This is a genomic window from Bacillus sp. EB V-12 (genome assembly GCF_056158125.1).
In genome coordinates this window covers 115344-228423 of the sequence record NZ_JBUXJL010000004.1, presented here as the reverse complement: position 1 = coordinate 228423, position 113080 = coordinate 115344, and the positions used below count along the sequence as shown (strand labels likewise).

At 33.1% G+C, this 113080-nt stretch carries 139 protein-coding genes and 3 pseudogenes (2 of these 142 only partly in view); 99 read left to right on the top strand and 43 right to left on the bottom strand.

From position 1 onward, the window contains the following. Positions 1-33 carry the 3' portion of an FMNH2-dependent alkanesulfonate monooxygenase gene (gene ssuD, locus ACZDYH_RS16510; protein ID WP_434712175.1) on the top strand. 1080 nt of this gene lie to the left of the window's left edge, so 33 of the gene's 1113 nt are visible here — the last part of the coding sequence; its start codon lies beyond the left edge, outside the window; its stop codon occupies positions 31-33. Between the two features lie 195 nt (positions 34-228). Next, on the top strand, positions 229-321 hold the full coding sequence (locus tag ACZDYH_RS16505) for a putative holin-like toxin (protein ID WP_001289320.1): 93 nt from the start codon (positions 229-231) through the stop codon (positions 319-321). Positions 322-549: 228 nt separating this feature from the next. On the opposite strand, the gene ACZDYH_RS16500 is transcribed toward ACZDYH_RS16505, so the two are convergent. Next, positions 550-1371 carry an HNH endonuclease gene (locus ACZDYH_RS16500; protein ID WP_000189709.1) on the bottom strand — a complete coding sequence of 274 codons (822 nt, stop codon included), beginning with the start codon at positions 1369-1371 and terminating at the stop codon, positions 550-552. Between the two features lie 149 nt (positions 1372-1520). On the opposite strand from ACZDYH_RS16500, the gene ACZDYH_RS16495 reads away from it, so the two are divergent. After that, a complete protein-coding gene (locus tag ACZDYH_RS16495; RefSeq protein WP_000837892.1) occupies positions 1521-2606 on the top strand; it encodes an AI-2E family transporter in 1086 nt (361 codons plus the stop codon). 240 nt (positions 2607-2846) lie between these two features. Here the strand turns inward: ACZDYH_RS16495 and ACZDYH_RS16490 are convergent, their stop codons facing one another. The 6 genes from ACZDYH_RS16490 to ACZDYH_RS16465 are packed head-to-tail and all read right to left on the bottom strand — an operon-like array spanning position 2847 to position 3858. Further along, positions 2847-2987, bottom strand: coding sequence for a YrzI family small protein (locus ACZDYH_RS16490; RefSeq protein WP_000668497.1), 141 nt, complete (start codon positions 2985-2987; stop codon positions 2847-2849). A 27-nt stretch (positions 2988-3014) separates the two neighbouring features. After that, positions 3015-3155: a YrzI family small protein gene (locus tag ACZDYH_RS16485; RefSeq protein WP_000669816.1), complete on the bottom strand. Its 141-nt coding sequence runs from the start codon at positions 3153-3155 to the stop codon at positions 3015-3017. Between the two features lie 52 nt (positions 3156-3207). After that, positions 3208-3348, bottom strand: coding sequence for a YrzI family small protein (locus tag ACZDYH_RS16480; RefSeq protein WP_000669805.1), 141 nt, complete (start codon positions 3346-3348; stop codon positions 3208-3210). 26 nt (positions 3349-3374) lie between these two features. Further along, entirely contained in the window at positions 3375-3518 is a 144-nt protein-coding gene (locus ACZDYH_RS16475; RefSeq protein ID WP_000668963.1) for a YrzI family small protein, read from the bottom strand. 28 nt (positions 3519-3546) lie between these two features. Continuing rightward, positions 3547-3690: a YrzI family small protein gene (locus tag ACZDYH_RS16470; protein WP_000142708.1), complete on the bottom strand. Its 144-nt coding sequence runs from the start codon at positions 3688-3690 to the stop codon at positions 3547-3549. A gap of 27 nt (positions 3691-3717) precedes the next feature. Continuing rightward, positions 3718-3858 carry a YrzI family small protein gene (locus ACZDYH_RS16465; RefSeq protein WP_474886713.1) on the bottom strand — a complete coding sequence of 47 codons (141 nt, stop codon included), beginning with the start codon at positions 3856-3858 and terminating at the stop codon, positions 3718-3720. Positions 3859-4299: 441 nt separating this feature from the next. Between ACZDYH_RS16465 and ACZDYH_RS16460 the strand changes: the two genes are divergently transcribed. The 7 genes from ACZDYH_RS16460 (at position 4300) to ACZDYH_RS16430 (ending at position 8583) form a co-directional block, all read left to right on the top strand. After that, positions 4300-4893 carry a DUF4825 domain-containing protein gene (locus ACZDYH_RS16460; RefSeq protein WP_000876539.1) on the top strand — a complete coding sequence of 198 codons (594 nt, stop codon included), beginning with the start codon at positions 4300-4302 and terminating at the stop codon, positions 4891-4893. 13 nt (positions 4894-4906) lie between these two features. Continuing rightward, positions 4907-5395 (top strand): DinB family protein, encoded by a 489-nt coding sequence (locus ACZDYH_RS16455; protein WP_474886645.1) that lies wholly within the window; start codon positions 4907-4909, stop codon positions 5393-5395. 124 nt (positions 5396-5519) lie between these two features. Further along, positions 5520-5900, top strand: coding sequence for a GntR family transcriptional regulator (locus tag ACZDYH_RS16450; RefSeq protein WP_000805185.1), 381 nt, complete (start codon positions 5520-5522; stop codon positions 5898-5900). Beyond that, positions 5897-6769, top strand: a complete 873-nt coding sequence (locus tag ACZDYH_RS16445) for an ABC transporter ATP-binding protein (RefSeq protein WP_000560923.1) — start codon at positions 5897-5899, stop codon at positions 6767-6769. Before ACZDYH_RS16450 ends, ACZDYH_RS16445 begins: the two co-directional genes overlap by 4 nt. Then, positions 6766-7437, top strand: coding sequence for a DUF4052 domain-containing protein (locus ACZDYH_RS16440; protein ID WP_000178200.1), 672 nt, complete (start codon positions 6766-6768; stop codon positions 7435-7437). Before ACZDYH_RS16445 ends, ACZDYH_RS16440 begins: the two co-directional genes overlap by 4 nt. A gap of 39 nt (positions 7438-7476) precedes the next feature. Then, entirely contained in the window at positions 7477-7956 is a 480-nt protein-coding gene (locus tag ACZDYH_RS16435) for a CcdC family protein (protein WP_000502963.1), read from the top strand. Between the two features lie 117 nt (positions 7957-8073). After that, positions 8074-8583, top strand: coding sequence for a 2'-5' RNA ligase family protein (locus tag ACZDYH_RS16430; RefSeq protein ID WP_001259199.1), 510 nt, complete (start codon positions 8074-8076; stop codon positions 8581-8583). A 14-nt stretch (positions 8584-8597) separates the two neighbouring features. Here the strand turns inward: ACZDYH_RS16430 and coaW are convergent, their stop codons facing one another. The 8 genes from coaW to ACZDYH_RS16390 all read right to left on the bottom strand — a co-directional run bounded on the left by coaW (position 8598) and on the right by ACZDYH_RS16390 (position 14733). Then, a complete protein-coding gene (gene coaW, locus ACZDYH_RS16425; protein ID WP_000442501.1) occupies positions 8598-9419 on the bottom strand; it encodes a type II pantothenate kinase in 822 nt (273 codons plus the stop codon). Positions 9420-9503: 84 nt separating this feature from the next. Beyond that, the gene (locus tag ACZDYH_RS16420; protein WP_000547649.1) at positions 9504-9902 is read right to left on the bottom strand and encodes a 3-hydroxyacyl-ACP dehydratase FabZ family protein; all 399 of its coding nucleotides are present in this window, start codon (positions 9900-9902) and stop codon (positions 9504-9506) included. 56 nt (positions 9903-9958) lie between these two features. Continuing rightward, entirely contained in the window at positions 9959-11158 is a 1200-nt protein-coding gene (locus ACZDYH_RS16415) for an LL-diaminopimelate aminotransferase (RefSeq protein WP_000222697.1), read from the bottom strand. 341 nt (positions 11159-11499) lie between these two features. Beyond that, positions 11500-11862, bottom strand: coding sequence for a hypothetical protein (locus tag ACZDYH_RS16410; RefSeq protein ID WP_063245536.1), 363 nt, complete (start codon positions 11860-11862; stop codon positions 11500-11502). Positions 11863-12031: 169 nt separating this feature from the next. Next, positions 12032-12331: a hypothetical protein gene (locus ACZDYH_RS16405; RefSeq protein ID WP_078187059.1), complete on the bottom strand. Its 300-nt coding sequence runs from the start codon at positions 12329-12331 to the stop codon at positions 12032-12034. Between the two features lie 149 nt (positions 12332-12480). After that, positions 12481-13683: an MFS transporter gene (locus ACZDYH_RS16400; RefSeq protein ID WP_000269258.1), complete on the bottom strand. Its 1203-nt coding sequence runs from the start codon at positions 13681-13683 to the stop codon at positions 12481-12483. A gap of 294 nt (positions 13684-13977) precedes the next feature. After that, positions 13978-14412 (bottom strand): exosporium protein ExsC, encoded by a 435-nt coding sequence (gene exsC, locus ACZDYH_RS16395; protein ID WP_474886640.1) that lies wholly within the window; start codon positions 14410-14412, stop codon positions 13978-13980. 168 nt (positions 14413-14580) lie between these two features. Continuing rightward, on the bottom strand, positions 14581-14733 hold the full coding sequence (locus tag ACZDYH_RS16390; protein WP_000291905.1) for a YqbF domain-containing protein: 153 nt from the start codon (positions 14731-14733) through the stop codon (positions 14581-14583). Positions 14734-15211: 478 nt separating this feature from the next. Between ACZDYH_RS16390 and ACZDYH_RS16385 the strand changes: the two genes are divergently transcribed. The 8 genes from ACZDYH_RS16385 (at position 15212) to ACZDYH_RS16350 (ending at position 20163) form a co-directional block, all read left to right on the top strand. After that, a complete protein-coding gene (locus ACZDYH_RS16385; protein WP_000071478.1) occupies positions 15212-15580 on the top strand; it encodes a hypothetical protein in 369 nt (122 codons plus the stop codon). Between the two features lie 195 nt (positions 15581-15775). Beyond that, positions 15776-16561, top strand: coding sequence for a class I SAM-dependent methyltransferase (locus ACZDYH_RS16380; RefSeq protein WP_474886638.1), 786 nt, complete (start codon positions 15776-15778; stop codon positions 16559-16561). Positions 16562-16630: 69 nt separating this feature from the next. Continuing rightward, on the top strand, positions 16631-16819 hold the full coding sequence (locus ACZDYH_RS16375; RefSeq protein WP_000621873.1) for a DUF3970 family protein: 189 nt from the start codon (positions 16631-16633) through the stop codon (positions 16817-16819). Positions 16820-16896: 77 nt separating this feature from the next. Next, positions 16897-17862 carry a nucleoside hydrolase gene (locus tag ACZDYH_RS16370; protein ID WP_409532127.1) on the top strand — a complete coding sequence of 322 codons (966 nt, stop codon included), beginning with the start codon at positions 16897-16899 and terminating at the stop codon, positions 17860-17862. 180 nt (positions 17863-18042) lie between these two features. Then, entirely contained in the window at positions 18043-18285 is a 243-nt protein-coding gene (locus ACZDYH_RS16365) for a GlsB/YeaQ/YmgE family stress response membrane protein (protein WP_000638306.1), read from the top strand. A 77-nt stretch (positions 18286-18362) separates the two neighbouring features. After that, positions 18363-18758 carry a hypothetical protein gene (locus tag ACZDYH_RS16360; protein ID WP_000834883.1) on the top strand — a complete coding sequence of 132 codons (396 nt, stop codon included), beginning with the start codon at positions 18363-18365 and terminating at the stop codon, positions 18756-18758. Between the two features lie 311 nt (positions 18759-19069). After that, positions 19070-19216: a chorismate mutase gene (locus ACZDYH_RS16355; protein WP_474886635.1), complete on the top strand. Its 147-nt coding sequence runs from the start codon at positions 19070-19072 to the stop codon at positions 19214-19216. A gap of 275 nt (positions 19217-19491) precedes the next feature. Then, the gene (locus ACZDYH_RS16350) at positions 19492-20163 is read left to right on the top strand and encodes a YjgB family protein (protein ID WP_474886634.1); all 672 of its coding nucleotides are present in this window, start codon (positions 19492-19494) and stop codon (positions 20161-20163) included. A gap of 170 nt (positions 20164-20333) precedes the next feature. Here ACZDYH_RS16350 and ACZDYH_RS16345 read toward each other — a convergent pair whose 3' ends face one another. Beyond that, complete coding sequence (locus ACZDYH_RS16345) at positions 20334-21548, bottom strand: MDR family MFS transporter (protein ID WP_474886632.1); 1215 nt, start codon at positions 21546-21548, stop codon at positions 20334-20336. A gap of 101 nt (positions 21549-21649) precedes the next feature. Between ACZDYH_RS16345 and ACZDYH_RS16340 the strand changes: the two genes are divergently transcribed. The 5 genes from ACZDYH_RS16340 to ACZDYH_RS16320 all read left to right on the top strand — a co-directional run bounded on the left by ACZDYH_RS16340 (position 21650) and on the right by ACZDYH_RS16320 (position 27179). Continuing rightward, a complete protein-coding gene (locus tag ACZDYH_RS16340; protein ID WP_474886631.1) occupies positions 21650-23386 on the top strand; it encodes an ABC transporter substrate-binding protein in 1737 nt (578 codons plus the stop codon). Between the two features lie 159 nt (positions 23387-23545). Next, a complete protein-coding gene (locus ACZDYH_RS16335) occupies positions 23546-24169 on the top strand; it encodes a YhbD family protein (protein WP_000102240.1) in 624 nt (207 codons plus the stop codon). A 13-nt stretch (positions 24170-24182) separates the two neighbouring features. Further along, positions 24183-24893: a bactofilin family protein gene (locus ACZDYH_RS16330; protein ID WP_001258384.1), complete on the top strand. Its 711-nt coding sequence runs from the start codon at positions 24183-24185 to the stop codon at positions 24891-24893. 18 nt (positions 24894-24911) lie between these two features. Next, entirely contained in the window at positions 24912-25619 is a 708-nt protein-coding gene (locus ACZDYH_RS16325) for a polymer-forming cytoskeletal protein (protein WP_000400903.1), read from the top strand. A gap of 24 nt (positions 25620-25643) precedes the next feature. Further along, positions 25644-27179 (top strand): MDR family MFS transporter, encoded by a 1536-nt coding sequence (locus ACZDYH_RS16320; RefSeq protein ID WP_000229616.1) that lies wholly within the window; start codon positions 25644-25646, stop codon positions 27177-27179. Positions 27180-27233: 54 nt separating this feature from the next. Here ACZDYH_RS16320 and ACZDYH_RS16315 read toward each other — a convergent pair whose 3' ends face one another. Continuing rightward, the gene (locus tag ACZDYH_RS16315) at positions 27234-27554 is read right to left on the bottom strand and encodes a hypothetical protein (RefSeq protein ID WP_001062733.1); all 321 of its coding nucleotides are present in this window, start codon (positions 27552-27554) and stop codon (positions 27234-27236) included. A 252-nt stretch (positions 27555-27806) separates the two neighbouring features. On the opposite strand from ACZDYH_RS16315, the gene ACZDYH_RS16310 reads away from it, so the two are divergent. Further along, on the top strand, positions 27807-28586 hold the full coding sequence (locus ACZDYH_RS16310) for a BC_2878 family exosporium-associated protein (protein ID WP_000501710.1): 780 nt from the start codon (positions 27807-27809) through the stop codon (positions 28584-28586). 310 nt (positions 28587-28896) lie between these two features. After that, on the top strand, positions 28897-29667 hold the full coding sequence (locus tag ACZDYH_RS16305; RefSeq protein ID WP_000638727.1) for a GNAT family N-acetyltransferase: 771 nt from the start codon (positions 28897-28899) through the stop codon (positions 29665-29667). Positions 29668-29981: 314 nt separating this feature from the next. Here ACZDYH_RS16305 and ACZDYH_RS16300 read toward each other — a convergent pair whose 3' ends face one another. Continuing rightward, positions 29982-30413: a GNAT family N-acetyltransferase gene (locus ACZDYH_RS16300; protein ID WP_000027163.1), complete on the bottom strand. Its 432-nt coding sequence runs from the start codon at positions 30411-30413 to the stop codon at positions 29982-29984. Positions 30414-31264: 851 nt separating this feature from the next. On the opposite strand from ACZDYH_RS16300, the gene ACZDYH_RS16295 reads away from it, so the two are divergent. From ACZDYH_RS16295 to ACZDYH_RS16245, 11 genes are all read left to right on the top strand, one after another. After that, on the top strand, positions 31265-31813 hold the full coding sequence (locus tag ACZDYH_RS16295; protein ID WP_016122685.1) for a spore coat protein: 549 nt from the start codon (positions 31265-31267) through the stop codon (positions 31811-31813). 363 nt (positions 31814-32176) lie between these two features. Further along, positions 32177-32377 carry a spore coat protein W gene (locus ACZDYH_RS16290; protein WP_000342253.1) on the top strand — a complete coding sequence of 67 codons (201 nt, stop codon included), beginning with the start codon at positions 32177-32179 and terminating at the stop codon, positions 32375-32377. 14 nt (positions 32378-32391) lie between these two features. Next, positions 32392-32844: a spore coat protein gene (locus ACZDYH_RS16285; RefSeq protein ID WP_000361676.1), complete on the top strand. Its 453-nt coding sequence runs from the start codon at positions 32392-32394 to the stop codon at positions 32842-32844. 477 nt (positions 32845-33321) lie between these two features. Beyond that, entirely contained in the window at positions 33322-34182 is an 861-nt protein-coding gene (locus ACZDYH_RS16280) for a DegV family protein (RefSeq protein WP_000538278.1), read from the top strand. 290 nt (positions 34183-34472) lie between these two features. Continuing rightward, positions 34473-36056, top strand: a complete 1584-nt coding sequence (locus ACZDYH_RS16275) for a M3 family metallopeptidase (protein ID WP_474886625.1) — start codon at positions 34473-34475, stop codon at positions 36054-36056. A gap of 12 nt (positions 36057-36068) precedes the next feature. Further along, positions 36069-36818, top strand: coding sequence for a WecB/TagA/CpsF family glycosyltransferase (locus ACZDYH_RS16270; protein WP_006922103.1), 750 nt, complete (start codon positions 36069-36071; stop codon positions 36816-36818). Between the two features lie 17 nt (positions 36819-36835). Next, the gene (locus ACZDYH_RS16265) at positions 36836-37549 is read left to right on the top strand and encodes a 5'-methylthioadenosine/adenosylhomocysteine nucleosidase (protein WP_474886624.1); all 714 of its coding nucleotides are present in this window, start codon (positions 36836-36838) and stop codon (positions 37547-37549) included. 2 nt (positions 37550-37551) lie between these two features. Further along, complete coding sequence (locus tag ACZDYH_RS16260) at positions 37552-38211, top strand: HAD hydrolase-like protein (RefSeq protein WP_139849705.1); 660 nt, start codon at positions 37552-37554, stop codon at positions 38209-38211. 54 nt (positions 38212-38265) lie between these two features. After that, complete coding sequence (locus tag ACZDYH_RS16255; RefSeq protein ID WP_025687668.1) at positions 38266-38970, top strand: alpha/beta hydrolase; 705 nt, start codon at positions 38266-38268, stop codon at positions 38968-38970. A 267-nt stretch (positions 38971-39237) separates the two neighbouring features. Continuing rightward, on the top strand, positions 39238-39696 hold the full coding sequence (locus tag ACZDYH_RS16250) for a GNAT family N-acetyltransferase (RefSeq protein WP_000651656.1): 459 nt from the start codon (positions 39238-39240) through the stop codon (positions 39694-39696). Positions 39697-39795: 99 nt separating this feature from the next. Further along, the gene (locus ACZDYH_RS16245) at positions 39796-40293 is read left to right on the top strand and encodes a DinB family protein (protein WP_000504410.1); all 498 of its coding nucleotides are present in this window, start codon (positions 39796-39798) and stop codon (positions 40291-40293) included. Between the two features lie 44 nt (positions 40294-40337). On the opposite strand, the gene ACZDYH_RS16240 is transcribed toward ACZDYH_RS16245, so the two are convergent. After that, positions 40338-40754: a hypothetical protein gene (locus ACZDYH_RS16240; RefSeq protein WP_048656225.1), complete on the bottom strand. Its 417-nt coding sequence runs from the start codon at positions 40752-40754 to the stop codon at positions 40338-40340. Between the two features lie 121 nt (positions 40755-40875). Between ACZDYH_RS16240 and ACZDYH_RS16235 the strand changes: the two genes are divergently transcribed. From ACZDYH_RS16235 to ACZDYH_RS16190, 10 genes are all read left to right on the top strand, one after another. Continuing rightward, positions 40876-41523, top strand: coding sequence for a response regulator transcription factor (locus ACZDYH_RS16235; protein WP_000865979.1), 648 nt, complete (start codon positions 40876-40878; stop codon positions 41521-41523). Further along, positions 41516-42892: a sensor histidine kinase gene (locus tag ACZDYH_RS16230; RefSeq protein WP_086404902.1), complete on the top strand. Its 1377-nt coding sequence runs from the start codon at positions 41516-41518 to the stop codon at positions 42890-42892. The genes ACZDYH_RS16235 and ACZDYH_RS16230 overlap by 8 nt, the downstream gene beginning before the upstream one ends. A gap of 189 nt (positions 42893-43081) precedes the next feature. Further along, the gene (locus ACZDYH_RS16225; protein WP_002204764.1) at positions 43082-43924 is read left to right on the top strand and encodes a peptidylprolyl isomerase PrsA; all 843 of its coding nucleotides are present in this window, start codon (positions 43082-43084) and stop codon (positions 43922-43924) included. Positions 43925-44245: 321 nt separating this feature from the next. Then, a complete protein-coding gene (locus ACZDYH_RS16220; RefSeq protein WP_000038293.1) occupies positions 44246-45985 on the top strand; it encodes a Xaa-Pro dipeptidyl-peptidase in 1740 nt (579 codons plus the stop codon). Positions 45986-46212: 227 nt separating this feature from the next. Next, a complete protein-coding gene (locus ACZDYH_RS16215; RefSeq protein WP_000490912.1) occupies positions 46213-46974 on the top strand; it encodes a class I SAM-dependent methyltransferase in 762 nt (253 codons plus the stop codon). A gap of 101 nt (positions 46975-47075) precedes the next feature. Then, complete coding sequence (locus ACZDYH_RS16210) at positions 47076-47636, top strand: AAA family ATPase (protein ID WP_000767065.1); 561 nt, start codon at positions 47076-47078, stop codon at positions 47634-47636. 140 nt (positions 47637-47776) lie between these two features. Further along, entirely contained in the window at positions 47777-48040 is a 264-nt protein-coding gene (locus ACZDYH_RS16205; protein ID WP_000432421.1) for a hypothetical protein, read from the top strand. Between the two features lie 269 nt (positions 48041-48309). Next, on the top strand, positions 48310-48540 hold the full coding sequence (locus ACZDYH_RS16200) for a hypothetical protein (protein ID WP_000789029.1): 231 nt from the start codon (positions 48310-48312) through the stop codon (positions 48538-48540). A gap of 535 nt (positions 48541-49075) precedes the next feature. Continuing rightward, positions 49076-49567, top strand: a complete 492-nt coding sequence (locus ACZDYH_RS16195; protein ID WP_000400684.1) for an ankyrin repeat domain-containing protein — start codon at positions 49076-49078, stop codon at positions 49565-49567. After that, entirely contained in the window at positions 49564-50160 is a 597-nt protein-coding gene (locus ACZDYH_RS16190) for a DJ-1/PfpI family protein (RefSeq protein WP_006921875.1), read from the top strand. The genes ACZDYH_RS16195 and ACZDYH_RS16190 overlap by 4 nt, the downstream gene beginning before the upstream one ends. 19 nt (positions 50161-50179) lie before the next feature. Here ACZDYH_RS16190 and ACZDYH_RS16185 read toward each other — a convergent pair whose 3' ends face one another. Next, positions 50180-51106 (bottom strand): aldo/keto reductase, encoded by a 927-nt coding sequence (locus tag ACZDYH_RS16185; RefSeq protein WP_006921876.1) that lies wholly within the window; start codon positions 51104-51106, stop codon positions 50180-50182. A gap of 284 nt (positions 51107-51390) precedes the next feature. Between ACZDYH_RS16185 and ACZDYH_RS16180 the strand changes: the two genes are divergently transcribed. From ACZDYH_RS16180 to dltD, 7 genes are all read left to right on the top strand, one after another. Continuing rightward, on the top strand, positions 51391-51747 hold the full coding sequence (locus tag ACZDYH_RS16180) for an FtsB family cell division protein (protein ID WP_001228371.1): 357 nt from the start codon (positions 51391-51393) through the stop codon (positions 51745-51747). A 295-nt stretch (positions 51748-52042) separates the two neighbouring features. Further along, positions 52043-52369, top strand: coding sequence for a DUF3870 domain-containing protein (locus ACZDYH_RS16175; protein ID WP_000271312.1), 327 nt, complete (start codon positions 52043-52045; stop codon positions 52367-52369). 186 nt (positions 52370-52555) lie between these two features. Beyond that, positions 52556-53617 carry a dipeptide epimerase gene (locus ACZDYH_RS16170; RefSeq protein ID WP_001038463.1) on the top strand — a complete coding sequence of 354 codons (1062 nt, stop codon included), beginning with the start codon at positions 52556-52558 and terminating at the stop codon, positions 53615-53617. A 39-nt stretch (positions 53618-53656) separates the two neighbouring features. Further along, positions 53657-54658, top strand: coding sequence for a C40 family peptidase (locus tag ACZDYH_RS16165; protein WP_006921880.1), 1002 nt, complete (start codon positions 53657-53659; stop codon positions 54656-54658). A gap of 20 nt (positions 54659-54678) precedes the next feature. Further along, complete coding sequence (locus ACZDYH_RS16160; protein ID WP_474886616.1) at positions 54679-56301, top strand: peptide ABC transporter substrate-binding protein; 1623 nt, start codon at positions 54679-54681, stop codon at positions 56299-56301. Positions 56302-56415: 114 nt separating this feature from the next. Further along, positions 56416-56949 carry a GNAT family N-acetyltransferase gene (locus ACZDYH_RS16155; protein WP_000061617.1) on the top strand — a complete coding sequence of 178 codons (534 nt, stop codon included), beginning with the start codon at positions 56416-56418 and terminating at the stop codon, positions 56947-56949. 268 nt (positions 56950-57217) lie between these two features. Further along, the gene (gene dltD / locus ACZDYH_RS16150; protein WP_173600649.1) at positions 57218-58399 is read left to right on the top strand and encodes a D-alanyl-lipoteichoic acid biosynthesis protein DltD; all 1182 of its coding nucleotides are present in this window, start codon (positions 57218-57220) and stop codon (positions 58397-58399) included. 40 nt (positions 58400-58439) lie between these two features. Here the strand turns inward: dltD and ACZDYH_RS16145 are convergent, their stop codons facing one another. The 3 genes from ACZDYH_RS16145 to ACZDYH_RS16135 all read right to left on the bottom strand — a co-directional run bounded on the left by ACZDYH_RS16145 (position 58440) and on the right by ACZDYH_RS16135 (position 60437). After that, positions 58440-58664: a hypothetical protein gene (locus ACZDYH_RS16145; protein ID WP_000558689.1), complete on the bottom strand. Its 225-nt coding sequence runs from the start codon at positions 58662-58664 to the stop codon at positions 58440-58442. 168 nt (positions 58665-58832) lie between these two features. Continuing rightward, positions 58833-59438, bottom strand: a complete 606-nt coding sequence (gene uptA / locus ACZDYH_RS16140) for an undecaprenyl phosphate transporter UptA (protein ID WP_000952913.1) — start codon at positions 59436-59438, stop codon at positions 58833-58835. A gap of 234 nt (positions 59439-59672) precedes the next feature. Further along, positions 59673-60437, bottom strand: a complete 765-nt coding sequence (locus tag ACZDYH_RS16135; protein WP_000447231.1) for a DUF1836 domain-containing protein — start codon at positions 60435-60437, stop codon at positions 59673-59675. A 258-nt stretch (positions 60438-60695) separates the two neighbouring features. On the opposite strand from ACZDYH_RS16135, the gene ACZDYH_RS16130 reads away from it, so the two are divergent. Further along, a complete protein-coding gene (locus ACZDYH_RS16130; RefSeq protein ID WP_000914478.1) occupies positions 60696-61145 on the top strand; it encodes a hypothetical protein in 450 nt (149 codons plus the stop codon). Beyond that, positions 61133-61441 (top strand): YxcD family protein, encoded by a 309-nt coding sequence (locus ACZDYH_RS16125; RefSeq protein WP_000447758.1) that lies wholly within the window; start codon positions 61133-61135, stop codon positions 61439-61441. Before ACZDYH_RS16130 ends, ACZDYH_RS16125 begins: the two co-directional genes overlap by 13 nt. 24 nt (positions 61442-61465) lie before the next feature. Here ACZDYH_RS16125 and ACZDYH_RS16120 read toward each other — a convergent pair whose 3' ends face one another. The 4 genes from ACZDYH_RS16120 to ACZDYH_RS16105 form a co-directional block, all read right to left on the bottom strand. Further along, on the bottom strand, positions 61466-62701 hold the full coding sequence (locus tag ACZDYH_RS16120) for an NAD(P)/FAD-dependent oxidoreductase (RefSeq protein ID WP_001286090.1): 1236 nt from the start codon (positions 62699-62701) through the stop codon (positions 61466-61468). Then, positions 62698-63030, bottom strand: a complete 333-nt coding sequence (locus ACZDYH_RS16115; protein WP_000087063.1) for a (2Fe-2S)-binding protein — start codon at positions 63028-63030, stop codon at positions 62698-62700. Before ACZDYH_RS16115 ends, ACZDYH_RS16120 begins: the two co-directional genes overlap by 4 nt. After that, the gene (locus tag ACZDYH_RS16110; RefSeq protein WP_113303591.1) at positions 63027-63299 is read right to left on the bottom strand and encodes a (2Fe-2S)-binding protein; all 273 of its coding nucleotides are present in this window, start codon (positions 63297-63299) and stop codon (positions 63027-63029) included. The genes ACZDYH_RS16115 and ACZDYH_RS16110 overlap by 4 nt, the downstream gene beginning before the upstream one ends. 112 nt (positions 63300-63411) lie before the next feature. Continuing rightward, on the bottom strand, positions 63412-65073 hold the full coding sequence (locus tag ACZDYH_RS16105; protein WP_166695099.1) for a sigma-54 interaction domain-containing protein: 1662 nt from the start codon (positions 65071-65073) through the stop codon (positions 63412-63414). Positions 65074-65253: 180 nt separating this feature from the next. Between ACZDYH_RS16105 and ACZDYH_RS16100 the strand changes: the two genes are divergently transcribed. The 7 genes from ACZDYH_RS16100 (at position 65254) to ACZDYH_RS16070 (ending at position 72908) form a co-directional block, all read left to right on the top strand. Beyond that, entirely contained in the window at positions 65254-66429 is a 1176-nt protein-coding gene (locus ACZDYH_RS16100; protein WP_001215265.1) for an NAD(P)/FAD-dependent oxidoreductase, read from the top strand. After that, entirely contained in the window at positions 66426-67463 is a 1038-nt protein-coding gene (locus tag ACZDYH_RS16095) for a proline racemase family protein (RefSeq protein ID WP_001257540.1), read from the top strand. The genes ACZDYH_RS16100 and ACZDYH_RS16095 overlap by 4 nt, the downstream gene beginning before the upstream one ends. Next, positions 67460-68401 (top strand): proline racemase family protein, encoded by a 942-nt coding sequence (locus tag ACZDYH_RS16090; protein ID WP_097987240.1) that lies wholly within the window; start codon positions 67460-67462, stop codon positions 68399-68401. The genes ACZDYH_RS16095 and ACZDYH_RS16090 overlap by 4 nt, the downstream gene beginning before the upstream one ends. 22 nt (positions 68402-68423) lie before the next feature. Then, entirely contained in the window at positions 68424-69320 is an 897-nt protein-coding gene (dapA, locus tag ACZDYH_RS16085) for a 4-hydroxy-tetrahydrodipicolinate synthase (protein WP_061113185.1), read from the top strand. 17 nt (positions 69321-69337) lie between these two features. Beyond that, entirely contained in the window at positions 69338-70822 is a 1485-nt protein-coding gene (locus ACZDYH_RS16080; RefSeq protein WP_000920975.1) for an aldehyde dehydrogenase family protein, read from the top strand. Positions 70823-70952: 130 nt separating this feature from the next. Continuing rightward, positions 70953-72443, top strand: a complete 1491-nt coding sequence (locus tag ACZDYH_RS16075; protein WP_006920613.1) for an alanine/glycine:cation symporter family protein — start codon at positions 70953-70955, stop codon at positions 72441-72443. A 72-nt stretch (positions 72444-72515) separates the two neighbouring features. Further along, positions 72516-72908 (top strand): carboxymuconolactone decarboxylase family protein, encoded by a 393-nt coding sequence (locus ACZDYH_RS16070; RefSeq protein WP_001999958.1) that lies wholly within the window; start codon positions 72516-72518, stop codon positions 72906-72908. A gap of 153 nt (positions 72909-73061) precedes the next feature. Here the strand turns inward: ACZDYH_RS16070 and ACZDYH_RS16065 are convergent, their stop codons facing one another. Beyond that, entirely contained in the window at positions 73062-73358 is a 297-nt protein-coding gene (locus tag ACZDYH_RS16065) for a P-loop NTPase family protein (protein WP_080120270.1), read from the bottom strand. Positions 73359-73419: 61 nt separating this feature from the next. After that, positions 73420-74061 carry an HD domain-containing protein gene (locus ACZDYH_RS16060; RefSeq protein WP_006920616.1) on the bottom strand — a complete coding sequence of 214 codons (642 nt, stop codon included), beginning with the start codon at positions 74059-74061 and terminating at the stop codon, positions 73420-73422. A 105-nt stretch (positions 74062-74166) separates the two neighbouring features. Between ACZDYH_RS16060 and ACZDYH_RS16055 the strand changes: the two genes are divergently transcribed. The 3 genes from ACZDYH_RS16055 to ppaC all read left to right on the top strand — a co-directional run bounded on the left by ACZDYH_RS16055 (position 74167) and on the right by ppaC (position 76671). Beyond that, positions 74167-74670 (top strand): GNAT family N-acetyltransferase, encoded by a 504-nt coding sequence (locus ACZDYH_RS16055; protein ID WP_006920617.1) that lies wholly within the window; start codon positions 74167-74169, stop codon positions 74668-74670. Positions 74671-74916: 246 nt separating this feature from the next. Beyond that, positions 74917-75582, top strand: a complete 666-nt coding sequence (locus ACZDYH_RS16050) for a lytic polysaccharide monooxygenase (protein ID WP_000742279.1) — start codon at positions 74917-74919, stop codon at positions 75580-75582. 159 nt (positions 75583-75741) lie between these two features. Beyond that, positions 75742-76671: a manganese-dependent inorganic pyrophosphatase gene (gene ppaC, locus ACZDYH_RS16045; RefSeq protein WP_000416873.1), complete on the top strand. Its 930-nt coding sequence runs from the start codon at positions 75742-75744 to the stop codon at positions 76669-76671. Positions 76672-76994: 323 nt separating this feature from the next. Here the strand turns inward: ppaC and ACZDYH_RS16040 are convergent, their stop codons facing one another. Next, positions 76995-77183: a DUF4017 family protein gene (locus ACZDYH_RS16040; RefSeq protein WP_000789485.1), complete on the bottom strand. Its 189-nt coding sequence runs from the start codon at positions 77181-77183 to the stop codon at positions 76995-76997. Between the two features lie 243 nt (positions 77184-77426). Here ACZDYH_RS16040 and ACZDYH_RS16035 point away from each other — a divergent pair, with 243 nt between their 5' ends. The 4 genes from ACZDYH_RS16035 to ACZDYH_RS16020 all read left to right on the top strand — a co-directional run bounded on the left by ACZDYH_RS16035 (position 77427) and on the right by ACZDYH_RS16020 (position 80509). Continuing rightward, positions 77427-77876 carry a DUF6884 domain-containing protein gene (locus ACZDYH_RS16035; RefSeq protein ID WP_000820903.1) on the top strand — a complete coding sequence of 150 codons (450 nt, stop codon included), beginning with the start codon at positions 77427-77429 and terminating at the stop codon, positions 77874-77876. Between the two features lie 289 nt (positions 77877-78165). After that, positions 78166-78900 carry an N-acetylmuramoyl-L-alanine amidase gene (locus ACZDYH_RS16030; RefSeq protein ID WP_006920619.1) on the top strand — a complete coding sequence of 245 codons (735 nt, stop codon included), beginning with the start codon at positions 78166-78168 and terminating at the stop codon, positions 78898-78900. 428 nt (positions 78901-79328) lie between these two features. Beyond that, the gene (locus tag ACZDYH_RS16025) at positions 79329-80159 is read left to right on the top strand and encodes a GH25 family lysozyme (protein ID WP_366982225.1); all 831 of its coding nucleotides are present in this window, start codon (positions 79329-79331) and stop codon (positions 80157-80159) included. 161 nt (positions 80160-80320) lie between these two features. Continuing rightward, complete coding sequence (locus ACZDYH_RS16020; protein WP_006920628.1) at positions 80321-80509, top strand: hypothetical protein; 189 nt, start codon at positions 80321-80323, stop codon at positions 80507-80509. Here the strand turns inward: ACZDYH_RS16020 and ACZDYH_RS16015 are convergent. From ACZDYH_RS16015 to ACZDYH_RS16000, 4 genes are all read right to left on the bottom strand, one after another. Next, positions 80494-80946, bottom strand: coding sequence for a hypothetical protein (locus ACZDYH_RS16015; RefSeq protein WP_000877572.1), 453 nt, complete (start codon positions 80944-80946; stop codon positions 80494-80496). The genes ACZDYH_RS16020 and ACZDYH_RS16015 overlap by 16 nt on opposite strands. Before the next feature lie 134 nt (positions 80947-81080). Then, entirely contained in the window at positions 81081-81437 is a 357-nt protein-coding gene (locus tag ACZDYH_RS16010; protein WP_000606231.1) for a hypothetical protein, read from the bottom strand. Positions 81438-81615: 178 nt separating this feature from the next. Continuing rightward, entirely contained in the window at positions 81616-82239 is a 624-nt protein-coding gene (locus tag ACZDYH_RS16005; protein ID WP_000287728.1) for a hypothetical protein, read from the bottom strand. A gap of 686 nt (positions 82240-82925) precedes the next feature. Then, entirely contained in the window at positions 82926-83093 is a 168-nt protein-coding gene (locus ACZDYH_RS16000; RefSeq protein ID WP_016122667.1) for a hypothetical protein, read from the bottom strand. 275 nt (positions 83094-83368) lie between these two features. On the opposite strand from ACZDYH_RS16000, the gene recQ reads away from it, so the two are divergent. Both recQ and ACZDYH_RS15990 read left to right on the top strand, forming a co-directional pair. Beyond that, positions 83369-85486 (top strand): DNA helicase RecQ, encoded by a 2118-nt coding sequence (gene recQ, locus ACZDYH_RS15995; protein ID WP_025709485.1) that lies wholly within the window; start codon positions 83369-83371, stop codon positions 85484-85486. 25 nt (positions 85487-85511) lie between these two features. Beyond that, entirely contained in the window at positions 85512-85892 is a 381-nt protein-coding gene (locus tag ACZDYH_RS15990; protein ID WP_006920961.1) for a gamma-glutamylcyclotransferase family protein, read from the top strand. 54 nt (positions 85893-85946) lie between these two features. Here the strand turns inward: ACZDYH_RS15990 and ACZDYH_RS15985 are convergent. Next, positions 85947-86261: pseudogene (locus tag ACZDYH_RS15985) on the bottom strand (CPBP family intramembrane glutamate endopeptidase); the annotation flags it as partial. Positions 86262-86580: 319 nt separating this feature from the next. Between ACZDYH_RS15985 and ACZDYH_RS15980 the strand changes: the two are divergent. After that, positions 86581-88656 carry a HelD family protein gene (locus ACZDYH_RS15980; RefSeq protein WP_048535473.1) on the top strand — a complete coding sequence of 692 codons (2076 nt, stop codon included), beginning with the start codon at positions 86581-86583 and terminating at the stop codon, positions 88654-88656. Positions 88657-89020: 364 nt separating this feature from the next. Here the strand turns inward: ACZDYH_RS15980 and ACZDYH_RS15975 are convergent, their stop codons facing one another. Next, positions 89021-89458 (bottom strand): hypothetical protein, encoded by a 438-nt coding sequence (locus tag ACZDYH_RS15975; protein WP_434712132.1) that lies wholly within the window; start codon positions 89456-89458, stop codon positions 89021-89023. Between the two features lie 89 nt (positions 89459-89547). On the opposite strand from ACZDYH_RS15975, the gene ACZDYH_RS15970 reads away from it, so the two are divergent. Continuing rightward, on the top strand, positions 89548-90492 hold the full coding sequence (locus ACZDYH_RS15970) for a helix-turn-helix transcriptional regulator (protein WP_006923931.1): 945 nt from the start codon (positions 89548-89550) through the stop codon (positions 90490-90492). 290 nt (positions 90493-90782) lie between these two features. On the opposite strand, the gene ACZDYH_RS15965 is transcribed toward ACZDYH_RS15970, so the two are convergent. Together ACZDYH_RS15965 and ACZDYH_RS15960 are read right to left on the bottom strand one after the other, a co-directional pair. Then, positions 90783-91343, bottom strand: coding sequence for a GNAT family N-acetyltransferase (locus ACZDYH_RS15965; RefSeq protein ID WP_174402547.1), 561 nt, complete (start codon positions 91341-91343; stop codon positions 90783-90785). 221 nt (positions 91344-91564) lie between these two features. Further along, entirely contained in the window at positions 91565-92293 is a 729-nt protein-coding gene (locus ACZDYH_RS15960; protein WP_149215300.1) for a hypothetical protein, read from the bottom strand. 92 nt (positions 92294-92385) lie between these two features. Between ACZDYH_RS15960 and ACZDYH_RS15955 the strand changes: the two are divergent. From ACZDYH_RS15955 to ACZDYH_RS15880, 16 genes and pseudogenes are all read left to right on the top strand, one after another. Beyond that, positions 92386-92460: pseudogene (locus ACZDYH_RS15955) on the top strand (DUF6944 family repetitive protein); the annotation flags it as partial. 746 nt (positions 92461-93206) lie between these two features. Beyond that, complete coding sequence (locus tag ACZDYH_RS15950; protein WP_000380302.1) at positions 93207-93554, top strand: PadR family transcriptional regulator; 348 nt, start codon at positions 93207-93209, stop codon at positions 93552-93554. Further along, complete coding sequence (locus ACZDYH_RS15945; RefSeq protein ID WP_049108054.1) at positions 93541-94542, top strand: HAAS signaling domain-containing protein; 1002 nt, start codon at positions 93541-93543, stop codon at positions 94540-94542. Before ACZDYH_RS15950 ends, ACZDYH_RS15945 begins: the two co-directional genes overlap by 14 nt. Positions 94543-94622: 80 nt before the next feature. Beyond that, positions 94623-95135, top strand: coding sequence for a GNAT family N-acetyltransferase (locus tag ACZDYH_RS15940; protein ID WP_006918666.1), 513 nt, complete (start codon positions 94623-94625; stop codon positions 95133-95135). A gap of 99 nt (positions 95136-95234) precedes the next feature. Beyond that, positions 95235-95399, top strand: a pseudogene (locus ACZDYH_RS15935) (serine hydrolase); the annotation flags it as partial. Next, entirely contained in the window at positions 95396-95767 is a 372-nt protein-coding gene (locus ACZDYH_RS15930; RefSeq protein ID WP_000827993.1) for a hypothetical protein, read from the top strand. The pseudogene ACZDYH_RS15935 and the gene ACZDYH_RS15930, both read left to right, overlap by 4 nt. A gap of 28 nt (positions 95768-95795) precedes the next feature. Next, entirely contained in the window at positions 95796-96212 is a 417-nt protein-coding gene (locus ACZDYH_RS15925) for a GNAT family N-acetyltransferase (protein ID WP_000680416.1), read from the top strand. A gap of 35 nt (positions 96213-96247) precedes the next feature. After that, a complete protein-coding gene (locus ACZDYH_RS15920) occupies positions 96248-96652 on the top strand; it encodes a GNAT family N-acetyltransferase (protein ID WP_000288974.1) in 405 nt (134 codons plus the stop codon). 15 nt (positions 96653-96667) lie between these two features. Then, positions 96668-97021 (top strand): MmcQ/YjbR family DNA-binding protein, encoded by a 354-nt coding sequence (locus ACZDYH_RS15915; protein ID WP_000994622.1) that lies wholly within the window; start codon positions 96668-96670, stop codon positions 97019-97021. Between the two features lie 21 nt (positions 97022-97042). Further along, positions 97043-97750, top strand: a complete 708-nt coding sequence (locus ACZDYH_RS15910) for a class I SAM-dependent methyltransferase (protein WP_000655256.1) — start codon at positions 97043-97045, stop codon at positions 97748-97750. 65 nt (positions 97751-97815) lie between these two features. Further along, positions 97816-98202 carry a ribosomal maturation YjgA family protein gene (locus tag ACZDYH_RS15905; RefSeq protein WP_102956044.1) on the top strand — a complete coding sequence of 129 codons (387 nt, stop codon included), beginning with the start codon at positions 97816-97818 and terminating at the stop codon, positions 98200-98202. 24 nt (positions 98203-98226) lie between these two features. Continuing rightward, positions 98227-99156: a phosphotransferase enzyme family protein gene (locus tag ACZDYH_RS15900; protein WP_048535461.1), complete on the top strand. Its 930-nt coding sequence runs from the start codon at positions 98227-98229 to the stop codon at positions 99154-99156. Beyond that, positions 99153-99656, top strand: a complete 504-nt coding sequence (locus ACZDYH_RS15895) for a DNA topology modulation protein (protein ID WP_016122657.1) — start codon at positions 99153-99155, stop codon at positions 99654-99656. Before ACZDYH_RS15900 ends, ACZDYH_RS15895 begins: the two co-directional genes overlap by 4 nt. Before the next feature lie 161 nt (positions 99657-99817). Continuing rightward, positions 99818-100498 carry a formylglycine-generating enzyme family protein gene (locus ACZDYH_RS15890; RefSeq protein ID WP_139849340.1) on the top strand — a complete coding sequence of 227 codons (681 nt, stop codon included), beginning with the start codon at positions 99818-99820 and terminating at the stop codon, positions 100496-100498. Between the two features lie 92 nt (positions 100499-100590). Continuing rightward, positions 100591-101784 carry a macrolide family glycosyltransferase gene (locus ACZDYH_RS15885; protein WP_016122656.1) on the top strand — a complete coding sequence of 398 codons (1194 nt, stop codon included), beginning with the start codon at positions 100591-100593 and terminating at the stop codon, positions 101782-101784. Between the two features lie 441 nt (positions 101785-102225). Beyond that, complete coding sequence (locus tag ACZDYH_RS15880) at positions 102226-103593, top strand: lytic polysaccharide monooxygenase (RefSeq protein WP_001065145.1); 1368 nt, start codon at positions 102226-102228, stop codon at positions 103591-103593. A gap of 125 nt (positions 103594-103718) precedes the next feature. On the opposite strand, the gene ACZDYH_RS15875 is transcribed toward ACZDYH_RS15880, so the two are convergent. The 3 genes from ACZDYH_RS15875 to ACZDYH_RS15865 form a co-directional block, all read right to left on the bottom strand. Beyond that, positions 103719-104153 carry a GNAT family N-acetyltransferase gene (locus tag ACZDYH_RS15875; protein ID WP_001190865.1) on the bottom strand — a complete coding sequence of 145 codons (435 nt, stop codon included), beginning with the start codon at positions 104151-104153 and terminating at the stop codon, positions 103719-103721. A gap of 111 nt (positions 104154-104264) precedes the next feature. Beyond that, on the bottom strand, positions 104265-104927 hold the full coding sequence (gene rpiA, locus ACZDYH_RS15870) for a ribose 5-phosphate isomerase A (RefSeq protein WP_001049991.1): 663 nt from the start codon (positions 104925-104927) through the stop codon (positions 104265-104267). A 4-nt stretch (positions 104928-104931) separates the two neighbouring features. After that, on the bottom strand, positions 104932-105252 hold the full coding sequence (locus ACZDYH_RS15865) for a 2Fe-2S iron-sulfur cluster-binding protein (protein WP_061113039.1): 321 nt from the start codon (positions 105250-105252) through the stop codon (positions 104932-104934). 142 nt (positions 105253-105394) lie between these two features. Here ACZDYH_RS15865 and ACZDYH_RS15860 point away from each other — a divergent pair, with 142 nt between their 5' ends. Then, entirely contained in the window at positions 105395-106081 is a 687-nt protein-coding gene (locus tag ACZDYH_RS15860; RefSeq protein ID WP_049108049.1) for an RNA polymerase subunit sigma-70, read from the top strand. A 21-nt stretch (positions 106082-106102) separates the two neighbouring features. Then, complete coding sequence (gene clpP / locus ACZDYH_RS15855; RefSeq protein WP_001092372.1) at positions 106103-106684, top strand: ATP-dependent Clp endopeptidase proteolytic subunit ClpP; 582 nt, start codon at positions 106103-106105, stop codon at positions 106682-106684. 43 nt (positions 106685-106727) lie between these two features. On the opposite strand, the gene ACZDYH_RS15850 is transcribed toward clpP, so the two are convergent. Then, entirely contained in the window at positions 106728-107585 is an 858-nt protein-coding gene (locus tag ACZDYH_RS15850) for a glycine betaine ABC transporter substrate-binding protein (protein WP_001227615.1), read from the bottom strand. A 171-nt stretch (positions 107586-107756) separates the two neighbouring features. Here ACZDYH_RS15850 and ACZDYH_RS15845 point away from each other — a divergent pair, with 171 nt between their 5' ends. Next, the gene (locus tag ACZDYH_RS15845) at positions 107757-108962 is read left to right on the top strand and encodes a quaternary amine ABC transporter ATP-binding protein (RefSeq protein ID WP_474886598.1); all 1206 of its coding nucleotides are present in this window, start codon (positions 107757-107759) and stop codon (positions 108960-108962) included. Next, complete coding sequence (locus tag ACZDYH_RS15840) at positions 108955-109791, top strand: ABC transporter permease (protein ID WP_001084759.1); 837 nt, start codon at positions 108955-108957, stop codon at positions 109789-109791. The genes ACZDYH_RS15845 and ACZDYH_RS15840 overlap by 8 nt, the downstream gene beginning before the upstream one ends. 53 nt (positions 109792-109844) lie before the next feature. Here ACZDYH_RS15840 and ACZDYH_RS15835 read toward each other — a convergent pair whose 3' ends face one another. Further along, a complete protein-coding gene (locus ACZDYH_RS15835; RefSeq protein WP_166695091.1) occupies positions 109845-110081 on the bottom strand; it encodes a hypothetical protein in 237 nt (78 codons plus the stop codon). A 217-nt stretch (positions 110082-110298) separates the two neighbouring features. Here ACZDYH_RS15835 and ACZDYH_RS15830 point away from each other — a divergent pair, with 217 nt between their 5' ends. The 6 genes from ACZDYH_RS15830 to ACZDYH_RS15805 form a co-directional block, all read left to right on the top strand. Further along, entirely contained in the window at positions 110299-110466 is a 168-nt protein-coding gene (locus ACZDYH_RS15830; RefSeq protein ID WP_000508397.1) for a glycine zipper domain-containing protein, read from the top strand. A 100-nt stretch (positions 110467-110566) separates the two neighbouring features. Next, on the top strand, positions 110567-111052 hold the full coding sequence (locus ACZDYH_RS15825) for an HIT family protein (RefSeq protein ID WP_166695125.1): 486 nt from the start codon (positions 110567-110569) through the stop codon (positions 111050-111052). Then, positions 111036-111860, top strand: coding sequence for a PP2C family serine/threonine-protein phosphatase (locus tag ACZDYH_RS15820; protein ID WP_016122649.1), 825 nt, complete (start codon positions 111036-111038; stop codon positions 111858-111860). Before ACZDYH_RS15825 ends, ACZDYH_RS15820 begins: the two co-directional genes overlap by 17 nt. A gap of 53 nt (positions 111861-111913) precedes the next feature. Continuing rightward, complete coding sequence (locus ACZDYH_RS15815; RefSeq protein ID WP_166695124.1) at positions 111914-112243, top strand: DUF4181 domain-containing protein; 330 nt, start codon at positions 111914-111916, stop codon at positions 112241-112243. Between the two features lie 37 nt (positions 112244-112280). Next, on the top strand, positions 112281-112718 hold the full coding sequence (locus tag ACZDYH_RS15810) for an NUDIX domain-containing protein (protein ID WP_000795351.1): 438 nt from the start codon (positions 112281-112283) through the stop codon (positions 112716-112718). 23 nt (positions 112719-112741) lie between these two features. Then, positions 112742-113080: the 5' portion of a DUF4181 domain-containing protein gene (locus ACZDYH_RS15805; RefSeq protein WP_000501285.1), read on the top strand. 45 nt of this gene lie beyond the right edge of the window; only the first 339 of its 384 coding nucleotides appear in the window; its start codon is at positions 112742-112744; the stop codon falls past the right edge of the window.

Sequence of the window (113080 nt, the reverse complement as noted above, 5' to 3'; positions counted from 1 at the left end):
ATGATTGCTGATGCATATGCATTAAAAAGATAGTGAGAAATAAAGTTTCACTTATTTATTGCTTCATTTTGTTTACTGCCTGTTAATACGGGATAAAAAATCCGCAAGTTATTCGCTTGCGGGTTTTCATCGTAAATTATTAGAAAATATGGTAAAATTAAAGGGTAACTTAAGGTGCGGTTGGTTGTTCAATTATCACTTCTCCGAGTAGGAGGGGGGTGATAATACGTGAGTGAAATAGCGTTGCTACTGCAAGGTGGACTGTTTCTCGTTGCATTGTTAACGTTCGTCGTCGTTTTAATAGACAAGCTCAAAAAATAACAACCCACCTATGCCTATAGAATGTGGGTTGTTTTGTTTGTAAGAAACAAATAGGATAAATGAACAATCCAATCTGCTAAGTTACGTGGACTAGTGTGTAGCCGCACACTAGTCTTTTTTATTTATATACAATTTATAATTGGTTTATGTGATTGTATTGTTCTTTTCATACTCATTATAACACAGTGTCTTTTCATCAAGAAAGGAGACCGTATGTTCTGGTCACTATTATATAGTAGGTGCTTTTTCTTTAAACAGCCCATCCATATACTGTTTTAAACTTTGGACATAAAATTTCTGTGTATTCACATTATTTACACCGACAATGGGTGATGGAAGGTCAAATCTTTTTTCTGATAAATGAACGACAACATCAAAGATGTCAAACAAGCGAATGAAGCAAAACAGACCGTCTTTATCGCTAAGTAAAATAAAGTAATGATTTTCACTACTTGTATTTAGCGTATTCCATAAAGAACTTTTGCTTAAATCACGTACAATGCTTTTTTCTTTTAGTTCCACGAAATCTGCATTTGAGAGAATGGTAGAAATATCAATTGCATCTTGATCTTCAAAGTAGCCATCAACTGCTTGTACAGCGAATGTATAAGCCATTTTTAATATACTCATTTTATATTTACGGTTATCTAATAGTAATTCACGTTGAATAGAACTCGCTACTTTCGTTACACGTTCCTCTTTCCAAATTTCATTATGTAAGGAAATATCGTGCTTTTTACATAGTTTCATAATTAATGCATTAGAATAAAGAATTTCGTCGCTTACTTCGACAACATCAGTCTCAGCAGCCGCAAGTTCCTCACCGTGCTCATTCGTATAGAGTGGGGAATCAATTTGTCTTTTCATTTGTTCAATCTTAAATTGACTCAATTTATGCCTAATTAAAGGACGATCAATATTTGTTGTCATTTGTTCATGACAAGTATCACAAATTGAGTTTGTGAAATAATATCCACATAATATTTCTGGAATGACATATTGTTCACTAAGTTCTTTCGTATCTTTTCTGCAAATGATGCATTGTGTCATTTTTATCACCTTTACCTGCAAATTTGTATGTAATCTCATTGTAGTGTATTTATCGGTATTTTGGAATATTGTAAAGGAAAATATTATGTGAAATTCATACTTATTTTGGTACAATGAAGAGAAGTGCTAGTTTAAAGGAGGCCATTTTTTTGAAATCAAAAGTGCACTTTTGGACATTAGAAGTGCTAATGGTTGTAGGAATCATATTTATTTGCACAAAAATATCATTTTTATTTCAACCGATTGGTATCTTCATATCAACATTATTTTTCCCAATCTTAATCGCGCTTTTTTTATACTTCATATTTAATCCTGTATTAATCTTTTTGGAGAATAAAAAAGTACCTAGAAATTTAGCGATATTGCTGTTATATCTTTTTATCATAACATTAACTGCGGTTGGCGTTGGAGTAGTTGTTCCTACGATTTCACAACAGCTAATGGACTTAGTAAAAAATATGCCAGGCTACATAAAAGAGGGAAAAGTATACATACAAGAATTATCACATCATAGGTTGTTTGAATGGTTATCTACACAAAACTACGTTTCCATTGAAACAATTGAAAAAAATGCGATTGAATACTTAAAAGATATACCAAATACAATTACGTCGAGTGCAACGGCTTTATTTGGTATTATCACGAACGTTGCATTAGTTGTATTTACTGTACCGTTCATTTTATTTTACATGTTTAAAGATGGACATGCCTTTCCAGGAAAAGCGGTAAGTTTATTACCAGAGTCTTACCGTGAAGAGGGGCTTCGTATCATTAAGGAAACGAACGAAACATTATCTGCATATATTCAAGGGCAAGCGCTCGTTTGTATATTTGTAGGTGCGTTTACTTTTATCGGTTATTTAATTATCGATTTACCGTACGCTTTCGTTTTAGGAATTATCGCAGCATTTACAAACATCATTCCTAACTTAGGTCCATTTATCGGGGCAGCACCAGCTGTTATTGTAGGACTGTTCGTATCTCCGATGCAAGCCTTATACGTAATTATTATCGTAACAATTGTACAACAGTTTGAAAGTAATATTATTTCACCACGTATTATGAGCTCGAAATTAAACATCCACCCATTAACAATTATTATCCTAATTTTAGGGGTAGGAAACTTTGCTGGAATCATCGGAATGATTTTAGCAGTACCAGTTTATGCAGTAACAAAAACAGTTGTTTCGAACTTAGTGAGATTGTTTAAGACGAAGAGAAGTAACCGAAAATAGTAAAAACTGAGGAAGATACACCGCTTTTTAAGTGGTGTATCTTTTGTTTATAAATAAATAATTAAAAGCGGGTTGATTTGATTTTATTATATATTTTTTATACATCAAATTCAGTGATAAACTTGTGTGATATAAGCTCTATAAAACTATGTGGAATCCCTCTGAACTATCCAAATCATTTCCTTACAGCGTGCTATCAACATCATAATCGACTCCTTTCAATTCTATATAGTTAAACGATTAAAGGTGAGTGTAGTACTTGCTTCTACGATCTCGAATTTCATCAATAACTTGTTTATATTGTCTTTCTTGTTTTAATTCATTTTGAGATATTGTTTCTTTTTGAATCGTAATCGTTAAAAAGAAAAGGTGAAACTTCATATGTGAATTCCTCCTTTCGAATTGGAATTACAGATGACTACAGTAATGACTTTGTCTTTCTTTTACAGAATTCATAGCCTGATTAATTTGTCGTTCATGAAGCATTTCAGACTCAGAAAATTTATTTCTTTGAATGGTAATGGTTAAAAAGAATACTTTAAATTTCATAAAATAATTGCCCCTTTATAAATGATTTAGAAAAAACGAGTGTAATAAGAAATTATAGATGACTACAGTAATGACTTTGTCTTTCTTTTACAGAATCCATAGCCTGATTAATTTGTCGCTCATGAAGCATTTCAGACTCGGAAAATTTATTTTTTTGAATGGTAATGGTTAAAAAGAATACTTTAAATTTCATAAAATAATTACCCCTTTATAAGTGATTTAGAAAAGACGAGTGTAATAAGAAGATTGACGCTCTTTTACTTCGTCCATAATATTTTGAATGTGTTGTTCACGTAAAATCTCTTTCTGTGAGAGCTTACGTTTTTGAATAGTGATTGTTAAAAAGAATGCTTTAAATTTCATGAATATATTACCCCTTTAAAATATATTTTTAATACATTTGAGTGTAGTATGAACTTTTAATGTCAGTTATTTTATCAGTCAGTTGTTTTAACTGTTGTTTACGATTGATTTCAGTTTCAGATAAAGTATTTTTTTGAAGTGCAGTCGTAAAAAAGAAAATATGAAAAGTCATAAATGAATTCCTCCTTTCGAAAAGGAATTACAGGTGATCACAGTAAAGTGCTTGGCGCTCCTTAACATCATTCATAGCTTTTTTAATTTGCTCATTATGAAGAATTTCATCTTTGGAAATTGTATTTCTTTGAATCGTAATACTTAAAAACAATACGCTAATAGTCATTGAATGTTGCTCCTTTCTTAGAAAAATAATGTAAGAGACTAAAAAATCGCGCAAAAAAACCACAGGAAGATACAGTTCTCCTATGGCTGGGCGTGAAAAAGCCACAGGAAAGTATACGACCTCCTGTGGCGAATTTATGAATTAAATGAAATAAAGTACGATTTTCAATTCTCCATTAGGGTGGTCGAATTCATATTTAATTGTCCAGAAAACACAGGTGCAGTTAACGCTAAAGTTAATGCATGTAATTGTAATTTCATCATTTCCTTCGACCTCCTTTTAGAATTTTTTTCTTACGTTAGTAAGTATATACAATTAATGGATAATTGTAAACATAAAAAATGAAAATTTTTAATTTTGATTAAAATGCGTATATTTAAAAAGGGATTTGAAAGTAAATATTGTAATTAACGAAATATCGATAAAAATGGGGGATGCTAAATGAAATATATGCATCATAACATGATCGTTATGCTAACAATTTTTTTATTCATTGCGGCTTGTTCTAACGGAGAAAGAATAAAAGATATATATGATGTTAGGTCAGATGATTTTAAGAAATATACTGGGACATACGTTGGTAATAATTCAGATGTGGTTGCAATTGTTAATCATTTACCCGGTGGTGGAACAGTTCAAAGTATAAGTTTAGAAAATGAAAATATAAAAGTGAACTATGGTGCAAAAGAAAGTGGGGCTCTTACAGAAGAAATGATTGAGACGTATTGGTTTGATGAGAAGGATACGATGAAGAAGAATTTTTTCTTTAATGCTATATATTTAGTGATTTTAGTGCCAAATGCAAAAAGTTATGAGTTTCAGGTAGATAATAAAAACTTTAAGATAACGAGGGAAGAAATGTTATCAATTTTGCATAGTATATTCGATGATTTTCCAAAAGAAAAAGATATATGGGATAAAAATAAAGTTATAAAGTTCTTTAACGGCAATGAAGAAAAAATTAAAATGCTTGTGGAAGATAAAGATTTTCGGAAATCTTTATTTGCTAAATATCCAGTGAGCCAGTTGAAATAATGGAGGGGAGAAGATGGAGTTAGTATACAAAATTTCTTATCATAGAATGCAGGATTATTATTTACCTAAGTTAGTACAGGCGATTAGGCTCGTTAGTGAAGAAGATTTGTGGAAACAAGAGACCTCTGTTAATTCAATTGGTGGAATCGTACTACATATTTGTGAACATTTACAGAGAAATACAAGGCGTTATAAGGATCCCAATATAGTTTTTGAAAATGGAATTGAAGAATATTTTCCAATAAAACATTTAAGCTTCGAAACTTTGTTAAAAATTGTTGAAGAAACATTTGATGAGTGGGGAAAAGTATATATACAAGTATGGAAAGAAAAAAGGCATATTGATCTTCATAGTTTATTACATTTAGTGGAGCATACAAGTTATCATTTAGGGCAAATAGTAGATCGTACAAAGTCAATAAAGGGACAACAATTTAATTTTTGTCAAAATGGTATAAATGAAAAGAATTTGAGAACAAGAGTTGAAACTTCGAATTTTTAGAAAGAGAGACATTCTTAATTGAATGACTCTCTTTTTTGTAAAAGAAATTTATGGAAAAAAATAATTCTATGTGATATGGTTAATTACATAAGTAATGAACCTATGAACCTAAGGTGGTGAAAATGTGAAGCCGACTCTAGAACAAAATAAATTAATATACATACAAATTGCAGAAACGATTGAATCTGATATTTTAAAAGACATATTGCTTGAAGAAGAACAAGTTCCATCGACAAATCAATTTGCGAAGATGTTACAAATAAATCCGGCTACCGCAGCTAAAGGGGTGAATGTATTAGTGGATGAGGGGATTTTATATAAAAAGAGAGGGATCGGGATGTTTGTTGCAAAAGGGGCAAAAGAAGTTGTACTAAAAAAAAGACAAAATACTTTTATGACTGAATATTTACCTAAAGTGTGGGAAGAAGCGAAAGTACTAGAAATATCAAAAGATGAATTGATGGATATGATTCAAAAGATTACGAAGGAGGGGAAAGAGGGATGATTGCACTTGAAACGAAAGATGTAACGAAAAAGTATAAAAAGAAAATAGCTGTAAATGAAGTAACGATTTCATTGGAAGAGAATAAAATATATGGTTTGCTTGGAAGGAACGGAGCAGGGAAAACGACTTTATTAAATTTACTAGCAGGACAAATTACTTCAAGTAGTGGAAGTGTATCAATATTTGGTGAAGATGTTTTTGAAAATAGTAAAGCGATGCAAAATATTTGTTTCGTTAGAGTAAAAGAAGAGTCTCATTTAAGTTATAGCGTAAAAGAAATTTTTAAGATATGTAACATGTTTTATAAAAATTGGGATCAGAAGTTTGCTGAAGAACTGGCGGGTAAATTTCAGCTTAATATAACAGAGAAATACCATAAACTATCTCATGGCATGCAAACAGTTGTAGGAATTATTAAAGGGTTAGCAAGCAGAGCGACAATTACTATTTTTGATGAACCAACTACAGGATTAGACGCAGCACATCGTGAGTTATTTTATAGTTTACTACTAGAAGATTACGGGGAGTATCCCAGAACAATTATATTATCAACACATCTGGTAGAAGAAGTAACCCATGTTATTGAAGAAGTAATTATCATAAAAGAAGGTGCACTTGTTGTTCAATCAACAGTGGAAGATTTATTGCAACAAGGTCATATTATTTCAGGGCAAAAAGGTAAAGTGGAGGAGTTCTTGATTAATAAAAAAGTTATAAATAAAGAAATTTATGGGAATAAAGGTATTGCTGTTATATGGGAAGGGCTTTCTAATGAAGATTGTTACTCTCTTGAAAAAGAAGGTTTAGTAATTGATAGAATTACATTACAAAAACTATTTATTCACATGACTGGTGGTGAAGTGGAATGACGATGTTAATGAAACAATTGAGGTTACATATAAATTTTCATTATAAAGCAATTTTAATATTTTGGATTGTAGCTTTATTAATAAAAGGAGCTTTATATGCTGCTCATTTAAATGAAGCGAAAGTTGGTTATTTACCCGAAATTATCAATAATCCTTCAATTGCAATTATGATTTTTATAGTAGGGAGTGTTTTCATTGTTCAAGATGATTTATTTCGTTTAGCAGTTTCATTTGGTATAACGAGAATACAATATTTTATCGGAGCGATTTGCTATATTGTGTTGCAATCCGCATTGTTTTCATTCCTTCAAATACTGTTTTTACAAGATATAAAATATAACTTAGTAAATGTTAACTTTGGAGAGCAATTAATACAACAGTTTATTTTACAATTTTTATTTTATGTTACGATAGCATGTTTCTTTCAAGTAGTAGTAATTTTTAAGCAAAGATTTCAATGGATTGGTCTCATGATTGGTGGGTCGCTTTTCCTTTCAACAAATAGTGTGCTGTATGGAGAAGTAGGGATAAAAGGATTGTTATTTACAAATGATGTATCTTTAATAGATATCCCTTATTTTATTGTTATTTCAATTGGATTAACAATTCTTTATATCATAACTAGTAGTATATTTATTCGTAAAGTATCATTTGAACGAACAGTTTAAAATAGTGATAGATTATTCTTTTAGGGAGAAGGAAAATATATGGGAGACACGTCCTCACTAATAACCGTCTTTTTATGCATTGCACTATTGATATTTTGGCGTCGTTATCGCTCCATGCATAAGCCAATAAAGGGATCGGGAAAACGTATTTTATGGCCATTACTATTTTTAACACCAGGTATTGTATGGTTTTTAGGTCCCGTACATCCAGCTATATTACAAGTAATTATAGCGGTATTCATTGGTGTACTTTTTGCTGTACCGCTTATAGTATTAACAAATTATGAACGAAGAGATGATGGGAATATTTATACGAAAAAAAGTGCAGCTTTTTTAATTACTTTTATTGCACTTGTCTTTTTAAGATATGGTTCAAGACAATTTATCGTTGATTTAGATCAACAAACGATTGGTTTATTATTTTACGTTGTTGCAGTATCGTATATTTTTCCTTGGAGAATTGCCTGTTATATAAAGTTTAGGAAAGTTTGGCGGGAAAATAATAATCATGCTATATGAAAACTTCTCATTTGAGAAGTTTTTTTATTTTTACAGGTAAGCAAAACAAGTTGTTGAAGGGCAGGCTGTCATAGAATATGATACATATTATAATGAGGAAAAGTTGAGGGGATAAAAATGCGTACAATTTTACTTTTTCTAAACAACATGTTCATTAGCGAAATCGAGGACATTAGGCAAAAACATGATCCTTTATTTGGATTAATTTCACCGCATATTACAATTGTATTCCCATTTGAAAGTTCGATTTCAAATGATGAGCTGAAATTACATATTATAAATGTATCAAAACCGATACAGAATATAGAAATTGAATTTACGAATCAAATTACAAGTGAAAGAGAATATTTGTTTTTACGAGTTGAAAAGGGGAAAGAACAAATAGAGGAACTACATAATATTCTATATACAGGACCTTTATTACAATTTTTGAAAGAAGACATTCCGTACATCCCGCATGTAACAGTCGGAAGAAAAGAAAGTGCCGAATTAGCTGCTGAAGTAGTGAAGGAGATTCCTAGTTTTCATGGGAAGTTAAATTGTGTGATTGATAGAATAAGCGTGGAGCGAATTGGAGAGAACGGGGAATCAATTATTGAATTTGAAGTGCCATTTCTAAAAAGCTGACAAAAGTCAGCTTTTTATTTCGTAGCATGAAGTAATGCACCAATTGCACCGCTATTACCACCATCTTGTAAAAAGATTGGTGTTTTATTTTGATATTCGGTGTAGCTACTAATAATATGTTGAAGTTGTACGTTATTACATAAAGTCGAACCAATATAAATAATATGTTCAATGTTTTTTGTTTCAGCGAATTGAAGGCTTAATGCAGTAACGACTTCACCGACAAGTCCTTGTACAGTAGCTAGTATATCGGAGCTACTATTATTTGATTCTGTAATGGCTGCTTTTCCGAAGTTACTAGCAGTTAAGTTATTATCGATAGGGGAAAGAATACCACCATAAATATCTCCAACCGTAATATCTAGTTCTTTTCTAGATCCTACTTTTGTTAGAGGTATTATATCTTCAAAATGATCTATATTTGTTAACAATTTTGAGAGTCCCATAATAGTCCCACCGCCAACTCCGGTTCCACCAGCGCGAATATATTGTTCATTATAAACATAATGGATAGAAGTACCTGTACCGATATTGGTTAAAATAAAATTGTTTATAGTATGTTGTTCTTCTTTTAATATGAATTGGACACCTGCAAGAGTAGCTTCAAATTCGCTTAGCTCTATTATTTTATATGAACCTGTAAGCAGTTGCTGTAATAGTTTCGATTTACCACCCGTAATACATATTTGTTTTATGCCATTGTTGTTTTTAATCCAATCTATTATTTTATGTTGTTCATGCGAATAAAATTTTTCAAAAGTTAATAGCTTTTTTTTGTTAAAATAAGCTATTTTCGTTAATGTGCCTCCAGCATCGATACCGATAGTACGTTCCATTTTCCTGCTCCTAACTACGTAATATGTTTTCCTATTTACTTAATCGGTTGAGAATAGATATTTCCAACTGATATAAGGAACACTTTAATCTGCTTGATATATTAATAGTTTTTCTATAGTTACAATAGGCTGGTCGTTTACAGTTGCAATACCTTTACCAAGAACAAAACCTCGGCGATTGCGCGTTAGCTCATAATGTAAATCAAGTTTATCACCGGGATATGCTTTTCCGTGGAATTCAACTCCATCTAAAGAGGAGAGGAATCCTAGTCCTTCAGAATCACTTGTATGTACAAATGCACTAAGCTGAGCAAGTGCTTCTACAATTAACATATGAGGCATATGTTTGTGACTATCATTTATAAACCATTCGTTATTTGTAATGAGTTTATATCCTGTAACGAATTCATCTTGTTTTACATTTGTTACTTTATCAATCATTAAAAATGGATAACGATGGGGAAGTGTGTCTTTAATATGCATATGAAAGTACCTCCAATTAATAATACCCCTGCTAAAGTTAAGCAGGGGAGCCGGAATTAATTTTTAACTAATTCATTTACTTTTTCAAGGACGAAAATGCCGCTATTTCTAATGTTTTCAACAACTTGTTGCAACACTTCTTTATCTTGAACGAGTGCAATACGTACGAAGCCTTCTCCGTGAGGTCCAAATGCATGACCAGGTGTAACAACGACATTCGCACGATCCATTAATGCATAAGCGAAGTCTAGAGAAGTCCATCCTTGTGGAATTTCTGCCCAGACAAACATACTACCAGCTGGCTTATCGACATTCCAGCCAAATGTTCGGAATCCATCGACTAAAGTATCTCTCCGTTCTTGATAAATATTGCGGTTTTTCTCACAAAATGCAGCGCCATTTCTTAGTGCTGCAGATGCCGCTTTTTGAATTGGTAAAAATACACCGTAATCGGTATTAGATTTAAATTGAGTAAGTGCACGAACAATTTCTTCGTTTCCAATCATATATCCAATACGGCTACCTGCTAAACTATAACTTTTTGACAAAGAATTGATTTCTACACCAACTTCTTTAGCACCAGGTACAGAGAGGAAGCTAATTGGCTTATTACCATCGAAATAAAATTCAGCATAAGCAAAATCATGGACAACGATAATATTATGCTTTTTCGCGAATGCGATTACTTCTTTAAAGAAATCTTCATGAGCCATTGCTGGAACGGGATTCCCTGGGAAGTTTAAAATCATCATCTTCGCTTGATCGGCAATTTCTTCAGGGATGACTTCTAAGTCTGGTAAGAAATCATTCTCTTTCTTTAAAGGCATGTAGTAAGATGTTGCACCAGCCATTTGAATACCTGTTTCATAAGCTGTATATCCTGGATCAGGAACTAATATAATATCACCTGGATTTGCATAAACCATAGGTAAATGAACGAGCCCGTCTTGTGAACCCATTAATAATAAAACTTCTTTATCCGCATTTAATAACACGTTATGAGTGTTGTTGTAATATTCAGTTACAGCTTCGTGAAATTCTTGAATACCTGATAATGTATACCCGTAGCTCTCTTTCTCACTCGCTGTATGTACCATTGTTTCTCTTACAAAATCAGCGGGCGGCATATCAGGATTTCCGATGCTCAAATCAATCATGTTATGACCTGCTGCAATTTTTTCTTTTTTATAGGCTCCTAATTCACTAAATATAGAAGATTGGAATGCTTTCATTCTAGTTGCTAACGTGTAAGTCATCAAAACCCCTCCTAAAACAGTGCTTTCATTCTGCATTTTTAATTATTCTGAAAACACATGTTTATATTTTATCATTTTTTTATGAAAATTAAAATGATTGACAAATTTAGAGGAAGGATTAGCCTATTTTGAAAAGTATCGATGTAAATAGCGTAGATGTGTTAATTGAAATGTCTATTATAGGATTCATTTTATATAATTTAAGGTATTCTCTAGTTTTTATTAAGTATATTTCTCATGTTTTGAATGAAAAAGAATACGAAAACAAGGGCTATTTTTGTGGCTGATTTCTAAAGTGAAATAACGCAGAAAATATTTTCTGCGTCTCCTCTGAAATGTAATCATTTCTTTTTATATGTGCATAATTTTTCGGCTGTCAAAAAGTATACATTTAGTGTACCGTCGGCAACTTTTAAAGTTTGGTCCGATGTAAATGAATTACCATAATCAATGTGATATACATTAGAATTTTTGACAAATGAGCCTTTATATAAATCGTCTTTATTCTTTGTTGTTTGCATTTCTACTAAATTTTGCACAATTTCCTCTTTATTTTCTTTTTTGACAACTGTTTCAAATTTATAATATACAGGGCATTCACCATTTTTATTGTCAACGACTTCCCAAGAACCGTATATATCGTTATTGTTGCATCCACTAAGTAGGATGATTAGTATAGGAATTGTAAGTAGAACCTTTTTCATTTTGTGCTCCTTTCTTTTAAATTTGAATAAACGTGCGAATACGATAGGGATATTATAATAAATAAAGTTTAAATTTTTTTAAAGAATTATTTAATTTCATATAAAAATTTAGGAGAAATTAAATAAGCATGAATCTAGTGTAAAGTCAGATTCATGCTAGTACCATAGCCTATGTTATGTCTTTTTTGAGCATAAATAAAGAGGAAAGCAGAAGCACTATTCCATTTAATATATATACGCTTGCGATCATAAAGGCTAACGTACCTGCGCCAAATCCTGCTTTATCGAATATAGAAGCAAATGTTGTGATAGTCAAAAAGATAATGGGAGTCAGTAGTAAAAATATGAAACCTGCCACGATTCTTTTTTTAAAACTATGTCCAGATAAGGAAATGGCTAAAAAGTTTAGGATGCTAAACAGAGCAATTGCAAAGAGCAGGACAATAAATACTTCGATGCCACCAGACATTTTACCACTCCTTTTATAAAGAGTACTTTTTATAATCTATTCGAAATTAAAGGAGGATACTCCTTTAATTTCAATAAACGTAATAAATAGGCGTATTATAAAACAAAGAAGTATGGATTCAATATTAGATCCATACTTCTTTGTTTATTTTATAAATTCGCAGATTGCGAATGCTGTTTTTCATAATGTTTCTGCTTAGAGAGGGAAATAGAAATAATCAATAATGAAACGACTCCGAAGATGAGAACCATATATTGTAACCCAATTGTATCTAAGAAGAAGCCTGTGCCAAGTAAGACGATTTGGAACATAACCCTCTCAAACATATTACGGAATGAGAAGAGGCGACCGTGATAACTTTTTTCCACTTTCGTTTGGAAAATCGTCGACATAATAGGGAAGAAGCAGCCAACACTAAACCCAAACAACCCAAATGATGTAAGAGCCATCCATTTTATATCGCTAAAGAACAATGACAGATGTGCAAAAGCAGTACAAACTGCGAAGAAATATAGTAATTTTTCAGGTTTGAAATGATCAGATAGACGTTTAATTACGAAGGCACCTATCATAAATGCGACACCTTCAATTGTATATATGAACCCTTTAATCGTAGGATCATGTTGCATTTCGCTAATGTTAATAACCATTAAATTAAACCCAGCTATAAATAATAGAGGGATGATACTTAATATAAGTGCTGTAAAAGCAATAGGAATTCCTTTTAAAATACGAAATACTTCCATAAAGCTATTATCTTTTGCAGCTTGTTTACTTGGTGTTGTTGATTTCTTGTCTTCGAATTGTAGGAAGAAAGTCGAGAGGAATAATAAGGCGTATGCTGCCATTGAGAAGGCATACATGTACTGTAAACTCATCACAACTAAAAGAATTCCACCTAGTGAAGTACCTGCAATACGAGCAATTGTACCAACATTCATATGTACACCGTTCATTTGTAATAACTCATGCTCACGTACGATGAGTGGAATTACAGATTGTAATGCAGGGAAATAAAATGCTGCTGAAATTTGAAGAGCAACCATAAATGCAATCATAAATGCGATACTTTCAAATTGAATAGCAAAAAACATGAAAATAACACTTAAAACTCGACCAAACCCAGCGTAAAGAAGAACTTTTTTCTTTTCATACTGATCGATGACACGGCCAGCCATAGGTCCAACTAGAACACCGGCTAATAGTCCGATAAATAATATAACTGATTTCATGAAATCAGAAGGGACATATTTTTGCATAAATTCAAGGTTGCCAAGAATACCAAGCCATAATCCTAGACCTGCAATAAACTCCCCAATTAAAACAATCCAAACGTTTTTATTACGCCACATAACATAAAACCTCTCCGTCTTTTAAAATGAAAAACGCGTATATAAAACCTCCTTATTTATGCAGTGTTTTTATACGAACTTTTTTAGAGTCAGAGTCTATATTACGTGTTTCATAAGTGGATTTCAATCTTTTTGATTTGTCAAAAATTTGATGTGTTAAGTGCTGAAATAAGTGAATCAAAACGTAAAAATTTTATGATTAAAGCTAATAGAAAGTAAGGATACATATAAAAAAGCAAGAACGTATAACTACGCCTCGCTTTTCTCAAGTACAAAACTAAATATTAGATTCACTTAGCAACATTTACGCTCTTGTCCAATAGCTAAAGCGCTAAAAGATAGAGGACCAACAACTTCTGCACTAGCACCACTAGTAAGGTTTTCTACAGTTAATGAATATTCGTGTGTTCCACTGCTAACGTTTTGATCTATAGCTTGAAATGTTTGTACGTAAAATTGTTCAGAATCTGTAGATTCAATACCTACTTGTGCATTAAAAATTTCAATATTATCACGGAAAATTCGGAATAAAAATTGTGAAGTCCCAGTTATTCCTTCTACACCAATTGTAGCGATTAATTCTACTCGATTATTACGTGAATCTCTACTTGAAATTCTCAATTTCAAATTTGCTAAAATTGCTTTATTTGGAGAAGCTGGGATTGCAAAAGTTGTTTCACCAGTTTTACTAATAGGTTGAGTAGCTTGGTAATCAATGATATGAGTCATATTCTTCACCTCCTCATATACTAGAATATGAAAATAGTGAAGAATTAGCTTGGACAAATACTAGATTATTTAATAGAGTCAACAACAATTATTGAAAAGAAGAAATTCACATAAAAGCATTAAGAATATATCACAATAAGATGATATTTTTCTTAATGCTTTTTGTAATTAAGCAGAGTATTCTTCTTTACGTACTTCAAAAAATTCATTACGTCGTAAGTAATTATAAATTTTCTCTGAAACCTCTTCTTCTTCAGACACCAAGAAACGATGGTCAAAAGCGTAGAAAGATTGACCTTTAATTAATTTTACGTAATACATATTAAACGCCTCCTGACACTAGATTATTACTTGCTTCATATTTATGATGGCCTATATGTCTGCTAAAAATACTTGGAGTTTCAAAGGGGATAAGCAGAGGGATGAAAGAGCTTACAATTCTGTAAGGTTTATGTCACCTTTTTCGATAGTTTACATTCGCTAATTTCTTCTATACTACAAATAAGTTACATAAAATAAGGGGGTAAAAAGATGGATGAAGTAATTGGAGAAGTTGTAGCAGGTATTTGTGAATTTGTAGTAGAAGTAACAGCGGATGCTATAGGAAATTTAGTTTCCGGAAATGATGAGGAAAAAGAAACATTATAATAATTTGTAAAAGAATAAAGTTGATCGAATTATAAAGGCTGATTTCTAAAGGGGATTCAGCTTTTTTATTTTTTACATTATATTAACTTAATTTGAATATTCATTTGTTATCATATTTAAGAAGCCTATATAAGGAGGTGAATAAACAAATATGTCGAATTCAGGGCCTGATTTATCTGTTTCTCGTTTGATTGTGGTAAATATAGAGGAAAAAGAATATCATTTTATTGTTCGTGAACATCCGATTGTAGGGAAATTTATATCGCTATTTGAAAATGGAAAAGAATATGGTTTAATAGATAAACAAATCGCTAATAAAGATAAATTTATTACATCGGAGCTTACTAAGTTAGATTATTTTAATATAGATGTTTTATATCTTACACCTGGGTGGATATGGATTGGTATGGATCAATTTGGTTTACATGCTCGTGAGGCTACTTATAACGAAGTAGATGTTATTATGAAGTTGAAAGAGGATTTATATTATATAGATATATATGAAGAAATAAAAATGTAGTAAATATTTAGTCAGGTTAGGGGGCAAGTTCCCGTAGCCTTTTTTGTTTAATGGAAGAACGTATAATCATATTATTTTGATTATAAGGGAACGTGATGAGAAGTGAGATGAAAAGAGGATTTGAAAATACATGAAGAGAATTGTAATAATTATATGAGTCGTATATGTAAATAACAATAGAAAGAAGATGATAATATGAGTAAAGAAGAGCTTGTGAAAAAACAGTTTGGCAGTAATGCAGATAAATATGTAAATAGTAAAATACATGCTAAAGGACTGGATTTACAATATGTAGTTCAACAAGTTGAGTTTCGTCATAATAATCGTCTTCTTGATGTTGCTACTGGTGGTGGACATGTGGCAAATATGTTAGCACCTATGTTTGAAGAAGTAGTTGCACTTGATTTAACAGAACAGATGTTAGAAAAAGCAAAAGTTTTTATAAAGCAGAATGGTCATGAAAATGTATCTTTTGTAGCAGGAAACGCAGAGGATTTACCATTTGCAGACCATTTTTTTGATACAATCACATGCCGGATTGCAGCCCATCATTTTACGAATCCGGCTCAATTTATTTATGAAGTAAATCGTACATTGAAGGATAATGGATTATTCATCTTAATAGATAATGTTTCGCCAGAAAATAATGAATATGATACATTTTATAATTTTATAGAAAAAAAGCGAGACCCAAGTCATGAACGAGCTCTAAAAAAGACAGAATGGCTTACTTTATTAGAAAAAAACGGTTTGCAAATGCAGTCATGTCTTACTTTTGATAAGAAGTTTGATTTTGACTGGTGGTGTAATATGATGGATGTCCCTTTACAAAAGCGTGAAAAATTAACAGAATGTATGATGAAAGCACCAAACGAAATGAAGGGATATTTTAATATTCAATTTAAAAATAATAAAGTAGAATCGTTCTATACTGAAATGGCTATGTTTATATGTAAAAAAAGTACAACGTTAAAAAGATAAATGTGTTGCAGTCTTTCTGAAGTACGATATACTTAGTACAGAGAAACTGAGAATTGAGGAATAGTTATAATGATTCGTGTACGCATTGAAGGTTCTGAGGAAGAAATGCTTGAATTTATGGGGAAAATGCCAGACATTCCTGGATTTGAAAAGACACATATGAGAGAGCCGAGAAAAGGAAATAACCCGAAATACGATTCAAGTAAAAATGTACTTGCATATTTGTCTTATAAAAAGATTGAAGTCGCCAATAAATAGGCGACTTTTTTAGTTTGCGCTGTTTCACCGCCTTGTCTTTTTCACATAATAATAATAGTAGATTATGCTTAAGAGGGGTGAGAATAGTTAATAAGAAAATTATCTTTTTTGGAGACTTTGGTATTGATGACGCCGTAGCGTTAATTTATGCAAATAAAACATGTAAATTAGATATTCTAGGTATTGTTGCTGAGTACGGGAATGTATCACGAGATATCGTTACGGAAAATGTTTATTTTTTAGAAAGGTACTATGCTACACAAGTGAAAATTATTGAAGGTGCGAGTAGACCGATGACAGCTGAAGAGCCTTTGTTTTTCCCTGAAATCCACGGGGATCACGGTTTAGGTCCTATTATTCCACCTGAGATGAGAATTTGTAAACGAGAAAATTTTTGTGAATTAATCAAATTAATCGAACCTTGTCCAGAAGATATTATAATTGTGGCGACAGGGAGACTAACGACGCTTGCTACGTTATTTTTATTGTATCCAAATATAATGGATCGTATTTGTTCGTATTATATAATGGGCGGCGCTTTCCTATTTCCAGGTAATGTTACACCAGTATCTGAAGCGAATTTTTATGGTGATCCAATTGCAGCAAATATTGTTATGAAATATGCGGAAAACGCTAGCATATACCCGTTAAATGTAACACAGGGCGCGCTTATTACGCCTGAAATGGCCAATATAATAGATAAACAAGGAACTGGACAGGCGAAACTCATTAAACCAATGATTGATTTTTATTATGAGAATTTCTATAAAAAAGAATATCCGGGTATTGGTGGAAGTCCTATACACGATTTACTACCGTTTATCTCGTTTATAAATGACAGTATTTTCGAATATAAAAAATCGGCAGTTTGGATTAGTACGACAAATGATGTGACTAGGGGCCAAAGTGTAGCAGACTTTAGAAAAATAGCTGAGCCAACAAGGTTTGATGATCGGCCGATTCAAAGAATTGCTGTTGGTTTTAACTATGCAGCTTTTAAAGAAGAGTTTATGCGAACAATATTGAAGCCAGATTGTTCTTAATGTGTGTAATAACAAGTCGGATAAATCGTTAGTTCAAAAAAAGGTTTAATCTGTGTGTATTATTCTCAAAAATCTTAAAGTTGAACAACATGAATAACTTATGAAAAATGTCACATAACTAATGGTAAGCAATTGTTTCTAATTATATTTTGATTGGTGAAATGTAAAGGAGGTTATTATATGATTTGGTCTTTAATCGTCGGTGGTATATTAGGATGGCTTGCGAGCTTAATTACTGGAAAGGACGTACCTGGTGGTGTAATTGGTAATATTATTGCTGGTATTATCGGTTCTTGGGTTGGTTCGAAATTACTTGGTAGTTTTGGTCCAGTCATTGGCGGATATGCAATTATTCCAGCTTTAATCGGTGCGATTATTTTAATTTTCATCGTAAGCTTCTTATTACGAGCAATGCGAAAATGAATGTAAGGACTGTTTACATTTGTAAGCAGTCCTTTTTATATGTTATGCTAGTATTATACAATCAGGAGGTGTCAGCATTGAAATCATTTACAGTAAATTTCCATCAAGAAGATAATGCAAAAGCGACAACAGTACATAAATTAAGTGAAGAGGACTTCAATAAAGCAACTGAAAAAGGTACTCGTCATTTATTTGATTTAGATACAAACGTTGGCTTCTTCGTATTCTTTGATGCAGAAGATGCAGAAGGAAATGATCAATACTTAATGTTACAATATGAAGGGGATCATGAAGAACCAACTGCATGCTACGGATTTGATTTAAAACTATACTATCAATTTTTAGCACTATACTTAAACGATCTTGAATTCCAAGGCGAAACAGATGAGGAAGAGGAAGAATACGGTCCAATTCATCATTTAGCGCATTTACTTTATCATATTGTTGAAGATGGTAAATCAATTGAAGTGTAATATACATATTTGAAGCTGCTCTTTTTGGGCAGCTTTTTTATATGACATTGAAATGGTGTACAATAAGGTGAAATTTTAATCAGTGGGGGTTTTGTTCATTCCCACTGATTATCAGCCCTCACCAATTTAGCTTTTACGGGCAGCAGGGCCCCCACCTAACTTCTTTGTTTCCGCTGAATTTTGAGGTGGGGATCTTACTGCCCGGCAAATAGCGGGATAAATTAATAATAGAAATTTATTTATTACTTTCATGTTAGCGTCGTAAAACACCTGTTATAATGATTGTAATTAAATTCTTGGAGGCTAATTCTATGCTTGTAGATGTAAAAGTTTTTATTAAAGCTGCAGGTTTAACATGTATTTCATCATTAAGTGGAGATAACACGTTTGCTTATAATTTTGAAACAGTAAAAAACACTATCGCTACATTTTTTAAGAAGCTAAGATTTACCGTTTAATTTCATTTCAACCAGTAGGAAAAGAGTAATCACTTCCTACTGGTTTTTTTGTTTCAAGGAGCTGTTGTGACAGCATGTTTTAAGTTATAGATAGAGGATATTATCATCGAGAAGAGAAGGTTTAAAGAAGGAGATGAATACGATGATTAACAATATAATTCCAAGTTTTTTAAAATTATGGGAAAGTGACGATTTAGAATTAGAAGTCCTTAATTAATACTATACTTCGCATCCGGTTGATTATCGAAATGAATAAAATACAATAGGGGGTAAAAATGATGAAAGTATATTTCAAAATAGTTATGTTATTTCTTGCTTTTACATGCACATTTGCATTAGCAGCATGTAAAGGGACAGACGAAAAAAAGGAAGCAAATCCAGCCTCGGAAAATAATAAAAATGAACAAAGCAATTCTTCAGAAGAAAAGAAAAATCTTGAAGCAAAACCAAGTAATGAAAAAACAATAAAACCATCAGCTGAGCAAGATTCGAAAGATAGAACACTTAATCAAAAATCAATTAACCACGTTAAAGATTTGTTTGAACTAGCAAAAGAAGGAAAGGTACCTAATGTGCCATTTGGAGCCCATACAGGGGATATTGAAGAAATTGAAAAAGCGTGGGGGAAAGCAAATAAAACTGAATATGCAGGGAATGGAATGTACGCAACTTTTACAAATAAAAATGTTGTTTTCGGATTTAATAAAGGGTCACAAGTTTTTGATGTACGCTCATATCATGCAGAACTAAAATTGATTACATTACAAGAAATTGAAAAAGCATTAGGAAAACCATCTTCAGTTAAAGAGAATGGTGAAGATAAAATATATGTATACAAAGTAAATAACCAGTATGAATTGAAATTTGTCATTCCAAAATCGACTGGTAAGGTCGATCATATTTCCGTATTTTCGCCAGAGGATAGTATTAATAAAATGGCAGGATAAGAAATTAAGTGATTTCAAAAACACCTCACTTTCTTGAAGTGAGGTGTTTTTAGTTGTAAACAAGGAACGTCTCCTGTCATATAAAACATACCTTCATATGCGAAATACTTCACTTTTATTTTTTAGCATTTATCCAATAAGAAATGTTGATCTACTGAAAAAGTAGTAACCTATAAATTATGTGTAGGATGGTTCACGATTTTTTTACGTTTCAAACTTTGAACAAATAGCGCTTGAACAATACCTCCAACTAATAAGAAGCTAGCACAAATATAAAACAGCATACTTCCATTTAACTTACTTAATATAACTGCACCAATAACTGGTCCACACGTTCGAGATATATCCCAGTGTATACCGTAAATTGAAAAATATAAACCACGTTTATCATGAGGTGCAATTTCTGAAACGAATCGTAATAAATGGTTTAGAGCAATACTTTCTCCAATGACTAAAAAGAGTAAGGTGAAGAATAACGACAATATCGTCGTTGAATAACTAAAGCCAACTGCAGCTATTGTATAGCAGGCGTAAGAAATAAGGATGATTTTCGCCATAGAAAATCGTTCAGACCATTTTACGAGGAAGATTTGTAGAATGATTTCCAAAATGGCTTTGCATGTTGAAATAAATGCGAGTATGAATACGAGATTAGGAAATACATGTTCTGCAAAAATACGATAATTCGTCTCAGTTTGTGCATAAAAAAAGCTAATAGGAAGTGTAGAAACCATAAGACCGAATATGGCGTAATGTTTAAAAACAAATTGCTTTGGTGAACTTGCCTCAACTGTTTGTTTCGACTTACTTATAGGTGGAACAGTTTCTGGGAGCTGGGTCCAAACAACAACAGCATATATCGTAAGAGTTACACTTTGCACGATAAATAAATATTCTGGGTGAGTATTATAAAAACTTGCACCGATTAAAGGGCCGACTACGGATCCGATTGCTCCCATCGTTTGTAGGAGAGCAAAAATCTCTGCTTGCTGCTCTTGTTTTGTTAAATCAGCAATTTGTGCACGCTGAGCTGGAATGTATAAGGAACGGCCAATACCATTAATGACATATAACAGTGCAAATATAAAAACGGATTGAGCGAAAACGAAACTACCGATTGCAACACCTTGTAGTAATAATCCGAGTAACATAATCTTTTTTCGGCCATATTTATCAGTAATTCCTCCAGCAATAAGTGTAAATAAAATGTCTGAAAGTGGCTGTAATCCGAAAATTAGCATAGTTATTATTACATTGCCGTTTAACATTTTATTGACGTAAATAATCATAATGAGAGCTAACATAGATTCAGTCGTTCGGGTTAATAATTCACCACACAATCTAATAAAAATAGGTTTATTGTAACGAAGTAAGAGATAATTCAATATTAATTCCTCCTTTCTATATTGAAATGATAAGATGAAAGGAGAGTTGGAAAAAGGGTAGAAACTATAGGGAGAATTTTTCACCTTTTAGGGGGAGTATGATGTTTATTTTAGATCAATACATTGAACTATGGATTGCTTATGGAAAAGGAAAAAAAGAGGGAGAACGATTGGAAGTAACAGTGCAAAATATATCTGGTACATTATTTTGTACAGAGCGCAATAGTAAATTAATTATAAAAAAATTAGATGAGTTAAATTGGATTAAGTGGTTTCCAGGTCGCGGCAGAGGAAATCGGTCTAAGTTAATATTTCAAAAGCACCCGATATCTTTAATTTTAGATAGAGGAAAAGAAATAACGAAAAAAGGGGATGTGAAAAGCGGAAGTATATTTGTGGAACGCTATAGCTCACATTTTCCATCGGTAAAGGGAGAATATCATTCCTGGGTGGATTCAATATTTGGTCATAAGGTTGAAATGACATCTGAAGGGAGAAGAGATGTACTCCGGTTGCAAGTACAAATGAATTTAGATATCACATTAGATCCTGTATACGCTACAATGCGCTCAGAATGCCATATGGTAAAACATATATTCGACACACTCGTGTATGTAGACGGTAATACAAACATTATAGAGCCAAGACTTGCATTTCACTGGGAATATAATGACGCTGAAAAAATATGGACGTTTTACTTACGAAAAGAAGTTCACTTTCATAATGGAAAACAACTTACTGCACATGATGTTATATACTCGTTGAATCGATTTATGAAGCTGGAAAATAATGCACACGCATGGATGTTACAACACGTTGAAAGTATCCGTTCAGTGGATGACTACGTTTTCGAAATTCAATTACATACAGAAAATCGAATGTTTTTACATATGCTAAGTGCAGAACAGTGTTCTATCGTGAATGAAGATGAAGCAGGAGGGCTAATTGGAACCGGGCCTTTTCAATTATATAAAAGTAATGAAAATCTGTTCATTTTAGAAGGACATCCTTTATATTTTCGTGAAAGACCTTTTTTAGATCGTGTTGAGTTGTGGAATGTAGAACAAGGTGTAAGTACATACGATGTTTTAGTAAAGGCGCAGTATAAAGATAAAGAAAAACATAATAAAGAATTGTCCCGGCTTGAGTCGAACGTGACATATATAACATGTAATCTTACGAAAGAAGGACCAATGCAAGATGCGTTATTTCGGAAAGCGTTATATAACATCATTCATGGTTATACAATCGTTCAAGAACTCGGCGGAGAACGTGGAGAAGTGGCAAAAAAACTAATATTAGCAGGTGAAAGCATTGTAGAGATTGAGGAAGATGTAGAAAGTTTAATTAAAAGGAGTACTTATCATAATGAAGTGCTACAACTCTACACATTTACAGGACGAGATCATGTTGAAGATGCACAGTGGATACAAAAAGAGTGTGCGAAATACGGGATTCGTGTAGAAAATAATTTTCTTGATATAGAAGAGCTATTGGAAATAAGTACGATAAAAAAGGCCGATATGATGCATGATAGTGCCACAATTAGTGAACGAATAGAAGATAGTCTATTATATATGTTTCTTACAAAAAATAGTTTTATTCATGGACAAAGCAGCATGGACTTTCATGAAAAGTTGTCTCCTTATTTTAGACAAGAAGAATTAGAGAAAAGAGTTACACTGTTACGCGATATCGAGGATACTTTGTTACGTCAAATTCATGTTATTCCTTTATATCGTAATAAACAAGAGGTAAGTACACATGAAAAAGTTCAAAATATAATGATTAATTCACAAGGTTGGATTGATTTTTATAATATTTGGTTTAAGTCTTGATATATAAGGGCTTTTGCACATTTTCATAAGGTGTGTAAGAGCCTTTTTTGTATGTAGGAATAGGTTTGTTTTACACATTGTTACGCTACTTGTGATAAAAGTCTATTTACAGCGTAACAGTGTTATGTTACATTGTTATCAGGAAGGAGTGTTATACAGTTGAGTACAGATTTAATTTCAAAAAAAGATTTATTAGAACTAACTGGTATTTCATACGGACAGTTATATAGGTGGAAAAGAAAAAATTTAATCCCGGAAGATTGGTTTGTACGAAAATCAACGTTTACAGGTCAAGAGACATTTTTTCCGAAAGAAAAGATATTAGAGCGTATCGATAAAATCCAAACGATGAAAGAGGATTTATCACTTGATGAACTAGCTAACATGTTTTCACCGAGTGTGAGAGAAATTCTTTTAACAAAGGAAGACATTTTATGCAAGGGGATTGCATCAGAACCAGTTTTACAATTTTTCATAGAACAAACGAATAAAACAGCAGAGTTTCAATTTGTAGACATTCTTTATGTGTACATGTTAGAAGAATTACTACAATCAGGAGAGATTAGTTTAGAAGAAGGAAAAATGGTCTTGCAAGTTTTACGTGAAAATTATGAAGCAATGAAACATAAAACTTGTGACTTAATCATTGTCCGAAAGTTAGGGATTTCTACATGTTTATTAGTTTCAAACGTGGACGATTTAATTTTTGAAAAAGGCACCAAAATCGTTTTACGCGAAGCGATTATGAAATATACCGAAGCATTAAAAACTAAATTGTTCTAGTGGAGGAGAAAGTATGCGTACAGATAATTTGATTATAAATGGTTACGGTTCATCGAATGGCGGCGAGTTTCATAAAGTGCAATTAAACGGAAAAGGAACTGTGAATGGAAATGTTGAATGTGAGCAATTTGAATGTAACGGTTACGGTGCAGTTACTGGTGATTTGAAAAGTAGCAGTGCACGAATTAGCGGATCTGGTAAAGTTGATGGTACAGTTCATGCTGAAACGATGCGAATTGATGGAAAAGCAACAATTACGCAAAATGTAAAAGCAAACAGTTTGAAAATTGCAGGAAAAGGTACGATAGGTGGAAATGTCACTGGTGAAGAATTTAAAGTCAATGGTCAAGCTACAATTGACGGTAATTGTGAAGTGGATACTTTTTCTTCAGAAGGACAATTTACAATCGGTGGTTTATTAAGCGCAGATGAAATTAATATAAATATTCACGGTACATGTCGAGCGAAAGAAATTGGTGGTCAAACGATTAAAGTAAGACATAGATCAGGTACATTTAGTAGGTTATTTAAAACAGTGTTTGGCTTGCAGTTAGAAGCTGAACTATTAGAAGGTGACAATATCGATATTGATTATGCTCACATAAGAACGGTAAGAGGAAACAATGTTACAGTAGGAGCAAACTGTGAGATTGAACTGATTGAATATACCGGTGTTCTTACTGTTGATAAAAATGCAAATGTAAAAGAAATTAAGCAGGTTTAACGGAAGGGAGAAATCAGTATGGAACATCCACATAGTCTCACAGTAAATGGTTCTGGTAATTCAGCAGGCGGAGATTATAATAAAGTGAAGATTCGCGGTGAAGGAACAATTACCAATGATATGAGTTGCAATGAGTTTAAAACGTACGGAACGAGTGATGTACACGGTAATGTGAAAGTGAAAAACTATGTCGTGTATGGAGATAACGAAGTACAAGGAAATGTAGATGCGGAATATGTAAAAGTATATGGTAATACACAAATTCATGGTGATGCTCATATTGAAAAAACAAAAGTTAGAGGTATGATAGATATTGAAGGAAAGTTTTCAGGTGATTTCGTAGATGTAAAAGGTGCTTTAAATGTGAAGGGAGATATTGAAGTAGAAGATTTATCATTAACTGGTGGTCTTGAAAGTGATGGATTACTTAATGCTGAAAATATTCAAATCTCACTTCGTTATGAAGGCAGTAAGGTAAGAGAAATTGGTGGTAAAAAGATTACTGTGCGTAAAAAAGCGAGATTTATTCCTTTTACTAGTCATGCTGGAAACCTCCAAACTTCGATTGTTGAAGGAGATGATATCTATTTAGAACATACGATTGCTGAAGTTGTAAGAGGCAACAACGTCACAATTGGTCCTGGATGTGAAATTAGTGTTGTAGAATATCATACTAGTTTTAATCAAAAAGGTAATGCAGTCGTAAAAGAACATAAACAAATATAAGTAGTATGAGGGAGAGCAAGAGATATGGTTGAGAAGAATAATAAGCTCGGCTTTGTTGTGGCGGGCTTATTGCTAGGTATTTTAATGGCATCGATGGATAATACCATTGTCGTAACGGCGATGGGAACAATCGTTGGTGACTTAGGAGGCCTCGAAAACTTTGTATGGGTCGTTTCTGCCTATATGGTCGCAGAAATGGCAGGCATGCCGATTTTCGGTAAGCTATCAGATATGTATGGTAGAAAGAGATTCTTTATTTTCGGTTTAATTGTCTTTATGATTGGTTCGGCACTTTGTGGTACTGCTGAAAATATTACACAGTTAGGTATTTATCGTGCCATTCAAGGTATTGGCGGCGGGGCATTAGTGCCAATCGCGTTTACTATCGTTTTTGATATTTTCCCACCTGAAAAACGCGGGAAAATGGGTGGTTTATTCGGAGCGGTATTTGGATTATCTAGTATTTTCGGGCCATTACTTGGCGCATATATTACCGACTACATTAGCTGGCACTGGGTATTTTATATTAACTTACCACTTGGCATTTTAGCACTTATTTTTATTACATTCTTTTATAAAGAATCACGCGTTCATAGGAAGCAAAAGATTGATTGGTTTGGTGCAATTACTTTAGTTGGTGCAGTAGTTTCTTTAATGTTTGCGCTTGAACTAGGCGGACAAAAATATGATTGGGATTCTAGCTTTATTTTAAGCTTATTTGGTGGATTCGCTATTTTAATCATCGCATTCATTTTTATTGAACGAAAAGTAGAAGAACCAATTATTTCATTTGAGATGTTTAAGCAGCGCTTATTCGGAATGAGTACAATTATTGCTTTATGTTACGGTGCTGCATTTATGTCAGCAACTGTGTACATTCCGTTATTTATTCAAGGTGTATACGGTGGTACCGCAACAAACTCAGGATTATTACTTTTACCGATGATGTTAGGATCAGTCGTAACAGCGCAGTTAGGCGGATTTTTAACAACTAAACTTAGCTACCGAAACATTATGATTATTTCTGCGGTTATTATGCTAATTGGACTATTCTTATTAAGCACGTTAACACCAGAAACAAGTCGTGCATTATTAACAGTTTATATGATTATTATCGGATTTGGAGTCGGTTTCTCATTCTCTGTACTAAGTATGGCAGCTATTCACAACTTCGGTATGGAACAGCGCGGGTCTGCGACTTCAACGAGTAACTTCATTCGTTCGTTAGGAATGACACTAGGCATTACAATCTTCGGAATGATCCAAAGAACAGGTTTCCAAGATCAATTAGAAGAAGCATTTAAAGGGATGAGCGGGGGAATGAATACAAACGCTTTAGGGGATTCAAGAGCTATTCTATCAGAATCGGCAAGATCTCAAATCCCTCCGCAAATATTAGATAAGATTATTGACGCTCTTTCTAGTTCAATTGTTCAAACATTCATGTGGGCATTGGTACCAGCTGGATTAGCATTCATATTCATTTTCTTTATGGGAAATGAGCGCATGGTAATTAAGAAACAACAAACGAATAAAAAGAGTGAAACATCAAAAGCGTAATGAAAAAGCTCCTTTCTAATTGGAAAGGAGCTTTTTCGTATGTACGGTGTTAGATTAGCCTTCGATAATTTCGTATTCTTCGTCTGCAAGTAATAAAATTTGCGTTTTCTTGCCTTTGTTTTGAACTTCGATTACATCGTATGCGCCTAAGTCTCTTACTTTGCTTTGAGAAGCGTTAACCATAACTTCAATAGAATCAATTAAGATATCTTCTTCAATATATGATTCAGGCAATGCCATATCTTCAGTATCTAATACACACGCATATAGATTTTGTAAATTTTCAGCAGTTGGGTTTTGTTCCTCAACATCAATGATGTTTTTTACTGCTTCCATATTTTCCTCTTTTGCTTGGTATACTTTAATTTTAGCCATTGTTTTAATCTCCTTTATAACGTAATCGTAGAGGCTACACCTTATTATAACGTTTTTTTCATGAAAGATGAAATTGTTATATGTATTTATAGTAAAAATTATGTTTCCTTACTCAAAAATGATGTGATTTCCATATAAATGTACGATTAGGTAACGATATTGCTACGTTAACGTTATATTGTCCAAGCTTTTCTTATTTTCTTCTCATATATATGTAGTAGCAATTCTATATAGAGAAGGGATGGAGTGTAAGTGGGGTGTGAACCGAAACGTGATTGTGGGTGTTGCCAAAATAGTATATGTGAGTTTTTACAGAGTCTAGAACCGTATACAAAAGTTGAAAGTATCATAATAGCAGGAAACGAAATTGCTGTATCTTATTTTCTTTCATTTAATAAGAAAACAGGTATCGTATCATTCGTACAAGAAGACAATGAGGTTATATTTGTCGATTGTTCAAAGATTGATGCAATTCGAATAGGGAAAGTATGTAGTTGCAAAACAAAAGTTAAATATATTGAAGAGGACTTTAGCTTGCTAGGAAATGTTTGCCCGCATTGTTTAACAGAGGGGAGTACAATCTTTTTCGATTTTAACAATCCTGAATTAAATGTGTCTTTCCAAGCAACAACAATTAATCCACCTAGATGTACTGAATTTACAGATGATCTCGGGAATGTAGTAAAGCAAATTACTATAGTAGGTGAGGCGAGAGTTTCTAGAGATTTTGTTCAAGTACCTGAACTGGTAGGTTTTCGATTACTTTTATCACATCCAGCTGGAGACCCTTTAAACTACGGATTATTATTTATTAATTTTCCTGATACGATTTTTATTTTTATATTGGCATCAAGCGGATACCTTTCCATTTCGAACTGTTTAAAAATAGAGGGCGGAACTGGTGATGCCGAAATAGAAGAGATGAAAAAAATGATAGAGGATGACGTTAACACGTACAAATCAGTTGTTAAATTGACTAAAGTATATAAGAACGGTGAGACTGAATCTTTTATTTATAAAAATGAGTTATAACACATGTATTTAAATGCACCCTCAAACTATTGTTGAGGGTTGTTACATAATTAATTATGTTGGTCCTTCAAACCGTTTGTTAACGGGTAAGAAATATATTTATTGTTGACTTATTTTATATGTTGATCATTTCATAGTTAGTAGATGTTATAATCATTTTATGTTTACTGATATTTTATAAATATTCGAAGTTTTAATTTAATAGTCAATTGCTTTTATGATGAACAGGTGGGTATGTATATGAATACGAATTATGGAGCGCTCATGAAAATGTTAAGAGTAGTTGATTCTAAAGAAGGCGGGAATGTAAATGATATATGAAGCGAATATACATACAAGAAAAAAACTAGTTTCTATGTTTGAGGATTTCAATAACGTTGTTTTACTTTCTTATTTACAAGGGCATATGGGTACTGCTTGGGTAAATGATCTTGAAAATCCAAAAGTAGCACAAGTTACGGTAGGGATTTTTACATTTTACGCTGGAGACCCAAATACGAAAGAAACAGAAGAGTTATTACGTAATATTCCAGAAAGAATTTTAGTTATCGTAAATAGTGAAGAGTGGAAACAACGCTTAGAAACATTCCATGAAAGAAAAATAGATAAGTTTTTACGTTATAAATTCAAACGAAATCCAGAAGTTTTTAATCGTTCAAAATTAAAATCTTTTATATCAGCACTTCCAAAAGAATATGAGTTAAGAAGAATAGACGAGCATATCGCAAATAGCCCTACATTACATAAGATATCTGAAGATTTCACAAGTCAATTTCATTCGGTAGAAGATTATATAAACCGTGGTATAGGTTATAGCATTTTATATAACGGAGAAGTTGTATGCGGTGCATCCTCGTATAGTATTTATAATGATGGGATTGAAATTGAAGTTGCGACTGATCACAATCATAGAAGAGAGGGCTTGGCAACTGTAGTAAGTGCAGCTCTTATATTGGATTGCTTAGAAAATGGAAAGTATCCAAACTGGGACGCAGCGAATACTACATCTGCTAAACTAGCAGAAAAGTTAGGATATGAATTTGATAAGGCATATGATACTTATTTTGTGGATAATAGATGAGTGAAGGAGTTACATACTAAAAAATAAATGCGCCCTAGTACGTAAGTCTAGGGCGCATTTATTAGTTGGTAAATATCTTCATAACAATCATATCATATTTTATCTTTTGAATGTTTGGAATTAAAGATATTTATGTGACTTTTTGAAAAAATAAAAGAGCAGCTAGCAAAAGCCAACTGCTCCTCTCTCAGGAGGAATGGAGAAATACAATCATATTATCTATAGTATTGACGGAACATAGAGTTTTAATCAAAGCCCGATTGGTGAGGGGTTTGATTAAAACTCCCACTGATTAAAGTTTCACTTTATTACATTTACAATTTAAATAGTAGAACGTGTTTATCGTAGTTCTCCAAACACCAATTATATTTTTTTAGAATAATTGGATGGACTGCTTCTGTCGTAGTATCGACTTCAGTATATCCATATTTCTTATAAAAGTTTTCTAATTCCTCAAAAGGAAGACAATATACATTTTGTATTTGTGATTTTTTCGCAGTTTCTACTAAAAATGAAACAAGCTCACCAGCTAATTGAAGCCCTCTAAATTGAGGCAGAATAAAAATCCCGCCCATTTCTAAAGTATCTTCATCTATTTGGACTAATCGGCCAACACCTGCATACTCGTTGTTATATGTAATAATTGCAACTTTATCTCTTTTTAAATCACTTCGTACAAATCCTATTGAGTCATATTGATTATTAACCCATTCTAAATCGTTAGATGTGGCTAATTGAATACTCATATACATCCTCCTTGGAAATACTAGCGCTTTCTTCATTATATAGAACATAACATACTATATCAAAGGAACCTTGAGGTAGCCCATTTGTTTAAGTTATTAGTTAAAAGTGTGGGGTTGCTGGCATTGAAATGATGGCTTCACCAAACATAGGATAATAATCTTGTGAATTTAGTGTTACATAGTCAAAATAAAAATTAGTTCATGCGTTCGGTAATGCACGATGGTTTAAGTGTAGAGAAGATCATAGGGGTATTTTAATTAGTAGCTACTGTATTCATTGAAGTTATTAAGGAAATGTCGTAATCCCTAGCCTTAGTGATACAAATCATATTATGGTTTAGTAAAAAAACTCTTCCTGAAAAAGAGGGGGATTAAAGATAAGAGCACTTCGAAAAGTGCCCTTCAGTAAACGACTACTTATTCTAAAAAGAAAGGATGCAATATATTATATGAAGTTTAGTGTATTTAAGTATGGGTCTTTTATATAAAAGTTTTATTTTGTTCCGAATAAAAAGGCGGTTGTTTCCGCAACCACCTTTCAGTAAAACAAAGCACTTTTTATGAAATAAATTATGGATGGTCCCTAAAAAAGGTTATAGGATATACCCACATTTTTATAACTAAAGTGACGAACTCAGGTTATAAGGAAGGAACAATTATATTGTATGAAATCTATTCTAGAGTAGTCACAAAGAAAGTTGTCTTCTTATTAGAAGGCAGCTTTTTTTATTAGAAAAAGAAGTAGAAGATTAAGTTACTTGTCCAAACAAATTTTTAAAAAATACATAAAATGCTATTAGTTAGTCAATATTTTAATATTGCTAATTTTTAAGACTAAAAGGGGTGATTTTATGTGTGAATGTGAAGTTTGTAGACGAAAGAAAAATCGGGATCCATTAAACCGGGAGTTTGAGCCGAAAAAACGAGTTCATGAGCCAAAAAAAGAGGATTGTGAGCCAAAAAAAGAGGATTGTGAGCCAAAAAAAGAAGATTGCGAATCATTAAATGATTATTCGTTTAGTAAAAATGCAAATTTTTTAGAGGCAGCTATACAAACAGATGAAATCGATCAAATTTCTGAGGAATATATTGAAATAGTTGATTCAGCAGATGTACAAGTTACTACTACAGATACAAAAGCTGCGCTATCTATCCAAGCGGCATTACAAGCAGCTATCGTAGTTGTAGTAAGTATTTCTATAGCAGATAGTGAAAAGGCAGATAAAATAACACAAGAATTATTTCAAAAATCAGCTATTAAACAAATTAATAGACAAAAAACATTTATTAAAAATTCTAGAAACGTAACCGTAACAACTACTGATACAGATATTGCAGTGAATATTCAAATTCTCCTTCAAATTTTATTAGCTTTATTAGTTAAACTAAACATTTTATAAAGTGTCTATCCTATTGATATTTAGCTATAAGTTTTCACTCTAAGTAAATGTTTTTTGTTGTAATACGTGGTACAAGCTTGGACTTTTTATTATGACTGAATTAATATTCAAGATTAATGGTAAAGCAAGTGTGGAAAACTACAAATAAAGATAAAATACATGATTTAACAGTAATGAAACTTATATTTATGTGAAGTGAAGGAAAGCTGTCTTCTTATTAGAAGTCAGCTTTTGATTTTATTAGCAAAAAGAAGTGAAAATAGAAGATTAAGTTACTTGTCCAAGCAATTTTTATTTCATTACATATAATGCTCGTAGATATTTAAAATTTTTATAGAAAATTGATTGGAGTGAATATTGTAAATGGATGATTTAAACAAATTTTCTTCCTTTAAGTTTGATAAGGATCAAAAGAATATAATTATAGACCTTTTACTCTCAGATATTTTTAATAGGCATGGGATAAATGAAGAAAAATTAAAAAATTTATCACCAGAAAAAAAGCAGCAAATTAAAAGTATTGTTTCTGAAATACAATCACAAGTTAATAATTATTTAGATTGAAAGGGGGTGAACGCATGGACAAAACATGTCATTCAGATGAAAATAAAAAGTGGAGTGCATTAGATTCCTCAAATCCTCATCCATCTTTTAAAAATGCTAGCGTTTCAGAAGCAGCTGCGCAAGAAAGTAAAACGTATCAAATTTCTGAAGAATCTATTACAATTGTAGATTCAGCAGATGTAGAAGTTACTACTACAGATACAAAAGCTGCTTTATCTATTCAAGCAGCATTACAAGCAGCTATCGTGGTTATAATAAGTATTTCTATAGCAGATAGTGAAAAAGCTGACCGTGTAGCACAAGAATTGTTTCAAAAATCATCTATTAAACAAATTAATAAACAAGAAACTGTTATTAGAAATTCTAGAAATGTTACAGTTACGACTACGGATACAGACATAGCAGTAAATGTTCAAATTCTTCTCCAAATTTTATTAGCTTTACTAGTAAAATTAAATATTTTATAAAATGTTTAACTTGTTTTTATCTAGTGATTCTTACAGGTGAATATTCACTGTTTTAATTATAGTACAGGCTATAAATATTTATCATAACTGGACTAATATTCAACATCACCAAAGTATGAATGTAAACAAACAATGTGATGGAAAATAAAGTTTGGTTATTTTATGAAAATGTAAAAGCCATTTCCTTTATTGGATTTGGCTTTTCAATTTTAAACAGTATGAATTTGAAAAGATTATATTAAGATAAAGAATTAAAATATAATGATACAAAATACTTATAAAATTATTCGTGTTTTAGAAAAATAATAAGAAAAAGGTGTTTAAAATAGAATCATTTTCATTAACAGTTCAAGTTTTGAAGAATAGTGCATACAATATAAAGTGTTTTCCTTTCTTCATTTAAGTTTTACGTATATAATTTAAAAGTACTATTTTTATTTTATTATTTTATATTTATAACAGAATAGAGGTTTAAAAATGGGTGTTAAAATCATTACGGATAGTGCGGCGGATTTACCAGTAGAATTGCTGCAAGCATATGATATTGATTTAATTCCACTCCGTGTATATGATGAAGCAGAAACAGAGTATTTAGATGGAGTAACATTAGAGTCAGTTACATTATTGCAAAAAATGAGAGAAGGCGCTGTTTATAGAACGTCATTGCCTTCACTTGAAACGTTCCAAGAAAAATTTGTTTCTTATGCAAAAGAAGGTAATCCTTGTATATATTTAGCTTTTTCATCTGAACTGTCTGGTACATATCAATCATCAGTTGTCATTAAAGAGGAAGTAAAAGAAACATATGCTAACTTAGATTTAGAAATTATTGATACGAAATGTGCTTCGCTTGGTCAAGGTCTTGTCGTTTTAGAAGCTGCTAAAATGGCAAAAGACGGCGCATCAAAAGAAGATATTTTAAAGCGTGTTGATTTTCTAATGAGCCATATGGAACATATCTTCACTGTAGCTGACTTACAGTACTTAGTGAGAGGTGGACGTTTAAGTAAAGTCGCAGGATTTATCGGTGGTTTACTAAACATTAAACCGATCTTAAACGTGGAAGAAGGAAAACTTGTACCACTTGAAAAGGTACGAGGGAAAAAGAAAGTATTAAGCCGTATTGTTGATATTATGGAAGAACGTGGTAAAGACCTTAAAGGTCAAACAATCGGTATGACTCACGGTGACGATTTAGAAACAGCGGAAGCATTAAAATCATTAATTACGGAAAGATTTGGCTGTGAAGTATTTATCGTAAATACAATTGGTGCAGCAATCGGAGCACATACAGGACCTGGCGTTATAACGTTATTTTTCTTAAATGAAGTAGAGTAAAGGATTGATCTTTTGATCAATCCTTTTTTATTTTTTAATCTGTGATAATTGGTCGATATGGTATTGATGAAGATAAAATCTTTGAAGTTTTCCTATATCAAATGCAATCTTGTAGAGGGAGTATTTTTTATATGTGTAATGATACTTAATGGTAGAAGAAAAGAGTATAAATAAGAATGTATTTATAGGAATTTAAATATTTGAAGATATCAAAATTTTGCCATTTCATATATAATTGTGTAGGAAGAAATATCTGTAACTATTTGTAAAAATAGGAGGCGGCTATAAAAATGCAAGAAATTGCTAGATGGGATTTAAATCGCTTGTATTCGAATGAGGATATTCTATTTCCAATTTTGGAGTTGAAAGAGAAATATTTTGTAACAAAAGATGTAGAGATTCTTTCAAAGCTTATACAAGCTATTGAAAAAGCAGAATACTATTTGTACTGTCGATCGGTTGAAGAAAGTGTTTCATCTGACCTTACTAAATTGACCGTGAAAGTGAAGGAACTAAAAAGTGAATTACAGCAAGTAATAAAACATAATGAAGTGGAAACTTCAGATAATACTAAGTTAATAAAAGATGAACTTAATGCGTGGGAAAATATGTACATACAATTACGGGATAGGATAGAAATAGAGCACAATAATAAACAATTATCCTTTGGACAAGCAAATACTATTGCAATGAATAGTGATAATGAAAAGGAAAGATTAGAAGTATTCGATTCATTAACATGTGCTTTACATAAGGAAAAAGAAATCTTTGCTACTGTATTAAATCAAGTAGGGAGATTGCGTAATGCAAAGAGTAATGAAATAGAAGATAGAGAGATTTTAACACAATCTTTTCATGCGAATGGCATTTCAGAAACTGTATTATTCCAAATGTGGAATGTGACAGAAGAAAACCTTGATAAATTAGTAAGTGCTTTAAACGTGTATAAGAAAGGGAAAGCTTCGATTACATGGCATGAACTTATGACAGTAAAGGAAAGTAATGAGGTCATGATTCCTTTTTCAGTAGCAGTACAAAACGTTTATGATGCATGTAAGAATATTGATCAAGAATTAGCAGAATTTGCACGTAATGCGATAGAAAGTGGATGGATAGATGCTGAACCGAGAGAGAATAAACCACCAGGTGGGTTTTGTGCTCCATTTTTCAGTGAGAAAGAATCGAGAATCTCCATGCGTTATGATGGGAGTATAGATAGTGTAAGAGTGCTCGCTCATGAATTAGGACATGCTTGGCATTTTTATAATATGAGTTTTGAACAATCTACATCTTTTTTAGATGATTATTTGCCGATGAGTACGGCTGAATCAGCATCTATTTTCTTTGAAACGGTACTCTTAAATTATCTAATTGAAACAACGGATAGTAAAGATATGAAAAAGTCATTACTTAGCTGGAAAATAAGAAATAGTTTTAATTATGTAATGGCAATACGAGCATCGTATCAGTTTGAAAAAACATTTTATGAAAAATGTAAAGAGGGTCCATTAAGTGCTGATGAAATTGAGAAATTATCTATAATGGCACAAAAAGAAGCTTATGGAAAAGCTTTAAGTGAATACCAGCCGTTTGTATGGATGAAATATATTCAATTTTATATAGCAGATGTTCCTTTTTACAATTATCCATACACGTTTGGATATTTAGTAAGTTTTAGTTTATTAGAAATAGCTCAAGAAGGTAAAAGTACTTTTCATTCGAAATATAAAGAGTTCTTACGAGAAACAGGAAAGGCTCCAGTAGAGGAGCTTATGAAAAAACATTTTGAAATAGATATAAGAAATTATGAATTTTGGAATAAAGCTTTTATTCAAATTTCTAAAGACATTGTTGAATATTTGCAGCTTATATAAGGGGAGAGTATAGTGGATCAACAGTTTATAAAAGGTATACCTTTTTCAACTTTAGAATATGCAAAAGCTATAAGTTTATTAAAAGGTTGGGTACATGAACAACAAGAGAAACCAAGGTTTGTAGTAACTGCAAATCCTGAAATTGTTATGTCTGCAAAGGAAAATACGGAAAAATCAAAGGAGTTTAAAAAGATGTTACTATCTGCGGATTTAATAACAGCGGATGGGATTGGTGTCATAATTGGCTCGAAAATATTAAAAGGAACTTTGAAAGAACGTGTTACTGGGGCGGATTTAACTCACGATTTAATAAAATATTGTAACGACAATGAATATCGTGTCTTTCTTTTTGGAGCTGCGCCAGAAAGTAATAAAAAGGCATTAGAAAAATTAAATGAGCAGTTCCCAGGAGCACAATTTAAAGGACAGCATGGATTTGTAAATGGTGAAGAAATAGAAGAAATAAAAATGAAAATTAAGCAATTCAAGCCGCATTTATTACTTGTAGGACTAGGTTCACCAAAACAAGAAGAGTTCATTTATGAAAACATACAAACATTAAACGTTCCGCTATCTATTGGTATCGGAGGAATGATTGATATAATATCTGGTACTGTAAAAAGAGCACCGAAAATAATGAGGGATACTGGAACTGAATGGCTGTATAGGTTACTCTCACAGCCGAAAAGATTAAAGAGACAACTTGTACTTCCGAAATTTTTATTGTCGGTTATGTCAGAGAGGATTAAAGGGATTAATTAATAAAGGGGACTACATACATGAACAGAATCGGCATTATCGGAGCAATGCAAATTGAAATAGATTTACTTTTAGAAAAACTAGTTATACAAGAGCAACAGACAATAGCGGGAATGCCTTTTTATATTGGAGAATTCATGGGAATAGAAGTAATTATTACACGTTCTGGTGTAGGGAAAGTAAATGCAGCTGCATGCGCGCAAACATTAATTCATAAATTTGATGTAGACTCTATCATTAATACGGGCGTTGCTGGCGGATTACATTCAGATGTAAAAGTCGGCGATATAGTTATTTCAACGAATGTTACTCATCATGATGTAAGTAAAACTCAAATGAAAAACTTATTTCCGTTCCAAGAGGAATTTATTGCAAGTAAGGAATTGATAGAGTTAGCACGTAAAGCATGTAACAGTAATAGTTCAAATATTCAAGCTCACGAAGGAAGAATTGTAAGTGGTGAATGTTTTGTTGAAGATTCAAAGTTAAAGGCAAAATTAATAGATGAATACGCACCTCATTGTACAGAAATGGAAGGTGCAGCAATTGGACATGTTGCCTACATAAATGATATACCGTTTCTTGTTATACGATGTATTTCTGACAGTGCAGATGATGAAGCTCAAGTTTCTTATGATGATTTCGCGAAAACTGCTGCGAATTATTGCTCAGAAATTATTATTGAGATGCTTAAAAATATATCTGGTAAAACTATAGTCCAAAAGGAGAGATAGGAATGTTACAAGCATTAATTTTTGATATGGATGGAACATTATTTCAAACAGATAAAATTTTAGAATTATCGTTAGATGATACTTTTGATCACTTAAGATCACTTCAATTATGGGATACGGTAACACCGATTGAAAAATACCGTGAAATTATGGGTGTGCCGCTACCGAAAGTTTGGGAAGCTTTATTACCGGACCATTCTATTGAAATAAGAGAACAAACAGATGCATATTTTTTAGATAGACTAATTGAAAACATAAAAAGCGGAAAAGGCGCTTTATATCCAAATGTAAAAGAAATATTTACATATATAAAAGAAAATAATTGTTCAATTTACATTGCTAGTAATGGTTTGAAAGAATATTTACGAGCAATCGTAACGTATTATGCTTTAGACAAGTGGGTGACTGAAACGTTTAGTATTGAACAAATACAATCGCTAAATAAAGGTGACTTAGTTAAAAGTATTATGAACAAATATGATATAAAAGAGGCAGCGGTAGTTGGTGACCGGCTATCTGATATAAATGCAGCGAAAGACAACGGTTTACTTCCAGTTGGATGCAATTTTGATTTTGCGCAAGAAGAGGAACTTGCTCAGGCTGATATAGTAATAGATGATTTAATAGAGTTAAAGCAGATACTGCCTGCTGTACAGAGATAAATAAAGTGTGTGCATTTTTTCCAAGTCCTATATGTCTTATTTTATGGAGGGAGTATGCTTAAAAATAATTTTAAAATTAGTAATATTCCTGCGGTTTTATGGGGAGAGAAGAGTGAAAAAGTTTTTATTGCAGTACATGGAAATATGTCAAATAAGGAAGATGTAGTTATTCAAATATTAGCTGAAGAAGCCAATCAAAAAGGCTATCAAGTATTAAGCTTTGATTTACCTGAGCATGGAGAAAGAAAAAATGATAACACTCCTTGCAAAGTACAGTTTTGTGTTAGTGAATTATCTATAATTATGAACTACGCAAAAGTACATTGGAAAGAAATAAATGTGTTTGCATGTAGTATGGGAGCGTATTTTAGTCTTTTAGCTTATCAAAATGATGTGCTAGAAAAGGCATTATTTTTATCACCAGTAGTTAATATGGAACGAATTATCGAAAATATGATGAAATGGTTTAATGTAACACCGGAGCTTTTACAAAAAGAAATGACTATAGAGACACCTATTGGTCAAAAGTTATATTGGGATTATTTATGCTATGTAAAAGAGCATCCTATTAGTACATGGAATACAGATACATATATTATGTACGGAGCTAAGGATGAACTGTGCGAATTTGAAACTATTAACTATTTTACAAAAAAACATCGTTGTGAATTAGAAGTTATGGAGACGGGTGAACATTACTTTCATACTGAAGAACAGTTGAAAATATTTGAACAGTGGTTACACAAGCATATCAATTAACAAATTATAATTTAACTTATACCTGCTAGAGAAGAATGGTGAATTTATAAACTGATAGTATATTTGAGAGAAAATATAAATGTGAATGTATACACTTAAACAAACAGATGCTTTAGTTAAATAAGAATTAAACAACTATATTATCGATTTATATCTAAAGTGAAGAATACACATACTACGAATTGAATAAGATAACAATCATAAAAATGCTCAGAATCAAAAATTCTAGAGCATTTTTATGTATTTTCATAGTAAGGGGAGATTTACTTGAAAGATATACATATTCAACAAATTGAAGATTTAATGATATACGAACACGATTATCTTGTTCAGGAAAGCAAAGACGAAGGATTTTATTTCCTAATAAAACTAATAAGTGAATATGAAAATAAAATAAACACGTTTAATAAAACTGGTGAATGCTTATATGGGATTTTTCAAGGGGAAAAGTTAATTGGAATAGGAGGGTTAAATGAGGATCCATATACAATAAACAATAAGATTGGTAGGATAAGGAGATTTTATATTGCAAAAAAATACCGAAGGAAAGGATTAGGGAGGTTATTATTAGCGAGAATTATAAACGATGCGAAAAAACATTTTAATATTGTTGTTTTAAATACAGATACAGTACAGGGTGACAAATTTTATACTTCGAGTGGATTTCTGAAAGGGACAAAATATATGGGAGTGAGCCATTATTTGAACTTATATAAAAGGATATAGTGAATTATTGTTTACTTCTCCAGTAGAACTTTTGTTCTGTTTCATGTAGATTGATGTTATAATTTATAAGAATCTAATATTAGAATGGAGAATTGGATGATGGGAGAAAATAAAATTATTAATGATTTCAATGAATATTCAATTTGGATAAATACATTGAAAGGTATGAAAGAGGAATTGTGGGTGGCACCAATATCAGAGGGGAAATGGACTATTGGCGAAATAATATCTCATATTATGAACTGGGATGACTATCTATTACGTGAGACATTATCATCAGTGAGAGATGGGAAGGGAATGGAGTTCCCTGATTTTGATACATATAATAAACTAGCATCTAGTTATGCCAAATCCGGTATATCTAAGATGAAACTTCTTGAAGAAGCAAAAGCTAAAAGAGAGTTACTCGTAAAAGAACTTAGATTACTATCTGCTGGAAATCTAAAGAAACCTTTAACGGCCAATGGAGTATCACATTGTCCTCATACCGGAACGCCATATTCTCTTATATATATTATTAAAGAATTTGTAGATCATGATAACCATCATAAAAGACAGGTTATTCATTTTTTAAATGAAAATCAAATTGTTAATTGATAAAGAAAGATCCCGCAAATCATATTTGTGGGATCTTTCTTACATTATAACTTAACCTTCATTTGTTTCAATAATAATCTTGGTTTACCTTTTACATAATAAAAATGCGGATTATTTTCATCATCATAAAGCATAATATAAGGCTTTTCATTTAGTGGGAGCAGTATAAGTACTTCGTCTATTGTAGTGTGTAACCATTGATTAGTAATAGAAACCGGCTTAGATAAAGGGATTTTTATCATATAGCCATCTTTTGGAACGACATTTAAGTTTTTAAATGGACCAGTTATTGCTTTAGCGTATTGAACTGCTTCTTTTTGGATTACTGGATCTAAAGATTGTTTTTGAATGACCATTTCTTTTTGACAATCAAATACTTCAATTTGTTGATTTGTATTTGCGAACGCATTTGTTGATAATAGAAATAGAAGAAGAGAAATGACCCCGATTTTTTTTATCATAGTACAACACCTCACCATTACTATCCCCTCAAAAGCTTTAAATATTTTTCTGTCACATTCATGTAACAAGGATGTTGTATGATACAATTGGTTTTTGTTTAAAAGCAATGGAGGAAAAAATATGAAAGTTTTAATTGCAGATGACGAACAAGATATGTTAAGGATTTTAAAAGCTTATTTTGAAAAAGAAGGCTTTGAAGTATTATTAGCGAAAGACGGAGAGGAAGCACTTCAAATATTTTATGATGAAAAAATTGATTTAGCTATTTTGGATTGGATGATGCCGAAACATAGTGGTATTACTGTCTGTCAGGAAATAAAAAAGAATTCAAGCGTAAAAGTATTAATGCTTACGGCGAAAAGTGAAAGTGAAGATGAATTAGCAGCGCTTCAAAGTGGGGCAGATGAGTACGTAAAAAAACCATTTCATCCAGGAGTACTAATTACGCGAGCGAAAAAACTTATTCAGCATGATGATATTATTCAAGTACAAGATGTAAAGATAAATTTTGCCAAAAATAAAGTATATAAAAATGATATAGAGTTAGAAATTACAAAAACAGAGCTCGAATTAATAAAATGCTTTTTAAATCATAAAGGAACTATTTTAACTCGTAAAAAATTGTTAGACATTGTATGGGGATTTGACTATTTTGGAGAAGAGAGAACGGTTGATACACATGTAAGAAGGCTGCGTAAAAAAATTGGAGAAAATATTATTAAGACGCATCGTGGGCTGGGTTATAGTTTGGAGGAACAAAGTGAATAAACTTGGGAAAAAGCTATTTCTCAGCATTTCTTTAACCGTTATTCTTATATTTACAATTTCTTTATTATTAATTAACTTTCTCCTGCCGAAATATAATATTTATAAAACACGTGAAAACTTAAATGAATTTACAACTCAAATACAAAATGCGCCAGTCAATGATTTAGAAGATGTTATTCATACAATTGAAATTGAAAATAACGTTACAATTGCGTATACGCCAATTAATCAGTCAGAAGATGCTATGAACGACGCGTTACGCATGCAACTTACGAAAAAGAAAGTAACGTTAAATAAGCTTTGGATTACGAAAGACGAAGTTATGAAAGTGAAGACGGAAGGGCAATCGAATAAACTGTACGATCAAGGAAAGGTAAAAGCGAGTTTTTTTGCTAAATATATTGCGAAAGATGATACGATAATTTTAATTGGGACTTCCATTGCGAATTCAAATGAAATTATAAATACGTTAAATACATTTTACTTATATATCCTATGTTTCTCGCTCCTTCTTATTATTTTACTTGTGTGGATACTTTCAAAAATAATAACGACACCACTGAAAGAGTTAAGTGATGTGGCTCAGGATATTTCACATTTGCAGTTTAAAAGAACGAAAGTGAAAACGAATGATGAAATAGGAGAGTTGGCCAATAGTATTAATATCATGAGTGAAAAACTACATGAAGCACATCAAGACTTAACTGATCGTAATGAACATTTAAAACGATTTATGGGTGATGTAACGCATGAATTAAAGACACCGATCGCATTAGTAAAAGCATACTCTATGGGGATTAAAGATGGATTAGATGATGGGACTTATGTAGATACAATTATTAAACAAACAGATCAAATATCAAACTTAATTGAAGAACTATTACGATTTTCTAAACTAGAAAGAGATATTTTACAAAAAGAAGAATTCCCCATTGAACCACTGGTTCAGAGTATATTAGATAAGCATCAGATTGAACTGGATTCGAAAGAAATTAACTTGCAAGTAAATTGTAATGCGGGCAATACAATCGTTTATGCAGATTTAAATAAAATGAGAATGGTGTTTCAAAATTTAATTTCTAATGCGATAAAATATACAGCAAATCAAAACATAATAATTACATTAGAAGATAGAAATAAAAGTATATATTTCCAAATAAAAAATGGCATTCCTACGGATAAAATTAAGGATATCGAGAAAATTTGGGAGCCTTTTTACGTACTAGAATCTTCTCGTAGTAAAGAAAAATCAGGTACAGGATTAGGACTAGCGATAGTGAAAAGTATTTTAGAAAGGCATGGTTTTGAATATGGAGTTTCCTCTATAGATGGAGAAATTCAATTTTATATAAATGTGAAAAAGGACTAATGAAAATATTAGTCCTTTTTGCAGCTTTAGAGATTAGCGATATAGGATGAATCACCATAATTTTCGAAATTGATGTATTAAATGGAGAATTAGCAAATGTTCTACTTTCATTAAATTCACGTGAAGTTCACAGGAAAACGTTATATTTACATAGTTATATTTGAATTTAATGAAGTGAGGTATTCAGATTTGAAAAGAAAGAAATTAGTAATTGGTAGCATTTTAATGGGTATGACGTTATCTTTATCTGCATGTGGTTCATCAGATAATATTGTAACGACAAAATCAGGAAGCATTTCAGAAAGTGATTTTAACAAAAAATTAAAAGAAAACTACGGTAAACAGAATTTATCTGAAATGGTAGTAGAAAAAGTATTACATGATAAATATAAAGTTACGGATGAAGAGGTAACGAAACAACTAAAAGAATTAAAAGACAAGATGGGCGATAATTTTAATACATATATGGAATCCAATGGTGTGAAAAATGAAGATCAGTTGAAAGAGAAATTAAAGCTTACTTTTGCTTTTGAAAAAGCTATTAAAGCAACCGTAACGGAAAAAGATATTAAAGATCATTATAAGCCAAAGCTTCAAGTTAGCCATATTTTAGTAAAAGATGAAAAGACAGCAAAAGAAATTAAAGAAAAATTAAATAGTGGCGAAGATTTCGCGGCATTGGCTAAACAATATTCAGAGGATCCAGGTTCTAAAGAAAAAGGTGGGGAACTATCTGAATTTGGACCTGGTATGATGGTGAAAGAATTTGAGGATGCTGCGTATAAGTTAGAAGTTGGTCAATTGAGTGAACCTGTTAAATCTTCTTTCGGATATCATATTATTAAGCTAACGGATAAAAAAGAGCTTAAACCGTATGAGGAAGAGAAAGAGAATATTCGTAAAGAATTAGAACAGCAACGTATACAAGATCCTCAATTCCATCAACAAGTTACTAGAGAACTGCTTAAAAATGCAGATATAAAGGTATCTGATAAAGACTTGAAAGATACCTTTAAAGAGTTAGAAAAATAATAAATGGAATGTAAGGCAAGCGATAGAAATATCGGTTGTCTTTTTCTCTATTTATCCCGCTATTTGCCGGGCAGTAAGACCCCAAAACTCAAAATTCAGCGGAAGCAAAGAAGTTAGGTGGGGGCCCCGCTGCTCGTAAACGCCCGATTGGTGAGGGCTCACTTTATATAGAAGCTGGGAGTGGGAAAATAATTTCACACCTCCATTAAATTTTACTTAATAAGAAATCTTTGAGTTTCTCAACTTTTATATAAAAATAAAACTGAATTTTCAGTTATTTTGTTATATAGTAAAAGAGAACGAATAAGGGGAGGGAATATTTTGAGTAAAAAGAAAATGGCAATTACACTGTCAGCAATGCTATCTGCAACAATTATACCTAGCTTTACTATGGATGTGCATGCAGAGAAGAAGGAAGAGACTAAAAATACGAAAATTGAATTAGAAAATGGGATGACAAAACCGATTTATTCTCTCGATGAAGCTATTATCGAAAATTTATATGTAGAGACAGAAGTTGATAGTGATCGAGACGGTAAGAAAGACAGAGTATCGATAAAAGTTATGCGTCCAAAGACAGATCCGAATGTGAAAGTTCCTGTTATTTATGAAATGAGTCCATATCGATCTGGATTAAAAGATGTTCCTGTATATAATGTAGATGAAGAATTGTATGCGTATGAAGGAAAACCGTATGGAGCGATTAATCTTGGTTCGTATGGGAACTATTACGTGCCAAGAGGTTATGCAGTTATTTTAGGCGAAAGTATCGGTACTGGAAAATCAGATGGATGCCCTACAACTGGAGATGAACAAGAGATACTTGGGACAAAATCTGTTATTGATTGGGTAAACGGTCGCGCGAAAGCATTTACAGAACAGGGTGAGGAAGTTCAGGCAAATTGGTCTACAGGCAATGTAGGTATGACTGGAGTTTCTTATAATGGTACATTACCAAATGCTGTTGCGACTACTGGAGTTGAAGGTTTAAAAACAATTATTCCAATCGCAGCAATTAGTAGTTGGTATGATTATTATCGTGCAAATGGTGCAGTCATTGCTCCAGGCGGATATCAAGGAGAAGATACAGATAATATGGCAGAAGCAGTACTGACAAGGGAAAACCCTGAAGTTTGCGGACAAGTTATAAAAGAGTTAACGGCTGGACAAGACCGAAAAACAGGTAATTATAATGATTTTTGGGATAAACGTAACTATGTAAAAGATGCTAAAAATGTAAAAGCGAGTGTATTTGTTGTTCATGGTTTAAACGATTGGAATGTTAAAACGAAACAGTTCGCGCAATGGTGGGAAGCACTTGGAGAAAATAATGTTCCGCGTAAAATGTGGCTACACCAAGGTGGTCATGGTGGGACATCAAGTAATAACTGGCAGCAAACACAAAATAAATGGTTAGATTATTGGTTGTACGGAATTGAAAATGGAATTATGGATGAACCAATGGTTGATGTGCAAAGAGAAAATAAAACGTGGCAAAAGATAAAAAATTGGCCAGATCCAGCAGCTGTACCTTCAAAAATCCGTATGTATTTAAGCAATAAATCAGTCAATTTGCCACTAAGTATGGGATCGGCTAATAAAGTTTTCTCATTCTTAGATGATGCACAAATAAAATCAAACCAATTAGTAGCAAATCCAGAATTAGAAGTAGCAAATCGATTAGTATATACAATGCCTGTACTGCAAAAAGATACGCGTATAAGTGGTACACCAAAGATTTCAATTACAGGAAATATTGATCGATCTGTATCAAATTTAACAGCGTTACTTGTTGACTATGGAGGAGCGAAGCCGGAAATCGTAACGAGAGGCTGGATGGATCCACAAAACGTAAAGAGTATAGAAAATTCAACAGCGATTCAAGCGGGCAAAGATTATACATTTACATGGGATATGCAGCCAGATGATTATGTATTTAAAGTGGGGCATCAAATCGGAGTTGTTTTAATTGCAAGTGATTATGATTATACAATTAGACCGAAAGCTGGCACGAAACTTACAGTGAAATTAAGTGAAGTGACATTGCCGATTGTGAAATAAATATTTTTTCTAAAGAGCTTACTAAAGTAAGCTCTTTAATTTGTAGTCTGAATTTTTAATTTTTATATTTCAAATTGGAAGGGTATGTAATACAATATCATTATATTCTATGGAAAGTGAGTGATATATTATGATAGTCAGCTCTTTCGAAATCTCATTAAAATTAGAGGTACAGGAAGATTAGTTGAATTGAAATCTTCCGTACGTAAAAACGGAGGAGAAAATAAATGTTTAGTTTTTATAGTACACTTTGTACGGAACTGTATGATTACACAAAACCAGTCGGTTATTCTTTAAATGGTGATATTGAGTATTACAAAGAACGTTTAAAAGATTGTAGAGGAAGAATCCTCGAAGCCGCAGTAGGTTCAGGGCGTGTCATCATTCCGCTTCTAGAGGCTGGTTTTAAAGTGGATGGGATAGATTATTCACCTGAAATGCTAGATTCTTGCCGTAAGCGCTGTAAAGAGAGAGGCTTACATCCTAATTTATATGAAGGAAGCTTGCAACAATTTTCACTTCCGCATAAATATGAAGCAATTATCATTCCTACTGGATCTTTTTGTTTAATTGAAAATCGTTTGGATTCTATAAATGCATTAATATGTTTTTATGAACATCTTAATCCAGGTGGACGATTAATCGTAGATATTATGCTCCCGCATAAATGGAAGACTGGGGAAATTCATACATCGACTTTCTCTTTGCCAAGCGGAGACGGAATCACATTAGAAAATAAATCAATTGAAATAGATTGGCTGAACCAAGTTACTGTATCATATTTGAAATATGAAAAGTGGAGTAAAGGACAGTTAGTACAAACAGAATTGCAACGCTTTGCGCTGCGCTGGTATGGAATAGAAGAGTTTATACTTCTTTTAGAAAGTATAGGTTTCTCAAACATTACTTGCTCTGCTGAATATGTTTATGAAAAAGAACCGTCAAATGCAAATCAAATGATTACTTTTGAAGCTGTGCGAAAAGAATAGAACTAAAACTATGAATAAAAAATAAGGCAATCGTTTTAAAATCGGCTGTCTTATTTTTTATTTTATGTAATGGTTTATAGAGAAAGATTGGAGGGAAATAAATGAAACTTATATTAATATTTGGCCCACAAGCAGTTGGGAAAATGACAGTGGGGCAAGAATTAGCAACATTAACTGGTTTAAAACTTTTTCATAACCACATGACAATTGATTTAGTAAGTCCAATTTTTGATTACAGTACGAAAGAAGCAAAAAGACTAGTAAGTTTATTTCGTAATGAAATATTTGAAGAAGTATCTAAAAGTGATTTATCTGGAATGATTTTTACGTATATATGGGCATTTGACCTCCAAGAGGATTGGGATTATATACATCATGTAGAAAATATTTTTGAATCAAAAGGTGGGACAGTGTATTTTGTAGAGCTGGAAGCGGAATTAGATGAAAGATTAGAACGAAATAAAAGCCCGAATAGATTAGAACATAAACCGAAAAAAAGAGATATTGAGTGGTCTGAAAATAATTTGAAAGAAACGATGAAAATGCATAGATTAAACTCTCTTCATGGTGAAATTGAAAAAGAAGAGTATATAAAAATTAATAACACGTATTTGAGTGCAAAAGAAGTAGCGGAAATGATTAAAGAGAAGTTTCAATTGTAAAATTCCCGAAGTCTATTTCGTTTCTATTGTCCAAGCATTCTCCTACTAATTACATATACTATTTATGTTAAAATCGGTCACTATTTTAGATGGTGCTATTTTAATATATATAACTATGCAGGGAAGAGGGGAGAATAAATTTGGAAAACGTAGAACAAGATAGAATTGAAAATCAAGTGTATTCAAATCGTGTAGTAAGATCAGAATTTGATGCGAATTGGGAAACTTGTATATCAAAGAGTGGTTATGTAATTTATATAGCAACAAGTAATAATGCTGAAGTAATAGTGCTTCTTGCAGATGGTTCAAGTAAATTATTAATTTTCGAAAAAGGTGGTAAAGTAGTAGTAGGTGGCGGTGGAACAAGTCATTACAGTAAGCCACATATTGCAAGAAATATTTAAGGTAAAACATGTTAATTGAGAAGAAGCTGGAAGACGGTTAGTCATTCATATTTAGAGAATGACTAACCGTTTTTAAATGTAGTTTTTGAAGAATTATATAACCAATATAAAAAGCATTTCCTATTTCGGGAAATGCTTTTTATATGTTATAGTATAATAGTGTTTTAAAACAATGTTATTTTAATATATTTCAAATTTTGTTATGTATTATTTTTATATTAAATTAGCACCTAAAGTATTTTTTTATATAAGGAGTAGTAATTAGAGAAATGAAAAATATAGACTTTATACTAGAAAGTGATGAGGCATTAAAACCGTCTGAACGATTAGTACTATTATTATTAGAGAAGCATAGAATGTTATATACGAACGATCTATTGGCATTATCAAATTTATCATATAAAACATTAACAGATGCATTAACGGCGCTAGTTTTAAAATCGTATGTGTTAAAGGAAACAGGTAAGGGAAGAAGACAGAATTGCTATAGATTAGTATGATAAGGCAGCTGTTTTAGAAACTTTTACATATGTTTTTTCAATTGTAAGGTGAAATTATATTTTTGTTTTCGAACGAAAAACTTACTATAAGAGGGGCTAAGATAGTAGCGTTTCATTTTTGTAAATATAATTATTTCATCATTGAAAATACAAAAATAAAATAAACCGCATAAAACAGAAATAAAAAACAATCCATTTTTAAAATGGATTGTTTTTTATTGGAATAATATTATTTGATATGTTGAAAGCATAAATAGCAGAATAAACATTACCTGTTTTAGTTCATGAAACTGAACAAATATGATGAAAACTATGTGTATAGTTTTTTGCTTGCTTTTTCAGTAACTCTAATGAAATCATGGTCTTCATTGTTTAAAGGCAGTATTTTTAACATTATTGCTATTCAGCCATTAAGCACAAAAAAGTAATATATATAATATTATTATGTAAACTTAAGATTTTAAAAGGAAAATATAATAATTAATAGAACATGTAGAAGGAGATGCTTAAATATTTTGAAGGATGGGAGATTATTATGGAGCATTTACAATCAATAGCACAAGCTGTGATAAGTGGTAATAAGGAAAAAGTAGTGAAGTTTATAAAGGCGAGTCCAAGTATTGTTAACGAATGTAGTGAAGATGGCTGGACACCACTTCATTTAGCAGCTTATTTTGGACAGAAAGAAATAGCGAGTTTTCTTTTAGAAAGCGGTGCAGATTTACATAGTAGAGCGAAAAACGAAAATGAAAATACACCTTTGCAAGCGGCAATTGCGAACAAGCAAAGTGAACTTGTCGCTTTCTTAATTGAAAAAGGATCAGATGTAAATATTATGCAAAGTGGTGGCTGGACAGGACTCCACGAAGCAGCATTATTAGGAAATGAAGAAATAATTATGTTGCTCCTTAAAAATGGAGCTAATAAGATGATTAAGAAAAATGATGGGAAAACAGCGTATGATATTGCATTAGAAAAAGGATATAATCACCTTTTACATCATTTGAAACAGGAAGTGAACTTATGATGAATAAATGGAGTGTTGGTATATTTTTATTTAATGAAGTAGAAGTGTTAGACTTTGCAGGGCCATTTGAAGTTTTTTCTGTGACTGAGGTGAATGGAGAAAAAACATTTACTGTTTATACAGTTAGCGAGAATGGGGAAATGATTACAGCAAGGAATGGATTGAAGGTACAGCCAGATTATAGTATTGAAAATTTACCACCAGTGGATATTTTAATAATTCCGGGTGGACTAGGTGCTAGAAAATATGAAATGAAAAATGAAATAGTAATAAAATGGATTCGCCAACAAATGAAAGAAGTAAAGCTGATGACTTCAGTTTGTACAGGAGCGCTATTACTGGCGAAAGCAGGTTTACTGGAAGGTTTAAAAGCAACAACACATTGGGCTAGTATTGAAAAGTTTAAAAATGAGTTTCAAAATGTTGAAGTTATAGAAAATGTAAAGTTTGTAGATGAAGGACATATTATAACATCTGCCGGAATTTCAGCTGGAATTAATATGGCATTTCATATTGTGAAAAACTTGTTAGGTGTGCATGTTGCGGAGGACACAGCGAAGCGAATGGAGTATGATATTAGTTTGCCAAATTAAAAAGCCCGGATTGGGCTTTTTATATTGAATGAATATAGTTAAGCTCTTCATCACTCAAAATAGGGCGAACAGATGCATTTGCATTTTCTTGTGCTTGTGTTCCTGTTTTTGCACCAGGAATTACAACACTTACTGCCGGATGAGAGAGTACATAGCGAAGTGCAAGTTGCCCTAGGGTCTGATTTTTATTTGAGAGCAGCCGAAGTTTCTCTACGGTTTGTAAGTCTTCTTGAAACCAAGTTTCATTTGGCCAATCTTTGCGTAAATCTCCATCTGGAAAAATTGTTTTATTTGTGAATTTTCCAGTTAAAATGCCCATTTTTAATGGACCACGAATAACAGCTCCTAGATTTTTCTCTTGTAAGAATGGTAATATATCTTTTTCTGGTTTTCGATTTAATATATTGTAATCAAGTTGTACGATATCAATTTCGTTGTTGTTATTGAAATGATGAATGTATTGTAAATCATGAGTCGAAACACCGACTGCTCTTACTTTGCCATCACGTTTTAATATGTCAAATGCATGTAGAAATGCTTCTGTTTCTCTACGATTATGCCACCAAATATGACAAAAATAAAGATCAATATAATCTGTTTGAAGACGTTGTAAACTTGTTTCGAATACGGCGATGATTTTTTCGGGAGTATCATATACAGGAACTCCATTAGGGTCGTAGTGATGTCCGATTAAACCACCTTTCGTTGATAGGATAATATCATTACGATGTCCTTTAATCGCGGTAGCTACCAACTTTTCACTATGTCCTAAACCATACACATCCGCAGTATCAATAAAATTCACACCACACTCAATTGCTTTTTTTATAGCGGTTATAGATTGTTTATCGTTAACAGGTCCCCATTCATCACCACCGATTGCCCATGCGCCAAAACCTATTTCAGAAACAGTTATTCCAGTTTTACCTAATGTGCGGTAATACATATTCCCCCTCCTTGTAAGCATGTTATAACATGGATATGTGGGGAAGGAATTTTGTGTGTGAAAAAACTCTTCTACAATAGTAGAAAAAGAATTACAGAAACTACTATTTTATAGCAGCATGTATAAAAAAAATCGGTGTAAATATGGAAATGTCGTCGAATGCTATCTTTAATTGGTTAATTTATGGGATATTTTTGTGAAGGAGTTTATTTTATAAGAATAGAATTTAGTTTAGTAAGAAAACGTGCCGATGGTAGTGAAAAATATGGGTTAGGGGGATTTGAATGAGGAAACTCGAGCGAGTAAATGTTCCTAATATACCAGAGCAATTATCACAACCTAGTGACAAGCGTAGGATAAATAAAAAGAAGTTAAGGCGACTTATTTTAATGGTCCTTTTTATTGCGGCAACTACTCTATATGTTCAATATATTTTAACGAAACAACAAGAAGTAATTGATAAAAAGAAAGATACGATTACGGATCAAAAGAAGCAATTAGTATCTTTAAAGAAAGATAAAGATTCTTTAAAGACTAACATAGAAAATTTAACAGACGATGAGGAAGAAATTTTGAAGTTAGCGAGAAAAGAGTATCAATTTTCTAAGTCAAATGAAACTATATTTGTGATGCCAAAGTAATAAAAACAGTTAGCCATTGAACTGCACCCCCAATTGTTAGACACCGTCTAACAATTGGGGGTGCAGTTTTTTATGTATGAATGTCATGGTACAAGGAACAATCACATATTGTAGAAATGAAGAGTTTAAGCTATTTTCATAAATATGGAATATGCACTAAAATAAATGTTGTTAAAATTCTGTCAATTATATTATAATACAAGGTAAGCGGATACATTTTTTAATCAACGTTGAGTTCCTCGCTCATACGACTATTAAGAAACCCGTTATCCTCGTATAAGAAAGGAAGATAGCTGTGTACGCCTCAAATACAATTTATATCGTAGGGGATGCGAAAGCACCTCAAAATAATCCCATTACTGAAAAGTTTAAAAGCTATTTCGTAGCATTTATACTTGTTAAGGATACAGGGGAAATTGTAGATGCAGACTGCTCAGCGACAATTGCATTAACATCTCAATTTGTTAAATATTTATTTCTACATAAAAATATAAATGACCCGGCGTTAGTAATGGAAGTAAAGAACCGATATTTCGGTTCTTCTCAAAAAGCGTTACTTGTAGCGCTAAAAGATGCACAGAAAAAATATAATCAGATTGCTGCTTTGTCTACTCAATCATAGACAAAATCCAGCCGTAAGAATCATTCTTATGGCTGGATTTTTTTATTTCACATTATCGTCCTACATCAAAAGCAAACGAAAATAAAGTAGAGAGATAGGAGAGTAAATGCCCAATGGGTTTACCTAATAATCCGTGGGTATAAATCTCCGGTGGATTAAAATTTCACTTCATTGGAGAACGAAAGGATGAACAAAATGAAAATTACAGATGTAAAAGTAAATCGTAGACGTGTAAAACTGCATACACCGTTTAAAACCGCGCTTCGTACTGTAACCGAAATTGAAAGTATAGATGTTTATATTCATACAGACGAAGGAGTGATTGGTAAGGGGGCTGCAGCCGCAACGCCAGTTATTACGGGGGATTTCACCAGCGGAATGGAAGAAGCGATTTTAGGGCCGATGCGTTCATGTTTAATTGGTCAAAATATCATTCAATTTCAGCAGTTACTACAGCGCATTCAAATGAGTTGTATTGGAAATTCAAGTGCAAAAGCAGCGGTAGATATCGCTTTATATGATGTATATTGCCAATATCAAAATGTGCCGTTATATGCATTGTTAGGCGGGAAGAAAGAAATTCATACCGATATTACAGTGAGTGTAGATGAGCCTGTATTAATGGCAAAAGAAGCGAAGAAACATATAGAAAAAGGATTTCAAACATTAAAGATTAAAGTGGGTAAAGAGGCGCATTTAGATTTGGAACGTATTGAGGCAATTCGAAATGTGGTACCAAGAAATACGACATTACGTTTAGATGCGAATCAAGGTTGGAGTCCAAAAGAAGCGGTCTCTATCATTCAAGAGATGGAAAATCGTAATTTAAATATAGAATTTATTGAACAACCAGTACACGCGAAAGATTGGGATGGGTTAAAGTACGTCAAAGATCGTGTGCAAACGCCGATTATGGCCGATGAAAGTATATTTTCAGCAAGTGACGCATTAAAGCTCGTTCAAGGAAGATATGCAGACTTCATTAATATTAAATTAATGAAATGTGGTGGCATACGTGAAGCATGGCGTATTGCTGATATCGCAGAAACAGCTGGTGTGAAGTGTATGGTGGGCAGCATGATGGAGTCTTCACTTTCCGTTAGTGCTGTTGCGCATTTAGCGGCAGCGCATCCTAATATTCATTATTTTGATCTTGATGCACCGCTTTGGTTAATGGAAGAGCCAGAAGGAATGACTTATTCTGGATCAAAGGTAAACCTTCAATCGACAGTGAATAGTAAATCTTAGGAGAAGAGACAAGTAAACTATCTTTTAAGGGGGATATATATGAAAAAAGTAGGAACTGCATTTTTAACAACTTTATTTATATTTTCATCGTTTACATCGGCAAATGCTGAAGAAAAGAAGGATAATAAAGCATTTATAGATGTATCTGCTGCAACGTTATGGACAGCACCTGATTCATTAAGACCAATCGATACACCGAGTGCAACAAATCCAGTGGATCTATGGAAATGGACGAAATCAATGACACTTGACGAGAAACTATGGTTAACAAATGCAAATAAATTAGAAACACAAGCTTTACTCGGTCAAGAAGTAACTGTTATTGATAAGAAAGGCGAATGGGTGAAGGTATTAGTGCATGGACAGCCAACACCACGAAATGAAGAAGGTTATCCGGGCTGGATGCCTGAAAAACAATTAACATATAATCAAGAATTTGCAGATAAAACAAATGAACCTTTTGTCTTAATAACTAAACCAACAGCGATTTTATATATAAATCCTTCTGAAAAACATAAATCACTTGAAGTCAGTTATAATACAAGACTGCCGCTATTAAGTGAAGACACAATTTCATACCGTGTATTGTTGCCAAATGGTCAGAAAGCATGGCTACGAAAAAATGATGGAACAGTTTACCGATCTCAAACTGATATTCCAACTCCGGCGGCCGATGATTTAATTAACACAGGGAAAATGTTTTTAGGCTTACCGTATATATGGGCTGGTACAAGTGGTTTTGGATTTGATTGCTCTGGCTTCACACATACGATCTATAAATCGCACGGCATTACAATTCCGCGAGATTCTGGACCGCAATCAAGAGCAGGGGTTGCAGTTGATAAAGAAAATCTACAAAAAGGAGATTTAATTTTCTTTGCACATGATCAAGGGAAAGGTAGTGTCCATCACGTTGCAATGTATATTGGTGATGGCAATATGATTCACTCACCAAGAGCTGAAAGGTCGGTAGAGATTATACCGCTAAATACACCAGGATATATAGAAGAATACGCTGGTGCTCGTCGTTACTTACCTTAAAAATAGAAGGGGGTTTTTAAATGAAAAAAGTTGTTCGTTACTCATTAGTTAGTACTCTATTAGTTTCTTCATTTTTAGTTGGTTGCGCAAAAGAAAAAACTGCAACAAAGCCGAAAGATGAGAAGAAAGTATTACAGTTACTAGAAACAGGTGAAATTCCGTCGTTAAATTCAGGGAAAGTAACAGATGCAGTCTCGTTTAACGTTTTGAATAACGTAATGGAAGGACTATTTCGTCTATCGAAAAATGATGAAGTAATTGAAGCCGGCGCACAAAAATATGAAGTGAGTAAAGATGGAAAAACATATACATTCCAATTACGTGATGCGAAATGGTCTAACGGAGAGCCAGTAACCGCTCATGATTACGTATACGCTTGGAAGCAATTGGTAAATCCAGATACTGCTTCTCAATATGCATACATTGCGTACGATGTAAAAAATGCTGAGAAGATAAATAAAAAACAACTAGGTCTAGATGAATTAGGAGTAAAAGCGAAGGATGATAAAACATTCGTCGTAGAGCTAGAACATCCTGTACCGTATTTTACGAAATTATTAATTTTACCATCCTTCTATCCAATTAACGAAAAATATGCGAAAGAGCAAGGTGATAAATATGGATTAGAAGCAAATAAAGTGGTATATAATGGACCGTTTACATTATCAGAGTGGAAGCATGAAGCTAGCTTTACAATGAAGAAAAACGATAAGTATTGGGATAAAAAAGAAGTGAAGTTAGATGAAGTAAACTATCAAATTGTAAAAGAAATTTCAACTGCGGTAAATTTATATGAAACAGATAAAGTTGATAGAGCTGTTATTTCTACAGAATTCGTAGATAAATATAAAAATAATAAAGAGTTAAAACAATATACAGATCCAGTTATGTACTTCTTCCGATTTAATGAAAATGTACCGATTCTTAAAAATAAAAATGCACGTCTTGCGCTAAGTACAGTTTTTGATAAGAAGGGACTCGCAGATTCATTTTTAAATGATGGATCGGTTGCAGCAAACTATTACGTACCAAAAGGATTTTTAAAGGGCCCAGATAAGAAAGATTTTAGAAGTACGGCTGGTGAGTTTAATAAGACAAATGTAAAACAGGCGAAGGAATATTGGGAGAAAGCAAAACAAGAGACAGGTACAAATGAAGTGACGTTAGAACTATTAAATTATGACTTGGAAAACTTTAAAAAAGTTGGAGAGTACATTAAAGAGCAGCTTGAGAAAAACTTACCAGGATTAAAAGTGAATGTGAAATTACAACCACATACGCAAAAATTAGCACTTGAGAAGAAGAAAGAATATGAAATGTCGTTATCACGCTGGTTACCAGATTATCCAGATCCAATGACTTACTTAGAAGTATTCCTTTCTGGAAGTAGCGTCAATAATACAGAATATGCAAACCCAGAATATGATGCGTTAATTAAGAAGATTAAAACAGAATTAGGTAATGATGAAAAGGCTCGCTGGAAAGCAATGCAAGATGCTGAAAAAATGCTACTTGATGATGCAGTAATTGCACCGGTATTCCAGCGCGGATTATCTTACTTACAAAAACCATATGTGAAAGATTTATATGTACATCAATTTGGTCCAGCTACAAGTTTAAAATGGGCAGATGTACAAAAATAAAAGAATGGAGAAACAGACTTCATGTATGTGATAGTCTGTTTTTCTTATTTAAAGTTAGAAAAATAGTTCATGGTATAATTTATTAGTCTGTAAACAGTATTTGGAGGGGAAATGATGTCTATGTTTGAAGAAGAGAAAGTAATTTATACAAAAAGATTATTTATGAGGAAACCAATTGTAGAAGATATTAATCAGTTTTATAACATATTAAAAAAAGATACTGTTGGCAAATGGTTGGCTAAATCAAGAGGAATGTCGAAGGAAGAAACAAATGATTATATTGGGCAACTTATCTTACATTGGGAACAGTATGACTTCGGGGTATGGTTGTTATTTAATAGTGAAACAGGAAAGCTTTTAGGACATTGTGGTTTAAGAAAGGTAGATGAAACAGGTGCAATAGAAATTATGTATCTCCTTGACCCAGAACATTGGAGGAATGGGTATGCATTAGAAGCAGCAGAGGCTTCCATTAAATATGCAATAGAGACTTTGAATGTAACAAGAATAATTGCTAGAGTTAAAGTAGCAAATGAGAGCTCGAAAAAACTTTTACGAAAGCTCGGGTTTATATATACTCATGAAGTTAATCATAGCGGGCGTTTATTATCATATTTTGAACTTCATACATCATCCGAAGAATTCTAGACATTTCATATGTTTTTTTATTGTTAAAAAATAAAATTATTACTAAAATTCCAGTGTGAAATTTATGTAGAATCTTGTATAATTAACATGTTTCTATGGAAACATTTTCTTGCGCTATTTATATAGGGCTTAATAGAACAAGGAAGGAAATACATACATGTATATAATAGATAAATAGAATGGGACATGTATAGAGACAAAGGAGAGAAAAGATGACGTGTCAAAAACAAGGGTTACAATTTAATAACGATAGAAAGAGGGACAGAAGATGAAAATGAAGCATGCTTTTGGTCCTATAATTTTAGCATGTGTGCTTTTTTTCATTATCATTCTAATCCCATCGAAAAGTTTAGTATCGCTTATTAGTGATAAGAAGGTAGAAGATGCGGCAACTTCTTTACAAAAAGAGAAATTACAAAGTGTTTTCTTACAGCAAAAAATGTTAGAGAATTCACAGTATTTACCGATGTACGGTTCATCAGAATTTTTACGAATGGATGCATATCATCCGTCTAATTATTTCAAAGTAAATCCAGCTGGTTTTACACCGTTTTTAATTGGAACTGGCGGTACACAAAGTTTAGCTCATATTTTAAATATGACATCTACTATGGATGAATTAGAAGGTAAAAAAGTAGTCTTTGTTCTTTCACCACAATGGTTTACAAAGACTGGTGTATCACAAGGGGATTTCACTAATAATTTCTCCAAACAACAAGCATATCATTTTATTTTTAATGATGAGATAAATCCAGAAATGAAGAAGCAAATCGCGAAACGGCTATTAGATTATAAAGTTGTTCAAGAAGATGATATATTAAAAAATTCATTAGAAGGTATTGTATATAATGATACGAAACATAACATAAAAGCAGGTTTAGTTAAACCACTTGCTTATATGCATCGAAATATTTTAGATCATAGAGATATATTTAACTCTTTATTTAAAATCGAACCGATGAAGGAGAAAACAAATATCGGACTTCGTTCAATTTCTTGGGAAGACGCACGTAAACACGCAGAACAAGAAGGGAAAGCTGAGTCTACTACAAATACATTCGGAATTGAAAATCCGTATTATCATAAGAATAATCTGAAGAAAAAACTAAAAGGTTTAAAAAACTTTAGAGCAAATGAAACATATGATGAATCACCAGAATACGATGATTTACAAATTATTTTAGAGTTATTTAAAGAGAAAAATGTCAAACCACTCTTTATTTCTGTACCTGTAAATGGGCCCTGGTATGATTATACTGGCTTCCCGAAAGAACGCCGTGAAGTGTATTATAAAAAAGTTCGAGAACAGGTTGAGAAAGCAGGATATCCAGTAATTGATTTCTCTGGTCATGAATATGATAAGTATTTCTTAAAAGATACGATTCATTTGGGCTGGAAAGGTTGGATTTATTTTGATGAAGCAGTGCAGAAATTTTATTCTGAGAAATAAAGTATAGAAATCGGAATGGCTATGAGCCGTTCCGATTTTTTTAGTATAGAGGATTTTGGTGAGGACAATTTGGGAATGCATGTATATCTTGAATCTGTCTATAATCATAATGTTTCATTGCAAACTGAGCTTGATAAAGGTATTCATACACATATAATTGACCATCATGCGCTGAACATAATACACCAGAAGTTCCTTGCCCATTTATGAAGGAAATGCCGATAGGGCGTCCGATTAAGTACGGTATTTTTTGCTGCCAATGCATAGGGGAATCACTCCTTTTTGAGATAATATACGAAAGAAATGATTAAATGGTTGCTTATCCATGTAAATGTAGATGGAAAGGTGTTATATAATTCCTGAAGATTAATTCATATATAAATAAAAAACCGCTATAATTCCGAATGAATTTATAGCGGTTTTTATTATATTCTTAAGCGAGATTTTTACGCTTTTTTGTCCATTTTTTTATAACGAAGTATAAAAGTATAAGTACGACGCCACCAATTGCGAATGATTTCACATACGGACCAGCAATATCATTTATATTCTCCCAATTTTCACCTAGTTTTTCACCTAAATAAATGAAAATAATAGACCAAGGGATAATCGCAAGTGCTGTTAATGTAGTGAAACGTAGTAATGGCATTTTTGTAATACCAGCAGGAATTGAAATCGCATGACGCACTACTGGAATGAAGCGTGCTGTAAAAATGACGCCAGTTCCGTAACGATTAAACCAATCTTCTGCAGCATCTATTTGTTTTTTATGTATGAAAATATATTTTCCGTAACGTTCTAATATAGGGCGTCCGCCGTATCGTCCAAGCCAATAAATAAAGATTTGAGCAATAACACCGCCAATTGTACCGAATACAACAGCGCCTATAAATGAGATACTTCCATTGAATACTAAGTATCCTGCATAAGCAAGGACAATTTCACTTGGGATAATTTCAATCATAAGTCCAAGCATAATGCCCCAATAACCTAATCCTTCAAAAAACGTTAATACTGAATGAATAAAACTACTTAACATTGTTGCACCTTCTAGTTTATGAATTTTTGAGTATAAGAACCTTTTATTTAATGACGTAAAAGGTTCACTATATGTAGATTATACCTTATTTACATAGGGGATTGCTATTTCAATTCTTTTATGTCTCTCATAATTATTATAGTAAAAGATATAAGCCGCGTTTTCATGAAGGGTTAATGAAAAGATTATTAAAAATTTCTCATAAAAAAATAGAAGCATTTCTGCTCCTATTTTTTAAGGCTTCACATCTAAGTTCTGTAAAAATAAAGTTGCTGTTACGTAACGCTTTGCTAACATTTGTACATATGCGGTATGTACAGAAAGGGTCGCAATAATAATAGCGTTACGAATTGCTTCGCGTTGTTCGTTATTAATTTGATCGAACTTGCTTGCGATTTTATCAGCTTTTTCTTTTACGATGTTTTCAATTGTATGAACGGTATCTGTTGCATTTAATTGTAAGCAATTCCCTTGATTGAGTTCTTCAAATAGAGAAGAGTATGCTACATATAAATGAACAGGATTGATTAAATCATCACTTCGATCGGCTGGGTCATTTACAATAAGGCGTAATAGCTTACGAATGGATTCAAAATCAAGTGCTGTTTTTAAATCTTCGACAATAAATAGTAAGGCTGCTTGTTCAATTGAATATTTTTTCCCTTTTTGAGGAGAGCCAATCATTTCTTTTATATCTCGTTTCACCCAGTTTTGCATAGCAGTTACAGAGAAACTTGTGTTTTCAATCTGATTGCCAAGCGCAACTATTTCATTTAAAGAAAAACCGACATCAGTATCGTCAATTTTAATCAGCTTTTCAAAAATAGGTGAAAGTGCGGTAGTAATAAAAGCTGTAACGCTTTGTCCGCTTTCAATATCTTTTTTATGTGACTTTGCCCAAGCTTCTTGTAAAATACCGAGAGGCTTTTTCGTATTCCATCCTCTTAGTGATAGAAGAAGGGTAGCCATTTCGTTTCGTGTGAGATGAAATGTTTCCATCTTTTCACCTCCAAAATAATAAAAAGTTCTTATGAACTTATAATATGTTTTGTTTCATTTAAAGTCAATTCTGTTTTGCTTAATTTTTCCTTTGTGACCAAACTGTTGAAAGTAAATAATACTTGCATATTTCGACAAAAGTTCATATAATAAGTTCATAAGAACCTTTAAAATGTTCTTAAAAACAAATCTATCATTCTGAATTTACTAGAAAGATAGATTTCACATATATCTATATAAAAGGAGAATGGATATAATATGTTGAAAAAACTTGTAGCAGTAATGACAGCATTCATGGTTATCTTTGGGGCTAGCAGCTTTATGTTCGTAGATCATGCAGCAGCGAAAAGTTACAAATCTGGTAAAAAATCATTTACACCAAGTTCAGGTCAAAAGTCAAAAGTTGATTTAAACAAAAAAGACTCAAATGTAAATTCTCAAAAAACGACTCCAGATTCAAAAACGAAAGCAACAAACACGGCACCAAAAAGTAATAAAGGAAGCTTTATGAAAGGTTTATTACTAGGTGGTCTTGGTGGTTTACTAATGGGTAGCTTATTTGCAAATATGGGAGCTCTTGGTTCTGTATTAGCGTTTATGGTAAATATGTTAGTAATGGCTGGTATCGTAATGTTAGCAGTTCGTGCATTTAAATACTTCAAAGACCAACGTAAGAAGAAAGCAGATGAAGTAGCATGGAAACAATAAAAATTTCTGAACAAGAGCTTATAAATGCGCTTTGCGTATATATCGCTGAAAAAAGACAAGTGGGTCCAGAAGAAGTGTTAGTTGAACTCATGTATGATGACGACTACGGTTTCTCTGCGGAAGTAGAGGTAAATGGTCGCCAGCAAATTTTAATTCAAGCAAACTTAATCGAAGCTTTACGCTTATTGCTTGACAGAGAATATAATGTCAATCCATTCGCAGCGAGATTACAACTTGAATTAGATGATGAAGAAGGCATTTACGCATTAGCGAAATTTAATAACTCAGATGACTAGAAAAAAGAGCTGTTGAGAATAATCTCAACAGCTCTTTTTAGTATGTGCATATGTAGAAGAATAATCACGCCAAATTTCATTCATTTTTCGTCTACCGATATCTAGCATAGGATTAAACTGAATTGTAGCTTTCTGACGAACAAAGTGAACGTTTTGAATGGCGTGAGATAATTGTTGGTCGACTATATCAGGTTTTTTACTTGCATATTTAGCAATAGATAGACCTGCAACTGTTCCTTGCGCCATCGCAATTTTTCCGCTTTCAATGCCTGTAATATTGCCGGCTACAAATAAACCGGGAAGAGGGGTTTCCATTGCTTCAGAATGGAGAGGAACGTGTCCACCTAATTCTGAAATGTAATGGAAGGGACAACCAGCTACAGCTGCAAGTTCGGCAAGTGGGTATAATCCCCCGGCAATACATACAAAATCTGCTTCGTATATTTTCTCTGTTCCATTAATAACATTTCCTTTAGAGTCAATATTAGCAATACGTACACCTTCAACTTGATCTGTTCCGATAATTTCAAGAGCTGCTTTCCGAAGGTGAAGTGGCGTTCCGTTTATTTTCATTCCGTTGTTTGGATAGAATGTTAATCCAGCTTTTCGAATCCAATCAAATTTCATAAAGTGGCTACCTATTCGCAAGAAAGCAGAAGGAGCGAGGTGAGCTGCATTTAAAAGAGAGTTTAAAACTTCTTCAGGTTCACCAGCTTTTTGACTTAACTCGCTTTTCTCAGGGAGTACAATATGATCCACTGTAATTCCCGCTAATTGCAATTCACTTAAAATGGCGAAAGACAAAATGTTAGCACCAATAATAATTCCTTTTTTTCCAACTTGCACGCGGTGAACATTTGTCATAACTTGAGCTGCTCCAATTGACATCACTCCTGGAAGTGTCCAGCCAGGAAGGGGAATAGAATATTCCGCAGCTCCAGTAGCAAGTAGTACGAAAGGTGCTTCTAACGTACCGATATTAGTATGTACAAACCAATTGTTTTCATCTCTATCTAAATTATAGACCGAAACACCGCACCTGATATGTACTGAAAGTGATTCTGCTTCTTCATGAAGTCGCTTCGATTCTTCTATTCCGTTCCACCATTCTCCAGTAGGCTCTTGATGCAACTGTCCTAACAATCTCCCGCCTGGCTTCATAAATTCATCAATAACGAGCACTTTTAGTCCGAAACGAGCACAAGAGATAGAAGCAGATAATCCCGCTGGCCCTGCACCTATAATAATTACATCACTCATCGCTTTTTCACCATCTCTCTCACGATATTCGGATGCTGTTTCCCGCTTTCAACAACCATGTTTTCTTCTACAACAGTTAAGCATGCGCGTACATTTGTTTGATTATTTACTGTCACGCGGCATTCGGAACAGTGCCCGATATTACAATAAATACCTCGCGGTGTTCCGCTATCTTCATGAACTCTTAATGTCCTTATTTCATTTGCTAACAGGGCAGCAGCTATCGTTTCATGTTCATATGCTTCGTATTGATGACCGTTAAATTGAAAGGTAATACGCTCACTACTTTGTAAAGTACCTAAAATAGGGTGATGTGTAATTCTACTCATTTACTTTCACCTACTGATCCAAAAGTAACTGCACGTATTGGTGGTTGATATTTTAACGGTAGTTCATTAAGAGTTACGTCAAGATTCACATTTTCAATCATTCGATCTATCATTATTCTGCATGTGCGACCACCGCAAAATCCCATGCCAGCACGTGTTCTTAATTTTAATTCTCTTGCCGAGCAGTTATATTCAGCAATTGTCGATTGAAGTTGCCCATATGTAACCTCTTCACAACGACAAACGATTAAGTTGTTTTTATTTGTCACGTGTATTCCTCCTCTAGTTCGATTTTCACAAATTATATATGCAAAAATCATGCCAATATAGAGGAGGGAGAGAGGGCTACCTGTAAACGCCTGATTGGTGCATACTGATTCTTTATTGAAGTCCAAGTTTCTTTAAACGGTTATATAAAGTAGCCCTTGTTACACCAAGTTGTTTTGCGCATTCTAATTTATTCCCATTTAAAATTCGTAAAGCCCTTTCAATAACTTTTTTCTCATGCTCATCCATCTCTTCTTGTAAAGAAAGGATTGTATTATTGTTGCTGAGTAATAGGGAATGAGCTGTATGGTTGTCTAAAGTTTCAGTCGTATGAAATGGTAAATATTCTTGTTTTATAATTCCGTCTGTTGCGAATACCACAAGCCGTTCAACAACGTTTCGAAGTTCGCGAATATTACCTGGCCAATTGTAATGAAGCAGTTCATGCATAATGCTTGAAGGTAGGTCACGAATTGGTCTGTTGTAGTTGATTGAAAAATCGTTTAAGAAAGAATAGGTTAATTCAATAATATCCTCGCGTCTTTCGCGCAGCGGTGGAATCTGCAAACTAACTACATTTAAGCGGTAATATAAATCTTCTCGGAAAGTTCCTTTTCTCATTTCTTCTTGTAAATCACGATTTGTAGCAGCGATAATACGGAAATCAATATTAATTTCTTTTTCACCACCAACTCGGTAATACTTTCGCTCTTGCAGTACACGTAACAGTTTTACTTGCATATCAAGTGGCATTTCACCTATTTCATCAAGAAATAAAGTACCGCCTTGCGCGAGTTCAATTTTACCTTTTTTTCCTTTACTATTTGCTCCAGAAAACGCCCCACGCTCGTAACCGAATAATTCACTTTCAAATAACGCTTCTGGAATTGCCCCGCAGTTAATCGAAATGAAAGGCGCCTTCGCTGCCTCACTTGCTTCATGAATTGCTTTCGCAAATACTTCTTTTCCAACTCCGCTTTCCCCAAGTATTAAAACAGTTGATTTTACAGAACAAACTTTTCTAGCTAATTGTATCGTTCTTTGTATAACAGGACTTTTCCCATTCATCGCAAGGAATGGATCGGATTCATCTTTATACTTTGCCACTTCTTGTTCTAAACGGTGCATTTCATGTGACATATTAAATAGTTTTTCATTTAAAGCGACTTGATTTGTAACATCTGTTTCTGAAACGACTGCTCCTATAATTTCATCATTACAATAAACTGGATTTGAATTAATTAATACGAATAAATCGGGACGAGGCTGATGGAACTGAGCGACTATGCTTTTTCCATCATGTAAAGATTGTAAAATTTCCAAGTCTTTATAATCAAAAAAACGAGTAATCGGTTGCCCAATAATCTCATTATGGTTGACTGAAAATATTTTTTCAGCGCCATCTGTCCAAGTTCGAACGTATTCTTTACTATCAATGACTGTAACAGAAGAGTCAGTTGTTTGTATTACAGTGTCATAAAATGACTGTAGTTCATTGTAGGACTTATAAAGAAATGGAATCATTTGCTGAGAAGTTATACAGCATAGCGGCTCATCGTTTTCGTTAAGGATGATAACAGCTAATTCATAAGAAAAAGCGTCAATTAATGCAGTGAATGAGTCATCTACATAAATAATGGCGCAATTATATTCTTCTGTAGTAGAAGGGAGATAATAAAACCTTTCGTTTATTTTCTTAATGCGATCAAGGCTACATGTATGATTGGTTAAAGCGCTTTCCAAAAATTCTTGTATAGTCGGAAATGAAAATTCCATAATGTCCTCCTGTTATGTATAAAAATTTTGACAGTGATAAAAAAATAATACACCTATTCACTATAAATTTAAAATATTTTTACAAATAAAAATATTATTTATAAAAATTGTATATGTACAGAATTGGCACGTCAATTGCATAAAAAGAAAGTGAGAGGGCTAGGAAAGGAGGAGTATATTGTGAGGCACTGCGACGTTTTAATTATAGGTGGTGGAATAATAGGGTGTTCTATCGCTTATTACACTTCAAAATACGGAAGAGACGTAACAATCATTGAAAAAGGGGAATTTGTCAGCGGGACGTCTTCACGGTGTGATGGGAATATTTTGGCCATTGATAAAGACCCAGGATTTGATAGTCAAATGTCTTTAGTAAGTCAAAAATTAGTAACTGATTTAAGTGAAGAATTAGAGCATTCATTTGAATATAGGGCACCAGGAAGTATTCTCGTATGTGAGTCAGACGAAGAGATGGAAGCTGCGCAGCAATGGGTAAATCGGCAAAAAGAAGCTGGATTACCGTTTCGAATGCTTGATAGGCAAGATATAAGGGAAGAGTCGCCTTTTTTTGCTGAGGATTTATTAGGCGGTTTAGAATGTGCGACGGATTCAACTGTGAATCCATATCTCCTTGCTTTCTCGCTTCTGTCAGAGGCACAAAAGTTTGGCGCAAAAGCTTTTAAGCAGACGGAAGTAAAGAGTATGGAAATAGAGACGGATGGTTCATTTGTTGTAGAAACTACGAATGGAACTTTTACAGCACAACAAGTTGTAAATGCAGCCGGTGTGTGGGCTCCTAAGATTGGTCAGATGTTAAATATAAATATACCAATTGAACCGAGAAAAGGGCATATTATTGTAGCTTCAAGGCAACAACACGTAGGATGCCGTAAAGTAATGGAATTCGGTTATTTAATTTCTAAATTTGGCGGAAAACGAAAAGTAGATGCTTTAACTGAAAAATACGGGGTTGCGCTCGTATTTGAGCCTACTGAAAGTCAAAATTTCTTAATTGGTAGTAGTCGTGAATTTGTAGGATTTCATACGAGGATAAATAATGAAGTCATTAAATGTATCGCAAATAGAGCAATTCGCTTTTATCCGAAAATGGCAGATATGATGGTAATTCGTTCTTACGCTGGTTTACGTCCGTGGACAGAAGATCATTTACCGATTATTTCACGAGTGGAACATATTCCGAATTATTTCATTGCCGCTGGACATGAAGGTGATGGGATTAGTCTTGCAGCAGTTACTGGAAAAGTAATTGAAGAGTTATTAAATGAAAAAGAGACAATTATTCCTATTGAACCACTTCGTTTGAGTCGTTTTACAGAAAGGGTGTTAAACAGATGAGGTCACAAAGAGTCTTTACGACGATTGATACACACACAGGTGGGAATCCAACGAGGACATTAATTAGTGGACTTCCAAAGTTGATTGGAGAGACGATGGCAGAGAAGATGTTACATATGAAAAAGGAGTATGATTGGATTCGAAAATTGTTAATGAATGAACCGCGTGGTCATGATGTAATGTCAGGAGCATTATTAACAGACCCGTGTCATCCTGAGGCTGATATAGGTGTTATATACATAGAGACAGGTGGATATTTACCGATGTGTGGTCACGATACAATCGGTGTATGTACAGCGTTAGTTGAATCAGGTTTAATTCCGGTAGTTGAACCGATTACTTCTTTAAAACTAGATACACCGGCTGGCTTAGTTGAAGTAGATATTGCTGTTCAAGATGGAAAAGCAAAAGAAGTATCTTTCTGTAACATACCAGCTTTTTTATTGAAAAATATTACTGTACAAGTGAAAGACATTGGGACTATAGAGGCTGATATTGCGTATGGAGGGAATTTTTATGCCATTATTGATGCGAAATCAGTAGATCTAGAATTAGTACCAGAAAATGCATCTACAATCATCGATAAGGCGATTCATATAAGAAACACAATTAATGAGAAGTTTGAAATCACTCATCCAGAGTATTCGTTTATAAGAGGATTAACACATGTTGAATTTTATACAGATCCTACTCATGAATGTGCGCATGTGAAAAATACAGTTGTTGTACCACCAGGCGGAATAGATCGATCTCCATGCGGTACAGGAACATCTGCGAAGCTAGCTGTATTATACGCTCAGAAAGAAATCGAAATTGGTGAAGAGTTCATTCATGAGAGTATCGTTGGTTCTTTATTTAAAGGATATGTCATGAATACGACACATGTTGAAAATATTGAAGCTGTCATAACGAAAATTACGGGATCAGCTTGGCTTATGGGTATGCATAGATTTTTTTACAATGAAATGGATCCACTTAAAGAAGGATTTTTGCTAATTCCGCCGATGGAACATGAAACGGAGGATATAAAATGAACATTCAAAAAATGTATACAGCAGTAGACGTACATGTAAATGGCGAGGCATTTCGTGTAATGAAAGACGTACCATGCAAATACTACTACAGTTTGGAGCAATTAAATGAACAATTTTCAGGTGAATTAGCAGAAGAGATGAAGCTTTTATTAAATGAACCACGTGGTTTTATCGGTTTGAATGGGTGTATTGTCGTTCCATCTATCCATAATGAAGTGGATGCAGCTGTATTATTTTTTAATCATGAAGGTTCGGTTCCGCTTCATTATGGAGGCATTGTTGCAGTAATAACGATGTTACTCGAAAGTGGGTATTTAAAAAAGAGAGAGTCCAATCAATACAAAATTGAAACGTTATCTGGAATATTTTTAGTTCATGCGTATGTAGAGAATGATGAAGTTATATCGGTTTCGTTTGAAAGCAAACTATGCTATATGATTGAGGAAAATTTACAGGTTGGTAATGTAAGTTATTCTCTCATACAAGCAGATAAAGTATATGCAGTTGTAGAGAAAGGTACGTATTCGCCAGAAATTCGTGTTGAAAACATTTCTGAATTGAAAAGATGGGGAGAAGCTACACTACAGACTATACAAAAACAGTCGCTAATAAAAAGGCTTATTTTAGTAGATCCTTCGCAAAAAGAAAAGAATCATATAAAATCGATTACATTTCATGAAGATAACTTTATTGTCCGTTCACCGGGGTTTGTTTCTTCTATTGTTTCTTATGTTCATGCATTATTTAAAAATGATTATATGGCGGATCAACCTTTTAAAAATGAAAGTATATTTAATAGTTTTATAATTGTGGAAAAAGTGAAGAAGGAGGAACTAGGATACATTTTCCGTTTTGAAAGTAGAGGATTTATTACAGGGATGCAGACGTTTCTATTAGACCCTACGGATCCATTTCCAGCAGGTTTCTTATTAAAATAAAATGTGATAGGGAGAGATAAATATGCAAAAAATTAAAGGGGCATTTCCAGTATTAATAACACCGATGGATGAATTTCAGGAAATTAATTGGGATGGGGTAAAGCAAAATGTAAATTACTTTATCGAACAAAACGTTGCAGGTATCATCATTAATGGAAGTACAGGAGAATTTGTAAGTTTATCAAAAGAAGAACGATTTAAAATGGTAGAAACCGTGTTGAAAGAAATTGATGGCCGTATTCCAGTCATTGTTGGAACTGCAGCAGAGACGACGAAAGAAACAATTGAATATACGAAACATGCAGAAGCGCACGGAGCGGATTGTGCATTAATTATAAACTCTTACTATTGTAAACCGAAGGAAGAGGAGATTTATTTTCATTTTAAAGAAATCTCAAACTCTGTAAATATACCAATTATGTTATACAATAATCCATTTACTTCTGGTGTTGATATGAGTACAGAGCTAATGCTCCGTATTGGAAAAGAGTGTGAAAATGTTACACATATTAAAGAATCTAGCGGAGATATTCGAAAAGCAAGAGATTTAGTAAGACAAAGTGAAGGGGCTTTCCAAGTCTTCTGTGGTTCTGAAGATTTAGTTATGGAATCATATTTAGTTGGTGCCTCGGGATGGGTTTCAGTAGCAGGAAATATCGTTCCCGGTCTCGTTACAAAAATGTATGAGCATTTTCAAAATGGTGAATTAGAAAAGGCGTGGGAAATAAACGATGCTATTTTACCACTTTGCGAGTTTCTTGAAGGATCAGGGAAATATGTTCAAATCGTTAAACGTTCTATGGAATTACATGGGCAAGCCGGAGGACCTTCTCGCTATCCAAGACTAGGGTTAACTGCTGACGAAGATCAAAAGCTTCAAATGATTTTATCAAATATTGCAGCTCATGCAGCTGTTTAAATAAGGAGGAGAACATAATGTTAAAGACAAATATTGAGCTGAAACCAAAAGTGGAAGCGTTCTTAAATGAAGAAATTAAAATGTTTATTAATGGCGAATTTGTTTCTGCTATTGGCGGAAAGACGTTTGAAACGTATAATCCGGCTACAGAAGATGTTCTAGCTGTCGTATGTGAAGCGCAAGAAGAGGATATTGATGCTGCAGTAAAAGCGGCAAGATCTGCATTTGAATCTGGTCCGTGGGCAGAAATGACTACTGCTGAAAGAGCGCATCTTATTTATAAATTAGCAGATTTAATTGAAGAACATAGAGAAGAATTAGCGCAACTAGAAGCTTTAGATAATGGAAAGCCATATCAAGTAGCACTTGATGATGATATTTCAGCGACTGTAGAAAATTATCGTTATTACGCAGGATGGGCTACAAAAATTATTGGGCAAACCATACCAATTTCAAAAGATTACTTAAATTACACGAGACATGAACCTGTGGGTGTTGTAGGTCAGATTATTCCGTGGAATTTTCCGCTCGTTATGTCTTCTTGGAAAATGGGAGCTGCACTGGCGACAGGTTGTACGATCGTATTAAAGCCAGCAGAGCAAACGCCTTTATCTTTACTGTATACAGCGAAACTCTTTAAAGAGGCTGGATTTCCAAACGGTGTTGTAAACTTTGTACCAGGATTTGGTCCTGAAGCAGGGACGGCAATTGTAAATCACCATGACATTGATAAAGTTGCTTTTACAGGATCTACTGTTACTGGAAAGTATATTATGCGTCAGTCTGCAGAAATGATTAAGCATGTAACGTTAGAGCTTGGCGGAAAATCACCAAATATCATTTTAGAAGATGCGGACTTGGAAGAAGCAATTAATGGTGCATTCCAAGGTATTATGTATAATCACGGTCAAAATTGTAGCGCAGGATCACGTGTGTTTGTTCATCGTAAACATTATGAAACTGTAGTAGATGCACTTGTGAAAATGGCGAACAACGTAAAACTTGGAGCAGGTATGGATAAAGAAACGGAAATGGGTCCACTCGTATCTAAGAAACAACAAGAGCGTGTGTTACATTACATTGAGCAAGGGAAGAAAGAAGGTGCTACAGTTGCGGCTGGTGGTGAACGTGCGCTTGAAAAAGGTTATTTCGTTAAGCCAACTGTATTCACAGACGTTACAGACGATATGACAATCGTTAAGGAAGAAATATTTGGACCAGTTGTTGTTGTACTTCCATTTGATTCGACAGAAGAAGTAATTGAACGAGCGAACAACTCATCCTATGGCCTTGCTGCGGGTGTATGGACGCAAAATATCAAAACGGGTCATCAAGTGGCAAATAAATTAAAAGCAGGAACAGTATGGATTAATGATTATAACTTAGAAAATGCAGCTGCACCATTTGGTGGATACAAACAATCTGGTATTGGCCGCGAATTAGGTTCATATGCGCTTGACAATTATACAGAAGTGAAAAGTGTTTGGGTAAATATAAAGTAATAGGGCGTTTTACTGACAAAAATTGAGGGATGAAATAATGAAAGATGCGGACAACTAGAAAGTTTGATAATAGTTGTCCGTTTTCTTATATACAAAATTGCTTTTTAAAAAAATGATAAGGGGGATTTGGATGGAGAATTTAGTAGAATGGTTAGTAGGGCAAGTGTGGAGTATCGGTTTAGTTGTTTTTGCATTAGGGGCAGGCGTATATTTCACGATTGCAACACGCTTTTTGCAAATTCGTTATTTTAAAGAGATGATTAAACTATTATTTGAAGGAAAGAGTTCAGAGACGGGGATATCATCTTTTCAGGCATTTTGTTTAGCCTTATCAGGAAGAGTTGGAATTGGTAATATTGCAGGGGTAGCGACAGCAATTGCTTTCGGCGGGCCTGGAGCTGTATTTTGGATGTGGGTAATGGCTTTGTTAGGGGCAGCGAGTGCGTTTGTTGAATCAACATTATCTCAAGTATACAAAAGTAAAGTAGGGAATGAATATCGCGGCGGTACTCCATATTTCATTGAGAAAGGTTTAAAAATGAAATGGTTTGCAGTCATTGTAGCGGTAGTTGTAACACTTTCATATGGCATGTTATTACCAGGTATTCAATCTAGTAGTATCGCAGTTGGATTCGAAAACTCTAATGGTATTAACAAATATATAACTGGTATATTTTTAGTCGTGTTACTAGCAGCAATTATTTTTGGTGGTGTAAAGAGAATTGCTGGCGTTTCTCAAATGCTTGTTCCATTTATGGCAATTGGTTATGTAATTGTTACATGTATCATATTAATTGCGAATGTAACGGAGATTCCAAGTATGTTTGCTTTAATTTTCTCTAGCGCATTTGGTGTAAATGAAATGTTTGGTGGAATTGTTGGTGCAGCTATTGCATGGGGTGTAAAACGCGCTGTATTTTCAAACGTTGCTGGTGTCGGAGAAGCAACGTATAGTTCGGCTGCTGCTGAAGTATCGCATCCTGCAAAACAAGGATTAGTTCAAGCGTTTTCCGTATATATCGATACAATTGTCGTATGTACAGCGACAGCTCTTATGATATTAATTACAGGTATGTATAATGTTATACCTGAAGGGAAAAGCGCTATTGTAAAAAACATAGGAAATGTGGAAGCAGGTCCAATTTATACGCAACAAGCAGTTGAAACTGTGATGACAGGGTTTGGTCCAATATTTATTTCAATTGCAATTTTCTTTTTTGCATTTACAACGTTACTCGCTTATTACTATATTGCTGAAACGACACTTACTTATTTAGATCGTCAATTGAAGTATGGCTGGTTAAAACCAGTTTTAAAATTTGGATTTTTAATTATGGTTTACATCGGTAGTGTTGAATCAGCGTCGCTTTTATGGAATCTCGGAGATTTAGGAATCGGTAGTATGGCATGGTTAAACTTAATCGCGATTCTATTATTAAGTAAAATCGCATTAAAAGTGTTAAAAGACTATGAAACGCAGAAAAAAGAAGGGAAAGATCCAGTATTTAATCCTAAAAATGTGGGGATTGAAGGATTAACATTTTGGGAAGAAAGAAGTAAAGAGGTTGAAAGAAAAAGTTCTAGAGAAAAAGTTATTGTAGATGATAATTTAAAATTATAATGTAAATTAACTGAAAATTCTTAATTTAAAAGAAGGTATATTGCCTCCATTTCATCGCATACTACAATAGGTATGGATAATATGACTGGAGGGAATAAGATGGAACATGAGCAACATAGTTCGATAAATGATATTCTACATCATTATAAAGAAGGTATAGGTAGTTTTACAAATCAAATTCCTGAAATCGCTGAGACATATAATGCGTTCACGCAAGCTTGTTTTCAAGAGGGTGCTTTAACAAAAAGAGAAAAACAACTTATTGCATTAGGAATTAGTTTAGCAACGCAAGATGAGTATTGTACAATTTATCATACAAAAGGTTGTCTTGATCAAGGATGTTCGGATAAAGAGATTTTGGAAGCATGTGGTGTTTCAGCAGCATTTGCTGGCGGAGCTGCGATGAGTCAAGCGGTAACTTTAGTGCAAGAGTGTTTAACAGAACTGAAAAATCAAAAGCATTGAATAAAAAAACGTTTTAAACTTTATGTTTAAAACGTTTTTTATGTGAAATTAAATTTGAGTATAAAAATTATCTAGGATGGGTTCAATTTATGGTTATACAATAATGGGAGAATTTTAAATTTAGTAGGAATGAGAAATAACAACTATTTAATCTTAAGGTTTTGTAAAAAGCTTCAATTGCTTCATATAGTCAATGGCTTTTGTTTTATTTTTCTGTTTAGAAACATAATGTGCCTCATTAAAATCTCTATAGTAACTGTTAACTACTTCTTCAGAAAGAGCACCGTCAGAGATAGCTCTTTTAACCGCGCAGTTTGGTTCATTTGTATGTGAACAGTTAGAAAATTTACATCTCATAGAAATCTCTTTTATATCTTCATATCCAAAATCAAAATTCATCTCAAGGTTTATCAAGTCAAATCCTATTTTACTAATAAGAAATCCCTCCACTTTTGAAAGAGTTTTTTAGAAACATACATACAAATTTTATCGTTTTCAATTTGTATGCAATTTAATATTCTATATCTTCATAAATAGATTTTTCTACATCAGGAAGAACTGTGTATATACTCTTACCGATTAAAGATTCTAATTCTTTCTTAATCGCATAAAACCCTTTCCAATGTAAAGATGTATGAGATGTTGTACCATGACGCAAACCAACAGAAATTAATCTTCTTTCCAGCGTAGTAAAGCCATCCGCATCAGCAAGAGCGTCACAAAGAGTAATTACTTTATTGTATAAATCGTAGTTACAATGTTCATTTAATATTTCAACTAACCGGCTTCTCATATGGTCAGGAACGAGACTCCACTCCGCTGCGATATTTATATGTTCATTTTTGCATGGGAATGAGTGTGTCACACAAATAACAGCGTTTCCTGTATACCCTAAATCATTCATATACATATAACCATCATAGGAATGAATAACCGATTTGGTAAAACCTTTGTATCTTCCGATATCATGCAAAAGGGCAGCATTATATGCTATGTCAGCATCTAGCTTGTACCCTTTTTTTATAAGTTCTATAATTATGTTTTCAGTTGCATGAGCAACATGTAGTGAATGTTCAAACCAAGGGCCCGGGTTTTGTTCATATGCCCATTCGAGTAATTCTTTTGCGTACGTTCTATCTAATATATATTTCATATCGTTATCCTTTCACAAAAAATCATATCTTTCTATAAATTCATCTTATTATTTCATTATTCCTTCTTTAAAAATTGTTACAATGAAACAAAAGGGGGAAAAGTAATGCGAAATTTAGTAATTGAAGAAATTAAGCAACTAGAAAATGATATGGAAGAACTTTCGAAACTTTTAAAAATGGTTGTAAATGATGGGGCATCAATTGGTTTTTTGCCTCCACTGGAACAAAAAGACGCAACAAAGTATTGGCGAACAGTATTAGCGCCAGAAGTGATATTGTATGTGGCTAAAATAAACAACGAAGTAGCAGGGAGTATTCAATTACAATTAGTTACTAAGCCTAACGGAATTCATAGAGCCGAGATTTGCAAATTAATGACTCATCCAAACTTTAGACGTAACGGTATTGGACGATCGCTTATGCAAAAAGCAGAGGAACGAGCAAAGCAAGAAAACAGGTCTCTTTTAGTATTAGATACTAGAGAAGGAGATCCTTCCAATAAACTGTACAAATTACTAGACTACCAAGAAGTTGGAACAATACCAGGGTATGCAATTTCTCCGAATGGTAAGTTAGATGCTACGGTTATTTATTATAAAAACATTTAAGGTATAATCAAACGGGGGGAGTGCTTAATTATTAGTAAGTGAATAATAAACAACTATTTTTAACACAGTCTATATTTTTCTGGCGGTGTTAAAATAGTTAATTATAATCTAATTAACGCACTAAATGAATTTGAGAAAGTTTTTAGAGGGTTCTTTTAGTAATGATTCTCGTCTTATAATAAATGTAGAGAAGATGACTAGCCAACTATAGTTATTTTCGCTTTATTATCGGAAGGGGATGAAAGTATGAAAAAGAATAGTTTACAAAAGATGAAGAAAGTTATTTTAAGTGGTGGAGTATTACTTACGGGATTATTAACATTTGGATTTTCAGAAAAGGCTTCAGCTCATGGATATGTAGAATCACCAGCGAGCCGATCTTATTTATGTAAGCAAGGGGTAAATGTAAATTGTGGACCGATTCAATATGAACCACAAAGCGTAGAAGGGATAGGTGGATTTCCGCAACTAGGACCTTCTGATGGACAAATTGCAGGGGCTGGTCATTTTCCCGCTTTAGATGTTCAAACTGTAGATAGGTGGAAGAAAGTTACGTTAAATGGCGGGACGAATACATTCAAGTGGAAACTAACGGCTCCTCATAGTACAAAAGAGTGGAAATATTATATTACGAAAAAAGGTTGGAATCCAAATAAACCTTTAACGCGATCAGATTTAGATTTAGTGCCATTCTATGTGAAAAATGACGGTGGAGCTAGACCAGGGACAACAGTAACGCACGAAGCAAATGTACCAACTGACCGTAGTGGATACCATCTTATTTTAGCTGTTTGGGAAATTGCAGACACTGGAAATGCGTTTTATCAAGTTATAGATGTAAACCTTTTGAATAATGGCTTATCCTCAAATTTCGCTTTTAACAATGTAGTGCAAGCTCCTACACTATTTTAATTGAAACATACATTTCGATCATCTAATTCATTTTAGATGATTTTTTTATGAAAATGATGAAAAATATAGAAGAAAGTGCAATTATTTATAAAAAAATATGCTTTAAATATTGTCATATTTGCTTCTTTAAGATATCCTTTTCATGAAGAGGTGGAAAACATGGAAAAAGTACTAGTTTTCGGGCATAAAAACCCAGATACAGATGCAATTTGTTCTGCAATTGCTTATGCAGAATTGAAAAAAGAATTAGGAATGAATGCTGAGCCTGTACGTTTAGGCGAAATCAGCGGTGAAACTCAATTTGCGTTAGACTATTTTAAAGTAGAAGGACCGCGTTTTGTTGAGACAGTAGCAAGCGAAGTGGACAACGTTATTTTAGTTGACCATAACGAGCGTCAACAAAGTGCTAACGATATCGAATCAGTTCGTGTGTTAGAAGTTATTGACCATCACCGTATTGCTAACTTTGAAACAAGCGATCCTATATACTATCGTTGTGAGCCAGTTGGCTGTACAGCTACAATCTTAAACAAAATGTACAAAGAAAATGGCGTAACAATTCGTAAAGAAGTTGCAGGTTTAATGTTATCTGCAATCATTTCAGATTCTTTACTATTCAAATCTCCAACTTGCACAGAACAAGACGTAGCAGCTGCTCGTGAATTAGCGCAAATCGCTGGTGTAGATGCAGATAACTACGGCTTAGAAATGTTAAAAGCTGGTGCTGACTTAAGCGGAAAAACAATGGAGCAATTAATCTCTCTTGACGCTAAAGAATTCCAAATGGGTAATGCGAAAGTTGAAATCGCACAAGTAAACGCTGTTGATACAAACGACGTTCTTGTACACCAAGCGGAACTTGAAAAAGTAATCTCTGCAGTAGTAGAAGAAAAAGGTTTAGACCTATTCTTATTCGTTGTAACTGATATCTTAACTAATGATTCTGTCGGTCTTGCGATCGGTAAAGCAGCAAACGTTGTTGAGAAAGCATACAACGTATCACTAGAAAACAACACAGCTACTTTAAAAGGTGTTGTATCTCGTAAAAAACAAATCGTACCAGTATTAACAGAAGCATTCCAAGCTTAATCGTATTGCGTACAGATGAACAGTAAGGACAAGTAGTCAGATTGGCTACTTGTCCTTTTTTATCTCTAAAAAACAGAAAATTAAAAACGGGAGGATTGTGTATGTTTAATGATTTGGAGAGTAAATTACAGTCACTTTTAGAACGAAATATTACGTCGGTTTCAGAATTAGAGAGCTGGCTCTCGGAGGAGCTACGTTTAAACGCTGAAATACAGAAGTTGCGTTTGACTTTTTAGAAGAAAGGATATAAAGTACTGCAAGGGTCATTCTAAATTTGATTAACGAATTAAAATAAGGATAGCGTTAGCTATCCTTATAATCGTTTATTCGTAAGATTTTTTCTTGTTTATATAAAATGTAATTATGGCAGTAATGAAGAAAATAGGTATCGCATACACTTGCCCAACAAATAACTTCCAGCCGACATAATTATAGCCTTCAGATGCTGGGATGATAACGGAAATAACGCAAACAATAAAATAGACTAATAGTGCAGGGATAATATTTTTCATTTTTATGGACCTCCTTCCTAATTTAATTAATAAATTATAATATTGCAATTTAGTTATAATAATTTGAAGAAAAAAATGCAAAAATTTTTATGGTATTATAATATTTGCAATGAGAGTGATCCATAGTACATATATGGTAAAATGTGTAATTTAAACTTTTCAGAATTATTATATAGTATTTTGAGAGAAAAATGTACAAAATAACGAATTTTATTTACCAAAGTAAAGGGAGTAGAAATATATATGAAAAGGATATGTATAATTCCATGTGGAAAAAAGAAAATTTGGGATAAACATTCAGACTACGGACCGATGGAAGCAAAAGATGTGTATATTAGTCCGTTCGGAAAAGCATGTCAGGCGTACGCAACTATGTTTTTCGAAAACTGGGTTATATTATCGGCGAAACATGGATTTTTAAGACCAAATGATATTGTATTAGAAAACTATGATCTTGCATTTGATTCAAAAAGTGATGAGGTAATAAATATAGAGCAATTACAAAAACAGATGGTAGATAAAAGTTTATTACAGTTTGACGAAATCGTCTTACTAGCAGGGAAGAAGCATAAAAAAGTAGTGACAAAGTTATATCCAGAAGAAATGATTACATATCCGCTAGAGGGGTGTAAAGGGATTGGATATATGTTGCAGAGGTTGAAAGAAGCTGTGAAGGAAGGGGAGGAAATATAGGTGTAGTTTCAGTGATTTTAAACTCTATTTATTTAGGGAGCTGAAAAGTAAAATAGAGTTTTTAGGCATCGCCGAAAGGGTGATGTTTTTTTGTTCGTGTCGTCATTCATGTAAAAGTAATTTAGAGAATAAATCATTCGATTTATGAAGCGATAGCTTTTTTATATCGAGAACAAATTGCTTCACTTCTAGAAAATGTAGGACATATGGGTACAGTTAAGATTGTAAGTGGGAATAGCAATAAGACAAGTTTTGAATAGGATATTAAGAAAGGAGATGTTGATAAATAATGGCCAGATATAGTTTGCACGGAGGACACAATAGTATTGTTCAAGGTGCTAATTTTGGGAATCGGAAAGAACACGTTTTAGATAGGCAAGTTAAAGATGCTGTGGCGACTAAGTTAAGATCCCTAGGACACACGGTTTATGACGATACGGACGAGGTAGGGGCAACTCAATCACAAAATTTAAATAATATCATTCGGAATAGCAATTCCCATGCTGTGGATTTAGTTATTTCTTTTCATCTTAATGCAAGTGATGGAAATGGACAGGGTGTTGAGGTTTTGTATTATGATCAGAAAGATTTGGCGGCTAAAATCTCAGCTCAACTAGCAAAAGATATTGGATGGCGTGATCGAGGTGCGAAACAGCGTACAGATTTAGCGGTATTAAATGGGACGAAAGCACCTGCTATTCTTATAGAATTAGGATTTATTGACAATGAATCTGATATGGCAAAATGGAATGTTGATAAAATCGCTAATTCTGTTGTATTTGCTCTTACAGGACAAACTGGAGGAGGTGCAGCGGATTTGCTCAAAGTAAAAACTGGTGGTGTAGCATTTAGTAATTTACAAGCTTTGGCTCAAGCTATGGTTGATGCGGGTATTGATGGACAAATTGTCGTTCAAAAAGATGGCATTGGTTATGCTATAACGAATGGCTATCCGTCCGGGAATATCGATAAATTTACAGCTTGGTTAGATGCACGTAAATGGTACTATGAGTACGTGAGATAAAACGAAAATTGGTTTGATTAAAAACTAAAAATTGTCTTATTTTTAGTTAACAAGTATATTAAGTAACTATAAAAATATGGACAATGTATATGTAAATTAGTACACAAAACCACCTGTCAGAAAGGTGGTTTTATTTATCAAGCTATTTGCGGGAAGTAAAATTCTCACCTCAAAATTCGGATGAAGCTAAGAAATTAAGTGGGAATTTCACTGCTCGTAGCCTCCTACTAATTATAGTTTCACTTTATATAGTTTAGAGCTTTGTAAATCTTTACTTGTTAAACCTGTAATAATATTTTGTTTTCTCAATACATAAGCCGAATTTTAAATTATTACCCAATAATATACTACCTCTCATACTATTTATTAGTTGATAATAGCAAAAAAACAAGCTTTGAATATAATAATGAAAAAGGAGATGTTAAATAATGGGTTATATTGTGGATATTTCGAAATGGAATGGCGACATTAACTGGGATATCGCAGCACCACAATTGGATTTCGTAATTGCACGTGTGCAAGATGGTTCAAACTATGTAGATCCTTTATATAAAAATTATGTACAAGCAATGAAAGTAAGGAATATTCCGTTTGGTAATTATGCGTTCTGTCGTTTCGTTTCAGTAGAGGATGCACGGATAGAAGCAAGAGACTTTTGGAACCGTGGTGATAAAAATGCAACAGTTTGGGTAGCTGACGTAGAAGTAAGAACAATGAACGATATGAGAGCGGGTGCACAAGCTTTTATTGATGAATTACGCAGATTAGGAGCTAAGAAGGCTGGTTTATATATTGCTCATCATATGTATGCTCCATTTGGAATGGCAAATATCAATTCTGATTTTGTATGGATTCCTCGTTATGGTGGTAACAAACCGGCGTATTCATGTGATATTTGGCAATACACAGAAACAGGGAATGTGGCTGGTATCGGCAAGTGTGATTTAAATAAGCTGATTGGAAATAAGCCGTTAGCTTGGTTTACAAATCCAATTGTTGAGCCGATAAAAAAACAAGAAGGGGTTGGAATTATAGTGAATAAATATAACAAAGTAGTTACTTATGAATTTGGTGTAAATTTAGTTCCTGACATGATTCAAATGATGGATAAGCTTGGATATACTTCTAAAATAATATCTCGTGGAGATAACCAAGGGCTTGTGTATTTCGAAACAGATTATCGTCAAGGGAATGAACTGGACAAAGCAACTGCTTGGTTAGATACGAAAGGAATTAAATATTTTTATGTAATCTTTTAACTCTACTTATAATATGGAGAAAATAGACTAATAAACAAGCCTTTGTATACTTTTAAACATAGAATATGATGAATTCTATTAAGGAGGAAGCAGATTCATGGGAAATACTTGTCATTGTGGTCATTCCCGAAATTGTAATACATTTTGGGATAATTTAATGTTTGGGAGATGTAGATGTAAACGCAATGATTTTCACGAATGTTGTTGCAAAGAGAAACCGAAATGTGAATGTGAAAAATGTCATTGTAAAACAAAACCGAAATGCCATTGTATTCATGAAGAGGAAGGGTATTAATAATAAAAAAGAGTACGATACGTACTCTTTTTTGGGTGATTATATTCCATCTTGAACAGATTTCTTTACAATTACCCATGTGTCTTTCTTTTTAACCGTTATAGCTACATTAGTTCCATTAGATTCCTTATAAAAGATATATCCATTGTTTGAGTTTACATATGTTACTGGTTCGCCTATGCAATCTCGCGAGCAGGATTTGTTGACCAGTTCAATTAGGGATAGTTCACTTGGATCGGTTTTGCTTGCTTCTATAACAGCATCAAGGCTTGTTTTTCGATAACCTTGCAAGTTTATATGAAAAAGCTGCTCTATTTCTCCTGTAATGCTAGTGTTCATTACTTCTACTGAATTCTTTTTTTCTTGAAGAAAGCCGTTTTCATAAAGTAATTTTGTATAGCCAATCCATGCTATTAACACTAGCATGAAAAACATACCCGTCATTTTAAGTATTCGAAGTCGTTTGCTTATAATTGTTTCTGAGTATTTCATTCACTCTAATCCTCCAATGTTTTTAATTTAAAATATGCTTGGATACATACTTTTAGAAGAGGATGAAAGTTAATGAGTTTTCAATAAAAAAGAAAACATCCAGAGTTAGATGCTTTCTTTTTTTGTATTTTTGGCTATCTGTTCGTTACTTGTTTCATAAGTGGTCTTATTTCTTTAACTGGTGGTTTCTTATCATAGGCATCAACGTAAGAAAAGTAGTAGTTTAAGTTTCTTAGAAGACCTTTTCCTATTTTTGCACTTAAGAAAGGAAATACTTGTCCGGTATAATCATCGAGAGATTTACAGTAATATTTTTCATCTAAATATATACTGTATTTACATGTTAGTTCTACTAAAGGATTCCCTTCATCATCAAATACTTCTTTAGAATCAATAATATCTATTAGTGCAAATTTTTCATTTAAGTAAACTTTCTTTTTTTTCTCGTGTTTATTTGTAAGTATAAAAACGAGACCAATTGCGTTAATCAAACTATTTCCTCCTATAAAAAACGGATATTAATAAAATATATCGATATAAGCTAAATGTAAAGAGGAGAGGTGAAATATCATAGAGAGAAAACTAAATAAGCCGATTTATGTTTGGAAATCGACTTATTTTTATCAAGTATTACTTAGTAATAATACCTACTCTGATTAAAGTTTCACTTTATTGAAATACTTGCGGGAATTGTTTTACGATTGCGTTTGTTATCATGTCGGCCATTTCCAATGCTTCTTTTTCAATTTTATCGTAAAGTTTTACTCCTGCTTCATAATCTTTATTTAGGAAGGCAAGTGCTTCTGCTTTCGTTAGTGCTAAATGTTCATAAAACATTTTTCTAAATTCTTCTTTATCTATATATGGGTTGATACTGTTAAGAAATTCAATAATTTCATCACCATTAGCGTACCATTTTTTCTCTATAGCGGCCGCTGCATTTTGATTACCAGCTTTTGCGGCTTTAACAAGATCCGCTGCAATTACTAAGTGATCTTTAATTAATGCACTATATTTTTTCACTGCATCCTCACCGTAAAATGGTTCAAGTGATAGTCCCATATGTGTTGCGTTTTGTAGAAGTCGTCCAACAGTAACGTTAACATCTGGTAAATTAAAGACTATACTTATAATAGCCAATCTCGTCCAAGCGACGTGTTGTTCCCATAAAGAACGCATATACCCTTTTAAAAAATTCTCATTTTTACTAATTCGGTAGTTCCGTACGGATAAATCATAGTTTACATAAGGGTTATGGTAGGGGGAGTAATACGATTGCCAATAAGAATACATAAATAGTAACACTCCTTTGAACATGTATAACTCAAAGTATGATGAAGATTTATTTTTAGTTACGTGTCCTAGATTATTTTTAGGGAATTTGAAATGGAGAAATTCAATGAATGGTGTTGTGGTATATATGAATAAATTGAATATAAAGTAAAAGAGGGTCTGCAAGGGAAGTTGCAGACCCTCAAAAGGGTATTGCCGAGATGTCGGACTCGACTACGTAATGTTATCATAAAATTCTTTTGAAAAAACCTGGTAAATGTGTCCAAATGAAATTAGGACCTTCATACAGTCAAAGGGACCTGCTTCCCGCGGCAGGCCCCAATAACTAGATAATGTCGATGAGCAAAAAACTCATCTGGAGTACTTTTATAGTAACAAGTAAAATGTCTTTTGTGTATTGAGAAAGAAGAATTGCATAATTATATGTGAACAATTTAACTCCCAACAATTCATGATAATCATGAATTGTTGGGAGTTAAATATGGTTATAAAATGGAGAAAAGACTTGGAAGTGAGATCGAGGTACACAGAAGTATGTAATCATGAAAAAGACCTGCTAATATAAGCAGGTCAACTTAAGGGGTTTATCCAACAGATTATTATATATGGTAACAACTGAATTGTAGTAAGTCTATACATTTAATATTGAGAAAAATTTTGTGAATGATATATTTTTTGCGCATATATTAACGTCTAAAAAGTTGAGAAAGAAAATTAAAAAGCTTTTTATAAGAGAATAATGGCTGATACTTATAGTATGATTCATATTTCCACGCATCATTATTAGAGAATTGGAGTTTTTGTGTTTTCGTTTTCGTTTTCGCCGTGATGGAACTCATATTACGATGCTTCATATAGTAACCTCCTGAATTTATATGTATACGATTAGTAGTATTCAAGAAAGGGAAATAAAATGAACGTTTAAATTGAAACTCTTTCTTCTTGTGTACTGGATTTATATTATAAATGTTGTAAAACATATAAAATAATGATGCTAGTTAGTATTAAATAAGTGGAGAAACATAGAATAATGAAAAAACAATAAGCATCTAATCATCCCTTTCAAGTCGCATAAGTGATTGTTATAATAGAAGTAGATGAAAGATAAAGAAAAGCAGGTGACTCTTTTTTGTTTACTAAAGCACAAGAACTTTTAGCGTCCTACTTTGGTTATTCTTCGTTTCGAAGAGGACAAGATGAAACAATTAAAAACGTATTAGATGGGAAAGATACGGTTTGTATTATGCCAACGGGTGGCGGTAAGTCGATTTGTTATCAAATTCCGGCATTAGTATTTGAAGGAACGACGTTGGTTATATCACCTTTAATATCACTTATGAAGGATCAAGTAGATACATTGGTACAGAATGGCATTTCAGCTACATATATTAATAGTTCTATTTCTATTGCTGAAGCAAATCAGCGAATTCAATTAGCGAAACAAGGACATTACAAATTACTTTATGTCGCGCCTGAGCGTCTTGATTCGATGGAGTTTGTTGACCAACTTATCGATATGAAAATCCCTATGATTGCGATTGATGAAGCACACTGTATTTCACAGTGGGGACATGATTTCCGTCCAAGTTATTTACATATACATCGCATATTAGATTATCTTCCAGAAAAGCCGCTTGTATTAGCATTAACAGCAACAGCAACACCGCAAGTACGTGATGATATTTGTAATACACTTGAAATTAATCAAGAAAATACAATTATGACAACGTTTGAGCGTGAGAACTTATCGTTTTCTGTTATTAAAGGGCAAGATCGAAATGCATATTTGGCGGATTATATTCGTCAAAATCAAAAGGAATCTGGGATTATATATGCAGCTACTAGAAAAGTAGTCGATCAGTTATATGAAGATTTAATGAAGGCAGGAGTTTCTGTATCAAAATATCACGCTGGTATGAGTGATATTGATCGAAATGAGCAACAAGAACTCTTTTTACGAGATGAAGTAAGTGTAATGGTAGCAACATCTGCATTCGGGATGGGTATTGATAAATCGAATATTCGTTACGTAATTCATTATCAGCTTCCAAAAAATATGGAAAGTTACTATCAAGAAGCAGGACGTGCTGGTCGTGACGGATTAGATAGTACATGTATATTGTTATATTCTTCTCAAGATGTACAAGTACAGCGTTTTTTAATTGATCAATCAACTGGAGAATCACGTTTTTCAAATGAACTTGAAAAATTGCAAAATATGACCGATTACTGTCATACAGAACAATGTTTACAATCATTCATTTTGCAATACTTTGGAGAAGAACCGAAAGAAGATTGTGGACGCTGTGGTAATTGTACAGACAATCGCGAGAGCATCGATGTGACAAGGGAATCACAAATGGTTTTATCATGCATGATTAGAACGAACCAACGCTTTGGAAAGCAAATGATAGCGCAAGTATTAACTGGGTCGAAGAATAAGAAAGTTATTGAATTTAATTTTCATACTTTACCAACGTATGGGCTTTTATCGAACCGTAGTGTAAAAGAGGTCAGTGAGTTTATCGAGTTTTTAATTTCAGACGAGTTAATTGCAGTTGAACATGGCACTTATCCGACGTTAAAAGTAACTGAAAAAGGGAAAGAAGTATTACTTGGTAAAGAGAATGTTTTACGAAAAGAACGAGTAGAGACAAGACAAATTGTTCAAGACCATCCTTTATTTGAAGTGCTTCGTGAAGTACGTAAAGAAATTGCACAAGGAGAAGGTGTACCTCCGTTCGTTATTTTCTCTGACCAAACATTAAAAGATATGTGTGTGAAAATGCCGCAAAGTGATTCCGAATTGTTGACGGTAAAAGGTATCGGAGAACACAAACTTGTGAAATATGGTTCGCACTTCTTACAAGCAGTTCAGCATTTTATTGAGGAAAATCCAAATTATGCTGAAACGATTAAGACAGAAGTAGTTTCAGAGCGTAAAAAGTCAGGAAAAGCGTCCGCAAATTCTCATTTAGAAACGTATGAAATGTATAAACAAGGTATTGATTTGAATGAGATTGCAAAAGAACGTAACTTATCAAGACAAACAATCGAAAACCATTTAATTCGCTGCTATGAGGATGGAATGGAAGTAGATTGGCACAGCTTTGTTCCAGCAGAGTATGAATCTCTTATTGAAACTGCCGTTCAAAATGCAGATGGTGGTCTGAAATCTATTAAAGAACAGCTTCCGAATGAAGTGAGTTACTTTATGATTCGTGCTTATTTACAAATAAGAAAGTAGAGGCATATAAAGGGGATAAGAATTTATGTATCATGTTTTCGTTTATGGCACGTTAAGAAGAGGACAAACGAATGCTCATTATATGCTAGGTGCAACATGTATCACAGACAGAGCTTGGACATATGGAAAATTATTTGATACGAACGAAGGATATCCGGCCATGACTTATTCGATTGAAGAACAGGTGTATGGAGAAGTTTATGTAGTAAATGATGAGATATTGTGTAAGTTAGATGAACTAGAAGAATATAGAGGCAATGCGGAGACTGATTTATATGATCGAATCACGCAAACAGTATATGTTGCTGATGGGGAAATTGAGGCATATGTGTATATCGCTCAGGATAAAAAGATGTTAAAGAAAGTGATAGACTCTGGTGACTGGCTTATGTATCAAAAAATATAATAAGGTAGTTTTAAAAATTGGAAAGCAGATAATGACGAATTCATTATCTGCTTTTTATTGTGTGAATAATTGTCGTTCTCTTTTTATTCTTATAGTTCTTAGTACGGTTCCAATTCCGAGAAATAAAACAGTAGCAGCGACCCCGCTAGTAGGATTTAACCAAAAATCACTACTGTTTGTAAGAGTAATAATCCCTGTTATTGTAACTAAAACAGTAGGAACAGCATCCTCGATCGTATGCATGATAATACATGGCCAGACGGATTTTGTAAGTCTATATATTTCAATATACATAATTGACCAACAAACCATAAGGATACAGCCAGATAGAAGCATATTTAATCTTGAGATAGATTCAAAATATTCATTTGAAGAGCCTCCTTTACTTTTATTTATCCTACTATTTATGGGCAGTAAAACGCCCATTGATTAAAGTCTTTAATTTTTACAATGTTTTTTAATAGATAAATTAAATAGGAGACAAATAGAAAGAAGTATCTTTTACATGCATCACTATACTATATGTGTATGTGTGTGATTTAGATGTTGCATATTCTTTTTAAATTAGAAAGATGAAAAGTAAGTTTTTTCGGAAAATTTAAATGGAAACTATTGACTTTATGATTGGATTTTTAATACAATGATACTTCGACTGAAAAATTAGAACGGACAGGAGGGAATCGTCGAAATGAGCAACATATTTGAAGATGAGTTACAAAAAATGAAGGATACTTTACATACGATGGATGAGCAATTGGATAGGCTTGAAAAAATCCCGGTTTATTATGGAGAAGATTTTAAAGAGCAAATTCTTGAAAGTATGAGGGAGTCTAATAGACAAAACTTACGTATTGGTGTGCAAGAGCCGTACTTTGGAAGGTTAGATTTTCAGGAAGATGGAAAAGAAGAAGTTATGCCGATTTATATCGGAAAAGTAGGGGTTTCGGATATGGACACGATGAAGCCAATCATTATTGATTGGCGAGCGCCTGTCGCAAGTATGTTTTATTCATTTACCGGTGGAGAAGAATTAGCATTTTATCAATCACCAGATGGGTTAGTAGAAGGTGATGTGTATTTAAAACGAAACATTTCCATTCGAAAAAGAGAACTTGAACGTGTTGTTGATACATATGTAAAAGGAAATGAAGATGTATCACATGCCGATGATTTTCTTCTATATCGATTAGGTGAGAATAAAGATAATAAGCTAAAGGATATTGTTTCAACGATTCAATCGGAACAAAATGATATTATTCGAGCGGAAAGAAATTTACCATTACTTATTCAAGGGGTTGCAGGGAGTGGAAAGACAACAATTGCTTTACATCGCCTTGCTTTTTTAATTTATGAATATCGTGAACAACTAGAAGCAGAAAGAATGATCGTATTTGCACCGAATAGTCTGTTTTTAGACTATATTTCGAGTGTACTTCCTGAATTAGGTGTAGGGAATATTAGTCAAACAACGTTTCCAGATTGGGCATTACGTACGTTAGATGATTCAGTGAAACTAAAGCAGACAGAAAAAAAATTGAAAGAAGCATTTTCAATTAATCGTGATGAAAAGAAGGTAATGCTAGGTAAATTAAAGGGTACGTTGGAATTTAAGACGTTTATTGAAGAGAGAATGATCCAATTTGAAAATGAGTTAGTTCCGACAAAAGATTTTGAGGCGTGGGATAGAGCGATTATTCCATTAGAAGATGTTAAAAAATGGATGCAAGTTGAATATAAACATTATCCTTTACAGAAAAGAAGAGAACGATTAGTAGGACGAATGAAGCGCTGGATTGAAATTGAACTTAAAAAATTCGGGGAAACAAACGAGAAAAAATTACTAAAAAAAGAAGCGACTAAGAGACTGAACGCATATATGAAGTTTTGGCCGAAAATGAGTGCTCTTTCACTGTATAGTTCAATAGTAAAAAGTAAAGAAATACTTGAGGTATTACCTGAAGAACTTGTTAAAGAAACAGAAAAGAGTTGTCGTAAAAAAGAAGTGTGTGTAGAAGATTTACCAGCTTTAATATACATACATCATCGTATAACAGGGATCGAAATCGGGCAGAAGTTTCATCACGTTGTTATTGATGAAGCGCAAGATTTTTCGCCTTTCCAAGTTTATGTATTAAAAGAAATTACATTAGGTAATTCTTTCACTATATTAGGTGATTTATCGCAAGCGATTTATGATTACCAAGGAATTGAAGATTGGAATGCTTTTAAGGAAGTATTCCAAGAAACCGGTTATTATGAATTGACAAGAAGTTATCGTTCTACAAAAGAAATTATTGAATTTGCAAATGAAATAATTAAAAATGCAGAAATCCCAGTAGGACTCGCAACACCAGTCTTCCGCAGTGGAGAAGATGTGAAAGTAATTCATGCAGAAAATCAATTTACTGAAATTGTGAAGACGGTAAAACATTTGCAAAATGCAGATGTGAAAACAATTGCGGTAATCGGAAGAACAGAAGATGAATGCCGTGATATATATGTGAAATTAACAAATGCAGGATTAACGGTAAACGTAATTGAAGCAAACCAAAGTAAATATGAAGGTGGTATATCAGTAGTACCTGTCTATTTAGCGAAAGGTTTAGAATTTGATGCGGTGCTTTTAATTGATGTGGATGAAGAACATTACAAAAACACAAAACATGATGCAAAGTTACTATATGTCGGATGTACGAGATCACTTCATGACTTATGGATTTTCCATGGTGGGGAAGCGTCACCTTTAATTAAAGGATTAAAATAAAGTAAAACTATAATCAGTGGGGAGTTTTACTGCAAGCTAATGTGGGATACATATAAAAAGAGGATTTTCTAGTACTGTATGAAGATCCTCTTTTTTATATTAAAATGGTAGACGTGTAAAATGACAATAAAGTTATTTAATTTTCGATTCTGTAGTGCTTTAAGAAAAAAATGTACTTTTTAATAGACTACATGCTGCTAATTTAAGTCTTTAATTTATAGCTGTAGAAATAAATAATAATGAATAAAGATAATGATTAATATATAATTTAATGAGAACAAATGTACATTTATTTTTAAATGTGAGTTCTAAAAAATAAAAGCCTTTTCTCAATATCGAGAAAGTAGGTTCTTTAGCATACACTTTATTTTTCACATTCACAATCATCTAAATAATATACAACAAATATTTCCCGATCTTCGTCTATTTCTGATGCACATCTTTTTAATGGTCTCGCCTGTAGAGAAGGATTAAAAATTAAAAGATGAGGTAGTAAGTCAGAAGTACTTTCTTTCTCAAGAACATGAAGCACCTCTCTTTGCGATGGTTCATATTCATATTTTCGGTATTCAACACATCTAAAGTTGTATTTCTTTGATTGAGTTAGGTAAGTTGTTTCTTCCTTCAACTTTTTAAGTTTAATTCTCACTACATCATCAACCCAAGAGCCTATATTCTCGTAAACTACACCATTACTTACAATGTAATCAGTTATTAATCTCGCAGATATCTCTTCATTTTTTAAGTTTTTACGTGAAAATAATACTTCTTTCGTTTCAGTAATATATTCGATGGTATTCATTTTTGCATTAGCCTCCTTCACTTAGTTTAAAATTAGCTTATACTATAAATAAGACAGATTTTGTCATATTTTATGAAAAAGGTGATTAAATGTCTAAAACTAAACGCATCATTAGAATCATGCTGGCATTAAACAATAATAATTCCATTACTGCAAAGGAACTTGCTAAATCCGAAGGAGTCTCAGAGAGAACAATCCTCCGAGATATACAGGAGCTAAGTGAAATTTACTTTCCAGTCTATTCAGAAAGAGGTAGAAATGGAGGATTTAGTACACTAAAAAATAAAATGATCCCTCCTATTTGGTTTAGTGAGGATGAAATAATAGCTTTATTTTTTGCAATAGATGCCATGCAATATGTTGGCGCCACTCCTTTTTCTACTTCATATAATGTAATTTTAAATAAATTGTTCAATATGATTCCTCAGGAAACTTCCGATGCAATTGAGAATACTAGAGACAAAATCTTGATGTGGCAACCAAATATTAAAGTAGATAAAAGGGTCCTAAGAAACCTTTATGATGCATCTGTAGAAGAGAAAACTGTTAATATCTTATATGAAACAACTGAAGATGAAATCTATAGAGAGATAGAACCTATGGGCTTATACGTATATAACGGGTATTGGTATTGTCCCGCTTACTGTAGAATGAGAAGAGGCATAAGGCTTTTCAGAGTAGATCGAATAAAAAAAACAATTATTAATTCTACTTCTCATTCCACTAATGTCCATTCGAATGTTAAAGAATGGCTGTATTCTGAGTGTGAATCTAATCTCATAAAGCTCGAAGTGAGTTTAAGCAAAGAAGGAAAAAGAAAAGCTGAGAGCATATCATGGTTAAGAGATAATATGGAATACAATTCAGATGGAACCGCGAAAATAACAAAGAATATTAACCCTTCAGAAGAGTGGTTTTATGTTGAACTACTTTGGAATATTGGACAAGAAGCAGAAATAATAGAACCTGATTGTATAAAAAATAAGCTTATTGAAAGGGCAAAATCAGTGATAACGAAATATAATGACTTTTAGCTTAATTTACATTTAATTTTATACTACTAGAAAGGATCACTGCATAGATAATTGTTCCTTTATTCAACTAAAGGGTGCGATTGTGGCATAAAATAGATAAAAAATAATCAAACTTTATTTCAAATCCACAACGGATGATGGTCCTATTATCAACGAATGGTATCTATCTTCCTAAGTCTAGTAAAACGCCATAATCCCCTACTCGTGGTTTAGAAAGTAGGGGGGTATTTTTTGTAAAAGATTTATCCTTTTTATCAAAGCACTACACTACATTTGAATAATGTTCAATTTTAAACGAATAAAGCCATTAATATTAAATCTTGATAGCCACCATCCAATTTTACACCCTTTGCTTTTTTACCCTCTTCAAAGAAGCCTAGATTCTTATATAACTGGATTGCACCTAGATTATCTTCCATTACCTCAAGACAAACTTTTTCAATCTTACTGTTATTTTTAGCCCAATTGATTAACGTTTCTAGAAGAGCTCTTCCAATACCATAATTTCGATATTCGGGTAGTATGGTCATCGCAAAAGCCCCTTGATGACTAATTTTTTCTTTGTTTCCATTCTTAAAATCTATTGTACCGACTAACTTACCATCAACTTCAGCAATAAACTGTACATAATTTGGATTTTCATGATAAGCTTTTAACGTTTTTTGAATAGCATCGATACGCACCTTTTTTACATCCTCAACCGTACTTAGCATGTATGGAGCGTTTATTAAAGCTTTTGAAGCAGAATCTAGTATTCTTTCTGCATCCCGTTCTTTAGCTTCTCTAATTATTATTGTTTTTCCATCCTTAGATTTATAAGTAAAAACATTAGTTGATAAGATACTACACACACCCTTTCGGAATATAATTAGTTGAATTTTTTAACTATCGTGCAATTATTAAGTAAGAAAAAGTCGTATCACCTTTTTCTGCAATCGCTCTACTTCAACTTAATGACGATTATTTCAAATATTTTTAATTTTTACAAGGATTTATTCCGTTATATAGCCCGATTGTTGAATAACATGACTGGCGTTTTTTAAACAACTTTATTATCTCTGTACACGATGAATTAACGACTTGAGCTGTTGTTTAAATGATATACGATGCTTTTTTCTAATTCCTTAGTTTGTTCTTTTTCCCATATACGAACAGCATCTACTGGAATTTGTGTATGTTTTAACCAATCTAGAATAAGGTGTAGTTGTTCTTGTATTTGCCCAATGTTTTGCTCCTTTATGTTCTTATTCTGAATTCTATCAATTAATTGCAGCATATAGGGAAGTTTTTCTATACATTCGCCTAAATCCCCGCAATAACCTGACGGTAATTCATGTGTACCAAAATCTAAAGTATTGATGTAATTAGAAACTAGGTATATCATGGCTTCTTGTTCGGTATCACCACCTAATTCAATCGCTTTTCGAAGGGATTTTTCTAAATCGTCTTCTTTATTGCTAGAGTCCATATAAATTCCTATCCATCTAAAAGGTCTTGAATCAAATGGGGTGTTTTCTGTCCATCTATATAGAATGTCAATTAGAAAACTATTTAGTGAGAAAGTTAACACCTCATCTTTTTCGTTTGATGCATCTAAAATAGTAAACAGTGAAATGGCAAACTCCTCTTGATCTTTTGATTCCCATTTCTTTGCATTTGTAATAAATGTCTCTAAATGTTTATAAGCTAATTTTCGAAGTCCCGCTTCGCGATGCTGACAGTAACAAATAAAATCATGCCAATGCTCAGTTGTATTCATATGTATAATAATAGTTTGTAATGCAGTGAGAGGTTTATCCATTATAAGTCCCCAATCTATTAAGCACGTGTTGAAAATTTAGTGTTATTATATCATTACATAAATTAAAGTGGGAAGAATTTAAGGTGGATTTTATTGGTCACGGGATCCAATCGATTGGTAATGTAGCGGTTCTAACAGGACTCATTATTGACTTTGAAGATGAAACGTAAAAAAGTTATTATATTTATCTAAATATTAAGAGAATACAAGGAATTTATTTATTTAATTTTTAGAAAAAATAGACTATAACATTAATAAATGGTATAATTTCCTTGTTATTGGAATTAAAAAGAAAATATTTGAAGAAAAAGGATAGGGTTGGTTTTAATGGGGGATTCTGATCACAAAGAAACAAAGGCAATATTAAAGTTATGGTTTATTTATATACCACTTGCATTTGGAGAGTTTGTCTTTTCGAATATCATAGATTATTTAAAAAAATAAAGATTTTGCATTTGAAAAACAATTAACCTAATTTAATTGTTTTTTTTCTCTAATAAACCAAACAAAAATAAAGATTTTGAACAAGATGAAGTTTATGAAGGAAATAACGTTGATTAGGTGCTGAAAACGGTGTGAAATCAACAGTGCCTAAAGAATAAAACAGGAATCATTCAACCATGATAATTTTCCGTTTTATTAGCTTCCTATAGTGAGATGTTATGTTCACATCATATGTATACGATAGTTGTCACTTAATATAGCATTACTGGAACTTCAAAATTAGTAGTTAAGGTTGTTACCTTATAGAGTGTTATATATAACTTAGCTAAAAAAGCACAAATCATATAATTTGCGCTTTTCATTATCTGTTTTTGGTAAAAAATTATAGTTTTTGTCACACTAATACTGTACGATACATAGTATAAAACACATACTGTATGACATATAGTAATGAAAATGAGGTGAGTGAATGGATACTTTATTAAACTCGTTAATTACTGAGTTAAGAAGAGGGACATTAACGTTAGCTGTTTTAAGTCAATTAAGAACGCCGCAGTACGGATATTCACTTGTCCAGTTATTGGAGCAATCAGGGGTTACAATTGATCAAAGTACTTTATATCCACTACTTCGCCGATTAGAAAAGCAGGAATTAGTGACGAGTAGTTGGGATAAAACGGAGAGTAGACCTCGTAAGTATTATGTTTTAAGTGATTATGGATTAGAAATATTTTTGCAGTTGAAAAAAGAATGGATAAAAGATTCGAAAGAACTTTATAACTTATTAAAGGAGGAGGAAGGGAATGAATTTAATTGATCTCTATATCCAAGAGGTTGCGAAGAGATTACCTGAAAAAAATCGTGAAGATATTACACTTGAACTAAGGTCAACTATAGAGGATATGTTACCTGAAGATTATAGTGAGGAAGATGTAAAGAGCGTTCTCAAAAAATTGGGGAGTCCGGTTTCATTGGCTAATGGTTATTTGGATAGACCGATGCATTTAATTGGACCACGTTATTTTGATGTATATACAACGTTGTTAAAAATGATTATACCAATCGCAGCTGTCATTGCACTCATATCAATGGTTGCAGAAAATTTTATAGGCTATAGTGGTGATCAAGCGGTATTAAATGTTATTTTGCAATTGATAGGTAAAGGCATTGGGGAAATTTTTGAAGTGGGCCTCCATGTATTTTTCTGGTTAACACTTGTGTTTGTTATTTTAGAAAGAACAGATAAAGACAAAGGTATCGAGCCGTTGACGACAAGTTTAAAAAAATGGACACCAGATGATTTGAAAAACATCTCGTATATCCCAAAGAAAAAAGCAATCTCGAAGTTTGAAGTTTTTGCAGGTTTAATGTGGACAGCAGTTTGGGCTACACTTTACTTTTATGCGAATCATCTTGTTGGCGTATATAACGGTACGGCAAATGGACTGAAGTTTGTTTCGCCAACTTTTAATCAAGATGTTTTATTGCAGTACTGGCCAATCGTTATAATTATGATCGTTTTTGAAATATGTATATCCCTTTATAAATTGGTGCAGGGACAATGGACTCAAAGATTGGCGATTGGGAATGCTATTCTTCAAATAGCTGGGACGATAGTATTCATTGTAATTGTAGTAAATCCACATGTATTTAACGCAGGGTTTATTACGTATTTGGCAAATGCATTTACTATTTCCCCAGAGGGATTTAAAACGTGGCTCATTGGGGGAGGAATTTTCTTCTACACATTATCTGCTGCAATAAATATATTTGATGGTTTCCGAAAAGCTAGTATTCGTATGTAGATAAAAATCGGAAATTTCGATAAAATAAAACTATTAAAAAGATAGTGAAATAAGATGAACATGATGAAAGGAAGAAAACAATGATAAGGGAAGCAACGAAAAGAGATTTAGCATACATTTTAGATATTTATAACGATGCGATACTTTATACAACAGCTGTATATGCGTATAAACCTGTAACCCTTGAAAATAGAATAGATTGGTATGAACAAAAAAAGGCTGAAGGGTATCCAATTTTCGTATGTGAATTAGATAATAAAGTAGTAGGATTTGCGACATTCGGCCCATTTAGAGCGTGGCCTGCTTATAAATATTCAGTTGAACATTCTGTGTATGTAGATAAGGCATATAGAAAAAATGGCATTGGGTCTTCATTAATGAAAGAATTAATCAAAATTGCAAAGGAAAGAGAGTATATGACCTTAATTGCTGGAATTGATGCAGAGAATGAGAAAAGTATTGCCTTGCATCAAAAATATGGATTTGTTCATGCAGGAACAATAAAACAAGCTGGTTATAAGTTTAATAAATGGCTAGATTTAGCTTTTTATCAGCTGGAACTTAACGGTCCTGAAAATCCTATAGAAGAATAAATATTTTTCGGTAGCAAGAAAAAATTCATGCTACCTTTTTCTTATTTAAATAGCTGATATGAGCTGCCGAAAAGTTTTTTTATATTCGATATTGAATTTATTGGTATAATAGGAATGTTTAACGAATTTCCGCTTCTTTATGTGATGGGGGGAAAAGATTTACCGAATCGACGTGAAAATAAAGAGGTAGATGAAGCTTTTGCAGCAGTTTTAAAGTACATATACAAAGAATATAGTGAAAGCATGCTAGGAGTGAGCGATTGAAAAGAAACTTAAAGACTTCAACAATCATTATTTTAATTTTAACGATTATTGCTCTTGAAGTTGGAATCGCACTATATGATCACAATTTGTCATTAGATACAATTTACTTTGCAGCGATCCTTATTTGTATTGTATTGCTTTTTGGCACACGTGTTTCTGAAGAGAAAGAAAGTACATCGAAACGAGGACGAAGAAAAATAGCTGTTATATTTTGGCCATCTATTTTATTGTCTATCGCTTGTTTTGCAGTTATAAGTTACATAAGGGTAGGCTATGTCTCTGTACCAGGGATAATTGGCTTTTCATGCTTTGTTACATATGGTGGATTCGTTTTGATTAGTATTTTAAAGGGGAAAAACAAAATGTAGCTTACTAAGTTGAAAGGAAGCAATGTATATGAAACATATAGAGAACGGTACACGTATTGAAGGAGAATACATTAAAAATAAAGTTATTCAATATAATATGTCCATCTTAACAGATGAAGTAAAACAGCCGATGGAAGAAGTAAGCCTCGTAGTAAAAAATGAAGAAGGAAAAATATTTGGTGGTGTAACAGGTACGATGTATTTTTATCATCTTCATATCGACTTTTTATGGGTTGATAAATCAGTTCGTCATGACGGTTATGGTAGCCAACTTTTACATAAAATTGAAGAAATTGCGAAGGAAAAAGAGTGCAGATTAATATTGCTAGATTCATTTAGTTTTCAAGCGCCAGAATTTTATAAAAAGCACGGTTACAGGGAGTATGGTGTCGTTGAAGATCATCCGAAAGGTCATAGTCAGCACTTTTTTGAAAAGAGATTATAATAGTATTATGTATACTGGTTGATGGGAGAAAGCATATGTACACGTATAAATTGCAACAAGAACAACCAATCTGTGCAGAAAAAATAAAGAAGCTTTATGATTCTGTCGGTTGGTGGCCAGAAAGAAAAGAAGTCGATATTGAAAAAATGTTAAAGAATAGTATAGGCATTGGAGTATGGGAAGAAAATGAATTAGTTGGATTTGCTAGAGTCGTTTCTGATGGTGTTTTTCGAGCATACATTGAAGATGTTGTCGTACATGAGAGTGTAAGAAATAAAGGTATTGGAGAGAAAATGCTTACAATATTACTTCGAGAAATATCTCATATTGATATTGTTAGTCTATTTTGCGGTGAGAAGCTAATAAAGTTTTACGGTGAGCAGCAATTTCAAGCAACGAAGCAAATTGTGATGCATCGTAATCAAACAGGGAAAGAATAAGAGGTGCCAATTAAAATGAATGCAACAAGAGCGTACTGTTTATCGAAAAGAAAAGCGACAGAAGATTCTCCAGATGGCTGGAGTGCAACATGTATGAGGCTTAATAATAAAATATTTGCGATAGTAAATCATGAAGAAGGTGAAAAGGCTGCGATTACATTGAAGTGTGATCCAGAAGTCGCATTAAGAATAAGAGAAGATTATCCAGAAACAATTATTCCAGGGTATCATATGAATAAAAAACATTGGAATACCGTTTATATTCATAAGGGTATAGAGCAGGAGCAAATTAATAAAATGATTGATTGGTCGTATGATTTAGTACTACAATCATTTTCAAAGAAAAAGCAGCAGGAGTTAATGGATTAATATGTATTAGGAGTGTGTGTAATGAAAGATTCGATTAAAGATACGTATGATAAATTAGCGAGTACATATAAAGAAAATCTAGATTTCGCAAATCCATATAACAGTTATTATGAAAGACCGGCGATGATGGAGCTTATTCCAAAGGAACTAGAAGGAAAAAAGATATTAGATGCTGGATGTGCAGCTGGATGGTATACTTCTCAATTCATAGGAAGAGGAGCAAATGTTACAGCAATTGATGTAAGTCCTGAAATGGTAAAAGCAGCAAAAGAAAATATAGGAGAAGAAGCGACGTTCCTTTGTCATGATCTGCAAGAAACATTGCCATTTGAAGATAATACGTATGATGTGATTGTAAGTTCATTAACTCTTCATTATATAGAAAATTGGAATCAAGTATTTCAAGAATTTCGTCGTGTATTGAAGCCAGGTGGAGAACTTATTTATTCTATTCATCATCCTTTTATGGATTTCACAAAGTTTCCATGTGAAAATTATTTTGAAAAACAGTTATTAATAGATACTTGGGTTAAACCGAATATTACTATTGAAGTCAAGTTTTTTAGAAGATCATTACAAGACATACTAAATGAAACTACAAATTATTTTGTATTAGAAGAGATAGTGGAACCGAAGGCAATTGAAAAAATGAAAGAAGTAAGCGAAAAATCATATCATTATTTAAATATGAATCCACATTTTCTTATCATAAAAGCAATCAATAAATAGCTAGTAAAATAACTTTGTTTTACTAGCTATTTACAGTTTTACATTACATATTAGGAGACTTTAAAATGAATACGAAACGAAATAGAGTAGTATATGCACTATTTACTATAGTTGTTATTATTTTAGGTCTTAGCTTAAGAAAGTTTGCTTTTGCACTACCACATCTATTAAATGATTATTTAGGTGATGCATTATGGGCATTAATGATTTTCACTGGCTTTGGATTTTTGTTTCCTAAAACAGAGACGAAGAAGTTGGCTTTTACTAGTTTAATGTTTTGCTACGGGATTGAAGCGAGCCAATTGTATCATGCGGAATGGATAGATAGCATTCGTGCAACGACTTTGGGCGGACTCGTGTTGGGATACGGTTTTTTGTGGAGTGATGTAGTGGCTTATACAATTGGTGTTGGAGTGGGAATACTGTGTGAGGTTATTTTTCGGAAGAAATAAGAATTGTAAAAGGGGTATTTGTAAATGGAACAAGCAATGGAAATTGCAAAGCTTTGGTTTCGAAATGAACATGTCACAGCTACTGTAATGCAACCAAAAGTAGCGAAGGTTTTATGCAAGAATAAAGAGTACATTTTAAAGAGAACGGGATCGATAAAGCAACTTCTAGTTGAATTCGATGTTTTGAAGCAACTGTATGAAAAGGGAATTAAAGTACAGAAAGTAGTAAAGACAGAAAATGATGAACAATATGTATTATATAAAGAAAAATATTATTGCTTATATGAGTATGTTGCCGGAAGTGTTTTAGAAATAAAAGATACGAATAAGCTGGAAAGGCTAGCAAGTACAATTGGAGAAGAAATAGCTAATCTGCACAAAGCATTACATTCGGTGAATAGTGACCATGAGTTAATAAAAAGAGATTTATATAAGATAGTATTTGAATGGGCTATACCGATTTTAGAAAAGAACGAGCATGCTCATCGAGAGGTAATTCAAAAGATGGAGCGAATGCACACAGCTTTCAAGGAAACGGTCCATCCATTACCGAGACAAATTATTCATCGTGATATGCATCTATCAAATGTAATCTTTAAAGATGATAAACTGGAAGGGTTTATAGATTTCGAGATTTTAGAAAATAATGTAAAAATATTTGATTTATGTTATTGCTGTACAAGTGTATTAAGCGAGCTATTTAGTGATGAAAGATTAAGAGAAAAATGGTTACATATCGTTAGCAAAGTCTTTGAAGGTTATTATAAACAAAATGATTTAACGAAAGAAGAACTAAAAGCTATTTGGTATGTTATGCTTTCAATTCAAATTATCTTTATTGCTTATTTTGTCCAGTTACCAGATTTATTAAAGTTAAATGAAGAAATGTTCTTCTGGATTTTTGCTAAGAAGGAAGATATTGAAGAAATTATAGAAGGTATCGTAAAGGTATGAAAAAAATAATATTAATTGGTTCTGGCGGTTCAGGAAAATCCACATTAGCAAGGCAGTTAGGAAATAAATTAAATATTAAGGTGCATCATCTTGATGCATTATTTTGGAAACCGAATTGGGAAGGTGTTCCGAGAGAAGAACAAATAGCAGTTCAAAATAACTTAATTAAAGATGAGAAGTGGATTATTGATGGGAATTATGGCGGGACGATGGGTATCAGACTGAATGCAGCTGATACAATTATCTTCCTTGATATGCATAGAACAATTTGTATTTATCGTGCTTTTAAAAGAATTGTAAAATACCGGAATAAAACAAGACCAGATATGGGCGCGGGATGTGAAGAAAGATTTGATTTGCAATTCTTTAAATGGATATGGGAATATCCTAATACTAAACGACCTACAATTTTAAAAGGGTTAGAGCAATTGTCCGAAGAGAAAAAGGTTATTGTTTTAAAATCTCCAAATGAGGTTCGGAAATTTTTAGAGCACATATAATAATAGAATGTGACACAACAATTCTTTTTGGATCTTACCGATTAGTTTAATTAAACTAATCGTTTTTTATTATGAAAAATTTAACGCTTTTTGAAAATTGTATTTTGTAATGAGTATATGACTATAAGTTCATATAAAATGAACGTTTGGAGGAATAGAAAATGACTAATGATTTAATTCAAACAATCGATTCATTAATGGTAAATATTCCAGTTGGAGAGGTAGTATTAAGAGATGATCGAATAAAAAAAGAATGGATAGTGCAAATTCAACCATTTTTTCTTGCAAAGTATGCTGTAACAATGGAACTATATGATGCTATTACAAATAGTACATTAAATAATTTTGATAAAAATCATAAACCAGTTGTCAATATTTCATGGAACGATGCCATTGCGTTTTGTAATGTACTTTCAAAAAAAGTGGGATTAAAAGAATATTATTCTATTAGTGATGATAGTCAAATTGTGAAATGTAATTTAGATTCAAATGGCTACCGATTACCATCTGAGGCAGAGTGGCAATATGCATGTAAAGCAAGTACAACCGGATATACATACGGGAAACTCCATGATATAGCGTGGTATAATGAAAATTCAAATGGAGAGATTCATGAAGTTGGCCAAAAAGAACCGAATGCATGGGGGCTTTATGATATGCTAGGGAACGTTTGGGAATGGTGTTATGATTTGTATGATGAAACAGTGTACGGATCATACCGCATTTTTCGTGGTGGTAGTTGGGCTGAAACAGCGAGAGGATGCGGCGCTACTTGTCGTCGTCGAAGCCATCCTACATTTCATATAGATGATCTCGGTTTTAGACTTGCTAGGTCAATTTAGTAGGAACATGTTACGAACAGCTAGGAAAAGAGTATGGAGAGAATCCGTACTCTTGCCAACATAGAAACGATTTAACGTAAGGAGTGTTTATTATGGCGCGTGTTTTATTTATTAACGCTGGATCAGAAGGACATATAAATCCAACTTTACAAGTTGTAGAAGAATTGATTTCTCGTGGTGAAGAGGTCGTTTATTTTTCAATAGAAGCTTTCAGGGAGCGGATTGAGAAGACAGGTGCTACTGTACGAACGATTGATGATCAAAAATTTATAAAAGCGTTTCTATCTGGAGGCAGAAATTATTTGCAGGAGAGAATAAATGGCCTTCTACATACAGCGGATATTGTCATACCTAGCGTTCTAGAACAAATTGAAGGTGAACATTTTGATTACATAATTCATGATTCTATGTTTGGCTGTGGCCATTTAATTGCTCAAATCCTTAAACTTCCAGCCATAAATTCATGCACATCTTTTGCGCAGGATGAAAAATCCTTTGAGCAAATGTTAGGTCATCTATCAAAAAATATCTCAGTAGAAATTTATGATAAAATACAGAATGATTTTCAAAACTTAACGAAGGGAATTGCTGAAAAATATGGTGTTGAAATAAAATCATCGTATGAAGTTTTCTGTAATCCTGCACCCCTTACTATTGTATATACAATTAAGGAGTTCCAGCCTTTTGGTGATACGTTTGATGAAACATATAAATTTGTAGGACCATCTATCTCTGCACAAATGAAAAACAGAGACGTTGATTTTACTTCAATTGAAGAAAAAAGTCCGATTTATATTTCATTAGGTACTGTTTTTAATGAAGCGATTGACTTTTATAAACTGTGTATGAAGGCCTTTGAGAATAGTGAGCATACAATTGTTATGTCTATTGGTAGTAAAACAAAAATAAGTGATCTAGGCGAAATTCCTAAAAACTTCATTGTGAAAAACTATGTACCCCAAACTGAGCTGCTTACATATACGAAACTATTTATTACACACGGCGGGATGAACAGTGCGCATGAAGGACTGTATAACGGGATTCCGCTCGTTGTAATACCGCAAAGTGCAGATCAGCCAGTAGTCGCAAAGCAAGTGGAGAGTCTTGGAGCAGGAATAAAATTACAAATGCAAGGATTAACTGCGGATCAACTAAGTGAAAGTGTAGAAATGGTATTAAATAATCCGTCATTTAAAGAAGTCGCTTTGAATTTGAAGAAATCTTTCCAAAAATCAGGTGGATATAAGGAAGCTGTTGATGAAATTTTTATATTTGTAGGTCAGTGAAAAAATGAAATTATACATTAGAAAAGCATCTAAATAGGATGCTTTTTATTTAACTTTATAATTCTTATTTTTAATATTTAGTATGGTTAAAACTAAGGCACTGAGAGATATAAGTATAAGAATAAAAGTTAACTAGTTAAATGTATTGTCAATTATGAAGTAAAGATGATAGATAAATATATTCAAATTTTATTTTAAAATGTTAGGACTTAGTTTTACATGTTAGTAATAATTTCACTGTTTCTGCACAACTTCTGCACATACTCAGGTAATTTCTATGTCATGATATATTCATAAAGTGAAATATTTCACAAGGAAAATATAATTTCACTGCGGTGTATGCATAATTAACACATACATCGGTACAAGTTTGTCTCTTGTTATTCTTTTACATCAAAGCCCACATTCCACTACAAAGTATAACAAGAAGGAGACATGAACATGAATAATCGATTTTTAAAACAACTACAAAATATGAAAATGAACAAAAAAAGTTTAGGAGCTGTAGCATTAACAGCTGGAATTATTAGTACGACACTTATTCCTCAAAATGCTTATGCGCACGGTTTTGTTGAAAAGCCTGGTAGCCGATCTGCTTTATGTAGTCCAACTTATGGTGCGCTAAATGTAAACTGTGGAAGTGTTATGTATGAACCACAAAGTTTAGAAGCTCCAAAAGGGTTCCCACAAGGTGGTCCAGTAGATGGACAAATTGCTTCAGCAGGCGGAAAATTTGGTGGTATTTTAGATCAACAAACAGCAAATCGTTGGTTTAAAAATACAATCACTGGTGGGGAAAATACATTTACTTGGAAGTATACTGCGCCTCACTTAACGAGTAAGTGGCATTACTATATTACTAAAAAAGGATGGAATCCAAATAAAGCGCTAACAAGAGCAGATTTTGAACCAATTGGAACAGTACAACATGATGGTTCTGCAGCTTCAAATAATTTAACTCATAAAATCAATGTACCTACTGATCGTAGTGGATATCATGTGATTTTAGCAGTATGGGATGTAGCTGATACAGCAAATGCATTCTATAATGTAATTGATGTTAATCTTATTAATGATGTGAAACCAGACATAGAAGCGCCAAGTATTCCAAATGGACTTCAGACGCAAAAAGTAACAGCGAATAGTGTAGAACTAACATGGAACGCTTCTACGGATAATGTAGGGGTAAAAGGATATCAAATCTTCCGTAACGGAGAGATGATTGATACAGTACTAGGCACTCATTTTATTGATAAGAAATTACAACCAAGTACAGAATACTCTTATACTGTAAAAGCAATTGACGCAGCTGGAAATGTATCGAAAGAAAGTGCAGCGCTTACAGTAAAAACGACAGTTGAGACTCCTGATACAGAAGCACCAACACAACCAAAAGGATTACATAGTATGGGAACGACAGCGTCAAGTGTGGATTTAATGTGGAGTCCATCTGACGATAATATTGGTGTAGACCATTATGATATTTATAGAGAAACAGAAGGGGCAATGAAAAAGATTGCAACATCCAATACAACTTCTTATTTGGATAAAAATCTGCTCGCTAATACTACTTATAAATATGTAGTGAAAGCTGTTGATGTAGCTGGAAATGAATCCGTACAGAGTGATATATTCACAATTACTACAAAAACTGAAAACGCTTCATATGAAGCGTGGGATGCAAAAAAAGCATATAAAAAGGGAGATAGAGTTCTGCACGAAGGAAAAGTATATGAAGCAGTCCAGAGTTATCAAGGAAATGGTGATCCAAACTGGATTTATGCATTATCATTATGGAAAACAGTGTAAGCTTTACTTAGGTATGAACTAAGAGATGATGGGCTTTGATGCAAAAGGGAATCTTGAGAATTCACTTTTCTATTAATAAAAAAAGGTAGTGTATGAATACATAAGATTCATACACTACCTTTTTATTATGATAATACTTTCGTCATAAGTATATGTGGAATGCCATCTTCCATAAATATATCAGAAGAAGTTTGATAACCTAGTTTTGTATAAAATCCTTCAGCTTGTGTTTGACCGTGTAGTTTCACTTTTGTAACTTGTTTGTTACGAGCAAGTTCTTCTAACGTTTGAATGATGACTTTACCTAATCCGTATGTACGATAATCTTTTAAAATACAAATACGTTCTAATTTTCCGACACCATCAACAAATCGTATACGCCCTGTGCCTACAGGAAGCTCATGATAATAAACTAAAATATGTTTACATTGCTCTCCGATTTCATCGAATGTATCAAATTCATCTGCAAGAGGGACACCTTGTTCTTTTACAAATACTTCTTTTCGAATATGAAAGGCAGTTTCTAAATCAGCAAGTTCTGTTATAAGTTTGGATTGCAAAATGTTCAGTCCTTTCTAATGTAATCAGCTTGTGTTTTCATAGTATATCATAATAAAGCGCTATAAAGAGAAGAACATACTAAAAAGCCAACTTTAAAAAGTTAGCTTTTATTACAATTCCTTTATCCCATTTTTAGCGCCGATAATTACTTTACTCGTCATACTTATAAATAACCCTGTTTCAACTACACCAGTAATCATTTTTAATTGAGTGTGTAAATGGGCAGGATTAGAAATATGATTAGGGAATATACAATCGATAATCATGTTATTGTTATCGGTTATATAGGTTTCATTGTTTTTCAAACGTAATGTTGTTTGACATCCTAAAGACTGAATTTTATTTTCGGTTTGTTTCCATGAAAAAGGGATGATTTCAATAGGTAATGGAAAAGTACCTAAATGTGTTACAAGTTTCGATTCATCAGCAATGATAATTAGTTTTTTAGAGGAAGAGGCAACGATTTTTTCACGAAGTAATGCACCGCCACCGCCTTTTATAAGTTGTAAATTTGAATCAATTTCATCCGCTCCATCAATTGTAAGATCAAGACTTTGTACGTCGTTTAACGAAATTAGGGGGATATTTAGTTGCTGTGCTAATGCTTCAGTTTCCTTTGATGTTGGTACAGCTTGAAATGATAATCCTTCTTTTACACGCTCACCTAATTTTTGTATTGTCCAATATACAGTAGAACCTGTACCAAGCCCAATTTTCATGCCATCGTTTACAAAGTTAGCAGCATATTCGCCAGCGAGCTGTTTTAAATTCATCGCTTTACTCCGCCGGACGTGGCCCAGCATCAAGACCTGAATTTTCAACTGTAAGTACCGGACGAACGACTATATCTTTATGTACACGCATTTGACAAGATAATCGTAAATGATCTTCAATTCCTTTTTCCGTCATTGCATGTTTCTCATTCGTACTCGCTTCACAGAAATCACCTGCTAGTATTTCTACTCTACAAGTTGTGCAACGTGCATTCCCGCCGCAACGATGAAGAATGTTGACACCGCTATCTTCAATTGCTAATACTAACTTTGTTCCTTCTTTCACATCAAAAGTTCCCGCACCTTCAATTGTTAATTTTGGCAAATTTGTTCCTCCTCACGTAAAATTGTACATAACATATTTATGACCGCGAATTATTGAACATAAACATTATTTTTTTATATCCCCGTAACTTTTTTTAATGTTGAATCGTTTATTAAGTAAGCGCTGAAAAGGAGTGGTTATTTTGTGCACAAAAGTAACTCATGTTTTAAAGAACCATATCGATATGAATCATTCAAATATAAACTTTTTAATTGAACAATATGGAGAGTTAAAAAGATACTGTACTTTTTTAACGAAAAACAAATGGGATGGGGAAGATCTCGCCCAAGAAACAGTGTGTAAAGTGCTTCAAAAATATAGAAATAAAGATATTTGTATGACACTCGTCTATAAAATAGCAAGAAATCGTTGGTTAGATCAGATGAAGTCTAAGTCTGTTCATGAAAAAATAAGAGAACAAATCACTTTTGAAGAACCACATGAGAACATTGCAGATTTGCATGAAATGGTAGGGAAAGTATTGTCTTCATTAAATGTACAGCAATCCGCAATTTTATTATTAAAAGATGTTTTTCAATATAGTATCGCTGATATTGCTAAAGTGTGTTTTGTATCAGAAGGTGCAGTAAAGGCTTCTTTATTTCGAAGTAGAAATAGGCTGAAAACTGTAAGTGAAGAAGGGATTGAGATAGTCGAATTCACAGAGGATATTGAAGTTGTTGTAACATCTATTCGTGAGGAAAGACCAGAATTGTTAACGAAACTTCTTCCGACAATAGATTTTACTAAGTTACCATCTAAACAGCCAGTGTTATTATTTAATGTGAAAAACCCTTCTTCCTACAGTTGTATGCTTTGCGCAGCATAACAAGTATTGGAGGAATTTAAAATGAATACAATTCCATATGTAGTAGAACAAACAAAATTAGGAGAACGTTCCTATGATATATATTCAAGGTTATTAAAAGACCGCATTATTATTATCGGCTCAGAAATTAACGATCAAGTAGCGAGTAGTGTCGTAGCGCAATTATTATTTTTAGAAGCAGAAGATGCAGAAAAAGATATATATTTATACATCAATAGCCCAGGAGGTTCAACGACAGCAGGTTTTGCAATATTAGATACGATGAATTTAATTAAACCAGATGTGCAAACGCTATGCATGGGCTTTGCGGCATCATTCGGTGCATTGTTATTATTATCAGGAGCAAAAGGAAAACGGTTTGCGCTCCCTAACAGTGAAATTATGATTCATCAGCCGCTTGGTGGTGCACAAGGGCAAGCAACAGAAATTGAAATAACTGCGAAAAGAATATTAAAGTTAAAGCATGATATTAATAAAATGATTGCAGAAAAAACAGGCCAACCGATTGAAAGAGTAGCACATGATACAGAAAGAGATTATTTTATGACTGCAGAAGAAGCGAAGGCATATGGGATTGTAGATGACGTTGTTACGAAAAAATAAGATGAAAAAGGCTAGAGGATATATTAATTCTCTAGCCTTTTTATTAATCCTTTACCCATTCATCAACTAATGCTTGATTTTTTTTAATCCATTTTCGCGCAGCCTCTTCAGGATCTTTTGTTTTATTTAACATGACCATTAACGTACCGAGCTGTTCATCGTTCATTTTCCATTTATCAAAGTATTTTATAACATCTGGGTGATCTTTTTCGAAACCTTTACGAACGGAGTAATAAATGTCATCTTTTTCACCATATACTTTCTTAGGGTCTTTTAAATATTTTAAGTCAAATTCTGAAAAACCCCAATGCGGATTCCAAAGCGTAACAGCGATTGGTTTCTTTTTTGTATATGCTTTCTTTAGTTCACTCATCATCGCAGCTTCAGAAGATTGGACAAGTTTTAGTTTTATATCATATTCTTTCATTGCTTTATTCGTTAAATTCATAAGACTACTACCGGGTTCGATACCGACAATTTTATTATCTAGTTCATCTTTATGAGCATTTAAATCTTCGATACTGTTTATGTTTTTCATATAAGAAGGGACGACTAAACCTAGTCCAGTACCTTCGTACCATTTTGATTTTAAGACAATATCATCTTTATAACGATCGTTTAGCGGTTTATCTGTAACTGGTAGCCATACTTCTAAATTCGCATCAACATCGCCACGAGCGACACCAGTCCAAATTGCGGCTTTTTCTAAATACATGAGCTCAACTTTGTAGCCTTTTTCTTCTAATAAAACTTTCCACATGTTTGCAGTTGCAATATTTTCTTTCCAACTTGTTACACCAAGTTTAATTTTTCCTTTCGAATTTGCATTTGTTGCATTACATGAAGTGAAAATCATAGTAATAAATAATGCAAGGCATATAAACCAAATTTTCTTTCGCATCGAAAACCTCCTAAGTAACGTTTGCCTTATAAAATAAATGTATAAGTAAGCATTCTTATTATGAACGGAAACGAGAATTTTAAAGAAATCTTATGAATGTCATTTTTATGTAATATTTCTTTGTAAAATCGCAACACTATGTGAATAGATGGGTAGAAAAGGAGTAGTGACATGGATAATACAAAGGTGCGTGTTGAAAACGTAACAAAAGTATTCGGGAAACATCCGCAAAGAGCCCTTTCCTTATTAAAAGAAGGAAAAAGTAAATCGGAAATTTTAAAAGAGACAGGAATGAACGTTGGGGTGAAAAAAGCAACGTTTGAAGTTTACTCTGGAGAGATTTTCGTTATTATGGGTTTGTCTGGTAGCGGGAAATCTACGCTAGTTCGTATGTTAAATCAATTGATTAAACCAACTGCAGGTCATATATACATAGATGGTGAAGACATCGCAACGATGGGAAAAGAAGAGTTACGGAGAGTAAGAAGAACGAAAATGAGTATGGTATTTCAGAAATTCGCTCTATTTCCGCATCGTACAGTTATACAAAATGTTGCATATGGTTTAGAAATACAAGGAGTTCCGGTTGAAGAGCGAGAGAAAAAAGCGTTAGAATCGCTACAGTTAGTAGGACTCGATCATCATAAAGATAATTATCCAAGTCAACTTAGTGGTGGTATGCAGCAGCGCGTTGGAATCGCAAGGGCACTAACGAATAATCCAGATGTATTACTAATGGACGAGTCATTTAGTGCATTAGATCCACTTATTCGAAAAGAAATGCAAGATGAATTGTTAGAGTTACAAGATAAAATGGAAAAAACGATTATATTTATTACGCATGATTTAGATGAAGCGCTTCGAATTGGAGATCGTATCGCATTAATGAAAGATGGAGAAATCGTCCAAATTGGAACGCCAGAAAAAATTATGATGAGCCCCGCAAATGAATTTGTAGAAAAGTTTGTTGCGGACGTGAATTTAGGAAAAGTAATTACGGCTGAGTCTATTTTAAAACGACCAGAAACTTTATTGATTGATCGTGGACCTCGTGTGGCCCTTCAAATTATGAGGAATGCAGGCGTCTCAACTGTATATGTTGTAAACAAAAAGTATGAGTTTTTAGGTATATTAACTGCGGATGATGCGAGTAAAGCAGTACAAAAACAGTGGCCGATTGCTGATTTATTACTTAATGATATTCCGCATGTGTATTTGGATACTTTACTGGAAGAGACATATGCAAAAATGGCAGAGATGAAATATCCGTTACCGGTAATCGATGAGAAGAAAAGGCTAAGAGGAATTATTAAACGTGAAAGTGTCATTCAAGCTCTTGCAGGAAACATTGAGGAAGAGGTGAAAGACGATGAATAGTATACCACGTATTCCATTAGGGGAATGGGTCGACTCATTTGTTGCAAGTTTATATGAACACTTTGAAGGCTTATTCCGAGGATTCTCTTATATTATTGGTGGATTCGTTGATTTACTCACTAATTTTTTAACAATAATACCTGCCATATTGATGATTATTATCTTGTGTTTCTTCATTTGGTACACAACGAGGAAATTATCTTTAGTCATTTTTACGCTTATTGGATTATTATTCATTTTGAATATTAACTACTGGGCACAAACGATGCAAACATTAGCACTCGTACTTACGTCTGTTATTATTTCAATTATTGTCGGAATTCCAATTGGTATATTAGCATCTCAAAATGAGCGTTTCTCAAAATTTTTAAAGCCAACATTAGATTTTATGCAAACAATGCCGGCATTCGTATACCTCATTCCAGCGATTACATTTTTCGGAGTTGGTGTAGTACCTGGAATTATTGCATCGGTAATCTTTGCAATGCCACCGACAATTCGTTTTACTGACTTAGGGATTAGACAAGTTCCAGAAGATTTAATTGAAGCAGCGAATGCGTTTGGATCCACAGCATCACAAAAACTATTTAAAGTACAATTACCACTTGCAACCGGAACGATTATGGCTGGTGTGAACCAAAGCATTATGCTTTCGTTATCGATGGTTGTAACAGCATCACTTGTAGGAGCTCCAGGGCTTGGAGTTGATGTATATCGCTCTGTAACACAAGTTAATATCGGAATGGGATTTGAAGCTGGATTAGCTATCGTAGTAATCGCAATTATATTAGATCGAATTACACAAGGGTTCCATACGAAAAGAAAATAATGACCAAAAAACACACTTTTATAATACAAAGTGTGTTTTTTATTGCATCTAGATTACATATGAACGATAACAGAACCTCCAGCTGGTGTACAAACTTGGTGTTGTTGTTGTTCCATTGATTTGATGAATTGATTATTTTCCTCGATTAATGAGATTAATTTAGTTAATTGACTTTCAAGACTTGCGATATGCTGCATCATATATTGTGAATCATGATGCAATGTATTCCTTGCGGGATGGGGGGAATAAACATACTGTTGATTTATATTTTGATTCCAATGAGGATACATTTGAATTGTTCCTCCTTCAATAAATTACGAAGCTTTCTTATAGTAAATGCCTATGTATAATTAATAGTTACTTGAAAATTTTTCAATATAAAAGGAGTATGTACAGAAAATGGAAAATATTATATGTGAAGTTAAAGTACATTTTTTTGAAATGTTCAAGTGAGATAGTGAATATATTAATACATTCAAGTAAGTGTATGTTGTTTAGCGAGAAATGATGGGAGGAGATGCAATTTTGGCTAAAAATAAAAAAAGAAATGATGCTTTGGCAATAGGTATTGGTATAGGAGTTGTAATCGGTGTATTCCAAGGTTATTTTACAAATAATTTAGTAATCGGAATTGTGATTGGGATCGTAATTGGGATTGCGTTTTTGAAGAAATAATGAGGTTTAAATTCATTTCAAAAATTGCTGTATCAAAAGAGTGAATCTTCGGAATATAAATCCTTTTTTTCCTTTTTTTATGATATTATATATGAAAAGGATGGTGATGAATATGTCAACGAACGATCAAGTAAAACTAAACTGTTTTATTTGTGAAAAGCATAAAGGAAATATTATAGTTCCAGGTGGAGCTATTTACGAAGATGAACTCGTTTACGTTGGACATGTCCACTGGGATAGTGAAGAAACATACTTGGGTTATGTAATGATAGATATAAAAAGGCATGTACCTGGCCTCGCTGAACTAACAGATGAAGAAGCGAAAGCGTTCGGACTTATAACAAGTAGAGTAAGTAAAGCGCTAAAAGAAAGCGAAGGTGCAGAGCATATTTACACTTTTGTTTCAGGGAATGGTGTACCACATATGCATATCATACCGCGTTATGCAAATACACCAAAAGAGTTTTGGTCACCAACCGAGATAGCGAAATGGACTGGCGCACCATATGGTGACGCAGCGAAAATCAAAAAACTATGCGAAAGAATACGAGAGTATATGGTGAGTGAATATGCATACAACAAATAATAGACAACATTCATGGGTTGGAAGTAGAGAAATGTGTTTAGACGAAATTTCGGTAAAGCAATATGGTGATATCGTGCTCGGTGCATATGGTGGGAATATTAGTGCCGGAGCAAAAAAGAACGAAGATGGTGCGTTAGTTTGGTCAAATGGTGATTGGGAATTTGCAGCTATATTAGATGGACATAATAGTGCAGAAAGTGTTGATTTAGTAGTAAATACAATCGAAAAAGAATATGAAAATATAAAAGTAATTTTGAATGAATCAATTAATACAGTGTTTCAATCTATTGAAAATCATATACTGACAATTTTTCAGTCATCTTCATTTAAGGAAAAGTGCAAAAAAATTAAAGGTGAAACAGCTTGCTTACTATGTGTAAGGAAAGAAAATTATATATGGTGGCTTTCTATCGGTGATTGTTTAGTGTATGTATTTCATGAAGAGTTACATAAGTTAGGGCAATATGCATTAAATCAACGTCATTTTTACGAATGGATTGGGAATGTAAACACATTCGATTTACCTGTTCCTTGTTATTCATCAGGTATTCGTGAATTACGTACTGGAAAAAACCGAATTGTAATAGTGACAGATGGAGTATTAGAATGCGGGGAACGCCGATATGAAATACCTGTAAATTTGTATAATGCTATGAATAGAAATAATAAAACACTTAAAGAAAATATTCACAATGTTTTAGAACACGTGCATCATCAGTTGGGACGTGATAGTGCGACAATTATTAGTTGGGACGTAGAAAATAAAAGGAATGCTACGTATCCGAGTGATCAGCCGGAGAAAAGGTAAAGGAGGAAACATCACTGTTTTGGGTTAAAGGAATTTTATTAATAGTATGGATTATATCCTTAGTTGTTTTTGAAAAAGTAGTGAGGAAAAAACTAAATATACCGAAAAAAACAGACTGGAATAGTAAATATGTAAACAACTTTCATAAATGGGGCACTAGGGCTCTTATTATTTCTTATATAATTGTTACGATGATATGTGCTACTTTAAATCCCGTTTATATTAGTAATTTACCCATTTTATTTTTAATAACTTTATACTGCCTTCAATCATTTATGGAGTGGAAATTTGATAAAGAATCGAGGGAATATGTCATTTCTTTAGGAGCGGTTCCGCTATTAGTAATAACAGGAATTATGCTTAATCTTTTCTTTTATACCTAGTGGATTTAATTATATGTGGAATGAATGGGGAGACAAAATGAAAAATCCTAAATTACGTGCTGAAGCAATGATTTTAAATGAAGATCATTCTAAAGTACTTGTACAATGCGATGAAAATGAATCATTTTATCGTTTTCCAGGTGGCTCTATTGAATTTGGTGAAACGTCAAAAGAAGCAATAATTCGAGAGTTAATAGAAGAGTACGATTTGAAAGTTGATGTTCAAGAGTTAGCAATTGTAAATGAACAGATTTTTGAGTGGGACAACGAAAAAGGTCATCATTGTACATTGATACATTGGGGGACTGTTGAAAAAATCATTACAAATGAAATAAGGCATAAAGAGCATGAGGATATTATATTAATTTGGAAAAGTCTAGAGGAATTACAGGAGAAGCTGACATATCCTGAAGGCATCATAAGTTATTTAGAAGGGGATAACCGTAATATAGTCCAATTTATTTCAAGTAATTAAATGAAATAATAGGAGGGGTGAAAATGGGAGCTTCTACTTTTTGGATTATAACTATTGTTTTTTGTATAGCTATCTATTTTCTCGATAAGTTTTTAAGAAAAAAATTGAATATGCCCAAGGGTGGTTTTTGGGGATATAAGAAACATGTAAATAGTTTACATAAAAAATTGGAAATAGGACTACTTTTTATTTATTTAATAACTAGCTTTATATTTATCTTTAAATTTGAAAGTATTAATATTGCTTATGTCATTTTTACTTATTTAGGTGGGACGTTAATCTTAAGAGCATTGATGGAATGGAAGTATGATAGAGAGTCGAAAGAATATATATTTTCGGTAATTGGGGTATTCACGTTTATT

Excerpts from the sequence above, each read along its gene's own strand:
- ACZDYH_RS16500 (WP_000189709.1), bottom strand. The coding sequence starts at position 1,371 with ATGACACAATGCATCATTTGCAGAAAAGATACGAAAGAACTTAGTGAA.
- ACZDYH_RS16490 (WP_000668497.1), bottom strand. The coding sequence starts at position 2,987 with ATGAAGTTTCACCTTTTCTTTTTAACGATTACGATTCAAAAAGAAACA.
- ACZDYH_RS16485 (WP_000669816.1), bottom strand. The coding sequence starts at position 3,155 with ATGAAATTTAAAGTATTCTTTTTAACCATTACCATTCAAAGAAATAAA.
- ACZDYH_RS16480 (WP_000669805.1), bottom strand. The coding sequence starts at position 3,348 with ATGAAATTTAAAGTATTCTTTTTAACCATTACCATTCAAAAAAATAAA.
- ACZDYH_RS16475 (WP_000668963.1), bottom strand. The coding sequence starts at position 3,518 with ATGAAATTTAAAGCATTCTTTTTAACAATCACTATTCAAAAACGTAAG.
- ACZDYH_RS16470 (WP_000142708.1), bottom strand. The coding sequence starts at position 3,690 with ATGACTTTTCATATTTTCTTTTTTACGACTGCACTTCAAAAAAATACT.
- ACZDYH_RS16465 (WP_474886713.1), bottom strand. The coding sequence starts at position 3,858 with ATGACTATTAGCGTATTGTTTTTAAGTATTACGATTCAAAGAAATACA.
- ACZDYH_RS16460 (WP_000876539.1), top strand. The coding sequence starts at position 4,300 with ATGAAATATATGCATCATAACATGATCGTTATGCTAACAATTTTTTTA.
- ACZDYH_RS16455 (WP_474886645.1), top strand. The coding sequence starts at position 4,907 with ATGGAGTTAGTATACAAAATTTCTTATCATAGAATGCAGGATTATTAT.
- ACZDYH_RS16445 (WP_000560923.1), top strand. The coding sequence starts at position 5,897 with ATGATTGCACTTGAAACGAAAGATGTAACGAAAAAGTATAAAAAGAAA.
- ACZDYH_RS16440 (WP_000178200.1), top strand. The coding sequence starts at position 6,766 with ATGACGATGTTAATGAAACAATTGAGGTTACATATAAATTTTCATTAT.
- ACZDYH_RS16435 (WP_000502963.1), top strand. The coding sequence starts at position 7,477 with ATGGGAGACACGTCCTCACTAATAACCGTCTTTTTATGCATTGCACTA.
- ACZDYH_RS16430 (WP_001259199.1), top strand. The coding sequence starts at position 8,074 with ATGCGTACAATTTTACTTTTTCTAAACAACATGTTCATTAGCGAAATC.
- coaW (WP_000442501.1), bottom strand. The coding sequence starts at position 9,419 with ATGGAACGTACTATCGGTATCGATGCTGGAGGCACATTAACGAAAATA.
- ACZDYH_RS16420 (WP_000547649.1), bottom strand. The coding sequence starts at position 9,902 with ATGCATATTAAAGACACACTTCCCCATCGTTATCCATTTTTAATGATT.
- ACZDYH_RS16415 (WP_000222697.1), bottom strand. The coding sequence starts at position 11,158 with ATGACTTACACGTTAGCAACTAGAATGAAAGCATTCCAATCTTCTATA.
- ACZDYH_RS16410 (WP_063245536.1), bottom strand. The coding sequence starts at position 11,862 with ATGAAAAAGGTTCTACTTACAATTCCTATACTAATCATCCTACTTAGT.
- ACZDYH_RS16405 (WP_078187059.1), bottom strand. The coding sequence starts at position 12,331 with ATGTCTGGTGGCATCGAAGTATTTATTGTCCTGCTCTTTGCAATTGCT.
- ACZDYH_RS16400 (WP_000269258.1), bottom strand. The coding sequence starts at position 13,683 with ATGTGGCGTAATAAAAACGTTTGGATTGTTTTAATTGGGGAGTTTATT.
- exsC (WP_474886640.1), bottom strand. The coding sequence starts at position 14,412 with ATGACTCATATCATTGATTACCAAGCTACTCAACCTATTAGTAAAACT.
- ACZDYH_RS16390 (WP_000291905.1), bottom strand. The coding sequence starts at position 14,733 with ATGTATTACGTAAAATTAATTAAAGGTCAATCTTTCTACGCTTTTGAC.
- ACZDYH_RS16385 (WP_000071478.1), top strand. The coding sequence starts at position 15,212 with ATGTCGAATTCAGGGCCTGATTTATCTGTTTCTCGTTTGATTGTGGTA.
- ACZDYH_RS16380 (WP_474886638.1), top strand. The coding sequence starts at position 15,776 with ATGAGTAAAGAAGAGCTTGTGAAAAAACAGTTTGGCAGTAATGCAGAT.
- ACZDYH_RS16375 (WP_000621873.1), top strand. The coding sequence starts at position 16,631 with ATGATTCGTGTACGCATTGAAGGTTCTGAGGAAGAAATGCTTGAATTT.
- ACZDYH_RS16365 (WP_000638306.1), top strand. The coding sequence starts at position 18,043 with ATGATTTGGTCTTTAATCGTCGGTGGTATATTAGGATGGCTTGCGAGC.
- ACZDYH_RS16355 (WP_474886635.1), top strand. The coding sequence starts at position 19,070 with ATGCTTGTAGATGTAAAAGTTTTTATTAAAGCTGCAGGTTTAACATGT.
- ACZDYH_RS16350 (WP_474886634.1), top strand. The coding sequence starts at position 19,492 with ATGATGAAAGTATATTTCAAAATAGTTATGTTATTTCTTGCTTTTACA.
- ACZDYH_RS16340 (WP_474886631.1), top strand. The coding sequence starts at position 21,650 with ATGTTTATTTTAGATCAATACATTGAACTATGGATTGCTTATGGAAAA.
- ACZDYH_RS16330 (WP_001258384.1), top strand. The coding sequence starts at position 24,183 with ATGCGTACAGATAATTTGATTATAAATGGTTACGGTTCATCGAATGGC.
- ACZDYH_RS16325 (WP_000400903.1), top strand. The coding sequence starts at position 24,912 with ATGGAACATCCACATAGTCTCACAGTAAATGGTTCTGGTAATTCAGCA.
- ACZDYH_RS16320 (WP_000229616.1), top strand. The coding sequence starts at position 25,644 with ATGGTTGAGAAGAATAATAAGCTCGGCTTTGTTGTGGCGGGCTTATTG.
- ACZDYH_RS16315 (WP_001062733.1), bottom strand. The coding sequence starts at position 27,554 with ATGGCTAAAATTAAAGTATACCAAGCAAAAGAGGAAAATATGGAAGCA.
- ACZDYH_RS16305 (WP_000638727.1), top strand. The coding sequence starts at position 28,897 with ATGATATATGAAGCGAATATACATACAAGAAAAAAACTAGTTTCTATG.
- ACZDYH_RS16300 (WP_000027163.1), bottom strand. The coding sequence starts at position 30,413 with ATGAGTATTCAATTAGCCACATCTAACGATTTAGAATGGGTTAATAAT.
- ACZDYH_RS16295 (WP_016122685.1), top strand. The coding sequence starts at position 31,265 with ATGTGTGAATGTGAAGTTTGTAGACGAAAGAAAAATCGGGATCCATTA.
- ACZDYH_RS16290 (WP_000342253.1), top strand. The coding sequence starts at position 32,177 with ATGGATGATTTAAACAAATTTTCTTCCTTTAAGTTTGATAAGGATCAA.
- ACZDYH_RS16285 (WP_000361676.1), top strand. The coding sequence starts at position 32,392 with ATGGACAAAACATGTCATTCAGATGAAAATAAAAAGTGGAGTGCATTA.
- ACZDYH_RS16280 (WP_000538278.1), top strand. The coding sequence starts at position 33,322 with ATGGGTGTTAAAATCATTACGGATAGTGCGGCGGATTTACCAGTAGAA.
- ACZDYH_RS16275 (WP_474886625.1), top strand. The coding sequence starts at position 34,473 with ATGCAAGAAATTGCTAGATGGGATTTAAATCGCTTGTATTCGAATGAG.
- ACZDYH_RS16265 (WP_474886624.1), top strand. The coding sequence starts at position 36,836 with ATGAACAGAATCGGCATTATCGGAGCAATGCAAATTGAAATAGATTTA.
- ACZDYH_RS16260 (WP_139849705.1), top strand. The coding sequence starts at position 37,552 with ATGTTACAAGCATTAATTTTTGATATGGATGGAACATTATTTCAAACA.
- ACZDYH_RS16255 (WP_025687668.1), top strand. The coding sequence starts at position 38,266 with ATGCTTAAAAATAATTTTAAAATTAGTAATATTCCTGCGGTTTTATGG.
- ACZDYH_RS16245 (WP_000504410.1), top strand. The coding sequence starts at position 39,796 with ATGGGAGAAAATAAAATTATTAATGATTTCAATGAATATTCAATTTGG.
- ACZDYH_RS16240 (WP_048656225.1), bottom strand. The coding sequence starts at position 40,754 with ATGATAAAAAAAATCGGGGTCATTTCTCTTCTTCTATTTCTATTATCA.
- ACZDYH_RS16235 (WP_000865979.1), top strand. The coding sequence starts at position 40,876 with ATGAAAGTTTTAATTGCAGATGACGAACAAGATATGTTAAGGATTTTA.
- ACZDYH_RS16215 (WP_000490912.1), top strand. The coding sequence starts at position 46,213 with ATGTTTAGTTTTTATAGTACACTTTGTACGGAACTGTATGATTACACA.
- ACZDYH_RS16210 (WP_000767065.1), top strand. The coding sequence starts at position 47,076 with ATGAAACTTATATTAATATTTGGCCCACAAGCAGTTGGGAAAATGACA.
- ACZDYH_RS16200 (WP_000789029.1), top strand. The coding sequence starts at position 48,310 with ATGAAAAATATAGACTTTATACTAGAAAGTGATGAGGCATTAAAACCG.
- ACZDYH_RS16195 (WP_000400684.1), top strand. The coding sequence starts at position 49,076 with ATGGAGCATTTACAATCAATAGCACAAGCTGTGATAAGTGGTAATAAG.
- ACZDYH_RS16190 (WP_006921875.1), top strand. The coding sequence starts at position 49,564 with ATGATGAATAAATGGAGTGTTGGTATATTTTTATTTAATGAAGTAGAA.
- ACZDYH_RS16185 (WP_006921876.1), bottom strand. The coding sequence starts at position 51,106 with ATGTATTACCGCACATTAGGTAAAACTGGAATAACTGTTTCTGAAATA.
- ACZDYH_RS16180 (WP_001228371.1), top strand. The coding sequence starts at position 51,391 with ATGAGGAAACTCGAGCGAGTAAATGTTCCTAATATACCAGAGCAATTA.
- ACZDYH_RS16170 (WP_001038463.1), top strand. The coding sequence starts at position 52,556 with ATGAACAAAATGAAAATTACAGATGTAAAAGTAAATCGTAGACGTGTA.
- ACZDYH_RS16165 (WP_006921880.1), top strand. The coding sequence starts at position 53,657 with ATGAAAAAAGTAGGAACTGCATTTTTAACAACTTTATTTATATTTTCA.
- ACZDYH_RS16160 (WP_474886616.1), top strand. The coding sequence starts at position 54,679 with ATGAAAAAAGTTGTTCGTTACTCATTAGTTAGTACTCTATTAGTTTCT.
- ACZDYH_RS16155 (WP_000061617.1), top strand. The coding sequence starts at position 56,416 with ATGTCTATGTTTGAAGAAGAGAAAGTAATTTATACAAAAAGATTATTT.
- dltD (WP_173600649.1), top strand. The coding sequence starts at position 57,218 with ATGAAAATGAAGCATGCTTTTGGTCCTATAATTTTAGCATGTGTGCTT.
- ACZDYH_RS16145 (WP_000558689.1), bottom strand. The coding sequence starts at position 58,664 with ATGCATTGGCAGCAAAAAATACCGTACTTAATCGGACGCCCTATCGGC.
- uptA (WP_000952913.1), bottom strand. The coding sequence starts at position 59,438 with ATGTTAAGTAGTTTTATTCATTCAGTATTAACGTTTTTTGAAGGATTA.
- ACZDYH_RS16135 (WP_000447231.1), bottom strand. The coding sequence starts at position 60,437 with ATGGAAACATTTCATCTCACACGAAACGAAATGGCTACCCTTCTTCTA.
- ACZDYH_RS16130 (WP_000914478.1), top strand. The coding sequence starts at position 60,696 with ATGTTGAAAAAACTTGTAGCAGTAATGACAGCATTCATGGTTATCTTT.
- ACZDYH_RS16125 (WP_000447758.1), top strand. The coding sequence starts at position 61,133 with ATGGAAACAATAAAAATTTCTGAACAAGAGCTTATAAATGCGCTTTGC.
- ACZDYH_RS16120 (WP_001286090.1), bottom strand. The coding sequence starts at position 62,701 with ATGAGTGATGTAATTATTATAGGTGCAGGGCCAGCGGGATTATCTGCT.
- ACZDYH_RS16115 (WP_000087063.1), bottom strand. The coding sequence starts at position 63,030 with ATGAGTAGAATTACACATCACCCTATTTTAGGTACTTTACAAAGTAGT.
- ACZDYH_RS16105 (WP_166695099.1), bottom strand. The coding sequence starts at position 65,073 with ATGGAATTTTCATTTCCGACTATACAAGAATTTTTGGAAAGCGCTTTA.
- ACZDYH_RS16095 (WP_001257540.1), top strand. The coding sequence starts at position 66,426 with ATGAGGTCACAAAGAGTCTTTACGACGATTGATACACACACAGGTGGG.
- ACZDYH_RS16090 (WP_097987240.1), top strand. The coding sequence starts at position 67,460 with ATGAACATTCAAAAAATGTATACAGCAGTAGACGTACATGTAAATGGC.
- dapA (WP_061113185.1), top strand. The coding sequence starts at position 68,424 with ATGCAAAAAATTAAAGGGGCATTTCCAGTATTAATAACACCGATGGAT.
- ACZDYH_RS16080 (WP_000920975.1), top strand. The coding sequence starts at position 69,338 with ATGTTAAAGACAAATATTGAGCTGAAACCAAAAGTGGAAGCGTTCTTA.
- ACZDYH_RS16075 (WP_006920613.1), top strand. The coding sequence starts at position 70,953 with ATGGAGAATTTAGTAGAATGGTTAGTAGGGCAAGTGTGGAGTATCGGT.
- ACZDYH_RS16070 (WP_001999958.1), top strand. The coding sequence starts at position 72,516 with ATGGATAATATGACTGGAGGGAATAAGATGGAACATGAGCAACATAGT.
- ACZDYH_RS16060 (WP_006920616.1), bottom strand. The coding sequence starts at position 74,061 with ATGAAATATATATTAGATAGAACGTACGCAAAAGAATTACTCGAATGG.
- ACZDYH_RS16055 (WP_006920617.1), top strand. The coding sequence starts at position 74,167 with ATGCGAAATTTAGTAATTGAAGAAATTAAGCAACTAGAAAATGATATG.
- ACZDYH_RS16050 (WP_000742279.1), top strand. The coding sequence starts at position 74,917 with ATGAAAAAGAATAGTTTACAAAAGATGAAGAAAGTTATTTTAAGTGGT.
- ppaC (WP_000416873.1), top strand. The coding sequence starts at position 75,742 with ATGGAAAAAGTACTAGTTTTCGGGCATAAAAACCCAGATACAGATGCA.
- ACZDYH_RS16040 (WP_000789485.1), bottom strand. The coding sequence starts at position 77,183 with ATGAAAAATATTATCCCTGCACTATTAGTCTATTTTATTGTTTGCGTT.
- ACZDYH_RS16035 (WP_000820903.1), top strand. The coding sequence starts at position 77,427 with ATGAAAAGGATATGTATAATTCCATGTGGAAAAAAGAAAATTTGGGAT.
- ACZDYH_RS16030 (WP_006920619.1), top strand. The coding sequence starts at position 78,166 with ATGGCCAGATATAGTTTGCACGGAGGACACAATAGTATTGTTCAAGGT.
- ACZDYH_RS16025 (WP_366982225.1), top strand. The coding sequence starts at position 79,329 with ATGGGTTATATTGTGGATATTTCGAAATGGAATGGCGACATTAACTGG.
- ACZDYH_RS16015 (WP_000877572.1), bottom strand. The coding sequence starts at position 80,946 with ATGAAATACTCAGAAACAATTATAAGCAAACGACTTCGAATACTTAAA.
- ACZDYH_RS16005 (WP_000287728.1), bottom strand. The coding sequence starts at position 82,239 with ATGTATTCTTATTGGCAATCGTATTACTCCCCCTACCATAACCCTTAT.
- ACZDYH_RS16000 (WP_016122667.1), bottom strand. The coding sequence starts at position 83,093 with ATGAAGCATCGTAATATGAGTTCCATCACGGCGAAAACGAAAACGAAA.
- ACZDYH_RS15990 (WP_006920961.1), top strand. The coding sequence starts at position 85,512 with ATGTATCATGTTTTCGTTTATGGCACGTTAAGAAGAGGACAAACGAAT.
- ACZDYH_RS15980 (WP_048535473.1), top strand. The coding sequence starts at position 86,581 with ATGAGCAACATATTTGAAGATGAGTTACAAAAAATGAAGGATACTTTA.
- ACZDYH_RS15975 (WP_434712132.1), bottom strand. The coding sequence starts at position 89,458 with ATGAATACCATCGAATATATTACTGAAACGAAAGAAGTATTATTTTCA.
- ACZDYH_RS15970 (WP_006923931.1), top strand. The coding sequence starts at position 89,548 with ATGTCTAAAACTAAACGCATCATTAGAATCATGCTGGCATTAAACAAT.
- ACZDYH_RS15960 (WP_149215300.1), bottom strand. The coding sequence starts at position 92,293 with ATGGATAAACCTCTCACTGCATTACAAACTATTATTATACATATGAAT.
- ACZDYH_RS15950 (WP_000380302.1), top strand. The coding sequence starts at position 93,207 with ATGGATACTTTATTAAACTCGTTAATTACTGAGTTAAGAAGAGGGACA.
- ACZDYH_RS15945 (WP_049108054.1), top strand. The coding sequence starts at position 93,541 with ATGAATTTAATTGATCTCTATATCCAAGAGGTTGCGAAGAGATTACCT.
- ACZDYH_RS15940 (WP_006918666.1), top strand. The coding sequence starts at position 94,623 with ATGATAAGGGAAGCAACGAAAAGAGATTTAGCATACATTTTAGATATT.
- ACZDYH_RS15925 (WP_000680416.1), top strand. The coding sequence starts at position 95,796 with ATGAAACATATAGAGAACGGTACACGTATTGAAGGAGAATACATTAAA.
- ACZDYH_RS15920 (WP_000288974.1), top strand. The coding sequence starts at position 96,248 with ATGTACACGTATAAATTGCAACAAGAACAACCAATCTGTGCAGAAAAA.
- ACZDYH_RS15915 (WP_000994622.1), top strand. The coding sequence starts at position 96,668 with ATGAATGCAACAAGAGCGTACTGTTTATCGAAAAGAAAAGCGACAGAA.
- ACZDYH_RS15910 (WP_000655256.1), top strand. The coding sequence starts at position 97,043 with ATGAAAGATTCGATTAAAGATACGTATGATAAATTAGCGAGTACATAT.
- ACZDYH_RS15905 (WP_102956044.1), top strand. The coding sequence starts at position 97,816 with ATGAATACGAAACGAAATAGAGTAGTATATGCACTATTTACTATAGTT.
- ACZDYH_RS15900 (WP_048535461.1), top strand. The coding sequence starts at position 98,227 with ATGGAACAAGCAATGGAAATTGCAAAGCTTTGGTTTCGAAATGAACAT.
- ACZDYH_RS15895 (WP_016122657.1), top strand. The coding sequence starts at position 99,153 with ATGAAAAAAATAATATTAATTGGTTCTGGCGGTTCAGGAAAATCCACA.
- ACZDYH_RS15890 (WP_139849340.1), top strand. The coding sequence starts at position 99,818 with ATGACTAATGATTTAATTCAAACAATCGATTCATTAATGGTAAATATT.
- ACZDYH_RS15885 (WP_016122656.1), top strand. The coding sequence starts at position 100,591 with ATGGCGCGTGTTTTATTTATTAACGCTGGATCAGAAGGACATATAAAT.
- ACZDYH_RS15880 (WP_001065145.1), top strand. The coding sequence starts at position 102,226 with ATGAATAATCGATTTTTAAAACAACTACAAAATATGAAAATGAACAAA.
- rpiA (WP_001049991.1), bottom strand. The coding sequence starts at position 104,927 with ATGAATTTAAAACAGCTCGCTGGCGAATATGCTGCTAACTTTGTAAAC.
- clpP (WP_001092372.1), top strand. The coding sequence starts at position 106,103 with ATGAATACAATTCCATATGTAGTAGAACAAACAAAATTAGGAGAACGT.
- ACZDYH_RS15850 (WP_001227615.1), bottom strand. The coding sequence starts at position 107,585 with ATGCGAAAGAAAATTTGGTTTATATGCCTTGCATTATTTATTACTATG.
- ACZDYH_RS15845 (WP_474886598.1), top strand. The coding sequence starts at position 107,757 with ATGGATAATACAAAGGTGCGTGTTGAAAACGTAACAAAAGTATTCGGG.
- ACZDYH_RS15840 (WP_001084759.1), top strand. The coding sequence starts at position 108,955 with ATGAATAGTATACCACGTATTCCATTAGGGGAATGGGTCGACTCATTT.
- ACZDYH_RS15835 (WP_166695091.1), bottom strand. The coding sequence starts at position 110,081 with ATGTATCCTCATTGGAATCAAAATATAAATCAACAGTATGTTTATTCC.
- ACZDYH_RS15830 (WP_000508397.1), top strand. The coding sequence starts at position 110,299 with ATGGGAGGAGATGCAATTTTGGCTAAAAATAAAAAAAGAAATGATGCT.
- ACZDYH_RS15825 (WP_166695125.1), top strand. The coding sequence starts at position 110,567 with ATGGTGATGAATATGTCAACGAACGATCAAGTAAAACTAAACTGTTTT.
- ACZDYH_RS15820 (WP_016122649.1), top strand. The coding sequence starts at position 111,036 with ATGCATACAACAAATAATAGACAACATTCATGGGTTGGAAGTAGAGAA.
- ACZDYH_RS15810 (WP_000795351.1), top strand. The coding sequence starts at position 112,281 with ATGAAAAATCCTAAATTACGTGCTGAAGCAATGATTTTAAATGAAGAT.